This window comes from Brevundimonas sp. AJA228-03 (assembly GCF_017795885.1).
Lineage (GTDB): Bacteria > Pseudomonadota > Alphaproteobacteria > Caulobacterales > Caulobacteraceae > Brevundimonas.
The window spans coordinates 217720-328638 of the sequence record NZ_CP059297.1 but is presented as its reverse complement, the minus strand read 5'-3'; the positions used below and the strand labels follow the sequence as shown (position 1 = coordinate 328638).

112 protein-coding genes and 1 tRNA gene (1 of these 113 only partly in view) are annotated in these 110919 nt (G+C 68.6%); 51 read left to right on the top strand and 62 right to left on the bottom strand.

What is annotated here, in order from left to right:
- Nucleotides 1-66: 66 nt before the first annotated feature.
- A complete protein-coding gene (locus HZ989_RS01725) occupies nucleotides 67-1002 on the top strand; it encodes a pirin family protein (RefSeq protein WP_209323012.1) in 936 nt (311 codons plus the stop codon).
- A 25-nt stretch (nucleotides 1003-1027) separates the two neighbouring features.
- Here HZ989_RS01725 and HZ989_RS01720 read toward each other — a convergent pair whose 3' ends face one another.
- Nucleotides 1028-2377 carry a S9 family peptidase gene (locus HZ989_RS01720; protein ID WP_209321930.1) on the bottom strand — a complete coding sequence of 450 codons (1350 nt, stop codon included), beginning with the start codon at nucleotides 2375-2377 and terminating at the stop codon, nucleotides 1028-1030.
- Between the two features lie 140 nt (nucleotides 2378-2517).
- On the opposite strand from HZ989_RS01720, the gene HZ989_RS01715 reads away from it, so the two are divergent.
- Nucleotides 2518-3483, top strand: coding sequence for an alpha/beta fold hydrolase (locus tag HZ989_RS01715; protein ID WP_209321929.1), 966 nt, complete (start codon nucleotides 2518-2520; stop codon nucleotides 3481-3483).
- A gap of 43 nt (nucleotides 3484-3526) precedes the next feature.
- Nucleotides 3527-4363, top strand: a complete 837-nt coding sequence (locus HZ989_RS01710) for an aldo/keto reductase (protein WP_209321928.1) — start codon at nucleotides 3527-3529, stop codon at nucleotides 4361-4363.
- Nucleotides 4364-4402: 39 nt separating this feature from the next.
- Here HZ989_RS01710 and gyrB read toward each other — a convergent pair whose 3' ends face one another.
- The 8 genes from gyrB to HZ989_RS01670 all read right to left on the bottom strand — a co-directional run bounded on the left by gyrB (nucleotide 4403) and on the right by HZ989_RS01670 (nucleotide 14274).
- Entirely contained in the window at nucleotides 4403-6850 is a 2448-nt protein-coding gene (gene gyrB, locus HZ989_RS01705) for a DNA topoisomerase (ATP-hydrolyzing) subunit B (protein WP_209321927.1), read from the bottom strand.
- A 350-nt stretch (nucleotides 6851-7200) separates the two neighbouring features.
- Nucleotides 7201-8346, bottom strand: coding sequence for a DNA replication/repair protein RecF (gene recF, locus HZ989_RS01700; RefSeq protein ID WP_209321926.1), 1146 nt, complete (start codon nucleotides 8344-8346; stop codon nucleotides 7201-7203).
- Between the two features lie 115 nt (nucleotides 8347-8461).
- Complete coding sequence (locus HZ989_RS01695) at nucleotides 8462-8950, bottom strand: YdeI family protein (RefSeq protein WP_209321925.1); 489 nt, start codon at nucleotides 8948-8950, stop codon at nucleotides 8462-8464.
- A 106-nt stretch (nucleotides 8951-9056) separates the two neighbouring features.
- Nucleotides 9057-10175 (bottom strand): DNA polymerase III subunit beta, encoded by a 1119-nt coding sequence (gene dnaN, locus HZ989_RS01690; protein ID WP_209321924.1) that lies wholly within the window; start codon nucleotides 10173-10175, stop codon nucleotides 9057-9059.
- Nucleotides 10176-10374: 199 nt separating this feature from the next.
- Complete coding sequence (dnaA, locus tag HZ989_RS01685) at nucleotides 10375-11781, bottom strand: chromosomal replication initiator protein DnaA (RefSeq protein ID WP_245162418.1); 1407 nt, start codon at nucleotides 11779-11781, stop codon at nucleotides 10375-10377.
- A 490-nt stretch (nucleotides 11782-12271) separates the two neighbouring features.
- On the bottom strand, nucleotides 12272-12541 hold the full coding sequence (gene rpsT / locus HZ989_RS01680; protein ID WP_013270743.1) for a 30S ribosomal protein S20: 270 nt from the start codon (nucleotides 12539-12541) through the stop codon (nucleotides 12272-12274).
- A 261-nt stretch (nucleotides 12542-12802) separates the two neighbouring features.
- The gene (locus HZ989_RS01675) at nucleotides 12803-13591 is read right to left on the bottom strand and encodes an enoyl-CoA hydratase-related protein (RefSeq protein ID WP_209321922.1); all 789 of its coding nucleotides are present in this window, start codon (nucleotides 13589-13591) and stop codon (nucleotides 12803-12805) included.
- Nucleotides 13592-13782: 191 nt separating this feature from the next.
- Nucleotides 13783-14274 carry an Lrp/AsnC family transcriptional regulator gene (locus tag HZ989_RS01670; RefSeq protein ID WP_209321921.1) on the bottom strand — a complete coding sequence of 164 codons (492 nt, stop codon included), beginning with the start codon at nucleotides 14272-14274 and terminating at the stop codon, nucleotides 13783-13785.
- 144 nt (nucleotides 14275-14418) lie between these two features.
- Between HZ989_RS01670 and HZ989_RS01665 the strand changes: the two genes are divergently transcribed.
- The 10 genes from HZ989_RS01665 to HZ989_RS01620 all read left to right on the top strand — a co-directional run bounded on the left by HZ989_RS01665 (nucleotide 14419) and on the right by HZ989_RS01620 (nucleotide 23634).
- On the top strand, nucleotides 14419-15651 hold the full coding sequence (locus HZ989_RS01665; RefSeq protein WP_209321920.1) for a 3-methyl-2-oxobutanoate dehydrogenase (2-methylpropanoyl-transferring) subunit alpha: 1233 nt from the start codon (nucleotides 14419-14421) through the stop codon (nucleotides 15649-15651).
- A gap of 198 nt (nucleotides 15652-15849) precedes the next feature.
- Nucleotides 15850-16926 (top strand): alpha-ketoacid dehydrogenase subunit beta, encoded by a 1077-nt coding sequence (locus HZ989_RS01660; protein WP_371812994.1) that lies wholly within the window; start codon nucleotides 15850-15852, stop codon nucleotides 16924-16926.
- Nucleotides 16926-18668, top strand: a complete 1743-nt coding sequence (locus HZ989_RS01655; protein WP_209321918.1) for a 2-oxo acid dehydrogenase subunit E2 — start codon at nucleotides 16926-16928, stop codon at nucleotides 18666-18668. The genes HZ989_RS01660 and HZ989_RS01655 overlap by 1 nt, the downstream gene beginning before the upstream one ends.
- A gap of 61 nt (nucleotides 18669-18729) precedes the next feature.
- On the top strand, nucleotides 18730-18945 hold the full coding sequence (locus tag HZ989_RS01650) for a ribbon-helix-helix protein, CopG family (RefSeq protein WP_209321917.1): 216 nt from the start codon (nucleotides 18730-18732) through the stop codon (nucleotides 18943-18945).
- Nucleotides 18939-19304 (top strand): type II toxin-antitoxin system VapC family toxin, encoded by a 366-nt coding sequence (locus HZ989_RS01645; RefSeq protein ID WP_209321916.1) that lies wholly within the window; start codon nucleotides 18939-18941, stop codon nucleotides 19302-19304. The genes HZ989_RS01650 and HZ989_RS01645 overlap by 7 nt, the downstream gene beginning before the upstream one ends.
- 2 nt (nucleotides 19305-19306) lie before the next feature.
- A complete protein-coding gene (locus HZ989_RS01640; protein WP_209321915.1) occupies nucleotides 19307-19438 on the top strand; it encodes a 2-oxo acid dehydrogenase subunit E2 in 132 nt (43 codons plus the stop codon).
- 257 nt (nucleotides 19439-19695) lie between these two features.
- Complete coding sequence (locus HZ989_RS01635) at nucleotides 19696-19869, top strand: hypothetical protein (RefSeq protein WP_209321914.1); 174 nt, start codon at nucleotides 19696-19698, stop codon at nucleotides 19867-19869.
- Nucleotides 19870-19872: 3 nt separating this feature from the next.
- Nucleotides 19873-21267: a dihydrolipoyl dehydrogenase gene (gene lpdA, locus HZ989_RS01630; RefSeq protein ID WP_209321913.1), complete on the top strand. Its 1395-nt coding sequence runs from the start codon at nucleotides 19873-19875 to the stop codon at nucleotides 21265-21267.
- A gap of 144 nt (nucleotides 21268-21411) precedes the next feature.
- Nucleotides 21412-22233 (top strand): ABC transporter permease, encoded by an 822-nt coding sequence (locus tag HZ989_RS01625; RefSeq protein ID WP_209321912.1) that lies wholly within the window; start codon nucleotides 21412-21414, stop codon nucleotides 22231-22233.
- 225 nt (nucleotides 22234-22458) lie between these two features.
- Nucleotides 22459-23634: an aspartate aminotransferase family protein gene (locus tag HZ989_RS01620; RefSeq protein WP_209323011.1), complete on the top strand. Its 1176-nt coding sequence runs from the start codon at nucleotides 22459-22461 to the stop codon at nucleotides 23632-23634.
- Here the strand turns inward: HZ989_RS01620 and HZ989_RS01615 are convergent.
- Nucleotides 23631-24590, bottom strand: coding sequence for an IS481 family transposase (locus HZ989_RS01615; RefSeq protein WP_209321911.1), 960 nt, complete (start codon nucleotides 24588-24590; stop codon nucleotides 23631-23633). The two genes, HZ989_RS01620 and HZ989_RS01615, sit on opposite strands and share 4 nt — an antisense overlap.
- 123 nt (nucleotides 24591-24713) lie before the next feature.
- On the opposite strand from HZ989_RS01615, the gene HZ989_RS01610 reads away from it, so the two are divergent.
- Both HZ989_RS01610 and argF read left to right on the top strand, forming a co-directional pair.
- Nucleotides 24714-25121: a GxxExxY protein gene (locus HZ989_RS01610; protein WP_209321910.1), complete on the top strand. Its 408-nt coding sequence runs from the start codon at nucleotides 24714-24716 to the stop codon at nucleotides 25119-25121.
- A gap of 95 nt (nucleotides 25122-25216) precedes the next feature.
- Nucleotides 25217-26131, top strand: a complete 915-nt coding sequence (gene argF, locus HZ989_RS01605; protein ID WP_209321909.1) for an ornithine carbamoyltransferase — start codon at nucleotides 25217-25219, stop codon at nucleotides 26129-26131.
- Between the two features lie 155 nt (nucleotides 26132-26286).
- Here the strand turns inward: argF and HZ989_RS01600 are convergent, their stop codons facing one another.
- A complete protein-coding gene (locus HZ989_RS01600) occupies nucleotides 26287-26487 on the bottom strand; it encodes a hypothetical protein (RefSeq protein ID WP_209321908.1) in 201 nt (66 codons plus the stop codon).
- Nucleotides 26488-26704: 217 nt separating this feature from the next.
- On the opposite strand from HZ989_RS01600, the gene HZ989_RS01595 reads away from it, so the two are divergent.
- The 4 genes from HZ989_RS01595 (at nucleotide 26705) to HZ989_RS01580 (ending at nucleotide 31928) form a co-directional block, all read left to right on the top strand.
- Nucleotides 26705-29683, top strand: coding sequence for an SEL1-like repeat protein (locus HZ989_RS01595; RefSeq protein ID WP_209321907.1), 2979 nt, complete (start codon nucleotides 26705-26707; stop codon nucleotides 29681-29683).
- A 96-nt stretch (nucleotides 29684-29779) separates the two neighbouring features.
- A complete protein-coding gene (locus HZ989_RS01590; protein ID WP_209321906.1) occupies nucleotides 29780-30706 on the top strand; it encodes a sulfite exporter TauE/SafE family protein in 927 nt (308 codons plus the stop codon).
- A complete protein-coding gene (locus HZ989_RS01585; RefSeq protein ID WP_209321905.1) occupies nucleotides 30703-31512 on the top strand; it encodes a TIGR02186 family protein in 810 nt (269 codons plus the stop codon). The genes HZ989_RS01590 and HZ989_RS01585 overlap by 4 nt, the downstream gene beginning before the upstream one ends.
- A complete protein-coding gene (locus tag HZ989_RS01580) occupies nucleotides 31509-31928 on the top strand; it encodes a DUF3429 domain-containing protein (protein WP_209321904.1) in 420 nt (139 codons plus the stop codon). The genes HZ989_RS01585 and HZ989_RS01580 overlap by 4 nt, the downstream gene beginning before the upstream one ends.
- Here HZ989_RS01580 and pdeM read toward each other — a convergent pair.
- The 4 genes from pdeM to HZ989_RS01560 form a co-directional block, all read right to left on the bottom strand.
- Nucleotides 31925-32668 (bottom strand): ligase-associated DNA damage response endonuclease PdeM, encoded by a 744-nt coding sequence (pdeM, locus tag HZ989_RS01575; protein WP_209321903.1) that lies wholly within the window; start codon nucleotides 32666-32668, stop codon nucleotides 31925-31927. The genes HZ989_RS01580 and pdeM overlap by 4 nt on opposite strands.
- Entirely contained in the window at nucleotides 32665-35316 is a 2652-nt protein-coding gene (locus HZ989_RS01570) for a ligase-associated DNA damage response DEXH box helicase (RefSeq protein WP_209321902.1), read from the bottom strand. The genes pdeM and HZ989_RS01570 overlap by 4 nt, the downstream gene beginning before the upstream one ends.
- 166 nt (nucleotides 35317-35482) lie before the next feature.
- Nucleotides 35483-35920, bottom strand: a complete 438-nt coding sequence (locus HZ989_RS01565; protein ID WP_209321901.1) for a type II toxin-antitoxin system VapC family toxin — start codon at nucleotides 35918-35920, stop codon at nucleotides 35483-35485.
- Nucleotides 35917-36156 carry a hypothetical protein gene (locus HZ989_RS01560; RefSeq protein WP_209321900.1) on the bottom strand — a complete coding sequence of 80 codons (240 nt, stop codon included), beginning with the start codon at nucleotides 36154-36156 and terminating at the stop codon, nucleotides 35917-35919. The genes HZ989_RS01565 and HZ989_RS01560 overlap by 4 nt, the downstream gene beginning before the upstream one ends.
- Before the next feature lie 99 nt (nucleotides 36157-36255).
- Between HZ989_RS01560 and HZ989_RS01555 the strand changes: the two genes are divergently transcribed.
- From HZ989_RS01555 to hisC, 5 genes are all read left to right on the top strand, one after another.
- Nucleotides 36256-39147, top strand: a complete 2892-nt coding sequence (locus tag HZ989_RS01555) for an ATP-dependent DNA helicase (RefSeq protein ID WP_209321899.1) — start codon at nucleotides 36256-36258, stop codon at nucleotides 39145-39147.
- A 72-nt stretch (nucleotides 39148-39219) separates the two neighbouring features.
- The gene (locus tag HZ989_RS01550) at nucleotides 39220-39579 is read left to right on the top strand and encodes an endonuclease domain-containing protein (protein WP_209321898.1); all 360 of its coding nucleotides are present in this window, start codon (nucleotides 39220-39222) and stop codon (nucleotides 39577-39579) included.
- Between the two features lie 393 nt (nucleotides 39580-39972).
- Entirely contained in the window at nucleotides 39973-41019 is a 1047-nt protein-coding gene (locus HZ989_RS01545) for a DUF2125 domain-containing protein (RefSeq protein WP_209321897.1), read from the top strand.
- Nucleotides 41020-41036: 17 nt separating this feature from the next.
- Nucleotides 41037-41744: a hypothetical protein gene (locus tag HZ989_RS01540; protein ID WP_209321896.1), complete on the top strand. Its 708-nt coding sequence runs from the start codon at nucleotides 41037-41039 to the stop codon at nucleotides 41742-41744.
- 8 nt (nucleotides 41745-41752) lie between these two features.
- On the top strand, nucleotides 41753-42853 hold the full coding sequence (gene hisC / locus HZ989_RS01535; protein WP_209321895.1) for a histidinol-phosphate transaminase: 1101 nt from the start codon (nucleotides 41753-41755) through the stop codon (nucleotides 42851-42853).
- A gap of 57 nt (nucleotides 42854-42910) precedes the next feature.
- Here the strand turns inward: hisC and HZ989_RS01530 are convergent, their stop codons facing one another.
- Genes HZ989_RS01530 through HZ989_RS01515 form a run of 4 tightly spaced genes read right to left on the bottom strand, consistent with a single transcriptional unit; the run spans nucleotide 42911 to nucleotide 45878 of the window.
- A complete protein-coding gene (locus tag HZ989_RS01530; RefSeq protein WP_209321894.1) occupies nucleotides 42911-43615 on the bottom strand; it encodes a 1-acyl-sn-glycerol-3-phosphate acyltransferase in 705 nt (234 codons plus the stop codon).
- The gene (locus tag HZ989_RS01525) at nucleotides 43612-44238 is read right to left on the bottom strand and encodes a YdcF family protein (RefSeq protein ID WP_209321893.1); all 627 of its coding nucleotides are present in this window, start codon (nucleotides 44236-44238) and stop codon (nucleotides 43612-43614) included. Before HZ989_RS01525 ends, HZ989_RS01530 begins: the two co-directional genes overlap by 4 nt.
- A gap of 9 nt (nucleotides 44239-44247) precedes the next feature.
- Complete coding sequence (locus HZ989_RS01520) at nucleotides 44248-45171, bottom strand: ABC transporter permease (RefSeq protein WP_209321892.1); 924 nt, start codon at nucleotides 45169-45171, stop codon at nucleotides 44248-44250.
- Complete coding sequence (locus HZ989_RS01515) at nucleotides 45168-45878, bottom strand: cell division ATP-binding protein FtsE (protein ID WP_209321891.1); 711 nt, start codon at nucleotides 45876-45878, stop codon at nucleotides 45168-45170. Before HZ989_RS01515 ends, HZ989_RS01520 begins: the two co-directional genes overlap by 4 nt.
- Before the next feature lie 77 nt (nucleotides 45879-45955).
- Here HZ989_RS01515 and HZ989_RS01510 point away from each other — a divergent pair, with 77 nt between their 5' ends.
- Nucleotides 45956-46870 (top strand): MJ0042-type zinc finger domain-containing protein, encoded by a 915-nt coding sequence (locus HZ989_RS01510; protein ID WP_209321890.1) that lies wholly within the window; start codon nucleotides 45956-45958, stop codon nucleotides 46868-46870.
- A complete protein-coding gene (locus HZ989_RS01505; protein ID WP_209321889.1) occupies nucleotides 46863-47396 on the top strand; it encodes a phosphoribosyltransferase in 534 nt (177 codons plus the stop codon). Before HZ989_RS01510 ends, HZ989_RS01505 begins: the two co-directional genes overlap by 8 nt.
- Here HZ989_RS01505 and recQ read toward each other — a convergent pair.
- Nucleotides 47393-49270, bottom strand: coding sequence for a DNA helicase RecQ (gene recQ / locus HZ989_RS01500; protein WP_209321888.1), 1878 nt, complete (start codon nucleotides 49268-49270; stop codon nucleotides 47393-47395). The genes HZ989_RS01505 and recQ overlap by 4 nt on opposite strands.
- A gap of 105 nt (nucleotides 49271-49375) precedes the next feature.
- On the opposite strand from recQ, the gene HZ989_RS01495 reads away from it, so the two are divergent.
- Together HZ989_RS01495 and HZ989_RS01490 are read left to right on the top strand one after the other, a co-directional pair.
- Nucleotides 49376-49906, top strand: coding sequence for a disulfide bond formation protein B (locus HZ989_RS01495; protein ID WP_209321887.1), 531 nt, complete (start codon nucleotides 49376-49378; stop codon nucleotides 49904-49906).
- Nucleotides 49884-50480 carry a demethoxyubiquinone hydroxylase family protein gene (locus HZ989_RS01490; protein ID WP_209321886.1) on the top strand — a complete coding sequence of 199 codons (597 nt, stop codon included), beginning with the start codon at nucleotides 49884-49886 and terminating at the stop codon, nucleotides 50478-50480. The genes HZ989_RS01495 and HZ989_RS01490 overlap by 23 nt, the downstream gene beginning before the upstream one ends.
- Here the strand turns inward: HZ989_RS01490 and HZ989_RS01485 are convergent.
- The 6 genes from HZ989_RS01485 to rpmH form a co-directional block, all read right to left on the bottom strand.
- Nucleotides 50458-51420: an esterase-like activity of phytase family protein gene (locus HZ989_RS01485; RefSeq protein ID WP_209321885.1), complete on the bottom strand. Its 963-nt coding sequence runs from the start codon at nucleotides 51418-51420 to the stop codon at nucleotides 50458-50460. The genes HZ989_RS01490 and HZ989_RS01485 overlap by 23 nt on opposite strands.
- The gene (cobT, locus tag HZ989_RS01480; protein ID WP_209321884.1) at nucleotides 51420-53306 is read right to left on the bottom strand and encodes a cobaltochelatase subunit CobT; all 1887 of its coding nucleotides are present in this window, start codon (nucleotides 53304-53306) and stop codon (nucleotides 51420-51422) included. Before cobT ends, HZ989_RS01485 begins: the two co-directional genes overlap by 1 nt.
- Before the next feature lie 198 nt (nucleotides 53307-53504).
- Nucleotides 53505-54146 carry a ribosome biogenesis GTP-binding protein YihA/YsxC gene (gene yihA / locus HZ989_RS01475; protein WP_209321883.1) on the bottom strand — a complete coding sequence of 214 codons (642 nt, stop codon included), beginning with the start codon at nucleotides 54144-54146 and terminating at the stop codon, nucleotides 53505-53507.
- Nucleotides 54143-55987 (bottom strand): membrane protein insertase YidC, encoded by a 1845-nt coding sequence (gene yidC, locus HZ989_RS01470; RefSeq protein WP_209321882.1) that lies wholly within the window; start codon nucleotides 55985-55987, stop codon nucleotides 54143-54145. Before yidC ends, yihA begins: the two co-directional genes overlap by 4 nt.
- 5 nt (nucleotides 55988-55992) lie before the next feature.
- Nucleotides 55993-56409 (bottom strand): ribonuclease P protein component, encoded by a 417-nt coding sequence (gene rnpA / locus HZ989_RS01465; protein WP_209321881.1) that lies wholly within the window; start codon nucleotides 56407-56409, stop codon nucleotides 55993-55995.
- Nucleotides 56410-56603: 194 nt separating this feature from the next.
- Nucleotides 56604-56738 (bottom strand): 50S ribosomal protein L34, encoded by a 135-nt coding sequence (rpmH, locus tag HZ989_RS01460; RefSeq protein ID WP_013268133.1) that lies wholly within the window; start codon nucleotides 56736-56738, stop codon nucleotides 56604-56606.
- Nucleotides 56739-56870: 132 nt separating this feature from the next.
- Here rpmH and HZ989_RS01455 point away from each other — a divergent pair, with 132 nt between their 5' ends.
- Nucleotides 56871-57596 (top strand): TVP38/TMEM64 family protein, encoded by a 726-nt coding sequence (locus HZ989_RS01455; RefSeq protein WP_245162417.1) that lies wholly within the window; start codon nucleotides 56871-56873, stop codon nucleotides 57594-57596.
- The gene (locus HZ989_RS01450; protein ID WP_209321880.1) at nucleotides 57593-59086 is read left to right on the top strand and encodes an ATP-binding protein; all 1494 of its coding nucleotides are present in this window, start codon (nucleotides 57593-57595) and stop codon (nucleotides 59084-59086) included. Before HZ989_RS01455 ends, HZ989_RS01450 begins: the two co-directional genes overlap by 4 nt.
- On the opposite strand, the gene HZ989_RS01445 is transcribed toward HZ989_RS01450, so the two are convergent.
- A complete protein-coding gene (locus tag HZ989_RS01445) occupies nucleotides 59083-60837 on the bottom strand; it encodes a gamma-glutamyltransferase family protein (RefSeq protein ID WP_209321879.1) in 1755 nt (584 codons plus the stop codon). The genes HZ989_RS01450 and HZ989_RS01445 overlap by 4 nt on opposite strands.
- A gap of 168 nt (nucleotides 60838-61005) precedes the next feature.
- On the opposite strand from HZ989_RS01445, the gene HZ989_RS01440 reads away from it, so the two are divergent.
- Nucleotides 61006-61082 (top strand) — tRNA-Arg (locus tag HZ989_RS01440).
- A gap of 310 nt (nucleotides 61083-61392) precedes the next feature.
- Here the strand turns inward: HZ989_RS01440 and groL are convergent.
- Together groL and groES are read right to left on the bottom strand one after the other, a co-directional pair.
- Nucleotides 61393-63048, bottom strand: coding sequence for a chaperonin GroEL (gene groL, locus HZ989_RS01435; protein WP_209321878.1), 1656 nt, complete (start codon nucleotides 63046-63048; stop codon nucleotides 61393-61395).
- Between the two features lie 55 nt (nucleotides 63049-63103).
- Nucleotides 63104-63388: a co-chaperone GroES gene (groES, locus tag HZ989_RS01430; RefSeq protein ID WP_209321877.1), complete on the bottom strand. Its 285-nt coding sequence runs from the start codon at nucleotides 63386-63388 to the stop codon at nucleotides 63104-63106.
- Between the two features lie 241 nt (nucleotides 63389-63629).
- Here groES and HZ989_RS01425 point away from each other — a divergent pair, with 241 nt between their 5' ends.
- Nucleotides 63630-64043: a hypothetical protein gene (locus HZ989_RS01425; protein WP_209321876.1), complete on the top strand. Its 414-nt coding sequence runs from the start codon at nucleotides 63630-63632 to the stop codon at nucleotides 64041-64043.
- A 51-nt stretch (nucleotides 64044-64094) separates the two neighbouring features.
- Here the strand turns inward: HZ989_RS01425 and pgi are convergent, their stop codons facing one another.
- On the bottom strand, nucleotides 64095-65702 hold the full coding sequence (gene pgi / locus HZ989_RS01420) for a glucose-6-phosphate isomerase (protein ID WP_209321875.1): 1608 nt from the start codon (nucleotides 65700-65702) through the stop codon (nucleotides 64095-64097).
- Nucleotides 65703-65786: 84 nt separating this feature from the next.
- Between pgi and HZ989_RS01415 the strand changes: the two genes are divergently transcribed.
- Entirely contained in the window at nucleotides 65787-66263 is a 477-nt protein-coding gene (locus tag HZ989_RS01415) for a hypothetical protein (RefSeq protein ID WP_209321874.1), read from the top strand.
- Here the strand turns inward: HZ989_RS01415 and HZ989_RS01410 are convergent.
- The 3 genes from HZ989_RS01410 to HZ989_RS01400 all read right to left on the bottom strand — a co-directional run bounded on the left by HZ989_RS01410 (nucleotide 66214) and on the right by HZ989_RS01400 (nucleotide 69165).
- Entirely contained in the window at nucleotides 66214-68436 is a 2223-nt protein-coding gene (locus tag HZ989_RS01410; RefSeq protein WP_209321873.1) for a protein-disulfide reductase DsbD, read from the bottom strand. The genes HZ989_RS01415 and HZ989_RS01410 overlap by 50 nt on opposite strands.
- Before the next feature lie 112 nt (nucleotides 68437-68548).
- A complete protein-coding gene (locus HZ989_RS01405) occupies nucleotides 68549-68722 on the bottom strand; it encodes a Flp family type IVb pilin (RefSeq protein WP_209321872.1) in 174 nt (57 codons plus the stop codon).
- A 29-nt stretch (nucleotides 68723-68751) separates the two neighbouring features.
- The gene (locus HZ989_RS01400) at nucleotides 68752-69165 is read right to left on the bottom strand and encodes a (deoxy)nucleoside triphosphate pyrophosphohydrolase (protein ID WP_209321871.1); all 414 of its coding nucleotides are present in this window, start codon (nucleotides 69163-69165) and stop codon (nucleotides 68752-68754) included.
- A 147-nt stretch (nucleotides 69166-69312) separates the two neighbouring features.
- Here HZ989_RS01400 and HZ989_RS01395 point away from each other — a divergent pair, with 147 nt between their 5' ends.
- From HZ989_RS01395 to HZ989_RS01380, 4 genes are all read left to right on the top strand, one after another.
- Nucleotides 69313-69756 carry a DUF350 domain-containing protein gene (locus HZ989_RS01395; RefSeq protein ID WP_209321870.1) on the top strand — a complete coding sequence of 148 codons (444 nt, stop codon included), beginning with the start codon at nucleotides 69313-69315 and terminating at the stop codon, nucleotides 69754-69756.
- A 6-nt stretch (nucleotides 69757-69762) separates the two neighbouring features.
- On the top strand, nucleotides 69763-70593 hold the full coding sequence (locus tag HZ989_RS01390; protein WP_209321869.1) for a serine protease: 831 nt from the start codon (nucleotides 69763-69765) through the stop codon (nucleotides 70591-70593).
- A gap of 13 nt (nucleotides 70594-70606) precedes the next feature.
- Nucleotides 70607-71245: a LysE family translocator gene (locus tag HZ989_RS01385; protein WP_209321868.1), complete on the top strand. Its 639-nt coding sequence runs from the start codon at nucleotides 70607-70609 to the stop codon at nucleotides 71243-71245.
- Between the two features lie 82 nt (nucleotides 71246-71327).
- A complete protein-coding gene (locus HZ989_RS01380) occupies nucleotides 71328-71876 on the top strand; it encodes a hypothetical protein (protein WP_209321867.1) in 549 nt (182 codons plus the stop codon).
- 22 nt (nucleotides 71877-71898) lie between these two features.
- Here HZ989_RS01380 and HZ989_RS01375 read toward each other — a convergent pair whose 3' ends face one another.
- On the bottom strand, nucleotides 71899-72639 hold the full coding sequence (locus HZ989_RS01375) for a DUF6065 family protein (protein ID WP_209321866.1): 741 nt from the start codon (nucleotides 72637-72639) through the stop codon (nucleotides 71899-71901).
- A gap of 50 nt (nucleotides 72640-72689) precedes the next feature.
- On the opposite strand from HZ989_RS01375, the gene HZ989_RS01370 reads away from it, so the two are divergent.
- From HZ989_RS01370 to HZ989_RS01345, 6 genes are all read left to right on the top strand, one after another.
- Nucleotides 72690-73196, top strand: a complete 507-nt coding sequence (locus HZ989_RS01370) for a prolyl-tRNA synthetase associated domain-containing protein (protein ID WP_209321865.1) — start codon at nucleotides 72690-72692, stop codon at nucleotides 73194-73196.
- A 65-nt stretch (nucleotides 73197-73261) separates the two neighbouring features.
- Entirely contained in the window at nucleotides 73262-74164 is a 903-nt protein-coding gene (locus HZ989_RS01365; protein ID WP_209321864.1) for a co-chaperone YbbN, read from the top strand.
- A gap of 14 nt (nucleotides 74165-74178) precedes the next feature.
- A complete protein-coding gene (locus HZ989_RS01360; RefSeq protein WP_209321863.1) occupies nucleotides 74179-74838 on the top strand; it encodes an LON peptidase substrate-binding domain-containing protein in 660 nt (219 codons plus the stop codon).
- A 112-nt stretch (nucleotides 74839-74950) separates the two neighbouring features.
- Nucleotides 74951-75145 (top strand): Trm112 family protein, encoded by a 195-nt coding sequence (locus HZ989_RS01355; RefSeq protein ID WP_209321862.1) that lies wholly within the window; start codon nucleotides 74951-74953, stop codon nucleotides 75143-75145.
- Nucleotides 75146-75161: 16 nt separating this feature from the next.
- The gene (locus HZ989_RS01350; RefSeq protein ID WP_209321861.1) at nucleotides 75162-75767 is read left to right on the top strand and encodes an alpha-ketoglutarate-dependent dioxygenase AlkB; all 606 of its coding nucleotides are present in this window, start codon (nucleotides 75162-75164) and stop codon (nucleotides 75765-75767) included.
- Nucleotides 75768-75840: 73 nt separating this feature from the next.
- Entirely contained in the window at nucleotides 75841-76743 is a 903-nt protein-coding gene (locus tag HZ989_RS01345; protein ID WP_209321860.1) for a dienelactone hydrolase family protein, read from the top strand.
- 2 nt (nucleotides 76744-76745) lie between these two features.
- On the opposite strand, the gene grpE is transcribed toward HZ989_RS01345, so the two are convergent.
- The gene (gene grpE / locus HZ989_RS01340) at nucleotides 76746-77270 is read right to left on the bottom strand and encodes a nucleotide exchange factor GrpE (RefSeq protein WP_245162497.1); all 525 of its coding nucleotides are present in this window, start codon (nucleotides 77268-77270) and stop codon (nucleotides 76746-76748) included.
- 122 nt (nucleotides 77271-77392) lie between these two features.
- On the bottom strand, nucleotides 77393-78490 hold the full coding sequence (gene hrcA / locus HZ989_RS01335; protein WP_371812993.1) for a heat-inducible transcriptional repressor HrcA: 1098 nt from the start codon (nucleotides 78488-78490) through the stop codon (nucleotides 77393-77395).
- Nucleotides 78491-78560: 70 nt separating this feature from the next.
- Here hrcA and rph point away from each other — a divergent pair, with 70 nt between their 5' ends.
- Nucleotides 78561-79289, top strand: a complete 729-nt coding sequence (gene rph, locus HZ989_RS01330) for a ribonuclease PH (protein WP_209321858.1) — start codon at nucleotides 78561-78563, stop codon at nucleotides 79287-79289.
- A 66-nt stretch (nucleotides 79290-79355) separates the two neighbouring features.
- A complete protein-coding gene (locus HZ989_RS01325; protein ID WP_209321857.1) occupies nucleotides 79356-79763 on the top strand; it encodes a hypothetical protein in 408 nt (135 codons plus the stop codon).
- A 218-nt stretch (nucleotides 79764-79981) separates the two neighbouring features.
- Here HZ989_RS01325 and pnp read toward each other — a convergent pair whose 3' ends face one another.
- The 12 genes from pnp to coaBC all read right to left on the bottom strand — a co-directional run bounded on the left by pnp (nucleotide 79982) and on the right by coaBC (nucleotide 93711).
- Nucleotides 79982-82228: a polyribonucleotide nucleotidyltransferase gene (gene pnp / locus HZ989_RS01320; protein WP_209321856.1), complete on the bottom strand. Its 2247-nt coding sequence runs from the start codon at nucleotides 82226-82228 to the stop codon at nucleotides 79982-79984.
- Nucleotides 82229-82473: 245 nt separating this feature from the next.
- The gene (rpsO, locus tag HZ989_RS01315; RefSeq protein ID WP_209321855.1) at nucleotides 82474-82743 is read right to left on the bottom strand and encodes a 30S ribosomal protein S15; all 270 of its coding nucleotides are present in this window, start codon (nucleotides 82741-82743) and stop codon (nucleotides 82474-82476) included.
- A gap of 34 nt (nucleotides 82744-82777) precedes the next feature.
- Complete coding sequence (gene truB / locus HZ989_RS01310; protein ID WP_209321854.1) at nucleotides 82778-83710, bottom strand: tRNA pseudouridine(55) synthase TruB; 933 nt, start codon at nucleotides 83708-83710, stop codon at nucleotides 82778-82780.
- A 147-nt stretch (nucleotides 83711-83857) separates the two neighbouring features.
- Complete coding sequence (gene rbfA / locus HZ989_RS01305; protein ID WP_209321853.1) at nucleotides 83858-84298, bottom strand: 30S ribosome-binding factor RbfA; 441 nt, start codon at nucleotides 84296-84298, stop codon at nucleotides 83858-83860.
- Nucleotides 84299-84352: 54 nt separating this feature from the next.
- Entirely contained in the window at nucleotides 84353-85039 is a 687-nt protein-coding gene (locus HZ989_RS01300; RefSeq protein ID WP_209321852.1) for a DUF2459 domain-containing protein, read from the bottom strand.
- On the bottom strand, nucleotides 85039-85536 hold the full coding sequence (locus HZ989_RS01295) for a hypothetical protein (RefSeq protein ID WP_209321851.1): 498 nt from the start codon (nucleotides 85534-85536) through the stop codon (nucleotides 85039-85041). The genes HZ989_RS01300 and HZ989_RS01295 overlap by 1 nt, the downstream gene beginning before the upstream one ends.
- 202 nt (nucleotides 85537-85738) lie before the next feature.
- Nucleotides 85739-88732 (bottom strand): translation initiation factor IF-2, encoded by a 2994-nt coding sequence (gene infB, locus HZ989_RS01290; protein ID WP_209321850.1) that lies wholly within the window; start codon nucleotides 88730-88732, stop codon nucleotides 85739-85741.
- A 109-nt stretch (nucleotides 88733-88841) separates the two neighbouring features.
- Nucleotides 88842-89522, bottom strand: coding sequence for an RNA-binding protein (locus tag HZ989_RS01285; RefSeq protein WP_209321849.1), 681 nt, complete (start codon nucleotides 89520-89522; stop codon nucleotides 88842-88844).
- Nucleotides 89523-89537: 15 nt separating this feature from the next.
- Nucleotides 89538-91274, bottom strand: coding sequence for a transcription termination factor NusA (gene nusA, locus HZ989_RS01280; RefSeq protein ID WP_209321848.1), 1737 nt, complete (start codon nucleotides 91272-91274; stop codon nucleotides 89538-89540).
- Entirely contained in the window at nucleotides 91274-91864 is a 591-nt protein-coding gene (gene rimP / locus HZ989_RS01275; protein WP_209321847.1) for a ribosome maturation factor RimP, read from the bottom strand. The genes nusA and rimP overlap by 1 nt, the downstream gene beginning before the upstream one ends.
- Nucleotides 91865-92021: 157 nt before the next feature.
- Nucleotides 92022-92471, bottom strand: coding sequence for a dUTP diphosphatase (dut, locus tag HZ989_RS01270; protein ID WP_209321846.1), 450 nt, complete (start codon nucleotides 92469-92471; stop codon nucleotides 92022-92024).
- 1 nt (nucleotide 92472) lies between these two features.
- The gene (coaBC, locus tag HZ989_RS01265) at nucleotides 92473-93711 is read right to left on the bottom strand and encodes a bifunctional phosphopantothenoylcysteine decarboxylase/phosphopantothenate--cysteine ligase CoaBC (protein ID WP_209321845.1); all 1239 of its coding nucleotides are present in this window, start codon (nucleotides 93709-93711) and stop codon (nucleotides 92473-92475) included.
- Between the two features lie 111 nt (nucleotides 93712-93822).
- On the opposite strand from coaBC, the gene HZ989_RS01260 reads away from it, so the two are divergent.
- The gene (locus HZ989_RS01260; protein ID WP_209321844.1) at nucleotides 93823-94347 is read left to right on the top strand and encodes an S-type pyocin family protein; all 525 of its coding nucleotides are present in this window, start codon (nucleotides 93823-93825) and stop codon (nucleotides 94345-94347) included.
- 98 nt (nucleotides 94348-94445) lie between these two features.
- On the opposite strand, the gene HZ989_RS01255 is transcribed toward HZ989_RS01260, so the two are convergent.
- From HZ989_RS01255 to tsaB, 9 genes are all read right to left on the bottom strand, one after another.
- Nucleotides 94446-95203, bottom strand: a protein-coding gene (locus HZ989_RS01255) for an IS5 family transposase (protein WP_209320429.1) whose coding sequence is annotated in 2 segments (ribosomal slippage) — nucleotides 94446-94870 and nucleotides 94870-95203 — 759 coding nt in all. Because the reading frame shifts where the segments join, the coding sequence is not laid out codon by codon here.
- Nucleotides 95204-95273: 70 nt separating this feature from the next.
- Nucleotides 95274-95687, bottom strand: a complete 414-nt coding sequence (locus HZ989_RS01250) for a helix-turn-helix domain-containing protein (RefSeq protein WP_209321843.1) — start codon at nucleotides 95685-95687, stop codon at nucleotides 95274-95276.
- Between the two features lie 209 nt (nucleotides 95688-95896).
- Nucleotides 95897-97396 (bottom strand): apolipoprotein N-acyltransferase, encoded by a 1500-nt coding sequence (gene lnt / locus HZ989_RS01245; protein ID WP_371812992.1) that lies wholly within the window; start codon nucleotides 97394-97396, stop codon nucleotides 95897-95899.
- 73 nt (nucleotides 97397-97469) lie between these two features.
- A complete protein-coding gene (gene ybeY / locus HZ989_RS01240) occupies nucleotides 97470-97928 on the bottom strand; it encodes an rRNA maturation RNase YbeY (RefSeq protein ID WP_209321841.1) in 459 nt (152 codons plus the stop codon).
- Nucleotides 97925-98908, bottom strand: a complete 984-nt coding sequence (locus tag HZ989_RS01235; protein ID WP_209321840.1) for a PhoH family protein — start codon at nucleotides 98906-98908, stop codon at nucleotides 97925-97927. The genes ybeY and HZ989_RS01235 overlap by 4 nt, the downstream gene beginning before the upstream one ends.
- Nucleotides 98898-100286 (bottom strand): tRNA (N6-isopentenyl adenosine(37)-C2)-methylthiotransferase MiaB, encoded by a 1389-nt coding sequence (miaB, locus tag HZ989_RS01230; RefSeq protein WP_209321839.1) that lies wholly within the window; start codon nucleotides 100284-100286, stop codon nucleotides 98898-98900. Before miaB ends, HZ989_RS01235 begins: the two co-directional genes overlap by 11 nt.
- Before the next feature lie 57 nt (nucleotides 100287-100343).
- Complete coding sequence (locus tag HZ989_RS01225) at nucleotides 100344-100823, bottom strand: Fur family transcriptional regulator (protein ID WP_209323008.1); 480 nt, start codon at nucleotides 100821-100823, stop codon at nucleotides 100344-100346.
- A 23-nt stretch (nucleotides 100824-100846) separates the two neighbouring features.
- Nucleotides 100847-101287, bottom strand: coding sequence for a GNAT family N-acetyltransferase (locus HZ989_RS01220; protein ID WP_209321838.1), 441 nt, complete (start codon nucleotides 101285-101287; stop codon nucleotides 100847-100849).
- The gene (gene tsaB, locus HZ989_RS01215; protein ID WP_209321837.1) at nucleotides 101284-101949 is read right to left on the bottom strand and encodes a tRNA (adenosine(37)-N6)-threonylcarbamoyltransferase complex dimerization subunit type 1 TsaB; all 666 of its coding nucleotides are present in this window, start codon (nucleotides 101947-101949) and stop codon (nucleotides 101284-101286) included. The genes HZ989_RS01220 and tsaB overlap by 4 nt, the downstream gene beginning before the upstream one ends.
- Nucleotides 101950-102136: 187 nt before the next feature.
- On the opposite strand from tsaB, the gene HZ989_RS01210 reads away from it, so the two are divergent.
- On the top strand, nucleotides 102137-102523 hold the full coding sequence (locus tag HZ989_RS01210; protein ID WP_209321836.1) for a Tat pathway signal protein: 387 nt from the start codon (nucleotides 102137-102139) through the stop codon (nucleotides 102521-102523).
- A gap of 3 nt (nucleotides 102524-102526) precedes the next feature.
- Here the strand turns inward: HZ989_RS01210 and HZ989_RS01205 are convergent, their stop codons facing one another.
- On the bottom strand, nucleotides 102527-103501 hold the full coding sequence (locus HZ989_RS01205) for an ABC transporter ATP-binding protein (protein ID WP_209321835.1): 975 nt from the start codon (nucleotides 103499-103501) through the stop codon (nucleotides 102527-102529).
- A 75-nt stretch (nucleotides 103502-103576) separates the two neighbouring features.
- Here HZ989_RS01205 and HZ989_RS01200 point away from each other — a divergent pair, with 75 nt between their 5' ends.
- Nucleotides 103577-103813 carry a zinc-finger domain-containing protein gene (locus tag HZ989_RS01200; RefSeq protein WP_209321834.1) on the top strand — a complete coding sequence of 79 codons (237 nt, stop codon included), beginning with the start codon at nucleotides 103577-103579 and terminating at the stop codon, nucleotides 103811-103813.
- Nucleotides 103814-103909: 96 nt separating this feature from the next.
- A complete protein-coding gene (locus tag HZ989_RS01195; protein WP_209321833.1) occupies nucleotides 103910-104872 on the top strand; it encodes a hypothetical protein in 963 nt (320 codons plus the stop codon).
- A 25-nt stretch (nucleotides 104873-104897) separates the two neighbouring features.
- Here HZ989_RS01195 and HZ989_RS01190 read toward each other — a convergent pair whose 3' ends face one another.
- Nucleotides 104898-106100, bottom strand: coding sequence for an NAD(P)/FAD-dependent oxidoreductase (locus HZ989_RS01190; protein WP_209321832.1), 1203 nt, complete (start codon nucleotides 106098-106100; stop codon nucleotides 104898-104900).
- A 330-nt stretch (nucleotides 106101-106430) separates the two neighbouring features.
- A complete protein-coding gene (locus tag HZ989_RS01185) occupies nucleotides 106431-107726 on the bottom strand; it encodes an MFS transporter (protein WP_209321831.1) in 1296 nt (431 codons plus the stop codon).
- Nucleotides 107727-107845: 119 nt separating this feature from the next.
- Between HZ989_RS01185 and HZ989_RS01180 the strand changes: the two genes are divergently transcribed.
- Nucleotides 107846-108250 (top strand): SRPBCC family protein, encoded by a 405-nt coding sequence (locus tag HZ989_RS01180; protein ID WP_209321830.1) that lies wholly within the window; start codon nucleotides 107846-107848, stop codon nucleotides 108248-108250.
- A 5-nt stretch (nucleotides 108251-108255) separates the two neighbouring features.
- On the opposite strand, the gene HZ989_RS01175 is transcribed toward HZ989_RS01180, so the two are convergent.
- A complete protein-coding gene (locus tag HZ989_RS01175) occupies nucleotides 108256-108609 on the bottom strand; it encodes a hypothetical protein (RefSeq protein WP_209321829.1) in 354 nt (117 codons plus the stop codon).
- Nucleotides 108610-108705: 96 nt separating this feature from the next.
- Between HZ989_RS01175 and HZ989_RS01170 the strand changes: the two genes are divergently transcribed.
- Entirely contained in the window at nucleotides 108706-110019 is a 1314-nt protein-coding gene (locus HZ989_RS01170) for an amidohydrolase (protein ID WP_209321828.1), read from the top strand.
- A gap of 11 nt (nucleotides 110020-110030) precedes the next feature.
- Here the strand turns inward: HZ989_RS01170 and dapE are convergent, their stop codons facing one another.
- Nucleotides 110031-110919: the 3' portion of a succinyl-diaminopimelate desuccinylase gene (gene dapE / locus HZ989_RS01165; RefSeq protein WP_209321827.1), read on the bottom strand. The gene runs 314 nt beyond the window's last position; only the last 889 of its 1203 coding nucleotides appear in the window; its start codon lies beyond the right edge, outside the window — the gene reads right to left on this strand; it ends in the stop codon at nucleotides 110031-110033.

The following is a 110919-nucleotide window of genomic DNA, read 5'->3' as shown; positions in this document are numbered from 1 at the left end:
CGGACTTGATCCAGAGCCCCGGCACGCGCGATGCTGGTGGCCACAGCCTTCCCGGGGACGACCGACATGATCGAGATGGTGATCGACGCGCGCAGGAAGGACCTCGGCGGGTTCGAGGTCGGGCGCATCCTGCCGTTCCATTCGCGCCGGATGGTCGGGCCGTTCATCTTTCTGGATCATATGGGTCCGGCCGAGTTCGCGCCGGGGTCCGAGGCGATCAATGTGCGGCCCCACCCCCACATCGGCCTGTCGACCCTGACCTATCTGTTCGAGGGTGAGATCATGCACCGCGACAGTCTGGGCTTTAGTCAGGCGATCCGTCCGGGCGAGGTCAACTGGATGACGGCGGGCAAGGGCATCGTCCATTCCGAACGCACCGATCCGCTGAAGCAGGCGCAGGGCGGGCCGATGAACGGCATGCAGGCCTGGATCGCCCTGCCCGATGAGGCCGAGGAGATCGACCCCGGCTTCCAGCACCATGGCGAGGACTCGCTGCCGGCCTATGAGAACAGCGGCCTGTTCGCGCGGCTGGTGGCGGGCGAGGCCTATGGCGCGGCGGCCAGTGTGAAGACGTCCTCGCCGCTGTTCTATGTCCACTGGGAGATGCAGCCGGGTGTGCGGACCACCCCGCCGTCGGGGAAGGGCGCGGGCGGCATGTCGGAGCGGGCGCTGTATGTCGCCAAGGGCCAGGTCGAGATCGGCGACCGGACCTTCCACGAGGGCCAGATGATCGTGCTGGCGCCTCATGCCGAGCCGACCGTGAAGTCCCTGACCCAGGCCACCGTCATGGCCCTGGGCGGCGAGCCGGTGGGCCCGCGGCTCATCTGGTGGAATTTCGTCTCGTCGTCCCAGGCCCGGCTGGATCAGGCCAAGGCCGACTGGCAGGCGGGCCGGATGAAACTGCCCGACGAGGACGACCTGGAGTTCATTCCTCTCCCGGAGGATGCGGCTGTCACGACCCGCTCGGAACCGGTCCAGCCGCCGCCGACGCACCCGGTGTGACGCCTCCTCTCCCGAGGGGAGAGAGTCAGCGAGTGGTCACCTTCACCACCCAGTCGGTGACCGTGTCCAGAGCCAGCGGTGACACCGTCTCCTCGATCGTCCCGTATTCGCCGGGCAGGCCGGTGGTGGCGGTCTGCATCAGGTGGTTGAGGCCCGGCAGGACGACGATCTCGGCCGAGGGCTGGAGCCGGCGCAGGGCCCCGGCGTCCAGCGTCGCGGGCACCTGCAGGTCCCTGTCACCATAGACGGCCAGCAGCGGCACGGTCAGGGCGGCGAGGGCCGGAGCGGGGTCGTAGGCGACGAAATACCGGTACCAGCCCGAGGCCATGGCGGCGGTGCTGTTGCGCGCCTGTTCCGCCGGAATGCCGGCCTCGACCAGCACGGCACTGGCGGCTGCGGCTGCGGCGGGGCCGTCGTTCCTGTTGGCGACCACGGCGGCCATGGTCCGGCCTTGCACCCTTCGCACCTCTGCCACCTGCTCCGGAGTCTGGCCGGAGGCTGCGGCGATCAATGCGGCCTGTTCGGTGATAATCTCGGCTCCCGACACGGCCGGTCCCGCCAGCATCACGACGAAGGCGGCGGGCGCGCCATTCAGGACGGCCAGGGGCGCGATGGCACCACCCTCGCTGTGACCGATCAGGCCGATGCGGGCGGCGTCGATCTCGGGCCGGGTCTGCAGGAAGGTGATCGCGGCCCGGGCGTCCGTGGCGAAATCGGCCATGGTCTCGTTCGGCCCGCCGCCGCCCGACCCGCCGATGCCGCGGTCGTCATAGCGTAGCACCGCGATCCCACGCCGCGTCAGGGCATCGGCCCAGACCGCGAAGGGCTTGTGGTCGAAAATCGTCTCGTCCCGATCCTGCGCGCCCGATCCGGTCAGCAGGACGACGGCCGGAAAAGGCCCCGACCCTTCCGGCAGGGTCAATGTGCCCGCCAGGGTGATGCCCGCGCCGTCATTGCGGAAGGTCACATCCTCGGCCGCATAGGGAAAGGGCGGCTGCGGCGTCTGGGGCCGGTTCGGACCGGCCGGCTCTGCGGCGTTGGCCGCGCGCGTCAGGATCAGGGGCAGGGAGGCCCCCCCTTGCGTCCAGGTGCCGGTCCAGGTGCCGCCATCGGCCGAGACCGCGCCCTCGAACCCGCCGCGCGCGACGGGGACAGCGAAGCGGACGACACCGCCGCTCTGGCCCAGATCGGCGACCGGGATACCGCGCACATTCTGGGCCGGGCTGTCCATGACGGTCACCAGCCCGTTCGGACCCTGCTCGACACGGATCACGATCGGCAGCGACGTTCCGCCGACGTTCAGCGCTCCCTCCCACCGGCCGACCAGATTGGCCTGGGCCGCCTGCGCCTGAACCATTTCCATCGCCACGATCATCGTCCACGCCCCTGACAGATTGCGGCCCCAGAGTGCGCCTGCCGCAGGCCCCGATCCAGTCCAATCGGAGGCGCCCGATCCGATTGCAGCAGACGGGCCGACGGTGCAGGGTGAGCGCTCAACCGGGAGCCCCGCCGCCCATGCAGACGCGCATCGTCGAGACCGATGGCCTGACCCAGCAGGTGCTGGAGGACGGCCCCGAGGGCGCGCCGCTGGTTCTGCTGATCCACGGCTTTCCCGAGTTGGGCCTCAGCTGGCGGGCGCAGGTGAAGGCGCTCGGGGCGGCGGGCTATCGCGCGGTCGCCCCGGACATGCGCGGCTATGGCGGGACCGACAAGCCGGGGCGGACCGAAGAGCACACCATCCTGCATCTGGTCGGGGACATGGTCGATCTGGTCCGGGCGCTGGGCCGGAGCGAAGGCACGGTGGTCGGACACGACTGGGGGGCACCCGTCGCCTGGCATTGCGCCCTGATGCGGCCGGACCTGTTCACGGCCGTGGCGGGTCTTTCGGTGCCGTTCCAGCCGCGCCGTCCAGGCGGACCCCCGACCCCGGCGATGGCCGCCCTGGCCCGCCGCGCGGGCAAGGGCGAGCTCTATATGAACCAGTTCCAGGCCCCCGATGCGCATCGGATCTTCGAGGCGGACGTGGCGACCGGTTTGAGGAAGGGCTTCTACAGCTACGACGGGGCGACGCCCGATGACCGCCAGTCGACCGGCTTCATCGCCCCCGGCCACGACTTCCTGTCCGAGGTGCCCGACGACGCCACCCTGCCGCCGTGGATGAGCCAGGGTCATTTCGCGGAATATGTCTCGGCCTTCGGCGCGGGCGGGTTCAAGGGGCCGATCGACTGGTACCGGTGCCTGGATCTGAACTGGTCGCTGACCGCCTTCCTGCAGGGCCGGAAGATCCCCCAGCCGTCGATGTTCATGGTCGGACAACGCGATCCCGTGCGCCACTACGCCGGTCAGCACGAGGCGGGGCTGAAGGACTGGCTGACCGACCTTCGCAGCCAGACCGTCCTGCCGGGCGCGGGCCACTGGCTGCAGCAGGAACGGCCGGAGGAGGTCAATGCGGCGCTGATCGGGTTCCTGAAATCCCTCTGAGCCCGCTTGGCACCCATGCGGCCGGTCGTGCATTGTCCCTGCCATGACCCGCATGACCAGCTTTTCCGACGGCACCTCGGTTCCGATCCTCGGCCAGGGGACCTGGATGATCGGCGACGATCCCGGCAAGCGCGATGCCGAGCAGGCGGCACTGGCGCGAGGCATCGACCTCGGCCTGACCCTGATCGACACGGCCGAACTGTATGGCGACGGCCGGTCCGAGCGGCTGATCGGCGAAGTCATCGCCGGGCGGCGCGACGAGGTCTTCCTGGTGTCCAAGATCAGGCCCGAGAACGCGGGCGAGATGACCATGATGCTCCACTGCGAGAAGTCGCTGGAGCGGCTCGGGGTCGAGCGGCTGGACCTGTATCTGCTGCACTGGCAGAGCCGCCATCCGCTGGAGGAGATCGTCGCCGGGTTCGAGGAATTGATCGACGAGGGGATGATCCTGCGCTGGGGGGTGTCGAACCTCGACCTGCGCACCATGAAGAGGCTGGAGGCGATCGACGGGGGCGACCTCTGCTCGGCCAACCAGGTCCTCTATCACCTGGGCTCGCGCGGCATCGAGTTCGACCTGCTGCCCTGGTCGCAGGAGCGGATCATGCCGATCATGGCCTATTCGCCGCTGGGCCGGGGCGACATCCTGAACCACCCCGCGATCCAGGCCGTGGCCGACCGCCACGACGCCACGCCGGCCCAGATCGCCCTGGCCGCCATCCTGCGTCAGGAAGGGGTGATCGCCATCCCCAAGGCCTCTACCATCGAGCACGTCGAGGCCAATGTCGCCGCCCTGGAGATCGAACTGGACGCCGAGGACATCGCGGTCCTCGACCGCGCCTTTCCGCCGCCCACGACCAGCCAGGCGCTGGACATCATCTGATTCAGATCGCCTTCTCCCGCAAGGGGAGAAGGAAGGTGGTTAAACGTCCACCGCCGCGTCCAGGGCGTTGTCCTGGATGAACTCCCGCCGCGGTTCGACGACGTCGCCCATCAGCTTGGCGAACAGGTCGTCGGCGTCGTCGGCGTGATCGACCTGGACCCGCAGCAGGGTGCGGGCGTTGGCGTCCAGCGTGGTCTCCCACAGCTGTTCTGGGTTCATCTCGCCCAGACCCTTATAGCGCTGGATGGCCAGGCCCTTCTTGCCCTGGTCCAGCACCGCAGTCAGCAGGTCGATCGGCCCCCGGATGATGATCGATTTGTCCTTCCTCCGATAGGTGGCGGGCGCATCGAACAGACCCTCGAAGGCGGCGGCGCGCTCGGCCAGACGACGCCCGTCGAGAGATCGGATCAGCGCCTCTTCCAGCACGATGGTTTCCTGCACCGCACGGCGGCTGCGGCCGAACACGACCGCCCCCTGTTCGCCGGGGAAACCCGACCAGACCCCGTCGCCTTCCTCGGCATACAGGTTCAGACGTTCGGCCGCAGCGGCCGACGCCCCGACCGGGTCCGCGTCCTCGGCGAACAGGCCCGCGAGCGCGCCCTGTTCGATGGCGAAGGCGGGCGCGCGCTGGCTCAGGCGATCGACCTGGGCCTTGAAGGCCTTGGCGTCGCGGACCAGGGCCTGCAGGTCGTGGCCGGTGCGGCGCTCGCCCGTGGCCATGTCCAGCTCGGCGTCCGACGACCCCTCCTCGATCAGATAGGAGTCCATCTCCGACTGATCCTTCAGATAGCGCGACTGCTTGCCCTTGGAGACCTTGTAGAGCGGCGGCTGGGCGATGAAGACGTGGCCGCGTTCGATCAGTTCGGGCATCTGCCGATAGAAGAAGGTCAAGAGCAGCGTCCGGATGTGCGCCCCGTCGACGTCGGCGTCGGCCATCAGAATGATCTTGTGATAGCGCAGCTTGTCGGCGTTGAAGTCGTCGCGGCCGATGCCGGTGCCCAGCGCCAGGATCAGCGTCCCGATCAGCTCGGACGACAGCATTCGGTCGAACCGGGCCCGCTCGACGTTCAGGATCTTGCCGCGCAGGGGCAGGACGGCCTGGTTCTCGCGGTTGCGCGCCTGTTTGGCCGAGCCGCCGGCGGAATCGCCCTCGACGATGAACAGCTCGGACTTGGCCGGGTCGCGTTCCTGGCAGTCGGCGAGCTTCCCGGGCAGGGAGGAGATATCCAGCGCCGACTTGCGCCGCGTCAGGTCGCGGGCCTTGCGGGCGGCTTCACGCGCCGAGGCCGCCTCGATGATCTTGGCGACCACCAGCCTGGCCTCGACCGGATGTTCCTCGAACCACTGGCTCAGGCCGTCGGTGCACAGCCCCTCGACCGCCGGGCGGACCTCGGACGACACCAGCTTGTCCTTGGTCTGGGAGCTGAATTTCGGGTCCGGAACCTTGACCGACAGCACGCAGGTCAGGCCCTCGCGCGCGTCCTCGCCGGTCGGGGCGACCTTCTCCTTCTTCAGGGCGCCCGAGCTTTCCATATAGGCCCCCATCACCTTGGTCAGGCTGGTGCGGAAGGCCGACAGATGGGTGCCGCCATCCCGCTGGGGGATGTTGTTGGTGAAGCAAAGCATGGTCTCGTGGTAGGAATCGTTCCACCACAGGGCCAGGTCGATCTCGATATTGTCGCGCTTGCCGCGAATGACGATGACGTCCTTCAGGATCGGCGTCTTGGACTTGTCCAGGTGGCGCACGAAGGCCTCGACGCCCCCTTCATAGTGCAGGATTTCCTCGAACGGCTCGACGCCGCGATGGTCCTGCAGCTTGATCACCACGCCCGAATTCAGGAAGGCCAGTTCGCGCAGGCGGTGTTCCAGCGTCTTCAGGTCGAAGTCGATATGGGCGAAGGTGGTGACGGACGGATAGAAGGTCACCTGGGTGCCCGACAGCACCTTGCCGTTGTCGCGCATCGGGGCCTCGCCCGTGACCCGCAAGCTCTCGACCGTGTCGCCCCGCTCGAACTTCATCTCGTGGCGCTGGCCGTTACGGAAGATCACCAGCTTCAGCCAGTCGGACAGGGCGTTGACGACCGAGACGCCCACGCCGTGCAGGCCGCCGGAGACCTTGTAGGAGTTCTGGTCGAACTTTCCGCCCGCGTGTAGCTGGGTCATGATGACCTCGGCCGCCGAGACGCCCTCGCCCTCATGGATGTCGACCGGAATGCCGCGCCCGTTGTCGGTGACGGTGACCGAGCCGTCGGCGTTCAGGATCACCTCGACCAGATCGGCATGACCGGCCAGGGCCTCGTCGATGGCGTTGTCGACCACCTCATAGACCATGTGATGCAGGCCCGAGCCGTCGTCGGTGTCGCCGATATACATGCCTGGGCGTTTGCGAACCGCATCCAGACCCTTGAGAACCTTGATGGACTCGGCGCCGTAAGCGGCCTCTTCGGCATTGTCGGCGGTACGTTCGTGGATCGGTTCGTCGGTCATTCGGTCGTCCGGAGACGCGGGCGTCGCGGACCGCGCCTCGCGCCGTCCAGCCCGCTGAAAAAGAGCGTGCCCGGACGCGGCGATTCACCCCGTCCGGATGTGACGTTTATAAAGGAATTTCCGCACCGAAAGCGAGCGGAATGCCCGGTTCGGCCAGGGGCGTGCAGCCCGCGTCAGACCTCGATCTGATCGCCGATTTTCCGCCCAAGAGACGAGGTCGGGAAACCCCTTCAGCATCCGGGATCGCAGGCGTCCGACGCCCGGGTCGGCCCGTGCCCGTCGCACGACCAGCCTCGTCTTCATCCACATCGCCGCCTCCATCCTCCGGATGCGATACGCGTCAACACGACCTAGTCCGCAGTCAGCGCCCCGCCCTCGACCCGCACGAAGGCGGCCCGTCCCCGCAGCGGCGCGAACAGGTCCGCCTCGGTCCCGGTCATGAAGGCCTGAAGGTCCAGGGCCACGATCTCGTCGAACAGGGCCGCGCGTCGACCGGCATCCAGATGCGCCGGGGCCTCGTCCAGCAGCAGGACGGGCGGGGCGGGCGTCGGGTCGCCCGTCGCCTTCAGCCGCCCGATCTGGGCCAGGATCAGGTTCAGGACCAGGGCCTTCTGCTCGCCTGACGACCCCTCGGCGGCCGGGCGGTTCTTCTCGCGATGGAGCGCCGTCAGATCGGTGCGGTGCGGGCCGAACAGCGAACGCCCGGCGGAGGCGTCGCGACCCCGGGACCGGGCCAGTCCCTCGCGGATGGCGGCGGCGATGGCCGCGTCGTCGGCCCCGTCCGCCGCGGCCGTCTCTGCCGCGCCCTCCAGGCCCAGGTCGGCCTGTGGAAAGGGGCGTTCGGCGCGCGCATCGATCGCCGCCTGCAGCACCCCCAGCGCCCGTGCCCGGGCCGAGGCTGCCCGCGCGCCGGTCTCGCCCAGACGGGCTTCCAGCGCATCCAGCCACAGGGGATCGGCCGCTCGCCCTTCCGCCCCGTCGACCAGCAGCCGCAACCGCTCGCGCAGCGCCTTTTCGTACCCCGCCACCGCCGCCGCGTGGCCCGGGTCGGCGGCGAACACCAGCCGATCGAAGAACTTCAGCCGCTCGGCCCGCGCATCCGAGAACAGCCGGTCCTGCTCCGGCGTCGCCCAGACGGGCCTGAGATGGTCCAGCAATCGCCCCGGCTGGGCGGTCTCGCCCTCGACGCGGACCATGCGCCGCGCCGCGCCCGCGACCTGAACCCCGGTACCCAGCCGCACATCGTCCCCGTCGGCGCCTTCCAGCGTCAGGGCCACGGCCCAGGCCCGGCCGCCGGTCTCGGCGGGTTCGCGCCGACCCATCTCCTGTGCCGTCGCGCCCCGCAGCCCCTTGCCCGGGGTGAACAGGCTGAGCGCTTCCAGCAGGTTCGTCTTGCCCGCCCCGTTCGGCCCGTGCAGCACCACCGGACCCTGTCCGACGGACAGGGTGGCGGCGGCATAGGACCGGAAGTCGGTCAGGGTCAGCGAGCGGATCAAGCGACCGACATAGCCCGCTTCGTCCGGCAGGTCACAACCTCGGCGGCCCCCTGGGTCAGATTCCGTACGGCCACGCCGGACCCGCGCGGTGCAGATGGACCGGATGGGGTCGTCGTCAGGGCTTGCGCCATTGATTGGCGCGCTCGCCCCTGGCCGCCTTCCGGGCGGTATCGGCGATGCGGGCCGCCCGCGTTTCCGGCCGCTTTGCATTGCCGATCCACTCAAGAATGCCGCGGCGTGTCGAGGGTGGAAAGGTGGCGAACGTCGCCGCCGCGCCGGGGTGCTGGTCGAACGCCATCGTCAGGTCCGCAGGAAGCTCCAGCCGATCGACAGCGTCGAGCGCGGTCCAGGACCCGTCCGCGCGGGCCTGTTCGATCTTCATGAGACCCGCCGGATGCATCAGCCCGGCGGCCTCCAGTCTTTCGATGCGTGCCTTGTTGACCTTCGACCAGTTGGAGCCGGGCTTCCTCGAAGACATCAGGAGCATCGTGCGCTGATCGTCCAGCTTTCTGGGCAGACTGTCGACCCAGCCGAAAGCCAGTGCTTCCTCGACCAGATCGTCATAGGGGACGCGCGGTTGCGAGGCTCCGACCTTGAAGGTCACGACCCAGACGCTGTCCGCCCGTCGGTAATGCCTCGACAGCCAGTCTCGCCATTGGGCGCGGCTGGTGACCTCGACCCGCTCGAACTGCTCGAGCCGGCCCAGGGACTCACACCCGCAGCGGCATCAGCACATACTGGACGCCCGGATCGCCCGGATCGAGCACGAGCGTGGGCGAAGCCGGGTCGGCGAACAGGAAGGTGGCGTTCTCGCCCGTGATCTGGCCGGCCACGTCCAGCAGATACCGCGCGTTGAAGCCGATCTCGAACGGGGCTTCGGAATAGCCGATCTCGACCTCCTCCACGCCCTGACCGGCCTCCATGTTGCGCACCGTCAGGGTGACGCGGTCCAGTTCGAAGGCCAGCTTCACCGAGCGGCTCTTTTCGGCCGAGATGGTGGCGACGCGGTCGACGGCCGAGGCGAAGACGGCGTTGTCGATGTCGGCCTGCTTGTCATTCCCCTTGGGAATGACGCGCATATAGTCGGGGAAGGCCCCGTCGATGACCTTGGAAGTCAGGGAGGCCTGGCCGAACTCGAAGCGGATCTTCTGCGGGCTGACCGAAATCTCGACCGCGCCGGAGCCGTCATCCAGCAGGCGGCGGACCTGGTCGATGGTCTTCCTGGGCACGATCACGCCGGGCCCGCCAGCTGCACCCTCGGGCGCGGGCGTCTCGGCCAGGGCCAGGCGGTGGCCGTCGGTCGCCACGGCCCGCAGCAGCGGGATGCCCGCCTCGGACACCGTGTGCAGGTACAGGCCGTTCAGATAGTAGCGCGTCTCCTCGGTCGAGACCGCGAACCGGGTCTTGTCGATCAGCCGGGCCAGGTCGTCCTTCATCAGGGTGAAGCGCGCGCCCGACTGGTCGGTCGACATGACGGGGAAGTCGCCGGCCGGCAGGACCGGCAGGTTGAACCGGGAACGCCCCGCCTGGACCGTCAGGCGCGGATCGTCGCCGTTGTAGGTCAGGGCGACCTCGGCCCCGTCGGGGAGCTTCCGCACGATCTCGTACAGGGTGTGGGCGGGGGCGGTGATCTGGCCCTCGACCTGGACGGTGGCGTCGGCCTCGTCCACGATCTCCATGTCGAGGTCCGTGGCGGCGAAGCTCAGGCGGTCGCGGCCGGCCGAAAGCAGGACATTGGACAGGATCGGAATGGTGTTCCGGCGTTCGACCACGCTCTGCACATGGCCCAGGGCCTTCAGGAGCGCGGATCGTTCGATGGTCAGTTGCATGGTGTCTCGGGCGTCCGGAGCGAAGGCGGAATCATCCCTCGCGGAAACAGTGGCTACGGACACTAAAGGATTGGCGGCGGGGGGCAAGAAAGAGACTGGGGATTAGGGACCAGGGATTAGGGATTAGGGAAACTTGCCCAACTGCCGAAGGCCGTCTCCCACGCCACTTAATCCCTAGTCCCTAGCCCCTAATCCCTGCCTAGCCCCGCAGCTTCCGGGTCAGGGCCTCGACGTCCCTGGCGATCTGGTCGTCCAGCGGCATCAGCTCCTCGATCTTGCGGACGCCGTGCAGGACTGTGGTGTGGTCGCGCCCGCCGAAGCGACGGCCGATGTCGGGATAGGACCGGGTCGTGTGCTGTTTGCACAGCCACATGGCGATCTGGCGCGGGCGGGCGACGGCGCGGGTGCGGCGTTCGCTCAGCAGGTCGGCCTGCTTCATGTTGAAATGCTCGGCGACCGTCTTCTGGATCTCGTCCACGGTGATGCGACGCTCGGGTCCGCCACGCAGGGCCGAGCCCAGCAGGGTCAGGGCCTCATCGACGCCGAGTGACGTCAGGCGCGGCCCGGCCGCGGCGGCCAGGGTGTTCACGGCCCCCTCCAGTTCGCGCACCGATCCCGGCGTGCGGTCGACCAGTTGTTCCAGCACCTCGCGCCGGGCCTCGCCGTCGACGACGCCCAGGCGGGCGAAGGCGGCGATGCGGTTCTGGGCCACGGCGATCTTCAGCGAGCGGTCGGCGGGCTCGACCGGGCAGGTCAGGCCGGCGGCCAGATGGCTGCGCAGGCGAGGCTCGACCTCGGTCAGGGCCATGGGCGGTCGGTCGGCCGACAGCACGATCCGTTTGCCGTCCTCGATCAGGGCCGTCAGCGTGGACAGCAGTTCCTCCTGGGTCGAGGCCTTGCCGCCCACGAACTGGACATCGTCCAGCAGCAGCATGTCGGCCGAGCGCAGGCTGTCCTTGAAGGCGGCGGTCGAGCGGTCCTGCATCGCCTTGACGAAGGTCGACAGGAACCGTTCGGCGGTCAGGTAGACGACCCTGGCGTCGGGGCGCAGGCGCTGCGCCTCCCAGGCGATGGCGTTCAGCAGGTGGGTCTTGCCGTAGCCATAGGGGCCGCAGAAGAAGATCGGGTTGAAGTGGCCATCGGCCCAGGAGGCCGTCTGGCGCGCGATGGCCAGGGCGAAGGCATTGCCCTGGCCCTCAACGAAGCTGTCGAAGGTCAGCCGCTCCTGCAGGCCCGCGGCCCGGACCGCGCGGGCACCGTCGGTCACGGGGGCGACGGTCGGCGACACCGGTGTCTCAAGTCCGGCCGACGCCAGTGCCTGTTGCGCGATCGCCGAGGCCGGCGGGGCCGAGGACACCTCGGCCCGGCAGCGGACATCCAGCCGCCGCGACAGGCCGTCCAGGCCCAGCCACAGCTCGTTCAGTCGGCGCAGGGCGTTCTTGCGCACCCAGTCGCGGGCATAGCCGGTCGGCGTGACCAGGATCAGATTGCCGGATCCGTCCATCCTCACGGCGGACGGCGCAATATAGGAACTGAACGGACCCTCGCCGATTTCAGACCGCAGCCTTACCGAGGCTTCGTTCCAGATCCGGTCCGGATCCGTCATGCCCGTCGTCGCCAACCCCGTCGCCCCCATCGTCCTTCACCACCCCAGAATTCCAGCCAGAACCCGCAATCGACCGACCGCGGGCCACGCCGGGAGGACCTGATCCCCGGGACGCGTTCTCCTGTCCCGAAAGCGTGCGCTTTCGGGCGGGGGCGACCTCGCGGACAGACATCTCCCGCCGGCGCGGAGGTTCACCCCCGCCCCGTCTTCATCCGTGTGTGGATGGAAGTGCGTTAGAGCCCAAGACTTACGCCCGGCGGGGCGGGGGTCAACGCTGATTCGCAGCCGATTCGCGAACTAAATTGTTTGACTCCGCTAAAGGTAAATCCCGCTTGAGAAAATCCCGGTTTCACCGGGTCAGCGCGCGCGGATTCCCTTGAGACAACTTATCCGGACACGGCGAAACGGCGAGTCAGCCGTTGCTCACTCGCCGTTGAAATCGTTCGTTTTTCGTGTGTCAGGCCCGTGACGAGGCCCGCGATCGCCTCGATCAGGCGGCCGACATTTTCTTCAGCTGGGCATGCAGGCGGGACACCTTGCGCGAGCCCGTATTCTTGTGAACCACGCCCTTGGTGACGGCGCGCATCAGCTCGGACTGGGCCTCGACGAAAGCGCCCTTGGCGGCCTCGGCGTCGCCGCCCGTCACCGCTTCCTGAAACTTGCGCAGGAAGGTGCGAACGCGGGTGCGGCGCGACTTGTTCACTTCGGTACGCGCGGCGATCTTGCGGATCGCTTTCTTGGCGCCGGGATTGTTGGCCATCGTCAGAACCTATCAACGGAAACGCCGCGGACACCCCGTCCACGGCGCGGAAATCTTCAAGAGCGCGCGGCTATAGCGGAACAGGGTCGGGGGGTCAACGAAGAGTCTGGGACAGGGAGGCAGTAGGCAGTAGGGATTAGGGATTAGGGATTAGGGATTAGGGATTAGGGATTAGGGATTAGGGAGTAGGGAAGCGCGCCGACGGCTGCCGCGCAGGCCTGGCTCTCCCCTTTTATTGCCTACTGCCTACTGCCCACTGCCTCACCTCCCCCTGAACACCGGCTTCCGCTTCTCGACGAAGGCGGCCATGCCTTCCTTCTGGTCCTCGAAGGCGAAAAGGCTGTGAAACAGGCGGCGCTCGAACTGGACCCCTTGCGTCAGGGTCGTCTCCAGCGCCGCATTGACCATCTCCTTGTTGGCCATGACGGCCAGGGGGCTCTGGGAGGCGATCTTCGCGGCGATCTTGCGGACCTCGTCCATCAGGGTCTCGTGCGGGACCACCCGCGAGGCCAGACCGGCACGCTCCGCCTCGGCCGCATCCATCATCCGCGCGGTCAGGACCATGTCCATGGCCTTGGCCTTGCCGACCAGACGGGTCAGCCGCTGGGAGCCGCCGATGCCGGGCGCGACGCCCAGATTGATCTCCGGCTGGCCGAACTTCGCCCGGTCCGACGCCACGATGAAGTCGCACAGCATGGCCAGTTCGCAGCCGCCGCCGAGGGCGAAACCGTTGACGGCGGCGATGATCGGCTTCCTGAACCGGGTGATGCGGTCGTGGCCCAGGGCGAAATAGTTGCCCGTATACATCCGGGCATAGGACTGGTCCGCCATCTCCTTGATGTCGGCTCCGGCCGCGAAGGCCTTTTCCCCCGATCCGGTCAGGATCAGGCAGCGGACCGTGTCGTCCTGCTCGACGGCGTCGAGGAAGGCCGCCAGATCGGCGAACAGGGCCGCGTTCAGCGCGTTCAGCGCCTCGGGCCGGTTCAGGGTCACGACCGCATAGCCGTCGGCGTGCCGCTCGATCAGCAGGTTCGCATAGGTGTCGGCCATCGGTCTCTCTCCATTCGCCCGCGACGGCTTACCAAGCGCCCGACCGAAAAAACATAGTCCGACCCGTCCGACCCGTTCGCCCTCCGGCCTGAAGACCCGAGCGCCCTGACCGGCATCCTGGGGCAAGCCTGCGTCAGAACCGGTCGTGCCCCCTCCCACTGGAACACCTCGGTGATCTCCACCCCGAAGACTCAGTGCGCCACATGCGGGGTGATGATGCCCAGGGGCAGGGTGGTCACGTTCTTCACGCCGCGCGTGACGATATGGCTCTCGCAGTCCGAGACGATGCCGAGTGTCAGCAGCTTGTCGCGCAGGAATTTGTCGAAGGCGTGCATGTCCGAGGTGATGATGCGCAGCACATAGTCCTCGCGCCCGGTGATGGTCGCGCACTGGACCACCTCCGGCCAGGTGGCGACGGCGGCCTCGAAGATGTCGAGGTTCTCGCGGGAGGGCAGCATCAGCTTGACGATGGCATAGACCTCGAAGTCCAGGCCCAGCAGGGCGGCGTCCAGAAGCGTGACCCGCTTGCGGATGAGGCCGCTATCCTCCAGTCTCTTGATCCGACGCCAGCACGGCGAGGCCGACAGGCCCACGCGCTCGGCCACATCCGCGACGGACAGTCCGGCGTCCTGTTGCAGGATGTCGAGAATTCGAGCGTCGATGGGGTCCAGTTCGTCGGCCAATGCGTTTCTCCATTTATCGTTATTGCGCAATAAATAACCCCAAAACCGCTTGACGCAAGGCGAAAATAGGCGAGCCTTGATTTCGCGTCCATGCTATCCAGCCGCCAACAGGACGCGGTCGGATCAACCGGACGGCAGGATGGAATGACCAGGAACACTCAACCGCTGTCATTGCGGGTGCCCGAGCCCACGGGTCGTCCCGGCGACGCACCGGATTTCAGCCACCTGAAGCTGGATGTCGCCGGCGCGGTCGATCGGCCGCCGGTCGAGGCGCGGCCGGTGCAGATGCTGGACCTGGCCTTCCGGCTGATCCGGGTGCTGGACGACGAGGGCCAGGCCGTCGGCCCCTGGAATCCACGTCTGGATGCCGAGACCCTGAAGAAGGGTCTGAAGGCGATGATCCTGACCCGCGCCTTCGATGACCGGATGCACCGGGCCCACCGCCAGGGCAAGACCAGCTTCTATATGAAATGCACGGGCGAGGAGGCCATCGCGGTCGCCCAGGGCATGATCCTGTCGCGCGAGGACATGGGCTTTCCGACCTATCGCCAGCAGGGGCTTCTGATCGCGCGCGGCTATCCGCTGGTCGACATGATGAACCAGATCTATTCGAACGCCGCCGACCCCATCAAGGGCCGCCAGCTGCCGATCATGTATTCGGCCAGGGACTATGGCTTCTTCACCATCAGCGGCAATCTGGGCACCCAGGTGCCCCAGGCCGTCGGCTGGGCCATGGCCAGCGCCTACAAGGGCGACGACAGGATCGCCATCACCTGGATCGGCGACGGGGCGACGGCAGAGGGCGACTTCCACAACGCCCTGACCTTCGCCAGCGTCTACCGGGCGCCGGTGATCCTGAACGTCGTGAACAACCAGTGGGCCATCAGTTCCTTCATGGGCCTCGCAGGCGGTCTGGAAACCACCTTCGCGTCCAAGGCCATCGGCTATGGCCTGCCGGCGCTGCGGGTCGACGGCAACGACTTCCTGGCCGTCTGGGCGGCGACGCAATGGGCGGAAGAGCGCGCAAGGTCGAACCAGGGCGCCACGGTGATCGAGCTGTTCACCTATCGCGGCGCACCCCACTCCACCTCCGACGACCCTGGCCGCTATCGCCCGGGCGACGAGCACGACAAATGGCCGCTGGGCGACCCGATCGCGCGGCTGAAACAGCATCTGATCGCCCTGGGCGAATGGTCCGACGAAGCCCAGGCCGAGGCGGAGGCCGAGGCCGTGACCCAGGTCCGCGCGGCGGGCAGGGAGGCCGAGGCCATCGGCACGCTCGGCCAGTCGCGCCCCAGCGTGAAGACGATGTTCGAGGAGGTCTTCGCCACCGAGGACTGGCGTCTGACCGAACAGCGCCGGGAGGTGGGGGTATGATGTCCCGTTTCCGCTCATCCCCGCGAAAGCGGGGACCCAGTGCTTTGGGCACCAGGCTCGATCCGGTCCGCCCTGACAGTCATCCAACACGCTCCGAGTCACTACAGAACTGGGTCCCCGCTTTCGCGGGGATGAGCGGAGGTTTTCATGTCTGAGACCTTCAGCGAAGCCGACCGCAGCGACAGTCTGGAACCCGACATGGCTGACCACGTCGAGAACCCCCCGGGCACCACGGCCTCTGAAGCCGTCACGGTGCAGCCCATGAACATGATCCAGGCGCTGAACTCGGCCCTGCACGTCAAGATGGCCGAGGATCCGAACGTGCTCAGCTTCGGGGAGGACGCGGGCTATTTCGGCGGCGTGTTCCGCGTGACCGACCAGCTGCAGCAGAAGCATGGCCTGACGCGCAGCTTCGACACGCCGATCAGCGAATGCGGCCTGGTCGCCGCCGCCATCGGCATGGGGGCCTATGGCCTGCGCCCGGTAGTCGAGATCCAGTTCGCCGACTACATCTATCCGGCCTATGACCAGATCGTCTCCGAAGCGGCCAAGATGCGCTATCGCTCGGGCGGACAGTTCACCGCGCCGATCGTGGTGCGATCGCCCTATGGCGGCGGGATCTTCGGCGGCCAGACCCACTCGCAGAGCCCCGAGAGCCTGTTCACCCATATCGCCGGGCTGAAGGTCGTCATTCCGTCCAACCCCCATGACGCCAAGGGCCTGTTGACCGCCGCGATCGAGGATGACGATCCGGTCATCTTCCTGGAGCCCAAGCGGCTCTACAACGGTCCCTTCGACGGCTGGCACAGGAACCCGGTCAGCCCGTGGAAGGCCCAGGCCTCCGCCCAGGTGCCGACCGGCAAATACACCGTGCCGCTGGGCAAGGCGGCGGTGGTCCGGGAGGGGTCCGACGTCACCATCCTGTGCTACGGCACCATGGTCTGGGTCAGCCTGGCCGGGGCCGAGCACGCGGGCGTGGACGCCGAGGTCATCGACCTGCGCACCCTCGTCCCGCTCGACATCGAAACCATCGAGGCCAGCGTGAAGAAGACCGGCCGCTGCGTGATCGTCCACGAAGCACCAAAAACGTCCGGGTACGGAGCAGAGCTGTCGGCCCTGGTCCAGGAACGCTGCTTCTATCACCTGGAAGCCCCGATCGGCCGCGTCGCCGGCTGGGACACGCCCTATCCGCACGCCTTCGAGTGGGAGTATTTTCCGGGGCCGGAACGGGTCGCCACGGCGCTGAAAGCCGTGATGAGCGGGGGAGCCCGCTGATGGGCCGCTACGTCTTCAAACTGCCCGATGTGGGCGAGGGCACCGCCGAGGCCGAACTGGTCGGCTGGCACGTCAAGGTCGGGGACCGCGTCGAGGAAGACCAGATCCTCGCCGACATCATGACCGACAAGGCGACGGTGGAGCTTACCTCGCCGGTATCGGGCGTGGTCACCGCCCTGCACGGCGAGCCGGGCGTGATGTCGCCGGTCGGCTCCGCCCTGGTGGAGTTCGAGGTCGAGGGGGAGGGCAATGCCGAACCTTCTCCCTTCCCCCTCGAGGGGGGAAGGGCCGGGGATGGGGGTGGAGCCCCGCTGCCCGAAGGCGCCTCGCAAGCCCCTGACGACGTCTCATCGCCTCAATCCGAAGATCGTGTCTCCACCCCCACCCAACCCTCCCCCCTCGAGGGGGAGGGCTCCATTGCGCCTGCCCCCGGCAACTACGTCTTCAAGCTTCCCGACGTCGGCGAGGGCACAGCCGAGGCCGAGCTGGTCGCCTGGCATGTCGCGGTCGGCGATGCGGTGGAAGAGGACCAGCTGCTGGCCGAGGTCATGACCGACAAGGCGACCGTCGAACTGACCTCGCCGGTCGCAGGCGTGGTTACCGCCCTGCACGGCGCGGCCGGTCAGTCGGTGCCCGTCGGCGGACCGCTGGTCAGCTTCGACGTCGAGGGGGCGGGGAATGTCGCGGCCGCTCCGGCGAAGACCGGGTCCGCCACTGCCCCCTCCACCGCTTCGCGGTCCCCCTCCCCCGATGGGGGAGGATCGACGCCGCCCAAATCTCCCCCCTCAGGGGGGAGTCCCCGCGAAGCGGGGGAGGGGGGCAAGTCGGTCACCCGCACCGCCCAGACCCCCGGTGTCCGCCCGCTGGCGTCGCCCGCCGTGCGCCAGCGCGCCCGCGAGCTGGGTCTGGAGCTCCAGTTCGTGCCCGGCTCCGGCCCCGCCGGACGCATCGAACACGCCGACCTGGACGCCTTTGTTGCCCACGGCGCGCGCGGATCATCCGAGCACGGAGCATCGCCCGCCTCGACCTATGCGAAGGCCGAGGGCACGACCGAGGTCCGCATCATCGGGCTGCGCCGCAAGATCGCGGAGAAGATGGCCGAAAGCGTCCGGCGCATCCCCCACATCACCTATGTGGAGGAGATCGACGTCACGGCGCTGGAGGAGCTGCGCGCCCATCTGAACGCCCAGGCGAAACAGACCGGCAAGGTAAAGCTCAACGTCCTGCCCTTCATCGCCCGCGCCCTCGTCGTGGCCCTGCGCGACCAGCCGCAGATCAATGCCACCTATGACGACGAGGCCGGGGTCCTGACGCAGCACGCCGCCGTCCATCTGGGCATTGCCGCCCAGACGCCGAACGGCCTGATGGTGCCGGTCGTGCGCCATGCGGAATCGCTGGACCCTTACGCCACCGCCGCCGAGATCGCCCGCGTCTCCGGCGCGGCCAGGGACGGGTCAGCGAAGCGCGAGGACCTGTCCGGCTCGACCATCACCGTCACCTCGCTGGGGACCCTGGGCGGCCTGGTCCACACGCCCATCATCAACCACCCCGAGGTCGCCATCGTCGGCCCCAACAAGATCGAGGAACGGGTCGTGGTCCGGAACGGCCAGATGGTCATCCGCAAGATGATGAACCTGTCCTCCAGCTTCGACCACCGCATCGTCGACGGCCACGACGCGGCGGTCTTCGTGCAGCGGATCAAGGGGCTGCTGGAGCATCCTGCGACGCTGTGGATGGGGTAGATTGGACGCTCGGCCGATTTCGCGCTATATGATATGCGATCCGTATATCAAGGAGACCGAAATGCGTATCCTGGTCGATGCCAATGAGGATCAGGTCGCCGCGCTTGACGCCCTGGCCAAACGCGAAAAACGCCCGCGCGCAGCGGTCATCCGCGCCGCGATCGACGACTACGTCGCGCGCAACAAGCGTCAGGCGGTCAAGGACGGTTTCGGTCTTTGGGGCCAGGGCGGCGAAGACGGGCTTGCTTATCAGGAACGACTGCGTAGCGAATGGTGAAGGCGCTGTTCGACACCAATATTCTGATCGATCATCTGAACGCCGCGCCGGAGGCCGATGCCGAGATCGATCGGTACGACGACCGCGCCATAAGCATCATTTCCTGGATCGAGGTGATGGCGGGGGCCGGCCCCGATCTGGCCGAGCCGACGCGGACCTATCTTGACGGCTATCAGATCGTCGGTCTCGAAGACCGGATCGCCGAACAGGCCGCGTCGCTACGCCAGTCTCGCCGTCTGAAACTGCCGGACGCCGTCATCTGGGCGACCGCCCAGACGACGGGTCGTCTGCTGGTCACCCGAAACACGAAGGATTTCCCGGCCGACGATCCGGGGGTTCGGGCACCCTACAGGATTTGAGAATGCCACGCTTCAAGACGATGAACCTGTCGCCCAGCTTCGATCACCGCATTGTTTCCGGACATGACGCGGCGGTGTTCGTGCAGCGGATCAAGGGGCTGTGGGAGCATCCCGCAACGCTGTGGATGGGGTGAGGGCCATGCGTGGGCCTTGGTTGTTTTTTGTCGCGTTCCTATGGACCACGCCAGCAGCCGCATGCTCGCTGTTCTGGCCCGGATATGAGCAGACGACGAGAGAAAACGATGTCGTCGCTTTGGTCACAGTCGAGACGGCCACAGCGGGTGAACGACAGCCCGGCCGAGGGGCGAGCCTGTATGGGACCGCAACGGCAACTGTTCTGACGGGGCTGAAAGGCGCGACGGCTGGTGCCCCATTGTCCTTCGAACACCGCATGACCGATGGCGACTTCGTCTGCGACTATGACATCGTCGTGCAGCCCGGACAACAGTACTGGGTCTGGCTTGACCGTGGCCCTGACGGCCTTCGGACCAGCATGGCCGTCTCGAATGACACGCTCAGCTGGCGTGATCGCCGAGCTATCCGCGCCGCCGCGCGTTCGAGGTAACATATGCAGCAGATCAAAACCAAAGTCCTGATCATCGGCGCGGGCACCGGCGGCTATGTCGCCGGGATTCGCTGCGGCCAGCTGGGCCTCGATACCGTGCTGGTCGACGGCGGCGACGGGCTGGGCGGGACCTGCCTGAACGTCGGCTGTATTCCGTCCAAGGCCATCATCCATACGGCGGGCAAGTTCGAGACGGTGGCCAAGGCCGCCGGGGACGGGACGCTGGGGATCACGGCGGCCTCGCCTGCCATCGACCTGAGCCAGACTGTGGCCTGGAAGGACGGCATCGTCAGGAAGCTGAACGCCGGGGTCGCGGCCCTGCTGAAGAAGGCCAGGGTCAAGGTGATCAAGGGGTGGGCGACCTTCCAGGACGCCAAGACCTGCCGCGTCGAGACCGACGACGGGCCCATCACCATCACGGCCGAGCATGTGATCCTGGCGACGGGGTCCGAGCCGGTCGAACTGCCCTTCCTGCCGTTCGGCGGCGACGTCATCTCCTCGACCGAGGCCCTGTCGCTGGACGCCGTGCCGGGCAGGCTAGTCGTGGTCGGCGGCGGCTATATCGGGCTGGAGCTGGGCATCGCCTATCGCAAGCTGGGGGCTGAGGTCGCCATCGTCGAGATGGCCGACCGCATCCTGCCGCTCTACGACAAGGCCCTGACCGACCCGGTGATGAAGTGGCTGACCGACCACGGGGTGGAGCTGCACCTCGGGGCCCGGGCCGGCGGGTTCGGCGACGGGAAACTGTCGATCACCACGAAGGACGGCGAGCCGATGCAGCTGGACGCCGACAAGGTGCTGGTCACCGTCGGCCGCCGTCCGCGCACATCGGGCTGGGGTCTGGACAACATGGGCGTCGCCATGGCCGGGCCGTTCGTGAAGATCGACGACCGCTGCGCCACCAGCATGAAGAACGTCTGGGCCGTCGGCGACCTGACCGGTGAACCCATGCTGGCCCACAAGGGATCGGCGCAAGGCGAAGTCGTCGCCGAGATCATCGCGGGTCATGACCGCCGCTTCGACCCCGTCACCATCGCCGCCGTCTGCTTTACCGAGCCGGAGATCGTCTCGGCGGGGCTGGGTCCGCTCGACGTCGCGGGCCGGGACGATGTGATCACGGCCGTCTTCCCCCTGGCCGCCATCGGCCGGGCGCTGGCCATCGAGGCCGGCGAGGACGGCGGCTTCGTGCGGGTGCTGGCGTCCAAGGCCGATCACCGCCTGCTCGGCGTCCAGGCCGTCGGCCAGCACGTCGCCGAACTGTCCAACAGCTTCGCCCAGATGCTGGAGATGGGCGCGGTGCTGGAAGACGTCGCCGGGGTCATCCACGTCCACCCGACCCTGGGCGAGGCCTTCCATGAGGCGAGCCTTCGGGCGCTGGGCCACGCCATCCACATCTAGAGAGCGGCTAACGCTCGCGCCGCGGGCGCTTGCTGCTTGAGCCGCAGGATCCTACTGCCTCGCCACTCGCCACTCGCCACTCGCCACTCGCCACTCGCCACACGCCCCTTGCATCCCGCACCCCGTCCGCGCATCTGACCGCCCATGACCGATCTCGCCTCCACCCGCCCCAGCGGCCTGCCGACGCCGCGCCACTATGCCGGGGTCAACTGGATCGGCGTGCAGACGCTGTATCTGAGGGAGGTCCGCCGCTTCTGGAAGGTGGGGGCCCAGACCGTCGCCGCGCCGGTGGTGACGACGCTGCTCTATATGCTGGTCTTCGTCGTGGCGCTGAAGGGGGCGCGGCCGCCGCTGCACGGCACGCCCTTTGCCGAGTTCGTGGCCCCGGGCCTGATCATGATGGCGATGCTGAACAATGCCTTCGCCAATGCCTCGTCCAGCCTGATCCAGGCCAAGATCATGGGCACCTCGACCGACTTCCTGACCCCCCCACTCAGCCCGCTGGAGCTGACCATCGGCTTCTCGCTGGGCGCGGCGACGCGCGGGCTGGCGGTCGGTCTGGTCACGGCGGTCTGCGTCCTGCCGTTCGCGCGGCTGGGTGTCTACAACGTCCTGGCTATCGTCTGGTTCGGCCTGATCGCCTCCCTGCTGATGGGGATGGTCGGCGTGCTGGCGGGACTCTGGTCCGAGAAGTTCGACCACCTGTCGGCGGTCCAGAACTTCGTCGTCATGCCCATGACCTTCCTGTCGGGCACCTTCTATCTGGTCGAGAACCTGCCGGAGCCCTTCGCCAGCATCAGCCACTGGAACCCCTTCTTCTATCTGATCGACGGCTTCCGCTACGGCTTCATCGGCCATGCCGAGGGCAGTCTGATGATCGGGGTGTTGATGAGCGCGGTCCTGACGGTCGTCATGGCCATGGCCTGCTGGCTGGTGTTCCGGTCGGGCTGGCGGCTGAAGAGCTGACTGCGGGGATTAGGGATTAGGGATTAGGGATTAGGAACGCTGCGTATCCGCCTGGATGTTGCGTGTCATGACCCGCTCCCAATCCCTAATCCCTAGTCCCTAATCCCTCCCAGGCGGTGTTGACTCACCCGCGCCCTCATCCGACAACCCCCACACCTGAAAAGTCCCGTCGCACCCGCGCCGGGGCTTCGTTTCTTTTGGAGGTCGTCCGTGTCCGGTCATTTGATGGGTGTCTACAATCGCGCGCCGCTGCAAGTGGATCGCGGGCGAGGCGCGCGTCTGTGGGCGACGGACGGGACCGAGTATCTGGACTGCGTCCAGGGCATCTCGACCAACGGTCTGGGCCATGCCCATCCGGTGCTGGTCGAGGCGGTGAAGGCCCAGGCCGACAAGCTGTGGCACGTCTCCAACATCTTCCGGATTCCGGGTCAGGAAGACCTGGCCGACGCCCTGACCGGGGCCAGCTTCGCCGACGTCGTCTTCTTCACCAACTCGGGGACCGAGGCGGTGGAGTGCGCGTTGAAGACGGCGCGCAAATACCATGCGGCCAACGGGAACCCTGAGCGGATCGACATCTACGGCTTCGACGGGGCCTTCCACGGCCGGACCTACGGTGCCATCAACGCCGCCGCCAACCCCAGCTATACCGAGGGCTTCGGGCCCAAGATGCAGGGCTTTCACCAGCTGAAGTGGGGTGACCACGAGGCGCTGAAGGCCGCCATCGCCGAGCCCAACACCGCCGCCATCATCGTCGAGCCGGTCCAGGGCGAGGGCGGCTGTCGCGCCATGCCCGACGTCTGCCTGCGCGGGCTTCGCGAGCTGTGCGACCAGCACGGCGTGCTGATCATCTTCGACGAGGTCCAGTGCGGCATGGGCCGGTCCGGCAAGCTGTGGGCCCATGAATGGGCCGGCATGGCTCCGGACATCATGGCAGTGGCCAAGGCCCTGGGCGGCGGCTTCCCGATCGGGGCCTGCCTGGCCACCACCGAAGCGGCCCGGGGCATGACCGTCGGAGCCCACGGCTCGACCTTCGGCGGCAATCCCCTGGCCATGGCGGTCGGTCTGGCGGCCTTCAACGCGATCAACACGCCCGAGATCCTGGGCAACGTCAACGAGATCGCGGGCTATCTGAAGCAGCAGCTGCACGGCCTGAAGGAGCGCTTCCCCGACGTGATCGAGGATGTGCGCGGCAAGGGGCTGCTGATCGGGCTGAAGCTCAAGCCCAACAATCGCGAGTTCATGGGCTGGGCGCGCGACGGACAGCATCTGCTGATCGCGGGTGGCGGTGACAACTGCGTGCGGATGCTGCCGCCGCTGAACCTGACGCTGGACGAGGCGCGCGACGCCGTCGAACGCCTGGAGCGCACCTGCGAGGCTGCGCGGGGCAAGATGGCGGCCTAGGTGTGGAGCCTCAACAGGTTGTCCCCAGTGAGGGCGAGTCTGCTGATGGGTGTTTGTCGTTTGATGCCGCCGTGTGGTCGATGCCAGTTGTATCGGTGTAGCCAGAACGGAAGCTCGGCGGCGCGTCGATCCGAGCTCTGGTATTTCTGTGCGTAAGCCCATTCGCGCAGGGCGGTCTGGATGAAGCGCTCGGCCTTGCCGTTGGTCTTTGGCGTGTAGGGTTTTGTGCGGATGTGCCTGAGGCCCAGCGCCTTGCAGGCGTCGCGGAAGGCGAAGGCTTTGTAGCATGAGCCGTTGTCGGTCATGACCCGGGTCACGGTGACGCCGAGTCCGGCGTAGTACTCGATAGCCGCCTTCAGGAAGGGGACGGCGCTCGAGGCCTTCTCGTCGGGCCGTATCTGGCTGAAGGCGATGCGTGAGGCGTCGTCGATGCAGACGTGGACGAACTCCCAGCCGACGCCGCGCCCGTTGGACTGTCTGGTTCGATCGCCGGTGACGCGGTGGCCGGGCTGGTCGAAGCGGCCCAGTTTCTTGATGTCGATGTGGATCATGTCGCCGGGAAGGTCGCGCTCGTAGCGGCGAACCGGCTCAGGCGGTTCCAGGTCGCGGATGCGGCTGAGGCGGACGCGGCGCAGGATCCGGCTGACCGTGGCCGGCGACACCTTGGCGTCGCGGGCGATCTGCTGGCCCGTGAAGCGCTGCCGTCGGCGCAGGGCGATAATCTGCTCCTGGACCCCTGTCGGAGTCGGGGCCCGCAGCCGGTGCGGACGCGACGAACGATCCCTCAGACCCGCCGTGCCCTCGGTTCTGAACCGGTTTACCCACTTGCCGACGGTCTTGGGATCGACGCCGAAGGCCGCCGCCACGACCTTGCGCGGCTGGCCCTGATCCACCACCCGCCGCACCAGATCGGCTCGACTATGCGCCGTCAGCCGGGCATTCTCATGCACGTTCATTCGGTCCTCCGAGGAAGTCTCTGAAGTCTGCAACTCCAGCTTCCCCGGCCTGGACCGGATGGACAACCTATTGAGAGCTCACACCTAGGGCGGCCAGAGGTTCATCACGGAGAGCACAAAGGGATGCACGGAGAACACGGAGGTCGTGCACCGCTGCCTGAGGAAACAGATCGGATTGGCAGGGCAGCGATCGACGCCGCCTTTACTGTGCACACCGCCTTGGGACCGGGACTGCTGGAGTCGGTTTATGAAGCCTGCTTGTTCGAGGAACTGACCGCACGAGGCCTGGCCGTTGAAAGCCAGGTCGCCATCCCTGTGAGCTATCGCAACGCGCGGCTTGATGTCGGCTTTCGCCTCGACCTGCTCGTCGAGCGATCGGTCATCATCGAAATCAAGGCGATCAACGCCTTGGCGTCGATCCATACGGCCCAGGTCCTGACCTATCTCAGATTCGCCAATCTCAGGCTTGGCTATATCGTCAACTTCAACGTCAGCAGGCTGAAGGATGGCTTGCGGCGCCTCATTCTGTGACGATGGAAAAAGGCCGAACCTGATACTCTCCGTGTCCTCCGTGACCCCTAGGTGCTCTCCGTGATGAACCTCTACTCTTGTCGACCCACTCGCCCATGACCCGCCACTTCCTCGACATCCACCGGCTGGAGGCCGCCGATCTCCGCGCCATCCTCGACGACGCCCATGCCCGCAAGGCGGCCCGCAGGGGCAGGCCCCAGGGCTGGGTCGACGTCGACGCCCCGGCGAGGGATCGCGTGCTGGCGATGATCTTCGAGAAGAACTCCACCCGCACCCGGTTCAGCTTCGACGCCGCCATCCGCCAGCTGGGCGGAGCCTCGATCATCGCCAACGCCGGCGACATGCAGCTGGGCCGCGGCGAGCCGGTCGAGGATACCTCCCGCGTCCTGTCGCGTATGGTCGATGCGGTGATGATCCGCGCCAACAGCCACGAGGACGTCGAACGGTTCGCCCGCGTCGCCACCGTGCCGGTGGTCAACGGCCTGACCGACCGCTCGCACCCGTGCCAGATCCTGGCCGACATCATGACCATCGAGGAACAGCGCGGCCCGATCGAGGGCAAGACGATCGCCTGGATCGGCGACGGCAACAATGTCTGCCACAGCTTCATGCACGCGGCCCCGAAGCTGGGCTTCCACCTGAATGTCGCCTGCCCGGCCGAGTACCACCCGGACCTGCACGACCTGGCCAGGGGCGGCCATGCCGTGACCCTGACCAGCGATCCGAAGGACGCCGTGCGCGGGGCCGATGTCGTGGTCACCGATACCTGGGTGTCGATGGGCGACGGCGACTATGAAGCGCGCCTGCACGCCTTCGAGAGCTACACCGTCGACGAGGCCCTGATGGACCTGGCCGATCCGGATGCCGTCTTCCTGCACTGCCTGCCGGCTCACCGGGGCGAGGAGGTCACCGATGCGGTGATCGACGGGCCGCGCTCCCTCGTCTGGGACGAGGCCGAGAACCGCATCCACGCCCAGAAGGCCGTGCTGGCCTGGTGCTTCGCGGGTTAGCGGACACGAAAAAGGCACCGCCATGAGGCGATCCCCCGTGTCTGTCAGAGCCTGAGCCCCGCTGCAGGTTCACGTGTGCGCCGCCGCCGGCATCGGGAACCGTCGGGGTCGGCCTGGCCCTGGCCTCGTCGGCGATCAGCCTCTGGCGGGATGGGTCACGACGGCCGGGTGAAGCCCGCCAGCGCGCCCAGATGCACCAGCAGCAGAAAGACCATCGCGCCGGCCAGCAGCATGATGAACCGCCATGGCACCATGCGGGGCCGCAGGAAATCGCTGGGCCGGGCCCCGCGCCAGCCCGCGAAGACGCAGACGATCAGGGCCGCCGCCAGCAGCCAGAGGGTGAGGGTCAGGGACACGCGCCGTCATGTGGGCGAGGCACCCCCCGGTGGCAAGCCAGCCCCTTGCCGGAGGGTGGAACTTCACGACCTGCTGCCCCCCATCAGGCCACCGATTTCGACCTGGCGACCCCTGTCCACAGGAGAATGGACCCTCCGCTAGATGTTGGGGTTAACCAGACGTTTACACCCCGAATATGGGCGATTAGCGTGACCCAATGGGTCGGGAGCCGAATCAGTGAGCGCAGCCGCCGCGCCGTGGAGCGTAAAGGGCATCGACCCGAAGGCGCGTGAGGTCGCCAAGGACCTGGCGCGCCGGTCCGGCATGACGCTGGGCGAATGGCTCAACTCCATGATCATGGAGGACGGCGACGACGATGTCGGCGTCCAGCCGCTGCCGCGCCGCCCGCACGCCTCGGAAATCTTCGAGCGCCGGGGCCGTTCGCGTCGCCTCGACGACGCCTATGAGGCCGAGGACCGGTCCTGGCGTGGCGGGTCCGACGATACCCTGCAGCGCGTCGCCGCGTCCGTCGACGCGATCGCCGCACGTCTGGAAGCCGCCGAGCGCCGCTCGACCATCGCCATCCAGGGCGTCGACCAGGCTGTGTCCGGCCTGGTGCGCCGCATGGAGGCGCAGGATCAACAGGCCGGTCAGTACGGCCGCCGCATCGACGATATCGCCGACGAGCTGAAGGAAGGTCACCGTCGCCTGCGCGCCTTCGAGCGCGAGGTCGGGCCCAAGTCCGCCGAGACCCTGAGCAAGGTCGAGCAGGCCCTGGGGGCCATGGCCGGGCGTCTGTATGACATAGAGGAGCGCCAGCGCACCGGGCTGATCGAGACACGCCAGCGTCTGGACGGGTTCGACAAGACCGATACCGCCGTCGCCGCCCTGACCAGCCGCCTCTACGACATCGAGGAGCGTCAGCGCGCGAACGGCCAGGCCCTGAGCCAGCGGATCGAGGCCGTCGAGAAGGCCGCCGGCCCCGGGGCCGGAACCGAACTGTTGAGCCAGGTCGGGCAGCGCCTGGACGCCGCGCAAAACCAGACGTCCCAGGCCCTGCGCAATCTGGAACGGTCGTTCGCCGGGCTGGACCAGCGCCTGCGCGCCGCCGAGACCCGTGTCGAGCCGGAAGGCCTGCGCGAGGCCGCGCGCTTCGAGAAGCTGGCCGAGACCCTGTCGCGCCAGGTCGAGACCAATCGCACAGACATGATGCGGCGGCTGGAGACGGCCGAGAGCGAAGGCCGGATGACCCGGATCGAGGCCACCGTCCAGTCGCTGGGCGAACAGGCCGACGCTGCCGAGCGGCGCTCCGCACAGGGGATCGAGGCCATGGGCCGCGAGGTCCTGCGCATCGCCCAGAACCTCGACACCCGCGTCGATCGCATCGAGACGGTCGGCGATGCGCGGCTGGAGAAGTTCGAAGCCGCCCTGACCCGCACCCTGTCGGCGAAGATCGAACAGGACATGGGTCGCTATGGTCAGGCCGTCGAACAGCGGCTGACCCGCGCCGAAGACCAGCATTCGATCGCCCTTGAAAAATTGGGCGTCGAGATCACCCGTATTTCCGACCGGCTGGCCGACCGCATCGCCCAGTCGGAACGCAAGTCCGCCCAGGCCCTCGAAGACATCAGCCGGCGGATGGTCGAGGGCTCGGACCGGATCGAGCAGCGCTACGACCGCGCCTCGGGCGAGCTGGCCGAGCGGATGCGCCTGTCCGAGGAGCGGACGGCCAGACTTCTGGCCGAGGCCCGCGAGACCCTGGAACACCGCCTGGCCCAGCCGGTCGCGCCCGCGCCCTTGCCGGAACCTGAGCCGGTCGCGCCCGCCGCCTCCGAGTTCGCCCAGCCGGACTGGCGCGCCGCCGCCTTCCCGGACGACCGGTTCGATTCCGGTTTTGACGCACCGGCCGATGGCTGGTCGGTCGATTCCCTGTCCACCGATCTGAAACCGTTCCCCCAGGGCCCGCAGGCCTCGGCCACGGAAGAAGTCTTCGACAGCCTGCCGCGCCGGTTCGAGCCGGTGGAGCCCCAGGTCGCCTATGCCGCCCCTGTGCTGGATGAGCCGATGCAGAGCCAGGCGGCCGCCTTCGCGGCGGGGCCGTTTGGCAGCTATGGCGGGGCCGATGTGTCCGACGCGCTGGGCGCGATCGCCGGGGTCGAGGCCCAGCCCCAGTCTTTCGGTGGCGCGATCGCCGCCGGGAATGCTGCCCCGGCCCGCGTCTATGACGACGGCATCGAGGAGTATTCGGCGGAGACCGAGTTCGTCGATCCGCGCCGGATGCGGGCCAGTATGGCCGCCGGTGCCGCCGCCGGTCGCTCCGCCTCGACCCGGGACACCATCGAGGCCGCCCGGGCCGCAATGAACGCCGCCCCGCCGGAGGATGCCCCCCGCGCCGGCTTCGGTATGAGCCTCAAGCGCGGCGGCAAGTCCAAACTGCAGGAGCGGCTGGACAAGCAGGCCCAGCGCGGCGACGGCACGGCCAAGAAGGCCTTCATCGCCTCCGTCACCGGCATGGCCGTGGTCGGCGGCTTGTGGGCGACCGGTCGCGCCACCGGCTTTGATTTCGACGACATCGGGCGTCTGGCCGGCCTGTCCGGATCGAGCGCCGAAGCGCCGCCCATCGCCGCCCTAGCCCTGTCGCCGACCGACGGCACGGTCGATGCGGCCCCGGCCGACAAGACCGAAGCCCAGACCCTGTATGCCCAGGCGCTGGAGCAGCTGGACCGTAACGATCCGGCCGGGGTCGAGACCCTGACCCGCGCCGCCAATCTGGGGAACCCCGAGGCCCAGCTGAAGCTGGCGAGCCTTTATCAGACCGGATCGACCGGCCTGACCGCCGATTCCGCCGAAAGCCGCCAATGGGCCCGCCGTGCGGCCGAGGGCGGCGACCCGCAGGGCATGCACAACTACGCCATGTACCTGTTCGAGGGCGTCGGTGGATCGCGGGATCGCGTGGAGGCGCTGGACTGGCTCAAGAAGGCCGCCGATCGCGGCCTGGTCGACAGTCAGTACAATGTCGCTCGCATCTACGAGAACGGCGACGAGGGTATCGCGCCCAACCCGACCCAGGCCTATCGCTGGTACCTGATCGCCGCCCGGGCCGGCGACCCCCAGGCCCAGGCCGCCGTTGACAGGCTGTCCCCGACCATCCCCGCAGCCCAGCGCCAGACGGCCCGCGCCCAGGCCGAGGCCTTCGCCACCGAACCGCTCGCCTGACGCATGATGCGGGTGGCCCTTCACCGGTCGCCCGGTTAAGACACCCGCGCTCGCCTTCCGGCGCCCAGCGTTTTTTCCCAGCCGAAGGCCCGCCCTTTGGAGATCTATCTGCCGATCGCCGAGGTTTCGGTGAACTGGCCGCTCCTGGTCCTGCTGGGGGCGCTGGTCGGATTCGTGTCCGGGCTGTTCGGCATCGGCGGCGGCTTCCTGATGGCCCCGGTGCTCGTCTTCCTGGGCATCCCCCCCGTCGTGGCCGTGGCCAGCCAGGCCAGCCACGTCGTCGCCTCCTCGACCTCCGGCGTGATCCGCTATTCGGGCCAGGGGGCGGTCGATTACCGCATGGGCGCGATCATGGCGGCCGGCGGCGCGGTGGGGGCCATCGGCGGCGTCGAGCTGTTCCGCTATCTGCGCCTGCTCGGCCAGGCCGATCTGGTCGTGGCCGTGTCCTATCTGCTGCTGCTCGGCTCCATCGGCCTGCTGATGCTGTACGAGAGCCTCAGCGAGATCCTGCGCCGGTATCGCGGCGAGGTCGCACCGCACAAGGAGCGCCGACGTCCGCTCTGGCTGTACGGCCTGCCGTGGAAGGTGCGGTTTCCGAAATCCGGCCTCTACATCAGCGCCATCCCGCCGTTTGGCCTCGGTGTGTTCGCCGGCATCCTGTCCGCCATCATGGGCGTCGGCGGCGGCTTCATCCTGGTGCCGGCCATGCTCTATGCTCTGCGGATGCGCGCCGGCGTGGTGGTCGGAACCAGCCTGTTCCAGATCATCATCACCACCGCCATCACCACCATCCTGCAGGCGGGCCGCAACCAGACGGTCGACATCGTCCTGTCCACCCTGCTGCTGACCGGCGGTGTCGTCGGTGCCCAGCTCGGAGCCCGCTATGCCGGGCGGTTCCGGGCCGACGTCCTGCGCGCCGCCCTGGGCCTGCTGATCCTTTTCGTCGGTATCCAGATGGGGCTGAGCCTGTTCGTGCGGCCCCACGACATCTTCCTGCTGGCCCCGGGGATTTCCGACCGGTGATCCAAGCCCTCCCACCCCCGCCGCCCGCGATCGAAGCGCCGCCGCCGGAACGCTCCGAGTCCACGGCGACCGAGCTGCGGGTCGCCGCCGCCCTGACCGATGCCCAGGTCAAGGTCGACTCCCGCTTTCGGGGCGCGACCCTGGTGCTGTATGGCGCGGTGTTCAATCCGACCGACGATCCAACCGATGTGGTGGTGGTCGTGCGGGGCCCCGACGCCCCCGTCCGTCTGGTCAGGAAGACCCGCAACAACGGTGTCTGGCTGAACAGCCGCCCGGTCCTGTTCGAGGGCGCGCCCGGCTTCTACATGACGGCCTCGACCCGGCCGCTCAGCGACATCGCCGATTTCGGCCAGCTGCGCCGGCTCGGCGTCGGCGTCGATCACCTTCGCATCGATGCGCCCGAGGAAAGCCGCACCGTCACCCGCTATGGTGTGCGCGACGTGGTCATCAGCCGGCTGGGCGAGGACTACCTCGACTGGCGTCGCGCCGTGATCCGGCTGAAGGAGGACGCGGCCCTCTACGACACCGATCCGGAGGGCGTCACCTTCGTCGACCGGGGCCTGTTCCGGGCTGAGGTCAATCTGCCCGCCACCGCACCGACGGGCCAGTACTATGCCCAGGTCTGGCTGTTCCGCGACGGCGCACCGGCCGGGGTGTCCAATCTGACCCTGACGGTCGAGAAAGTCGGATTCGAGCGCGACATTTATGAGTTCGCCCACCGGCGCCCCTGGACCTATGGGGTGCTGTGCGTGCTGCTGGCGCTGGCCATGGGCTATGGCACCAGCCGGGTGTTCAGGAGAGAATGATGGATCGGACGCGGCTGACCGCATGGGCCCTGACGCTGGCGGGGCTGATCCCGTTCGTCGCCGGGGCCGCAGCCGTCTGGCTCGACCGCGACGGCGGCGACCGCTGGATCGAGCCCCTGGCCGCCTATGCCGCCATCATCCTGTCGTTCCTGGCCGGCGCCCGCTGGGGCAAGGGACTGGCCGAGCGCGATCCCCGTCCCGCGACCCTGATCCTCAGCAACCTGCCGCCTGTCGCGGCCTGGCTGACCTTTCTGCCGGGCGTGCCGGACCGGCTTCAGCTTCTGGTCCTGATCGGCGGCCTGCTGGCCATGCTCTACTGGGACACGCGGGGGTCCGGCGACTGGTATGCGCGCCTGCGCCGGGTCGCGACCACAGGCGCAGTGCTGAGCCTGGGCGCGGTCGCGCTGCTGCCCTAAACCAGCCCGGCCCAGGCCAGGGCGTGGACCCGGTCCTTCCCCAGCGCCGCCGCCATGGGCGGCTCGGCAAACAGGCCTGCGATCGCGGCGTCCAGCACGTTCAGTCCGCCGGTGAAGGCCCCGAAAGCCGGCAGGATCAATCGCCGACCGTCGGTGACGAAGCAGGGCCTGCGCACCCTCCGCCCATGGGCCACGACCCGGGCGCAGGGGTGCAGGTGCCCCGCCACCTCGCCCGGCCTCGCCGCCTGCATCGGTTCGTGGGTCAGGAACAGGGCCCCCAGCTCCATGTCGCCGACGACCCGCCCGGGAAGTCCAGACACCGCCTCCCCATCCGCCTGGGTCAGCGCCTCGCGGTCGTGATTGCCCTCCAGCCAGACCCAGTCGCGATCTTGCGCCAGCCGGTCCAGCCAGGCCCGGTCGTCGGCCGCCATCCGTCCGATCGAGCGGCTGTCATGGAAGCTGTCGCCCAGCAGCACGACCCGGGCCGGGGCCAGTTCCGTGATCTCCGCCTCCAGCCTGGCCAGGGTCGCCCGGCTGTCATAGGGCGGCAGCATCTGGCCCCGGGCGGCGAAGGCCGAACCCTTCTCCAGATGCAGGTCGCCGGCCACCAGCGTTCCGTGCGCCGGCAGCCACAGAGTCCCCGAACACCGCAGCACGCACAGCTCGCCCATGACCCGCACCGACAGCGATCCGCACGGCCGTCGCGCCGGTGTCAGGGCCTGTTTCAGCGCCACATTCATGCGGCCCCCCTCAGTTCGGGCGGGGCGTCTTCCATGACCTCGTCGATCAGGTCCTGGGCCGAGGCCTCCAGGATCATGTCCGCCGCATCGCCGCCGACTCGCTCGCGCCCGATCATGACCAGCACCGGCACACAGAAGGGCGAGGCCCGCTCCAGCGGCGCATGGCGAATGTGGCCCCCGATCCGGTTGAGCAGCTGGCCCAGCCGCGCGACGTCCAGCAGGCCGGACGCGGCGTCCGATCGCGCGGTCCGCAGCAGCAGGTGATCGGGCTGGTGGCGGCGGAGCACGTCATAGATCAGGTCCGTGGAAAAGGTCACCTGACGCCCCGTCTTTTCGGCCCCCGGCTGTCGCCGCTCGATCAAGCCGGAAACGAGGGCGCAATTGCGGAAGGTGCGCTTCATCATGAAGCTCTCCTCCAGCCAGGCCTCCAGATCGTCGCCCAGCATGTCGGGCTGGAACAGGGCGTCCCAGTCCAGCCCGTCCATCGGCCGGATCGCCCAGATGGCGAAGGCATAGTCCGTCACCACGAACCCCAGTGGCCCGACCCCCAGCCGGTCCAGCCGCCGCGTCAGCAGCATGCACAGGGTCGAATGGGCCAGCCGCCCCTCGAACGGATAGGCGACCATGAAATGACGGCTGCCGCGCGGAAAGGTCTCGATCAGCAGGCTGTCGGCGTCCGGGATCAGGCTGCGCCCGGCCTGCAGCTCCAGCCACTCCTGAACGTCGACGGGCAGGACGCGCCAGTGGTCGCGGTCCTGGATCATGGCGCGGACGCGTGCCGCCAGCGACGTGCCGAGCGGGAACTGCGACCCGCCCCAGGACGGGATCTTGGGGTCCCTGTCGGTCGCGTGGGTGACCAGGGCGTCCATCCCGTTGATGCCCTGAAACGCCCAGACCTGACCGGCGAAAACGAAGGTGTCGCCGGGCGTCAGCTGTTCGAAATACCACTCCTCGGCCTCGCCGACCTTGCGTCCGCCGATCAGCTGTTTCGAGGCACCGCCGCGCCTCGAGGCGACCTTCACGTTCAGCGTCCCCGCCGCAACGATGGCCCCGACGTTCATCCGGTGGCGCTGGGCGACCAGCGGATTGCGCACCGTCCATCGTCCCTCGGGCGTGCGCACGATCCGCGCGAACCGGTCGTAGGAGCGCAGCGCATAGCCCCCGGTGGCGACGAAATCGACCACCTCCTCGAATGCCTCACAGGTCAGGCCGCGATAGGGGGCGCACCCGGTCACTTCGGCGTGCAGGGCGTCGAGGTCGAAGGGCTCCGAACAGGCCACGCCCATGATGTGCTGGGCCAGGGTGTCGAGGGTGCCGATGTGATGCGGCTCCCAGTCGAAGGCGTTGTCGGCGACGGCCTCCTTGGCCGCCTGGCATTCCAGCAGCTCGAACCGGCTGGCGGGCACCATCAGGGCTCTGGAGGGCTCGTCGAGCCGGTGGTTGGCGCGGCCGATCCGCTGCACCAGACGCGACGAGCCCTTGGGGGCCGCCATCTGGATGACGAGGTCCACGTCGCCCCAGTCGATGCCCAGATCCAGCGTCGAGGTGCAGACCACGGCGCGCAGATCGCCCCGCGCCATCGCCGCCTCGACCTTGCGCCGCTGCTCGGCCGCCAGCGACCCGTGATGCAGGCCGATGGCCAGGTTGTCGTCATTGATGGCCCACAGCTGCTGGAAGACGAACTCGCACTGCCAGCGGGTGTTGACGAAGATCAGCGACAGGCCGGACCGCTGGATCGCTGCATAGACCTCGGGGATCGCATGCTGGCCGGTGTGCCCGGCCCAGGGCACGCGGCCCTCGGACACCAGCACGTCGATGATCGGCACGGCCCCCGGATCGCCCTTCACGATGACGATCCCTTCTCCCCTTGCGGGAGAAGGTGGCCGAGCCGCAGGCGAGGTCGGATGAGGGGTGACTCCCGGTGTTGGCCGGTTGCCATCTGCTGCCGTCACCCCTTCCGCGTCCTCGTACCCCTCATCCGTCAGCCTTCGGCTGCCACCTTCTCCCGCAAGGGGAGAAGGGACGTGAGGCTGCAGCCACTCCGCGATCAGGTTCGGGTCGTCGATCGTCGCCGAAAGCGCCACCCGCCGTAGCCCCGGCGAAAAGCTCTGCAGCCGCGCGAGGCCGAGGTTCAGCAGGTCGCCGCGCTTGCCCGACCAGATGGCGTGGACCTCGTCCAGCACGATGCATTTCAGGTCGGCGAAATACGCCCTCGCCCCGCCCCAGGCGCAGAACAGCGCCAGCTGCTCGGGCGTGGTCAGCAGGATGTCCGGTGGATGGTCCCTCTGCCGTTGCTTCTTGGATTGTTTGGTGTCGCCGGTGCGGCTCTCGACATGGATGTTCAGCCCGATCTCGCGGATCGGCGTCATCAGGTTGCGTTCGACGTCGGTCGTCAGCGCCTTCAACGGCGAGACATAGATCGTATGGATCCCGCTGCCTGGTCCGTGGGGAGGTCTGGGTCCCCGTTCGGCGAGGTCGATCAACGATGGCAGGAAGCCCGCCAGCGTCTTGCCGCCCCCGGTCGGGGCGACCAGCAGGGCGTGCGACCCAGCCTCCGCCGCCGCGATCATCTCCAGCTGGTGCCTGCGGGGACTCCAGCCGCGGGCGGCGAACCAGTCGGCGAAGAGGGGAGGAAGGGCCGTCGTCATTCGCCGGGCCGTCGGCCCTCGCAGACCGAGTTCCGCCAGGCACCGCCTGCATCCAGACAATCGTCTTGAGCCAGGAAGTCGGACGCGGAGAGCCAGGCGCTGATCACAGCGAATGCGATCAGAAGAGCCACCACTGCGAAGAGCCAGACGCGCCTTGACCTGCGCATCATTCGCTCCACGGCGACAGCAGTTTACAGCCGCTGTGTTCGAAATGGCGGACATTGCGGGTGACGACGGTCAGGTCATGGACAAGCGCCGTGGCCGCCAGCATCTCGTCGATCACTCCGACCGAGACGCCATTGGCGCGATTGGTTTCGGCCAGGATCGCCCACTGGCTGGCGACACTCAGCGTCACCGGCAGGATGTTGGAGCCGCAGGTCTGCAGCACGGCTTCCAGGAACGCCGACCAGCGCTCGATCGGGTCGCGCCTCGCTTTCCGACGCAGGATGCCGCGCTTGAGTTCAGCAATGGTCAGAACACTGATGCTGACCCGACCCTCCCGGCTTTCCGGCTTCCCGAAAGCCTCAAGCCAGGCGGCGAAGCCCGGATTTGGCGAAAGACGTGAGGATTCGCTGATCGCATTCGTATCGAGCAGGAAGCTCAAAGTTCGATATCTCGCGCCGGACGATCGTCGCGGGTCAAGTCGAGCTCCGACCAATCCGGACCGTCCATCAGCACCTCCAGAAGGCTGGGCTGACGCGCGGCCATCTTCTCGAAGGTCGTCGTCGGTAGAATAGTCAGGGACGCATGGCCCTCGACCTCCAGCACCTGCGGGCCGTCGGCCTCGACCTGGGTCGCCAGATCGATCAACCAGGCTTGTTTGGAGATGTGCTCGTTCACGAAGACCTCCTGTGATCGCACCGAACTTATAGAGCGTGCAGCTTCGACAGACCAGATGTTCCCGTTCCGTTTCGCGGCGCGACTCGCTATCTATCGACCGTGTCCGACGAATCCATCATCGCCACCCCCAGCCTGACCGGCGCAGAGCCATGGCTGGTTCTACCGGCCGCGCTCGCCGTCCCCCCCGGCGCGGGGGCGATCTGCGACGACGCGGGGGCGAGGAAGATCGGGCGCGGCGCGGCCGAGGGGGTGTTCACGGGCGGGCCTGTGCTGGTCGCCCATGCCAGCCTCACGGCGCGCAGGCTGGGCCTGTCCCCCCCGGCGCGATCCCCCGACCTGCTGGATGTGCTGGAGCTGTGGGCCTTCGTCCGCCCTGCCACCTTCTGTGCGCCATCGCCGAGCGGCCTGGCCCTGGCGCTCGGCATGGCGGAGCCCCGGGGAGCCGAGGCCCAGGCCGCCGCCCTGCGCGATGCCGCCGCGGCGCTGCTGCGGGAGCTCGCTGATCCGGCATACCCGCACCGCGAGGACGCCTTCACCCTCGCCGAGACGCTCGCCAAGCATTCCGGGGGAAGCGCCGGGTGGAGCTGGGCCGAGCGCGTCTCGGGCGCGCTTCAGGCCGGGCCGCTGCGTCCGCGCCAGTATCGCGGCTCGGGCCTCGATGCCTGGTCCCGGCTGCCCGAATGGGAGGACGAGGCTCCGCGCGGGGAGGCGGGGTCCGCGCCGGTCGATTCCGAATCCGCCCGCATCCGGCTGGAGAAGCTGCTGCAGGCCTCCGGCCTCGACGAGACCCGGCCGACCCAGTCGGACTATGCCGCCGAGGCCGCCTATGCCTTCTCGCCCCGCAACGAGGAGGGTCGGCCCCGGATGCTGCTGGCCGAGGCGGGCACCGGCACGGGCAAGACGCTCGGCTATCTGGCCGCCGCCTCGCTGTGGGCCGAGCGCAACCAGGGCGCGGCCTGGGTCTCGACCTACACCCGCGCGCTCCAGCGCCAGATCGACCGCGAGAGCGCCGCCCTGTGGCCCGATCCGGCGGAGCGCAAGAGAAAGACCGTGGTCCGGAAGGGCCGAGAGAACTACCTCTGTCTGCTGAACCTGCAGGACATGGTCCAGGCGGCCCAGCTGGGCAACGGCGACCTGATCGGCCTGGCCTTGACCAGCCGCTGGGCCATGCAGACCCGCGACGGCGACATGACCGGCGGCGACTTCCCCGGCTGGCTGCCCGGCCTGTTCGCGACACCTGCCGGCCAGCAGGCCTCGGCCGGCAACCTCGTCGACCGGCGCGGCGAATGCGTCCATGCGGCCTGCCCCCACTACCGCACCTGTTTCGTCGAAAAGACCATCCGCGCCAGCCGCCGGGCCGATCTGGTCGTCGCCAACCACGCCCTGGTCATGACCCAGGCCGCCTTCGACGGGGCCCGCTCGGCGCGCGGCCTGAAGCAGGACGGAGAGACCGCGGCCCTGAAGCGGATCGTCTTCGACGAGGGTCACCACCTGTTCGACGCCGCCGACTCGGCCTTTTCCGCCTGTCTGTCGGGTCAGGAGGCGGCCGAGCTGCGCCGCTGGATCCGGGGACCGGAGGGGCGGGGCCGACGCGGACGCGGGCTGGAACAGCGGCTGGGCGACCTGTGCGCCGACAACGAGGCCGCCGCCAGGGCGCTGCAGGACGCCATTCGCGCCGCCGCCGCCCTGCCGGGCGAAGGCATCTCGGGCCGCATCGCCCCGCCGACGGGCGAGGTCAATCCGGTCGGGCCGATCGAACAGTTCCTGATGGCCGCCCTGGAACAGATCCGCGCCCGCACCTCGGAGGCCGCTTCGTCCGCATCGTCCGAGTTCGGCACCGAATGCGCCGTCCGTCCGGCCACCGAGCCCCTGCTGGAGACGGCACGAAAGGCCGCCCAGGCCATCGCCGCGGTCGAGGCCCCCCTGCTGGCCCTCGCCCGCCATCTGGAGGACATCCTCGACGACGAGGCGGCCGAGCTGGACGGCTCGGCCCGCGCCCGGATCGAGGGGGCGCTGCGCGGTCTGGACCGCCGTGCGCGCATGACCCTGCCCGGCTGGCGTTCGATGCTGGCGGCGCTGCAGGATGGAGGGGGCGAACCGGACCCGGACTTCGTCGACTGGCTGTCGGTCGAGACGGCGTTCGGCCGCATCCACGACGTGGCCCTGCGTCGTCACTGGATCGACCCGACCGTGCCGCTCGAAGCGGCCGTGATCCTCCCCGCCCACGGCGTGCTGGTGACCAGCGCGACCCTGTCCGATCCGATCGCGGAGGCGAGCGGAGGCGACCTGTTCGGCATGGCCCGGATGCGCACCGGGGCCGCCCGCCTGATCGAACCGGCCCGGACGCTGAAGGTCGAGAGTCCCTTCGACTATGCCGCGAACAGCCGTGTCATCGTCGTCGGCGATGTGGCCAGGGACGATCCGCGCCAGACGGCGGCGGCGATGCGCGAGCTTTTCCTGGCCGCCGGGGGCGGGGGGCTGGGCCTGTTCACCGCCATCCGGCGGCTGAAGGCGGTCTACGAACGGCTCGGGCCCGATCTGGCGAAGGCCCAGATCCCGCTCTATGCTCAGCACGTCGATCCACTGGAGGTAGGGGCCCTGGTCGACATCTTCCGCGCCGAACAGGACAGCTGCCTGCTGGGCACCGACGCCGTCCGGGATGGCGTCGACGTGCCCGGGCGGTCCTTGCGGCTGCTCGCCTTCGACCGCGTCCCCTGGCCCCGCCCCGACCTGCTGCACAAGGCGCGGCGCGAGAAGTTCGGGGCGAAAGGCTATGACGACGCCCTTGCCCGCGCCCGCATCGCCCAGGCCTTCGGCCGCCTGATCCGCCGCGCCGACGACCGGGGCGTCTTCGTCATGCTCGACGCCGCCACCCCCACCCGCCTGTTCGCCGCGCTTCCGCCCGGCACGGAGGTCCAGCGCATGAGCCTGGTCGAGGCCATCGAGGTAACGCGCGAATTTCTCTCCCTCTCCCATCGGGAGAGGGCTTGAGCGCACGACGGCTTGCCGTCGTTCTTGCGCGAAAGGGTGAGGGGTTAGACTGTCAATGGAGAGCGCGCGCTGATGGACCACCGTGAGTTCCGCACCGATCACGCCCGCGAACTTCGACGCACCCGGACATTCGCCGAAAACAAGCTGTGGCAGGCCTTGCGTGGCGGTCGCCTCGGCGGTCAAAAATTTCGCCGCCAGTATCCCATCGGACGATACTTCGCCGATTTCGCCTGCGAAAAACTGAAGCTCGTCATCGAACTCGACGGCGGCATCCACGACGATGAGGCGCAGAGGCTGAACGATGAGCACCGCCACCACGAAATCGAGACGCTCGGCTGGTCGATCCTGCGGTTCCCCAACGAAAAGGTGACCTCGGACCTTGCTGGCGTGCTCGCCCGGATCGGCGACCACGCGAAACTGTCCAGACCCTGACCCCTCACCCTTTCGGCTGGGCGCATCGCTCCGCTCTGCGAGCCTCAAGCCCTCTCCCTCCGGGAGAGGGAACCGGAGCCCATCTGTCATGACTCCGGGAGCCGCGACATTCAGACGACGTGTCGAGGCCGAGAGTGGCCGACGATGTCCGGTTTCCGTTCAATGGTCTGAGTCGCTGCTCGACCCCTGGCGGAAGTCGGTTAGGTCCGCTTTAAGCACCCGGCGCGATTGGGGTTACCACCAACCGCGCTTGCACCCGCGCCCGAGCCGCCCCATATCCGCCCGCCTTCGCGTCCATCCGGGGCGGACGATCCGGACGGGTCGGACGGGTCGGACGGTGTATTTCAGTTCGCGTGATCCGGTTCCCCCTTCTCCGCCGCCGAAAAGGCCTGAATGACCGACGCCGCTCCCCGCCACAAACGCTCCGGCCTGTTCGCGCCGATCGGCCTGTTCCTGATCGCGCTGATCGCCTGGTCGGTCTGGTGGTTCGTCCTGGCCGGCCAGGTCCGCAGCCAGCTGGATCAGCAGGTCGAGGCCATGCGCAGTTCGGGCTGGACCGTGGCCTATACCGGGCTGGGCACGTCGGGCTGGCCCTTCCGGGTCCGGCTGGAGGCCGGGAATGTAGTGGTCACCGCGCCCTCCGGCCATGCCCTGGCGGCGCCGCAGCTGGCGGCCGAGGCCAATGCCTGGAACCCCGACAAATGGGTGATCGCCGCCGACGACGGTCTGGTGATCGACCGCGCAGGCAAGGGCAAGGTGGCGATCGGGGGGCGCTATATCCGCGCCAGCGTCCACGGCCTGACCCAACGCTGGCCCAATCTGGCGGTCGAACTGCAGCAGCCGGTCTTCACCGTGCATCCGGGGGCCGAGGCCTTCCCCATCTCGCGCGCCGAAAGGATCGAATTCTATCTGCGGCCCCATCTGGCCCCCTCGACCACGCCGGGGGTGGAGAACAGCGTCGATGTCCTGTTCCGCCTGATCGATGCCGAAGGTCGCCCGGGCGGCCCGGTTCAGGGCATGGCCCGCAACGGAAAGCTGACCGCCCAGATCGAGATGGTGGTGGAGGACGCCAACCGGCTGCAGGGCGCGGATGCGGCCGGTATCTTTTCCGCCTGGACCCGGGCGGGGGGCCGCTTCACCGCCGTGCGGGGCGAGCTGTCGGCCGGCGACAGCACCGCCACCCTGTCCAGCGACGTTCTGTCGGCCACGCCCGACGGGCGGCTTCAGGGCACCGTCGCGCTGCAGGCGAAACAGCCCATGGCCGCCATTGCCGGCCTGGCCGGATCGGGCTCGGGGGCCGTCAACCGGGCCGGGGCCGCCGGGGCGACGGCTGCGGCGGCGGTTCAGGGCAATGAGGACGTCAACCTGTCGCTGGTCTTCCGCGACGGCCGTACCTTCCTCGGCCCCTTCGCCCTGGCCCCGGCGCCCAAGCTGTTCTGATCGGGGAGGGGGAAGCCATGGCCCGAAAGCACGGCGCCCTGCTGGACGAACCCCGCGTCGACACCGACCGGCTGAAGCTGGACCACGCCCTGATCGAGGCCCTGACCGCGCGGCTCGCGGCGGGCGAGGCGGCTTCCCCCGACGAATCGACCCTGGCCCTCCGAGCCCTGCTGGCCGAGGCCGACGATGTGCATCAGGCCGCCATGCTGCGGGCCCTGTGGGGCCGGATCGAGGCCCGTGCAGGGCCTGCGCTCGTCACCGCCGGACCGGCGAGCCAGTTGCTGGCCGCCGACCGGTTCGGCCTGTCGGGCCGGGCCGTCAACGACCCCGACGCAGCCCTCGTCCAGGTCGCATCCGGGGCCCATGCCCTGATCGATGTCGCCTCGGCCCGCCCCTGGTGGGGCCGGTTGCTGGCCCGTCCGGAACTGCGCGTCATCGCCGCCCTGCCCGATGACCGCCACGGCCTGCCCGCGGCGCTCAGGGTTGCCGCCGCCCCGACCGGCCCGACGGGGGACGACCGCACCTTCTGGGCCACCGACGCGCGCCAGACCGATGTCCGGATCGTGGAGGCCCTGGCGTCTTGCGGCTTCGTCGCCCGGCCGCTGGCCTCCGCAGGCGGGTTGAAGCTGTTCATGCTGGCGGGCTATGTGCAGGCCGAAGACGGGCGGCTTTCGGCAGCCCCCGGCGCCCTGAAGGGCGTGATCGGCGCCGCCCCCCTGTTCTGAGACTCCGCATGACCGACGCAACGACGGCTCCCGCTCCCAAGCCCGGCATCCTCGACATCGCCCCCTATGTCGGCGGGAAGTCGACCCTGGCCGGCATCGCCGAACCGATGAAGCTGTCGTCCAACGAGAATGCGCTGGGCGCAGGTCTCAGGGCCCGCGCGGCCTATGAGGCGGCGCTGAAGTCGATCCATCTGTATCCGGACGGTCGGGCCGGAAAGCTGCGGACGGCGGTGGCCGACCACCACGGTCTGGAGCCCGACCGGCTGATCTTCGGCAATGGCTCGGACGAGGTCTTCGCCCTGCTGAACCAGACCTATCTGTCGCCCGGCGACAACATCGTCACCGGTCAGTACGGCTTTCTGGCCTATCGCATCAGCGCCCTGGGCTGCGAGGCCCGGGTCAAGCTGGCCCCCGAACCCGGCTACAAGGCCGAGGTCGACGCCCTGCTGGAACAGGTCGATGACCGGACGAAGATCGTCTACGTCTCCAACCCCTCGAACCCGACCGGCAGCTACAATGCCGCCGAGGAAATCCGCCGCCTGCACGAGGCCCTGCCGCCCCACATCCTGCTGGTGGTGGACGAAGCCTATGCCGAGTTCGTGGTCGAGCCGGACTGGGAGACCAGCTTCGGCCTGGCCCGCGATGCGTCCAACATCGTGGTGACCCGGACCTTCTCGAAGATCCATGGCCTCGGCGGGCTGCGCATCGGCTTCGGCTATGCGCCGCTGGCGGTGGCCGAGGCCATCGACCGCATCCGCCTGCCGTTCAATGTCTCGGTCCCCGGGCTCGACGCCGCCACCGCCGCCCTCGCGGACGAGGCGCACCAGAAGGCGTCGCGCGAGCTGGTCCAGACCTGGCGGCCCCGCCTGACCCAGGCCATCCGTGGCTTCGGCTTCGACGTCCTGCCCAGCGCGGGCAACTTCATTCTGGTCCTGTTCCCGGATCCCGGGCGCACGGCCGCTGCCGCCAACGACCTGCTGAACGCCCGGGGCATCATCGTCCGCGCCGTCGGCGGCTACGGCATCCACAACGGCCTGCGCATCACCGTCGGCACCGAGGATCAGAACCGCGCGGTCATCGACGCCCTCAGCGAGTTCGCGGCATCCTGAGAAGGGCGCTAACGCGGGGAACGCGGTTCCCTGCGGCTTGAGCGGGGGCCGTCCGGGTCAGGTGAGCAGGGCGTTCGACGCCGTCTCGATGCGCCGCTCCAGCTCGGCCATGAAGACGGCGCGCTTCAGGTCCGCCTCGATGGGGGGCAGGAACTCATAGACCACGGTGCCGGGATAGCGGCGAAAGCCGTGGGCGGGCCAGTGGACCCCGGCATTGGTCGCCACGGGCCAGCAGGGGCTGCCGATGTCGCGGTACAGGGCCGCGACGCCCGGCTTGTAGTCGGGGACCGAGCCGACCGGCGCGCGTGTGCCTTCGGGGAAGATCCAGATCTGGCGGCCCTCGGCGACACGGTCGCGGGCCTGTTTGACCATGTCGCGCAGCGCCTTGGACGCGGCCGAGCGATCGACGGAGATCATCTTCGTCTTCCAGGCGAACCAGCCGAAGAAGGGCAGGATCATCAGCTCCTTCTTGGTGATGATGCAGGGGTCATCCAACACGACGAAGGGGATGATGATGTCCAGCATGCCCTGGTGCTTGCAGGCCACCAGCGCCCGGCCGGTGGGGCGATGCTCCAGCCCGCGGAACTCGACGCGAACGCCTGCGATCCAGCGCAGGCCGAACAGCACGAACCGGGCCCAGGCCTTCACCACGCCCAGCGCGAACCGGTGGGGCAGGATCAGCGCCGGCGACAGGCCGACCGCGAACAGCGCCAGGGACAGATACAGCCAGGCCACGAAGACGAGGGAACGCAGGGCGATCAAGATGCGGGTGCCTCTTCCGATGTCTCAGGCCGTTCGTTATGGCCGATCACCTTGTGCAAGGCCTCGCGCGCCAGGACGGCCAGATATTTCATATATTCCAGCGTCATGCGCCGCGCCGTCACCGCCGCGCGCCACCAGCGCGAGTTATCCAGCGAAGGCGTCGACACGGCATAGGGCGTCAGCGTGATGTCCGGCGCGGCGCTGCGGATCTCCAGCAGGGAGCGCGGCATGTGGTAGTCCGAGGTCACCACGATCAGCGACGTGTAGTTCCTGGACGCGGCCCAGGCGGCGATCTCCTGGGCGTTGCCGCCGGTGTCCTCGGCCTCGAAGCCCAGGTCAACGCAACAGTTGAACAGGCGGGTGGAGCCGGGCGTCAGGGCGGTCAGCTCCTGCCTGCGGACCTCGCGGTTGACACCCGAGATCAGCACCCGCTCACCCTTGTCCTGCTCCAGCAACCGGACGGCGGCGTTGATCCGCTCGGCCGAGGGACCGGTCAGGGCGACGATGCCGTCGGCGCGGTCCGGCTCGGGCGCAGGCGTCAGATTGCGCACCCGGTCGGCGAAGGCGAACAGCCCCACCAGCCAGATCAGGCCGACGATCCCGAGAAGCGCCAGAAACTTCATGGACTACGTCTAGTCAGGCCTTGTCCGCCCGCCAAGAGCCGCAACGGCCGCGAGCCACGCCGAAACAAGCGCCACCGCAGCGGCGACAATTGGGCAACAGGTCAGCAGGATGATGTCGCTCCACGCCAGGGGCAGGGCCGGGGTCAGGCCGGCGTCTCCGCCCAGTGCACGCAAACCCCCGATCAGCAGGATGGCGACGGTCGCGCCTACCGCCCCTGCGGCCCCGGCCAGCAGGCCGAACCTGCGCTGGAACATCCAGACGATGCCGGCGTCGGTCGCCCCCGACAGGCTGAGCGTCTCGATCACATCCCGCCGTGCGTCCAGACCTGCCCGCGTCGCATAGGCGATAGCCGCGCCCGCCGCGAAGGCTGTGGCCAGAAACGCCGCCAGGGCCAGCAGCGAGATCACCCTCGCCGACCGCTCGACCTCGCCCCGCCACAGGCTGTGGTCGTCCACCGTGGCGTCGATGCCGGCCTCGGCCAGGGCCCGGCTGAGGCTCAGGGCGCTGGCGGGCGCGGTCGCCTCCAGCCGCACGGTCACCAGGAAGGGGATGGGCAGGTCGTTCAGCACCGCCTCCCCCATCCACGGCCGCAGCAGGGCCTCGGCCGCCTCGCGGTCCATGGCCTCGGCTTCCTCGACCCCGTTGACGCCGGCCAGGGTCTCGGCGGCACGGGCCGCTGCTGCAGGGCCTGTCTCGCCCACGCGGGGACGGACCTGCACGGTCGCCTCGGCACGAAGAGCCCGCGCCCACCCGTGCGATGCGCGGTCCGCCGCCAGGGTGCCGACAGCGGCCAGGCAGGCGAGGAAACACAGCACTGCAATCAGCGCGCCGAGCGACCGCTCACCTCCGGGGTCGCGGGGCAGCAGGCCGCTTTCGGGGCGCACCGGTTTCGGCGCTGCCTTCGGCCCGAACAGAGTGGACCAGCGGATCATGGCTTCACCGCCGTCACCCGCCCGTCGGCCAGTCTCAGCAGTCGCGCCCCCGAAGCGCGCGCCAGGGCCTCGTCGTGGCTGACGATCAATATGGTCGTGCCCAATCGGTTCAACGCCTGGAACAGCTTCAGCAGCCGCCCGGCCATCGCGCCATCGACGCTTCCGGTCGGTTCGTCGGCCAGGATCAGGTCGGGCCCGGCCATGACGGCCCTTGCGATGGCCAGCCGCTGCTTCTCGCCCCCCGACAGGGTGCCGGGCAGGCCTTCGGCGCGGTCGGACAGCCCGACCCACTCCAGCATCTCGGCCACGTCTCCCGCGTAATCCGCAGCCTTCCGGCCCCGCAGCCGCAGCGGCAGGGCGACGTTGTCGAAGACACTGAGGTGATCCAGCAGGCGGAAGTCCTGGAACACCACCCCCATTCGCCGACGATAGGCCGGGCGGTCGCGGCGCGCGATCTGGCCCACCTCGTCGCCGAACAGGGCGATCCGGCCGGACGTCGGCGGTTCGGCCAGGGTCAGCAACTTCAGCAGCGACGACTTTCCGGCCCCCGACGCGCCGGTAAGGAAGTGGAAAGAGCCGCGCGGCAAGATGAGGTTAACGTCCCGAAGCACGTCGGGCCTGTCCGCATAGCCGAACCCGACCGCCGACAGGCGGACGGTCTCTGGCGAAGGCACAGGGTCGGCGGCGCGACGGGGCGAACGAGGCATCGATTCGATTCAGGACCAGGGGCGCGTCGCGCTTCTACAGGGAGGGGGCTGCGCGAACAGCCTCGTAAGGCAAGGCCATGATACTGACCTGCCCGTCCTGCGCCACCAGCTATTTCACGCCCGATGGCGCGATCCCGCCCACCGGGCGCAAGGTCCGCTGCCAGTCCTGCGCGCATGTCTGGCTGGCGACCAACGAAGAGCCCCTGGACCTGACCGCCGAGACCCCGGCCCCGGTCGAGGCCCGCAGTGTCGAGGAAGCCCCCGCCGTCGCGCCGGAGACGCCGGCCCCCGAACTGCCCAAGGCTTTTCGGGCCCGGGCCGAACAGCAACGCCGCCTGCGCCGCGCCGCCACCCAGGGCGTCGTGTGGGCGGGCCTGGCCAGCCTGTTCGTCGGGCTGATCGGGGCGGGCTGGCTGTTCCGCGTCGATGTGGTCCAGATGTATCCGCGCGCTGCCGCCGCCTATGAGAGGGTCGGCGCGCCCGTGAATGCGGTGGGACTGGAGTTCGAGGCTGTGACGGCCAGGGCCCTGACGAATCGCCCCGATACGGTCGTGGTCTCGGGCGCGCTTCGCAACATCCGCGACAGGGAAATCGTGGCCCCCACCGTCCGCGTCGCCCTGCTGGACGACCACGGGGCCGAGATCGGCCATGCGATCGTCGAACTGGACGAAGCCCCCGTCCTGCCTGGCGGAGTCCAGGGCTTCGCGGCCCTGATCCGCGATCCGGGCGCGCACGGCGTCGATGTCGGCGTGGCCTTCGTGGGCTCCGAGCCGGCCGACCATGGGAAGGACGCCCCGACCGAGGCAGGCCACGGACCCGCGCCCCATGCGCGACCGCTGCCGACGCCGGACGAACACGGCCTGCGCCCCGCAAGGATCGACGCGGCCCCGACGTCTCACGCCGATCCGGTCGATGCTGCTCCCGCAGGCCAGGAACACCACGACGCCGTGGACACGCATGGGGCCAAGGCCGTATCCGCCTCGCATGGCTGACCTGCTCCAGACGCCGACCGTCCTCCTGTCCGAAGCGGATATCGCGCGGGTTGTCGCCGATCTGGCGGAGCGGATCGCCCCCGTCGTGGATGACGAGACCGTCGCGGCCGTCCTTCTGACCGGCGGCCTGTGGTTCGCCGCCGATCTGACGCGGGCCCTGTCGCGCGTCGGCCGCAACGTCCGCTTCGATGCCCTGTGGCTGGCATCCTATGGCGACGAAAAGACCAGTCGTGGCCGGGTCGACGTCCATGCTCCGTTCCAGCGATCGCTTCAGGGGCGCAAGGTCCTGATTCTCGATGATGTGTTCGACACCGGCCTGTCCCTGGCCGAGGCTGTCCGCATCGCCCGCGAGGCCGGCGCGTCCGAGGTCCTGACCTGCGTCTTCGCCCGCAAGCCCTGGCCCCTGCCGCGTGCGCCCGAGCCCGACTTCGTCGGCTGGGAGGCCCCGAACCGGTTCCTGGTCGGATACGGTCTGGATAAGGCCGGAGCCCTGCGCGGCCTCCCCGACATCTGCGCGCTGGACTAGAGTACGCCGGTCAGGGCCTCCAGAACGCCCTTGCCATAGCGATCGATCTTGGTCTGTCCCACGCCCGGGATCGCGGCCAGGGCCTCCAGCGACCCGGGTTCACGCTGGGCGATCTCCAGCAGCGTCCGGTCCTGAAAGATCACATAGGGCGGCACATGCTGTTCGGCCGCTCTGTCACGGCGCCAGGCGCGCAGGGTCTCGAACCGGGCGCGGACGTCGGCATCCAGGGCCTCGACGGCGGCGTTGCGGTCGTTGCGCGTGCGGGTCCTCGGATTGCCCGAGCGGGTGGACGCATCGAAGCCCGGTGGCGTGCGGCGGACCTCGATGGCCCGCTCTCCGCGATAGACGGCGCGCACGGCGTCCGCATCGCCCAGGCCGACCAGTGGCTTGCCGTCGTTGGGGTCCTCCAGCAGCAGGCCCTCGAACAGCAGGTGATCGACGATGTCGCGCCAGCCGGACGGGGCGATATCCTTGCCGATGCCCCAGGTCGACAGGTCGCTCTCCCATGGCTGGACGTCCCGGGTCTTGCCCAGAAGGTGATCGACGATCCGGCCGCGTCCGAAGCGGCCGCCCAGTCGCTGCACCGCCGCCAGTGCCTTCTGGGCGGGGACGGTCGCGTCATAGAGGGCAGGGGGATCGGCGCAGACGTCGCAGATTCCGCACGGACCGGCGTCCGTCTCCCCGAAATAGCGGCGTACCGCCTGCGGACGGCAGGTCGCGCCGTCCAGCATGGCGAACAGCTGGCGGGCCTTGCGGGTCTGGACCGCCTTGACCTCCTCGGCCATCGGGCGGGTCTCGAGTCGGCGAAGGGTCCAGGCGATGTCTGAGGGGCCGTAAAGTGTGATCCCCTCGGCCGGTTCGCCATCGCGTCCGGCCCGCCCGATCTCCTGCCAGTAGGCCTCCAGCGACCCCGGCGGATCGGCGTGGATGACGAACCGGACGTCGGCCTTGTCCACCCCCATGCCGAAGGCGATGGTCGCCACCATTACGGCCCCGTCCTCGGCCAGAAACCGCTCCAGCCGCCGGTCCCGCTCGGTGCCCGGCATCCCGGCGTGATAGGCGATGGCGTTGGTCCCGGCCGATGTCAGGGCGTCGGCCACGCGCTCGCAGCCGTCGCGGCTGCCGCAATAGACGACGCCGGACTGGTCCCTGCGGGCGCGTACCAGTTCGATCACATGGGCATCGGTCCTGGCGCGCGAGGCGCTCTCCTTGCGCACCGCCGACAGCTGCAGGTTCGGGCGGGCGAAGCTGTCCACGAAGACGGCGGCCCCTTCCAGCTGCAGCGAGGCCAGGATGTCGTCGCGCGTCCTGGCGTCGGCCGTGGCGGTCACGGCGATGCGGGGCACACCGGGGAAGAATTCCGACAGTCGCCCCAGGGTCCGATAGTCGGGGCGGAAGTCATGGCCCCACTGGGACACGCAGTGGGCTTCATCGATGGCGATCAGCGACAGCGGCAGGTCGCGCAACTGACCCAGGAGCGCGCCCGATGCCAGGCCCTCGGGCGAGACATACAGCAGATCCAGTTCGCCGGACCTGGCCCCGCGCAGCACGGCGGATCGCTCGTCCAGCGACAGGCCGGAATCCAGGCGCGCGGCGGCCACGCCCTGCTGCCTCAGCGCCTCGACCTGATCGGTCATCAGGGCGATCAGGGGCGAGACGACCAGGCCCAGGCCCGGACGCAGGATCGCGGGGATCTGGTAACAGACGCTCTTGCCCCCGCCGGTCGGCAGGACGGCCAGCACGTCGCGCCCGGCCATGATCTCGGCGACGACCCGGGCCTGAAGTCCCCGGAAGTCCTTATGGCCCCAGACCCGCTCCAGCGTCTGCCGCGCGGCGTCGAGGCCGGGCATCGAAGGCGGTGAGTCGGACAGCATGGACGGGTTGTGCCCGATGCCCTCCGCGCTGTCATCCGTCGGTCGTGCATTGCGCGACCGCCTGATGCATCGACGGCGACGCCTGGCGCGTCTAGTGTTCCCGCCATGAGCGCCTATCGTCTCCTGACCCGCTGGTGGACCGCCTTCGCCGTGGCCATCTCCCTCGCCATGCTGGGGGCCGCCCATGCGTTCGAGCGGTTTGCGGGCCTCAGCCCCTGCAACCTCTGCCTCAAGCAGCGCGAGGTCTACTGGGGCGCGATCGCCGTCGCCCTGATAGCCACGGCGTGGGCGATCATCAGCCAGGCGCGTCGCGGCACCCCGCGCATCGCCGCCTTCCTTCTGTTCGCCGTCTTCACGACCGGGGCGATCACGGCCGGCTTCCACGCCGGGGGCGAGCTGAAGTGGTGGAGCCTGCCCGCCACCTGCGTCGGCGGTGGCGTGGCCGATCTGGAGAGTCTGACGTCGCTGGCGCTCGGCGTCGGCGAGCCGACCCGCATCGCCATGTGCGACGCGGTGGCGTGGAGCTTCCTGGGCGTGTCCATGGCAGGATGGAACGCGCTGATCTCCGCCGCATTGGCGGTGTTCAGCCTGCTTGCCGCGAAAAGGCCCAAGGATGCCAGAGCCCCGAAACACTGATCCCCAGGGTTACGCCCCGGGCATCCCGCTGGCCCGTCCGGGCCGGGGAGAGACCCGACGGCGTCTGGCCGAGATCCTGCGGGTCGATCACGCCGGCGAATACGGCGCCGTCAGGATCTACCAGGCCCAGGCGGCGGTGTTCCGCAACGCCCCCGGCAAGGGGGCCCTGACCGCCGACATGGAGGCCATGCAGGCGGGCGAGGCGGTGCACAAGGCGCGCTTCGATGCCCTGCTGACCGAACACCGGGTCGCTCCCACGGCCCTGCTGCCCCTGTGGTCGCTGGCCGCCACGGGCCTCGGCACCGTCACCGCCCTGATGGGCGAGAAGGCCGCCCACGCCTGCACCGAGGCGGTCGAGAGCGTGATCGAGCAGCACTACGCCGACCAGATCGCCGAACTGTCCGAACGCGAACCGGGCCTCGCCGCCGAACTGACGCAGTTCCGCGAAGAGGAACTGGATCACCACGATCACGCCATCGAACACGGCAGCCGCGAGGCGCCCGGCTACCGCCTGCTGAGCGCCGTCATCAGGGCCGGCTGCAGGGTGGCGATCAAGGTCTCGGAGCGGGTGTAGGCGCGGCCACATCAAAGGCCAGCAGCAGCGTCTTCTGCAGCGCATTGGCGTTGTCGTCGCTGAGCAGATACAGCCGCGTTCCGGTCGTCGTCGCGACCGCCGCGATCCCCTCGAAATTGTCGATCGAGGCGGGCGGGCGCAGCTGGATGACGGGATCGGACAGCACGCCGTCCGCCGACAGACGCCGCACCCGCACCCTCATGTCCAGCGGCGGCCTGTAGTAGCGCTCGACCACGAACCAGCCCCCGGCCGGGTCGATGTCCGCCCCCGTGAACCGGAAGCCGTCGGCCGGCATGACCGGGGCGGCCCCCAGCGGTGCACAGGCGGCGTGACAGACCCAGGCCCCGCCGCCTTCGCCGAGGACCAGCCAGCCGCCGCCCGGGGCCGCCGCCAGCCCTTCCATGCCCTCGTTGTCCGGGAAATCCGTGTCGGGGCGCGCCACTGCCGTGGGGCGATCGAGCGCGACCGCGCCGTAGGACCAGATGCGGTGATCGCGCTCGAAGCTGACCAGTACCGTTCCGTCGGGGAGGATCGCCAGCCCCTCGGAGTCCGCATTGGCCTTGGGTGTCAGAACGGCCCCGTCCGGCCCGGTCAGGGGTCGCGTGACGGCGCGGTCGGCCGTCACCAGCCGTCCGTTCCGATCCAGCTGCAGGGTGAACCGGATCAGCTGGCCGAAATCGCTGACCCCCCAGGCCCGGCCCCCGTCGATCTTGAGGTCCGATAACCCATGCAGGCCCGATCCGCGCAGGACCAGTCCGCCCGCCCAGGTCACGCCGGGGCCCAGGGTGGCGCCGCCGATCCCCAGGGGGACACGGCGCGCCTCGATCCGGATCGCCCGGTCCGAAGGCGCGACGGGGCCCGGCGTCGAAGTGGCCATGGCCGCGCAGGCCGCCGCCCCGATGAGCCCTGCGGCACAGAACAGGCGGGAGGCCGCCCGCATCACGCCGCCCGCCTCATCCGTCGGGCACCGCGCTTGCCGGTGTCCCTGGGGGCGACCTCGAACAGTTCGGCCAGTTTCTCGATCATGACCCCGCCCAGCTGTTCGACGTCGACGATGGTGACCGCGCGGCGGTACCAGCGGGTCACGTCGTGGCCGATGCCGATGGCGATCAGCTCGACCGGCGACTGAGTCTCGATCCGCTCGATGACGGCGCGCAGATGCTTGTCCAGATACAGGGCCGCATTGGCCGACTGGGTGGAATCGTCGACCGGCGAGCCGTCGGAGATGACCATCAGGATCTGGCGCGCCTCGGGCCGGGCCTTCAGCCGGTCGTGGGCCCAGGTCAGGGCCTCGCCGTCGATGTTTTCCTTCAGCAACCCCTCGCGCATCATCAGGCCGAGGTTCTTCTTGGCGCGGCGCCAGGGCGCGTCGGCGGCCTTGTAGATGATGTGGCGCAGGTCGTTCAGGCGGCCGGGCATCGGCGGTTTGCCGGCGGTGATCCAGGCCTCGCGCGCCTGTCCGCCCTTCCAGGCACGAGTTGTGAAGCCCAGGATCTCGACCTTGACCCCGCACCGCTCCAGCGTCCGTGCCAGTATGTCGGCGCAGACCGCCGCCACCATGATCGGCCGCCCGCGCATCGAGCCCGAGTTGTCGAGCAAAAGCGTCACGACGGTGTCCCGGAAAGGGCTTTCACTTTCCATCTTGAACGTGAGCGGGCTGGTCGGGTCGGTGATGATCCGGGTCAGGCGCGCCGTGTCCAGAACGCCCTCCTCCAGGTCGAAGGCCCAGGAGCGGTTCTGTTGCGCCATCAACCGCCGCTGCAGCTTGTTGGCGAGGCGGGCGACGACGCTGGACAGGATGGTCAGCTGCTGGTCGAGCAGGGACCGCAGGCGCTCCAGCTCCATCGGATCGCACAGATCGGCGGCATCGATGACCTCGTCATGGGCGGTGGTGAAGACGCGGTAGGCGTCGATCGCCCGGCCGTCATCGGCATTGTCCTGACGGTTCGGCAGGGCCCCTTCGGCCACGTCGGGGCCATCGTCGGCGGCGTCGCCGTCGCGCTCGGCGGGCGAACCGTCGGGGCGGGCATCGCGATCCTGTTCGGAGGTGGGGTCTTCGGACGATCCGTCCATCGACTGGCCGCCTTCGCCGCCGCTCTCGTCCTCCTCGTCCTCCTGATCCTCGGACGGGTCGGGCTGCTGCGGCGGGGGTTCGTCCTCGCCCGGCTCGTCATTGGCCTCGTCGCCCCGCCCGTCGCCGGGATCCAGATCGAGGTCGCGCAGCACGTCCTTCAGCGCCGCCCCGAACGCGGCCTGATCGCCCGCCGTCAGCGCCAGCCGGTCCAGGGCTGCGCCCGCTTTGGCCTCGATATCGGTCCGGACCAGGTCCAGCATGGCACCCGCTCCGTCCGGACTGCGCTGGCCGGTCACCCGCTCCCGCAGCAACAGGGCGACGGCTTCGGCCACCGGCACGCGGGCGGGCTCGATGACCCGCAAGGCGCCCATCTTCTCCAGCCGGGTCAGCAGGGCCGCGTTCATATTGGAGCGGACGCCCGCCAGCGACGCCGAGCCATGGGCCTCGATCCGCGCCTGCTCGACCGCCTCGAACACCTCGGCGGCGCGGCTGTCGAGCGGGCGCAGGGTGGCGTGGACCGCCGGATCGTGGTTGGCCAGTCGAAGCGCCAGCCGGTCGGCCTGACCCCGGACATTGGCGGTATCGCCCTCCGACGGATGGCGCGGCGGGTGGGGCAGGGTCAGGACGCCCCCGGTCAGGCGCGGTCCGTCCGACCCGAATACCACCTCCAGCTCCGACTGCTCGGCCAGGGCCCGCGCCGCATGGGCCAGCGCGCGCTTGAAGACCTCGGCGGGGGTGTCGGCGGGGGGCATGGCACGTAACTAGTAGCTCGGCGGCGGCGAGGCCAGCGCGACATTCTCCCTCCCCGGCCGGGGAGGGCGGTCGGAGCGTAGCGGAGACAGGGTGGGGCCGACAGGGCAAGGCCGCACGATGTTTTGCCTTGTCCTTCCCACCCCGCCGATGCTCCGCATCGACGACCCTCCCCCCGAGGGGGAGGGAGAAGTACCGTGCTAAATCTCCGCGCCCGTCGTGCGCATGATCTCGGCGCGCAGCTCGGGCAGACCGAGGCCCTTTTCGGCCGAGGTCACGGCGACGGCGGGGAAGGCAGCGGGGCGTTTGGAGATGGCCTTCAGCGTCGCCGCCTGCACCGTATCGCGCTCATGGGCCTTGATCTTGTCGGCCTTGGTCAGGACGATCTGATAGCTGACGGCGGCCAGGTCCAGGGCATCCAGCGCCTCGGAGTCGACCGACTTCAGCCCGTGGCGCGCGTCGATCAGCAGATAGACCCGCTTCAGCGTGACGCGGCCACGCAGATAATCCCGCCCCAGGTTCTGGAACTGGCGCACCGTCGACTTCGACGCCTTGGCCCAGCCATAGCCGGGCAGATCGACCAGCCGCAGCCTGCCGTCCAGATCGAAGAAGTTGACCTCTCGCGTACGGCCCGGTTCGTTCGACGCCCGCGCCAGCTTGTGCATGCCCACCAGCCCATTGATCAGGCTGGACTTGCCGACGTTGGAGCGACCCGCGAAGGCGATCTCGGGCAGGTCCGGCTCCGGCAACTGCTCGATCCTGGCGGCCCCCATAACGAAGGTCGCGGGCCGCGCGAACAGAACCCGCGCGGCCTCGATCTCCTCGTCCGTGTAGTCCGTCACGCGGGCTGTTTCTTGAGCTTGCCGATGAAGTCATCGATCGGGTTCTCGGCCCCGAAGCGATGCATGATGAAATACTGTTGGCCGATCGACAGGACGTTGTTCCACGCCCAGTAGACCAGCAGGCCCGCCGGGAAGACCGCCATGATGAAGGTGAAGATGATCGGCATGAAGGCGAAGATCTGACGCTGGACCGGATCGGGAGCGGGCGGGTTCATGGCCTGCTGCAACCACATGGTGAACCCGTAGAAGATCGCCAGGACGCTGAGCGCCAGGGTGAAGCCGCCGGACCCCGAGTTGGCGATCAAGCCGCCGATCACAGGCGCACCGGATGGGTCCCAGGGGATCAGGCCGAACAGGTTCCAGATGTTGGTCGGATCGGGTGCCGACAGGTCGCGGATCCAGCCGAAGAAGGGCGCATGCCGCATCTCGATCGTGACATAGAGCACCTTGTACAGGGCATAGAAGACCGGGATCTGGACCAGGATGGGCAGACAGCCCGCCAGCGGATTGATCTTCTCCTTCTGGTACAGCTCCATCGTGGCCTTCTGCTGGGCCTGGGGGTCGTCCTTGTGCTGCTCCTTGATCTTCTCCATCAGCGGCTGGAGTTTCCGCATCTTGGACAGGCTCTCGTAGCTCTTGTTGGCCAGCGGGAACATGATCAGCTTGATGGTCAGGGTCAGCAGCAGGATGGCCACGCCGAAGTTGCCGACGACGCCATAGAAGAACTCGACCAGGAGGAAGATCGGTCGCGTCAGGAAGAACAGAAAGCCCCAGTCGATCGCATAGATGAAGCGCGGCAGGTCGTACTGCTTCTCGTAGCCCGACAGGATTTCGTTGCGCTTGGCACCCGCGAACAGGTGCTGGACCTCGGTCACCTGACGACCCGGCTGGATCGTGCGCGCGGCCCCCAGGATCCTGGCCTCGTGGATATCGTAGGTGGCGGCGTCTGTGACGCGGAACTCGGCCTGGATGGCCTCGTCCTGCGGCGGGATCAGCGCCGCCATCCAGTACTTGTCTGTGATGCCCAGCCAGCCGCCGGTGGAGTCGAATTCCTGGCGTGGCTTCTTGGCCCAGTCGCCGTACTTCAGCTGGGTGGTTGCAAAGCCGTCGCCCTTGGAGAAGGTGCCGATGCCGCCCTCGTGCAGGATCTGGGTCTTGCCCAGCGCCGGGGGCACGCCCTGGCGCTCGACGCGGCCATAGGGGGCGATGGTGATGGGGGCGGTGCCCAGGTTGGCGACCGTGTCGGTCACGGTGAACATGTAGCGGGCGTCGACCGACAGCACGCGGGTGAAGCGCAGGCCCCGGCCGTTGTCCCAGGTCAGGGTGACGGGGGTCGTCGGCGTCAGGGTCGATCCGGCGGTCAGCCGCCAGACCGTATTGGCCCCCGGAACGCCACCCGGGACATTGGGTCCGGTCCAGCCGAACTGGGCGAAATAGGCGTGCTCCATGCCCTGCGGCCGGAACAGCTCCTCGTACGGAGACGTCGGGTCGATGGTCTGCCGATAGTTTTTCAGGAACAGGTCGTCGATCCGCCCGCCCTGGAGCGACAGCGAACCCTGCAGCGTCGGGGTCGACACCGGGATGCGCGCGACATTGCCCAAGGCTTTGGTGCGGTCGGTGACGAAGGTGACCGGTCCGGTCGCGCCCGTGGACGCCGGGATGCCCGCCGCCGGCGTGCCTGCGGCCGCGGCCGCCTGCTCAAGCGTCCGGGCGGCGGCGGCTTCCTGCATGGCTTTCCGCTGCGCGGCCACGGGGCCCATGTAGAACACCTGGTACAGGATCAGGATGACCGCCGTGCACACGGCGAAGATCACCATGTTGCGGGTGTTTTCGTTCTTCATGCGGATCAGGGGTCCTGAGGGGGCGTATCGGGGGTCGTCGGGCCATCGTCGGCCTTGCCGGACCGGCCGGGGCCGGGGGTGGTGGCCAGCCTTGTAAGCGCCGATTTCACGTCGTCAAGTAAACGGTCCCAGGGCCGGTCCGCCGTGCCCTGGCGCGCGATCAGCACATAGTCGCTGCCGGGCAGGCCATAGAGGGGAACCATGGCCCGCGCGGCCTCTCTCAGCCGCCGCTTGCAGCGGTTCCGGTCGACGGCTCCGCCAACCTTTCTCGTGGCGGTGAAACCCAGGCCGATCGCCGGATCGCCATCGTTCCGCTCCAGCCGCTGCACCACCACCGCGCCTCGCGCCAGCGAAACGCCTTTAGCGGCCGCCAGAAACTGGGGCCTTCGGGTCAGACGCTGGATTCTGGGTCGATTTTCCATCCTGCCACCCTGGCCCCTCTCCCTGAGGGAGAGGGCTTGAGCGCGCGACGGCGACGCCGTCGTTTTTTGCGCGAAAGGGTGAGGGGTTACAGTGCCAACCGGCGAGGGCAACACCCCTCACCCTTTCGGCTGGCGCATCGCTGCGCCCTGCGAGCCTCAAGCCCTCTCCCGCAGGGAGAGGACAAGATTCCGGCCTAGGCCGTCAGCTTCTTGCGGCCCTTGGCGCGGCGCCGCGCAACGATCTTCTGTCCGTTCTTGGTGGCCATCCGCGAACGGAAGCCGTGACGGCGCTTGCGCACGAGTCGCGACGGCTGATAGGTCCGCTTCACGGTCGGCTCCAGGGGTTATGCGTGGTGCGCAAGGACAAAGGCGTCCTTCGCAGGAAGGGCGGGCGTATAAGGGGGCAGGCTTCGGCTGTCAACGCCGGGAAGGGGTCCCGGGTGCCGCTGGAGCATTGAGGCATGATGGATCGCATCAAGAAATATCTGCCCCTGGTGGTCCTGGGCGGCGTCATCGCCCTGATCTTCGCCATGGGCTGGAACCGCTACCTGTCGCTGGACACCCTGCGTGACCATGGCCAGGAACTGCGGGCCTATGCCACGGAGCACTATATCCTCGCCCTTGTGGCCCTGATGGCGGTGTTCGCGATCCTGACGGCCAGCGTGGTTCCGGGCGTCTTCTTCGTCACCATCACGGCGGGCTATCTGTTCGGCCCGTGGGTCGGCGGGATCTCCACCGCCATCGCCGCCACGGTCGGTGCCCTGATCGTCTATGCCGTCGCCCGCTCGGCCCTCGGCACCGACCTGCGCAGGAAGGCCGAGCACGACCGGGGGATGTTGAAGAGGGTCTGCGCCGCCATCGACCGGGACACCTTCTGGTATGTCCTGGCGTCTCGTCTGGCCGTCGTCGTGCCCTTCCACATGATCAATGTCGCTGCCGGGATCATGTCGGTGCGGCTGGCACCCTATACGATCGCGACGGTGATCGGCCTGCTGCCCGCCCACATCATCTATTGCTGGATCGGCTCGCGATTGAGCACGCTGCTGGCCACCGACCCCGATCCCGACGTTCAGGCCCTGTTTGGCCAGTTCTGGGCCCCGATGGCGGGCGTGTTCGTTCTCGCGGTCGTGCTGCCTCTGGTCCTGAAGGCGGTCCAGCGTCATCTGCCGGGAGCCGCCACACCGTGAGGCCGCCGAAGGTCCAGACGCCCGGCCTCGTGGATCGCCTGCGCGACCGTCTCGGCCTGCCTGCAGACTGGCGCGAACGCGTGCCCCCCCAGGCCCCCGACGGCCTGTCCTCGCGCCTGTTCCTGCTGACCGTCATGTTCACCCTGGTGGTGGGGGCGCTCATCCTCGGCCCCAACGCCGCCTCCTTCCACGAGCGGTGGCTTCTGGACCGGTTGCAGGCTGCGGAACTGGCCTCTGTCGGCGTCGAGGCCCTGCCTTACAGCGCGGTGGACGAACAGACGGCCGATCAGCTGCTCCGCATCGGCGGTGTGTCGGCCGTGGCCATCAGTGACCAGGGGGTGATGCGCCAGCTGCTGCGTGCGCCCAATCTTCCGCGGACGCCTGACTTCATCGACCTGAGGCGCAAGACCAGCGGTGCGCGTCTGCTGGACCCCATCCGCACCCTGTTCGGCCCCGCCGACCGCTCCATCCGGGTCCGGGCCGCGCCCCGCTATCGCTCCGGCGACTTCATCGACGTGGTCGCCCCGGCCGAGCCTCTGAAGCAGGAACTGCAGGCCTTCCTGCTGAACAGCCTTCTGGTCTCGCTGCTGATCTCGGCCGTGGCCGGAGGGCTGCTGTATGCTGGTCTGGCCTATCTGGTCCTGCGGCCGCTTCGACGGGTTACGCGCTCGATCGAGAGCTTTGCCGCCGACCCCAACGCCATGGGCGAGCCCCCTTCGGACCGTCACGACGAGATCGGCAGGGTCGAGCGCGAACTGGCCCGGATGCAGGAAGAGGTCCGCCTGTCGCTGCGCTCCCGTTCGCGCCTCGTGGCCCTGGGCGAGGCGGTGGCCAAGATCAACCACGATCTGCGCAACATGCTGACCTCGGCCCAGATCGCGTCTGACAGGCTGGCGGATTCCGCCGACCCCCAGGTCGCCAAGGCCCTGCCGCGACTCGAGCGGGCGCTCGGCCGCGCCGCCGCCCTGACCCGCAATGTCCTGGACTACGGCAAGTCCGAGGATCCCCCGCCCATCCTGGACCGCATCGCCCTGGCCCCCGCCGTCACGGCGGCCGCCGAGGATGCCGGACTGGAATCGACCGGCGTCAAACTGGTCAAGGTCATCCCGCCCCGCTTCACCGTCCACGCCGACGGCGACCAGCTGCACCGCATCCTCGTCAATCTGATGCGCAACGCCCGTCAGTCCATCGAGGGGGACGCCACGCGCGTCGCCCGTCGCAGGGGCGCGGCCCGGGGCGCGGTGCGGGTCGAGGCGCGGGCCGGGGACGAGGGCTGTATCATCCGGGTGACCGATGATGGTCCCGGCATCCCCCTGCGCCTGTCCGGACGCCTGTTCGAGCCCTTCGTCAGCGGCGCGGGCGGCGACGGCACCGGGCTGGGCCTGACCATCTCGCGCGAACTGGCCGCAGCCCATGGCGGCGAGCTTCGCCTCGTCGAAACCGGCCCCACCGGCACGACGTTCGAGCTGAGGCTGCCGGGCCAGACCTAATCCGTCCGCGCCACGCCCTCGCGGCGGTCGTCGGCCCCGCCATCCCAGTGATCGCCGCGCCAGATGCCGCCGTGCAGGCCCGAGTTCTCGGACGTGTTCGGGGCCAGGACGATGCCGTTGGCCGCCAGCCCCGCCTGCAGCGTCGGGCCGAACCGTGACGTATCGGCCCCGAAACCCGGACCCTTCGCCACCAGATTGGGCAGGTCGAACGCGGCCTGGACCGGCAGTCCCCACACCAGGGTTCCGATAAGCCCCTTGGCCACATAGGCCAGGATCGACGACCCTCCTGGTGATCCCATGGCCCCGACCAGCCGTCCCTGCTGGTCCAGAATGATGACCGGAGACATCGACGAGCGCGGCCGCTTGCCCGCAGCCACCGCATTGGCGACCGGCTGGCCTTCGCGCGTCGTCGGCGTGAACGAGAAGTCCGTCAGCTGGTTGTTCAGGAAATAGCCGTTGGCCATCCGGCCCGAGCCGAAGATGCTCTCTACGGTGGTCGTCATCGACACGGCATTGCCCCTCGCATCCACCACGACGAAATGCGAGGTGCCGGCCGGCTCCTGCGTCGCATCCGGGGCCCGGAAAATGCCTCCCGGCGGCGTCCCGGCGCTCGCCGACCCGGTCAGGCCGGGGGCCAGGGCCGCGCGGTCGGCGACATAGTCGGGGTCCAGCAGCCCCGCCACCGGGACGCCCACGAAGGCTGGATCGCCGACGTAGCGGTCGCGATCGGCGTACATCAGCCGCTGCAACTGGGCGAACATGGTCCAGGCCTGCGGGCTCGTCTCACCCTGTGCCAGGGCCCGCGCGGCCACCGGCGTCTCGGCCATGGCCAGCAGCTGCAACAGGCTGACGCCGCTGGACGGCGGTGGCGGGATGCACACGACATAGATCCGGAACGGTCGGCACAGGGCCTCGCGCGCGACGGGTCGATAGGCGGCCAGGTCCGCGGTGCTCAGGGCTCCGGGCCGCGGTCCTTCGTGCACCGTATCCACGATCGCCTGCGCCAGCGGACCGGAATAAAGCGCCCCGGCCCCCTCCCGCGCCAGGGCCGCGATCGTTTCGGCATAGGCCGGGTTCCTCAGCGTGTCGCCCGCCACATAGCGTGTCCCGTCGGGCCGGGTGAAATAGGCGTTGGCCCATTCGGTCCGCGCCTGTCCGCCGGTCAGGGCGATCATGCCGGCCAGTCGCGGACTGACCACGAACCCGTCCCGCGCCAGCCGCTCCGCATCGCCGAACAGGTCCGACCAGGCCAGAATGCCGTGATCCTTCTGCGCCTGCCCCAGCATGGCGACCGCGCCCGGAACGCCCGTCGACCGGCCGCTCAGCACCGCGTCCATGAAGGACAGAGGGGTTCCGTTCTCGTAGAACAGCTCGGGCGTCGCCGCCGACGGTGCGGTCTCGCGTCCGTCATAGGTCGTGACCTCGCCCGTCCCGGCGTTGAAGACCATCATGAACGACCCGCCGCCCAGACCGGACGACTGCGGCTCGACCAGTCCCAGCACCGCCTGGATCGCCACCGCCGCATCGACCGCCGATCCGCCGCGCCGCAGGATCGCCAGGCCGGCCTCCACCGCCAGTGGATTGGCCGCCGCGACGAACAGACCGTGCGCGGGCGCAGAGCGCGTCTGACCGACGATCGCGGGGGCCCCGCCGTCCGCCGACCGGCTGACCGCGTCGTTCAGAGTCTGACACGCCGTCAGACTCGCCATCATGGCGAAAGCGACCAGGGCGCGGATCGACGACGTCAGCATGGAAACCCTCTGGCACGGACACGCGGGGAGGCGCACGCCATCGACCTAGGCCCGGCCGCCGCGCCCGCCAAGCCCTGCTTGCAGCGGCCCCGCTCACTTTGCCCGAAATCCGGGTTGCGCCCCGGGGATCGACCCGCTAGATACCCGCCCTCGCCGAAAGGCCTGTGCGCGCCCGTAGCTCAGCTGGATAGAGCATCAGACTACGAATCTGAGGGTCGGACGTTCGAATCGTTCCGGGCGCGCCATTTCTTCCCCCACCCATGCAAACACTGCGGTTTCACCGTCCGGGCGGCGACCAGATCGGTGGTGGCGACCTGATCACGGACATTCGTTCCCGGGAGCGAGACGGCGGCTCGATCGCGTCGCCTGCCTTCCGCAACATTGTATCCGACCTCGGGCCAGTCGTTGACGAAGCAGGGATCACCGCGACAAGCCCCGCCTGAAGCGTTGTTGACCGGCCCGGGTCGGCGTCGTCCAGCCGTGGTGTAAGGACAGAAAAGAGCGGGCCCGTTTCCGGACCCGCCCTCTTCTTCGTCAGCGCGATGCAGGCGTGGACTAGAAGTCCATGTCGCCCATGCCGCCCATGCCGCCGCCGCCCATGCCGCCGCCGGCACCGCCGGCGGAGCCCTTCTTCGGTGCATCGGCCACGGCCGCTTCGGTGGTGATCAGGATACCGGCGACCGAGGCCGCGTCCTGCAGGGCGGTGCGAACGACCTTGGCGGGGTCGATGACGCCGGCCTGGATCATGTCGACATACTCTTCGGTCTGGGCGTTGAAGCCGTAGGTGGCCGAGGGGTTCTCGAGCACCTTGCCGACCACGATGGAGCCTTCGACGCCCGCATTCTCGACGATCTGGCGGATCGGGGCCTGGATCGCGCGACGGATGATGGCGATGCCGGCGGTCTGGTCGGCGTTGTCGCCTTTCAGGCCTTCCAGCGCCCGGGTCGCCTTCAGCAGGGCGATGCCGCCGCCGGGGACGATGCCTTCTTCAACCGCGGCCCGCGTGGCGTTCAGGGCGTCGTCGACGCGGTCCTTCTTTTCCTTCACCTCGACCTCGGTCGAGCCGCCGACGCGGATGACCGCGACGCCGCCGGCCAGCTTGGCCAGACGTTCCTGCAGCTTTTCCTTGTCGTAGTCGGACGAGGTGTCCTCGATCTGCTTCTTGATCTGGCCGATGCGGGCCTCGATCTCGTCCTTGCCGCCGACGCCGTCCACGATGGTGGTGTCGTCCTTGGTGATGGTGACCTTCTTGGCCTTGCCGAGCATGTCGATCGTGACGTTCTCGAGCTTGATGCCCAGGTCCTCGGAGATGACCTGGCCGCCGGTCAGGACGGCGATGTCCTCCAGCATGGCCTTGCGGCGGTCACCGAAGCCGGGGGCCTTGACGGCGGCGACGCGCAGGCCGCCCCGCAGCTTGTTGACCACCAGGGTGGCCAGGGCCTCGCCCTCGATGTCCTCGGCGATGATCAGGAGCGGGCGACCCGACTGGACCACGGCTTCCAGGATCGGGAGCATGGCCTGAAGGCTCGACAGCTTCTTTTCGAACAGCAGGATGAGCGGTTCCTCGAGCTGGACCTCCATCTTGTCGGCGTTGGTGATGAAATAGGGGCTCAGGTAGCCGCGGTCGAACTGCATGCCCTCGACGACGTCCAGTTCGGTCTCGGCGGTCTTGGCTTCCTCGACCGTGATGACGCCCTCATTGCCGACCTTGTCCATGGCCCTGGCGATCATCTCGCCGACCTCGGTGTCGCCGTTGGCCGAGATGGTGCCGACCTGGGCGATCTCGGAGTTGGCGCTGACCTTCTTGGAGGTGGCCTTGATCTCGGCGATGACGGCGGCGACGGCCTTGTCGATGCCGCGCTTCAGATCCATCGGGTTCATGCCGGCGGCGACGGACTTGAGGCCTTCCTGCACGATGGACTGGGCCAGGACGGTCGCGGTGGTGGTGCCGTCGCCCGCCTTGTCGTTGGTCTTGGACGCGACTTCGCGGATCATCTGGGCGCCCATGTTCTCGAAGGCGTCTTCCAGCTCGATTTCCTTGGCGACCGAGACGCCGTCCTTGGTCGAGCGCGGGGCGCCGAAGGACTTCTGGATCACGACGTTGCGGCCCTTGGGACCCAGCGTCACCTTGACCGCATTGGCCAGGACGTTGACGCCGCGCAGCATCTTCTCGCGCGCGTCGGTGGAGAACTGTACTTGTTTCGCAGCCATGTGGCGGCTCCTAAATCGTGGGTTTCAGAGAAAGAAAGGTCGAGGTCGAGGGTGCTTACAGCACGCCCAGGACGTCGGATTCCTTCATGATGATGAGGTCTTCGCCTTCCAGCTTGACCTCGGTGCCCGACCATTTGCCGAACAGGATGCGGTCGCCTGCCTTCAGTTCCAGGGCGTTGATGGTGCCGCGTTCGTCACGGACGCCGGGGCCCACGGCGACGACTTCGCCTTCCTGGGGCTTTTCCTTGGCGGTGTCGGGGATGATGATCCCGCCCTTGGTCTTCGATTCTTCTTCCACGCGCTTGACCAGCACGCGATCGCCGAGAGGACGAAACGCCATCTGTGAGTTCTCCGTATAGCTCTAGAGTTTGATGTCGCCCTCGCAGACCGGCTTTTGGCAGCCGTGACCTGCGAGTGCTAACGCAGGTCGCAAGTAGGATGGCGGACAGGCAGCGTCAAGACCGCCAGACGATGAACGCCAGATGAACGAGCCCCCGCCTGTCCGTTCAGATTGAGCGTTCTACACCTTGACCATGGGAAGGGGCGTCGTACCCGGCCGTCACGTTTGGGGAGACAGGGACATGAAGATCATCAAATTCGCGTTCGCCGCCGCGCCGGTTCTGGCTCTGACGCTGGCGGCCGCCGCGCCGGCCGAGGCCCAGAGCCGCTACTACGGTGGCCAGAACCACCATGACCAGCGCCGCGACACCGGCGGCGATGTCGTGGCAGGCATTGTGATCGGAGCCATCGCCGGGGGCCTTCTGGCGGCTGCGGCCTCTGATAACGACGATGATTGCGGCTTCTATCGCGACGGCCGTTGCTGGCGGAACCAGGGCCACTGGGAGCGCGAGCACGGCATCAACAGCCGCTATGGCTATGGCTATGGTTACAACGACCGTCGGGACTATCGCTACGATCGCCGGGACGACCGCCGGGATCGGCGCTACGACCGCCGTGATGACCGCCGCGACTATCGCTACGACCGCCGCTGGTAGTCGCCGCCGCGCAGGACGGACGAGACGGGCTTCCTCGCGGAAGCCCGTTTTTCAGGCCAGCAGCCGGGTCAGAAGGGCGGACGTCGAGGGATCGAGGTCTGCAGATGGCTCACCGGCCTCGACATCGCGCAACACGGCCCTGGCCAGGACCTTGCCGAGCTCAACCCCCCATTGGTCGAAGCTGTTGATGTCCCAGATCACACCCTCGACAAACGTCTTGTGCTCATACAGGGCGAGCAGCGCACCGAGGGTTTCGGGCACCAGCCGGTCCATGACGATCGCGGTCGAGGGACGATTGCCGGGGAAGGTCTTGTGGCCGGCCAGCCGGTCGGCCTCGGCCTGCGACGCGCCTGCCGCGATCAGTTCGGCGCGCGCCGCCTCGATCGTCTTGCCCAGCATCAGGGCCTGGCCCTGGGCCAGGGCGTTGGCCCACAGCGGCGCGCCGACCGTGTCCGGCAGGGTCTCCGCCGCGATCACGAACTCGGCGGGAACCACCTGCGGTCCCTGATGGATCTGCTGGAAGAAGGCGTGCTGGCCGTTGGTGCCCGGTTCGCCGAACACCACGGGGCAGGTCGGCCGGGTGACGGGCGAGCCGTCGCGGCGAACGCGTTTGCCGTTCGATTCCATCTCCAGCTGCTGCAGGAAGGCCGGCAGGCGGCGCAGACCATGGGCATAGGGGGCGATCGTGCGGGCCGGGCGATGCAGGCCATCGACATTCCAGACCTGGGCCAGGGCCAGCAGCACCGGTGCGTTCCGCTCCAGCGGCGCGGTGACGAAATGCGCGTCCATGGCCCGCGCGCCGGCCAGCAGGCTGTCGAAGACATCGGGACCCAGCGCGATCACGCAACTGAGGCTGACGGCAGACCACAGCGAATAGCGGCCCCCTACCCAGTCCCGGAAGGCGAAGGTCCGACCGCAGCCGAAGGCCTCGGCGCGCTCGGGCGCGGCGGTTACCCCGATGAAATGGCGGTCGCGCCCGGCCACGGGCAGGCTGGCCGCCAGCCAGACCCTGGCCGCTTCGGCATTGGCGAGCGTTTCCTGCGTCGTGAAGGTCTTGGACACGACGATGACCAGGGTGGTCTCGGGATCCAGCCCGGTCAGGGCCTCGGCCATGTCGCGCGGATCGATATTGGCGACGAAACGCAGATCGATCGACGGCTCCAGCGGCTTCAGGGCATCCCAGACCACGCGCGGCCCCAGATCCGACCCGCCGATGCCGATGTGGACGATGGCCCTGAACGCCTGACCCGTCGCGCCGGTCTCGATTCCTGACCGCACGGCCGTCGCATAGTCGGCCATGGCCTGGCGTACGCTGCGGACCTCATCCGAGACGGGCTCGCCCAGCGCCCGGAAGTCGGCGTCGTCATCCGCCCGCAAGGCCGGATGCAGCACCGCCCGACCTTCGGTGTTGTTGACCGCCTCGCCCGCGAACAACCGCGCGCGCTCCCGCTCGACCCCGGCCGCGCGGGCCAGGTCCAGACAGGCCGCGAATCCCTCGCGGGTCCAGCTCTGCTTGGACAGATCGAGGTAAAGCCCGGCCGCCTCCACGCTCATCCGTGTCAGTCGATCCAGGTCGGATGCAAACTGGTCGACAATCCGGGCCCCGGCATCACGCGTCGCGGCGGCATCGAACGCGGCCCAGACAGAAGGATCGGACATGAGACAGCCTTTCGTTGATCAAGGTCTCGTTTACGGGTCGGGCGTAGACCGGTTCAATCGCTGAGTCGCGAAAAGGACCGGACCATGTCGTGTGGCATCGCCATCGCCGTCTCGCTGTTGCTGTCGGACCCCAATGTCGCGCTCGCGGCGGCCCAGCCGCCGGCGGACGCCGGCGCGCCCGTCTCGGTCGCGGGCGAGCCCATGTTCATCGATATCGTGACCCGGGCCAGCGCCCTGAAGGCCGTGGTCGATGCCTGGGGCCCGACGGGCGCGGCCGGCGGCGACTTCGAGGCCTTCAAGGCCCACGCCACCGCCCTGTCGGCCATGGACATGCAGGCGCATCTGATCCTGAAGGAACGCGGCACCGACGGGGATCTGAAATGCATATTGCGCGGCATTTCCGAGGACATCCCGGTCAGGATCCATGCGGTGGAGACCGCCGCGAGCCCCGAGGCCAGGGCCGTCGCCCTGTCGGAGCTGTCCTATCTGCTGAACGACAATGTCGAGGTCATCACCGCCCCGCCGCAGCCGGACGCCCGGTCGGGCGTACCGACGAACTAGCGGCCTCCAGGGCCTCGATCACCACGCCCTCGGTCAGCAGCTGGGGCAGGATGCGCGGCCGGGCCTCGCCTGGCGCATAGACCAGATACAGAGGCACGCCCGAACGTCCGTGGCGGGCAAGTTCGCGCGCGATCACCGGATCGCGCCGGGTCCAGTCGGCGACCAGATAGACCGTGCCCGTCCGCGACAAAGCCTCTGCCACCCTGGATGAATGCAGGGCGGTGCGTTCGTTGATCTTGCAGCTGACGCACCAGTCCGCGGTGAAATCGACGAGGACCGGACGTCCCCGCGCCCGCGCATCCGCCACGGCCTGTGGCGACCAGGGCTGGCTGGCCGGGCCGCTGCCCCGGGCTGATGGAGGACTGGCCGCAGGGGGCAGACTGACGGCAAGGCCCGTGATCCCGATCGCGACGATCAGGGCGAGCGCCGACGTCAGGGTCAGGGGCCGCAAGACGGACCCGGTCGCGAGCGCCCGCTGCCGAAGCCCGAACGCCCACACCGATACACTCAGGATGACCGCTCCGACCATCAGCCACGCCGCCGCTGTCGATCCCTGCTGCCGCTGGAACACCCAGCCCAGCCAAAGGGCGGCGGCGAACATGGGCAGGGCCAGCCCCTGTTGCAGCCGCTCCATCCAGGGGCCGGGACGCGGCAGCCGGACGAGCAGACCTGGCGACAGGCTGATCGCCAGATAGGGCAGGGCCAGCCCCAGGCCGAGGCACAGGAAGACCAGCAGGGCGATCGGCGCTGGCAGGATCAGCGCTGCTCCCAGGGCCACGGCCATGAAGGGTGCCGTGCAGGGGGCGGCCACCACAACAGCCAGGATGCCCGTCAAGAATGCGCCGATCGGGCCGTTCAGCCGCGACAGCCGCGACCCGCCCGCCGCCTGAAGGCCCAGCCCGATCTGGAACAGCCCCGCCAGGTTCAGCCCCACCACCAGCATCAGCAGCGCCAGCACGGCCACGACCGGCGGCGACTGCAGCTGGAAGCCCCAGCCGATCTCCTGGCCCAGACCGCGCAGCAGCAGCAGGGCGGTCCCGAGCAGCAGAAACGTCACCAGGACTCCCGCCAGATAGGCCAGGCCGTCTGCCCGGGCTTCCTTTGCGTCTCTCGACGATCGCGCCAGGGCCGCCGCCTTCAGGGCCAGGACGGGAAACACACAGGGCATCAGGTTCAGGATCAACCCGCCCATAAAGGCGAAGGCCATGGCCTGAATCGCGGCGGCCACGCCCGGGAATGCCCCGTCGGGCCCGTCGGCGGTCGCGAGCGAGCGGCCGGTGGTGCCCGGCAGCACCGGGCCGGGGATCGCCGAGATCTCCCAGGCCCCCGCATCGGTGGCCAGGACACCCGCCAGCGGTTTCGACAGACCGGTCGAAACAAGGTCGCCGGTCGGGGCCAGCGTCAGACCGAGGCCGTCCGCCCCGGCACTCGCGGACAGGGCGACGTCGTGGTCGATCAGTCCTGCTTCGAAGGGATAGAAGGTCGCGCGATCGATATCGGCCCCGGCCAGGGGACCGCCGCTCGCGCCGAGCACCAGCCGGCCGTCGGTCAGGGTCGCGTGCGCCGTGATTCCGGCCGGTCGGGGCGCGCTTTCGACCTGGCGCTGGATCGCCGCGCCGTCCGCCCCGACCAGCGGCGGTGTGCCGTCGCGGATCGGCAGGTCCAGCCGCAGGGTGAAGCTGTCCGGCACGCACATTTCGTCGCTGCACACGAACAGCAGGGCGGTCACGGTCAGCGGGATTTTCGAGCCCGGCCTGGCGCTGGCAGGAATATCGATCGGCACCGGCAGAAAGACCTGATCCTCATAGCCCAGGTTGACGATGTCGCCCAGGCGCTGGCGACGGGGCAGGGGCCACAGGATGTCGCCGGCGAGGACGCCTGGAGCCAGGCTCCAGTCCAGCGTCGTCGGCCCCCCGGAATCGCCGGGATTGCGCCAGTAGGTGTGCCAGCCAGGCTGGATCTTCTGGCGCAGCGCCACCACCGCTGTCGATCCCGGCGCGGCCCAGGCATTCATGGGCACCAGTTCGACCTCGATCCGCGCGTTACGCTGGGCTCCCGGCGCGGCGGCAGGAACCGCCCGCGTTAGTCCGGTCTGGGCGGTCGATCCTCCAGGCAAGGCAAAAGCACCCGCAAGCAGGACGAACAGCCAGGTGATCAGGATGGACAGGCGCAATCGAGGGGTTTCCGGATGGCGAAACGGGACGACCCATACCGGGCCGACGCGAAAGCCGCCACGTTTCCAGAGGTCGCGCCAGACCCTCGGCAGGCTGGACCCGCCTGCCTCTTCAGCCTATGGCGCCCGCAATGGCGGTGCTGAGCCGGTTGAACATCTCGACGACGTTGCTGGACAGGGTATTGGCAGCGGCCACGATGACCAGGAAGATCAGGCCGACGATCACAGCGTACTCAATCGACGTGGTGCCTCGTTCATCGCCCAGAAAGCGGCGGATCAGGGACATGGACACACACCTTCTTTGTCACACGAGGCCTAGAGCAGATCCCTCAACCAGGCCACGAGCGGGGCATCGGCGGGGGGCATGGGATAATCAGACAAGGCATTGGGCCGGACCCAGGCCAGGGCGGCGTGCTCGCGCGCGACGACCAGGCCGGACCAGCGCCGACACAGATACAATGGCATAATTAGGTGAAACGAATCATAAGCGTGGCTGGCGAAGACGAACGGGGCCAGACAGGCCTCCTGCACGTCGATGCCCAGTTCCTCGTTCAACTCGCGGATCAGGGCCGCCTCGGGTCGCTCGCCCGGCTCGACCTTGCCACCGGGAAACTCCCACAGGCCGGCCAGCGCCTTGCCTTCCGGCCGCCTGGCGATCAGCACACGGCCGTCGATGTCCACCAGGGCGGCGGCCACGACGAGGACGACAGGCAGGGCGGGTTCGGACATGATTGCCTCATACCGGTTTGCGTCACCGGACCGCAATCTTTGGTCACACAGTGTGGCCCTCGCGTCCTTGCCGATCGGGGCCACAATCGGGCAAGACGATTGGCTTTCGTTCCTCCAACTCCGCCGTTCCGCACACCCTGAGGCCTCATGGCTCCGTCGTCCCTGTCCGAGACCCTGACCAGCCCCGAAGTCCAGGCCTTCGCAAGCGGATTTCCGGTTCTCGTCCTGCATATGGTCGTGACCTTCGCCCTGCTGGGCGCGGGCGCGGTCGTCTATGGGCTGCTGACGCCCTGGAAAGAGATCGCCCTGATCCGCGAGGGCAATGCGGCGGCGGGCGTAGCCTTCGGCGGGGTGTTGATCGGACTGGCGATTCCGCTGGCGGTGTCCATGTCCGTCTCGACATCGGTCGTCGACATCGCCCTGTGGGGCGTGGCCACCCTGGTCCTTCAGCTGCTGGCCTTCCGCGTGGTCGATCTTCTGCTGACGGGCCTGCCGCAGCGCATCCAGGAGGGCGAAGTCTCGGCGGCCGTTCTGCTGGTCTCGGCCAAGCTGGCCACGGCCCTGATCCTCGCTGCCGCCCTGACGGGTTGAGCCTCGGTGAATCTGCCCCGTCCCGCCGATCTGCTACTCTATGCCGGAGTGGGCGCGCTGCTCGTCTTTGCCTCCCTGGCCCAGCGCGAGAACGCCGACGCGCCCCCCGCGCCGCCACCCCCCGACCCGATCGAAGGTGCCCTGCTGGGCCCTATTACGCCGTTCGATCCTGCCGTCACCGTCATCGCGCCCGACATCCCGTTCCAGCCTGCTTCGGGCACCGCCTTCTCGATCGCCGGCGAGGGGCGCTGGCTGACGGCCAAGCATGTGGTCGAGGGGTGTCGTCGCCCGGCGCTGGTGGTCGGCGGCGGCCGGGCTGTTTCGGCCGACGTCCGCCTGTCGCCGCGCGCCGACATCGCCCTTTTGATCACGGCCGGAGGACCGCCGGCTCTGCCGGTCACCGCCCTGGCGCCCCTGCGCGTCGGCCAGCGCGGTTTCCATCCGGGCTTTCCGCAGGGCACGCCCGGCGAGGTCGCCTCGCGCCTTCTCGGCCGGGAAGTGCTGCACGTGCAGGGTCGGGGCCGTCATGACGAGCCCGTGCTGGCCTGGGCCGAGGTCGGTCGCACCGAGGGTCTGGACGGCACGCTGGCAGGCCTGTCGGGAGCGCCCGTCATGGATCGCAGAGGGCGGGTCGTGGGCGTGACGATCGCCGAGGCTCCGCGAAGGGGCCGGGTCTATACCACCGCGCCGGATACCCTCGGCCCTGCGATCCGGGGCGAACAGCGGCCGGACGAGCCGCTGACGAGCGAGCCCGTCACCACCGAGAACTATGGCCGCGTCGCAGACGACCTGCGGCGCGACCTGAGGGTGGCGCAGGTCGTGTGTCTGTCGGCCTGATCGCCCGACCTTGATGACGTTACCGGTCGATCCGCACCTGTTCTGGGTTTTCATGGGCGTGATGATGGTGCTGGCGGTGACGCCCGGCCCGGCCAACCTGTTCTCGGTCGCCGCCGGGATCGAGCGCGGTCGGCGGGCGGCCCTGATCGCCGTTCTGGGCATGAATACGGCGACGCTCGTGTGGTTCGCTGCGGCGGCCCTGGGTCTGGGGGCGCTCGTCGCCGCCTTGCCCCAGGTTTTCCGGGTCGTCGCGATCGGCGGCGCTCTCTATGTCGCCTGGCTGGGTATATCGTCCTTGCGAGGGGCCTTCGCCTCCCGGCCCGAGGCCGCTGTCACCAAAGGCCGCACCCACCCGCGACGCCCGGCCTTTGTCGATGGATTCCTGGTGCAGCTGGCCAATCCCAAGATCGTGCTGTTCTTTTCGGCCGTCCTGCCGCCCTTCATGGATGCGGAGCGGCCGGCCGCGCCCCAGCTGGCGGTCTTCGCCTGCGTCGTCGTCGGCATGGACCTGATCACGATGAGCGCCTACGGTCTGGGTGGCGCGGCCCTGGCCAGACGCATGAACGAACCCCGGTTCCGGCGGGCGTTCGGCGTCCTCGTCGGGGTCCTGCTGCTGCTGGCTTCCGTGCTGATTGTGTCGCGATTAGAATGATTTGATGATGCCGGGAACTGTGGCGTTCATGTCCCGTTCAGGTGCAAAGGCCGATCCCCTGTCCTCCGAGTGGAGTCCCCCCATGAAACCCCCGACCAAGACCCTTCTTCTGGTCGCCGCAGCCGCCCTGACGCTCGGGGCCTGCGCCACGGCCACGCCCTATGCCCCCGCCGGCTTCAACGGGCAGCGCGGTGGCTATGCCGAACAGCGGCTGGAGACCGATCGCTATCGCGTCAGCTTCTCGGGCAACTCGGTCACCTCCCGCGAACAGGTGGAGATGTCACTGCTGCTGCGGGCCGCCGAGCTGACGACCGAGAACGGATTCGACTGGTTCTCGACCACCAACCGGGCGACTGATCGTGACACACGCTATCAGACGGTCGGCGACCCCTTCTTCGACCGCTATCGCTACTGGGGGCCGTCGTGGCGCTATTACGGGCGCCGAGGCTGGAGCCTGTGGGGCGATCCCTTCTGGGGCCGTGCCGACTTCGACGTCCGCCAGGTCGATCGCTACGAGGCCACCGCCGAGATCGTCATGGGTCGGGGTGCCAAGCCCGCCGGCGACGCCAATGCCTTTGACGCCAGAGAAGTGATCGCCAACATCGGCAGCCGCATCACCCGCCCGACGTGACGACGGACGTCCCGGGTCGGATTCAGCCGACCCGGGGCATCTTCAATCGGCGCTTGTTGGCATGGGTTTCGGGGGCCGAACCCAGGGCCTCCGGAATCTCGCCCTTGAAGTAGAACCGCTGCCAGGCCTCCTTGGCCGCATCGGGGTCGCCGGACGCCAGGCGGGTGTTGAAGTCCGTGCGCTGCCGGTTCCAGGCCTCGAACTGACCCTTCATCACAGGATTGGATTCCAGCGTCCGGATCACGGGCTGCACCGCCTCCATCTTCCGGTGCTCGACCAGATTGATGAAGCAGAACGGCTCGCCCCGCTCGAACCGGACCCGACCCGGCCGGGTGAAGATCCAGTTCATCGTGAACGGAAACGGCAGCCAGTCCGTCTCGATCAGACCGACCAGGGGCTGGATGCCGTCCTTCACATGGTTGGGCGATCCCGAGCAGATCATCCCCCAGCCGGGCGGCGTGCGGAACAGATACTGGGGATGCATGGTCAGGACGCCGCGCGAGAAGTGCGAGGTGACGAAATGATCCAGCTCCGGCTGTGGGCGCTCCGGCGTGATGGTGATGTCGGACTGCGACGGCCCGCCGTTCCACTCGGCCGTGAAGGTGAAGGGACACAGGATTTCCCACCCCGTGGTGTTGGCCATGGTCAGCGGCAGGCAGCGATACGGATGCCGGCTGACGAAGGCGTCCATCCAGTTCCGCGACTGGCGACCCGGCACCATGTCCGGCGGCCGGGCCGACATGGGATAGCATTCCAGTTCCAAGGCGAGGCATCCTCCGGTATCGAACAGACTTGATCCTAGCCCGGCCCGCCATGACCCCTCAACCGCTGCATGACCGCGACAGCCTTCTGCAATGGATGGGCGAGCGTGCGATCACGGGGGCGACCACCGACCACGACGCCGTATTCCGGGTGGAAGAGGGTCTCGAACTCAAGGCCTCCCTGCCGGGCGCGCACACCAAGAACCTGTTCCTGAAGGACAGGAAGGGCCGACTGTGGCTGATCTCGGCCCGTCAGGACACGGTCATCGACCTGAAGGCCGCGCCCCGGATCATCGGCTCGGACCGCCTGTCGTTCGGCAACGAGGCCCTGATGTTCGAGACCCTGGGCGTCCGGCCCGGCTCGGTGACGGCGCTGGGACTGATCAACGATGTCGACCGGCGCGTGACCTTCGTGCTGGACCGCCGTTTGTGGCAGGCCGACATCGTCAACTTTCATCCCCTGACCAACACGGCCACAACGGCGCTGACCCAGGCGGCTTTCCGTCAGTTTCTGGCCGCGATCGACCGCGAGCCCCTGGTGATCGACTTCAACGCTTGAGTCCGGAGCCCCCCGCGACCATCTGAGACGTTCCGCATGATCAAAGCCTGTAGCAGAGACCACCGATGAGCCTTGTCGACCCCACTCCGACCGCCGGCGCTGACGACCTGATCAAGGACGGGTCAGACGCGGGATTCATGACGGACGTCATCGCCCAGTCGAGGATCCAGCCGGTCATCGTCGACTTCTGGGCCACCTGGTGCGGACCGTGCCGGACCCTGACGCCTGCGCTGGAGAAACAGGTCCGGGCCGCGGGCGGCGCGGTCAAGCTGGTCAAGATCGACGTCGACAGAAACCCGGCCTACGCCGGTCAGCTGCGGGTCCAGTCGATCCCGACCGTCTATGCCTTCGTCGACGGTCAGCCGGTCGACGGTTTTCAGGGTGCGGTGCCCGAGAGCCAGATCAAGGCCTTCATCGAGAAACTGTCGGGCGGGGAGGGCGTCAACTCCGACGTTCAGCAGCTGCTGGCGCTCGGCGAGGAATCCCTGGGCCTGGACGACTTCGGCGGTGCCGCCCAGGCGTTCGCCCATGTCCTGACCCTGGAGCCGGAGAACGAGGACGCCATCGCCGGGATGGCGCGCGTCTATCTGGCCGGCGGCGATGCCGACCAGGCCCGCCAGACCGTGGCCATGGCGTCGGCCGGGTCGAAGAACGTCGCCGTCATCAGCCTGCGGGCCCAGCTGGCCCTGGCCTCGGCCGCCCCGACCGGCGAGACGGCCGCGCTGGAGGCCGCCCTGCGCGCCAACCCGGCCGATCATCAGGCCCGCTATGACCTCTCGCTGGCCCAGGCTGCGTCAGGCGATCTGAAGGGGGCGGTCACCAACCTGCTGGACATCGTCCAGGCCGATTTGGAGTGGAACGACCACGCGGCCAGAAAGCAGTTGCTGGTCGTGTTCGAGGCCGCCGGCCTGTCGTCCGACATCGCCAGGGACGGGCGTCGCCGCCTGTCCTCCATCCTGTTCGCATAAGGCGGAGACGACCGATGGCCCAGGGCTATGTGAAGGCCGTCGACCTGCCCCAGGTCATTCCGGTGTTCCCCCTGCCGGGGTCCATCCTGCTGCCGCGCGGGCAGTTGCCGCTGAATATCTTCGAGCCGCGCTATCTGAACATGATCGACGACGCCATGGCGGGCGATCGGGTCGTGGGCATGATCCAGCCGGTCGGCGGACCGCGCCCCCTGCCCAGCCTCTCGGCCGTGGGCTGCGCCGGGCGGATCACCAGCTTCGCCGAGACCTCTGACGGGCGCTATCTGGTCACCCTGACCGGCGTGGCCCGGTTCCGCGTCGCCTCCGAACTGCCGACCCAGACCCCCTATCGCCAGGTGCGCGCCACCTTCGCCCCGTTCGAGAGCGACCTGACGGCACCGACCGGGGGCGAGACGTTCGAGCGGGAAACCTTCCTGGGCGCGCTCCGCGCCTATCTCGAGCGCCGCCAGCTGGAAATCGACTGGGAAACGGCCGAGGCGGCCCCCCAGGAAGCCTTGATCAACAGCCTGTCCATGGCCCTGCCATTCGACGGTCCGGAGAAGCAGGCGCTGCTCGAGGCCCTGACCCTGGATGACCGCGTCGCCGTCCTGACCGCCCTGATGCGGATTGACGCGGCCGAGATGGGGGATGGCGACGGCCCGACGGCAATGCAGTGACCGAACAGGCAATAGGCAGTAAGCAGTAGGCAGTAGGACTTTTGGCCAAACCGGGTCCGATGTGACGTCGAGCCCCCTTGCTACTGCCTGATGCCTGCGGCCTACTGCCTTCATGAGCGACACTTTCAACACCCCCTCTTCAGTGGATCCCCGCCTGCTTGAGGTGCTGGTTTGCCCTGTCACGCGCGGAAAGCTGGACTATGACCGCGCGGCCAGCGAGCTGATTTCCAGGGGCGCCAAACTGGCCTTTCCGATCCGTGACGGCGTGCCGATCATGCTGCCGGAAGAGGCGCGGGCGCTGGACTGATCCCCGCGCGGCCCCGATGGAGCCGTTCCCCGACCTGCCCGGCTTTCTCTACCGGCCCGGCGCGCTCGACCCGGCGGCCCGGACGGACCTGCTGGCCGAGATCCAGGCCGCAATCAGCATCGCGCCCTTCTATCGGCCGGTCACGCCGGGCGGAAAGCCGTTCTCGGTCCGGATGACCAATATGGGCCGGGTCGGCTGGGTGTCGGACCGCGCGGGCTATCGCTACCAGACCACCCACCCGGAGACGGGCGCGCCCTGGCCGCCGATCCCGGCCACGCTTGTGGCCCTGTGGGATGGCCTGACCGGCGGGAGCGATCCGCCGGACGCCTGTCTGGTCAATCTGTATCGGGACACGGCCCGGATGGGCCTGCATCAGGACCGGGACGAGGTCGACCTGACCGCGCCGGTCGTATCGGTCTCGCTGGGGGACACCGCCGTGTTTCGCATCGGCCCGGCGGACGGCGGCCCGACGCGGTCGATCCGGCTGGGTTCGGGCGACGTCTGCGCCCTGACCGGGCCCGCCCGACTGGCCCGGCACGGCATCGACCGTCTGCTGGCCGGGTCATCGGCCCTGATACCCGGCGGCGGACGCATCAATCTGACCCTCAGGCGCGCGACCTGACGCCGCACGCGGGCGTGACTCGACCCGGCGCGATCCGTCGCCCAAGGTCATGGCAACCGAGCAAGGAGTTGCGATGACCATCCTGACCCGCCCCGAAGGCCTGACCGCCGAAGACCTGAAACTGTCCCGCCGCGGTCTGGGCGCCCTGACCCTGGGGGCCGCGGTCTTCACCGGCTACTGCCCGGCGGCGCTCGCCCAGTCCGCCCGACCGATCGTGACCGATGCCGCAGGGCTGGAGGTCGGCATGGTCACCTGTCCGGCCCCCGACGGATTCGACCTGCCGGCCTATGTCGCGCGCCCGGAAGGGGACGGACCCTGGCCGCTGGTCATCGTGGTGTCCGAGATCTTCGGCCTGCACGCCTATATCCAGGACGTCTGCCGCCGCCTGGCCAGACAGGGCTATGCCGCCATCGCTCCCGCCTTCTTCGTGCGCGTCGAGGATCCCGCCCCCCTGGCCGATATGCAGCGGATTCAGGCCATCGTCGGGGCCGCCGGATACGAACAGGTCATGGGCGACATCGACGCGACCCTGAACTGGGCCTCGGGCCAGCTGTGGGCCAATGACGACAAGGTCGGCATCACCGGCTTCTGCTGGGGCGGCAAGGTCGTCTGGCAGGCCGCGGCGCGCTTTGCCGCCATCGACGCGGGCGTGGCCTGGTATGGCCGCCTTGCGCCTTCGCCGACCGCGACCCCGGCCCAGGTCGAGAGCGGCCGTCCCTATCCCGTCGATCTGGCGGCCGATCTGAAGGGCGTGGTGATCGGCAACTACGGCGGGCTGGATCAGGGCATCCCCCTGGACACGGTCCAGGCCATGCAGACGGCCCTGGCCACGGCCGGTGCGAGCGAGAGCGGCATCAAGGTTTATGACGACGCCCAGCACGGCTTCCATGCCGACTATCGCCCCAGCTACAATGCCGCCGACGCCGCCGACGGCTGGGCGCGGCTGACGGCCCTGTTCGAGGCGAAGCTCAAATAGCCTCAGGCCTGGCCGTCGAAGGTCCCGCCGTTGCCGCTGCCGTTGGGCGCTGTGGCATAGGGGTTGGTCCCTTGCGGACCGGATCCCCTGGCCGCCACCACGACCATCGCCGGGCGAACCGTCCGGCCGAACAATTCGTAGCCGGCCTGCATCGTCTGGATCACCGTCCCTCCGGGCGCTTCGGTCGAGGGCTGTTCCATCATGGCCTGATGCAGATGCGGATCGAACGGATCGCCCAGACCGGGGGCCAGCCGCTTCAGGCCATTGGTCTCGAAGGCCTGCAGCAGCGACTTCTGTGTCAGCTCCAGTCCGTTGATCAGGCCGGCCGCGGCGCTGTCGGCGTCCTTGGGCGCGGCCATCAGGGCGCGCTCCAGATTGTCGGCCACGCCCAGCAGGTCCCTGGCGAAGCGCTGGATGGCAAAGGCCCGCGCGTCGTTCATCTGGGTCTCGGTGCGGCGCTTGACGTTGTCGGCCTCGGCCGCCGCCCGCATCGCGCGGTCCTTCCACAGGTCGCGGTCGGCGATCATCGCGTCCAGAGGGGCCAGGCTGTCCGGCCCCAGGTCGTCCGGATTGCCGTCCAGCCCGGCCTCGGCATTGGCCAGGGCCTCGTCCAGCTGGGCTTCGAGATCGTTCGGGTTGGTCGTATCGGTCACGTGTCTTGTCCGTCCAGTATGCGGCCCAGCACCCGGGCGGTGTAGTCCACCAACGGAATGATGCGGGCATAGTTCAGTCGAGCGGGTCCGATCACGCCGATGGCGCCCAGAACCCGCTGGCGGCCCGTCATATAGGGTGCTGCGACCACAGCGGAACCCGAAAGCGAAAACAACCGCGTCTCCGCCCCGATAAAGATGCGCACGCCCTGGGCCGCATTGACCCCGTCCAGCAGGCCGATCAGCTGTTCCTTCTGCTCCAGGTCGTCGAACAGGATCCGCACCCGCTCCAGATCTTCGGCCGCGCCCGCATCCTGCAACAGGTTGGCGCGGCCCCGCACGATCAGGGACCGTTCCCGATCCGGTCCGCCCGACCAGGCGGCCAGGCCGTCCTCCACCAGCCGGGCGGCGGCCGCGTTCAGCTCCTGCCGCGCGGCGGCCAGTTCGGCCCCCATCTCGCTGCGCGCCTCGGCCAGCGGCCGGCCCTTCAGCCGCGCGTTCAGGAAGTTGGACGCCTCCTGCAGGGTCGAGGGCGTCACCCCGGCCGCCAGGGTCATGATCCGGTTCTCGACCGAGCCGTCGTCTCCGACCAGCACCGCCAGCGCCTGATCGGGGCCCAGCGCCACGAACTCCACATGTTTGACGCCCGCGTCGCGGATCGGGGTCGCCACGATGCCCGCCCCCCCGGCCAGCCCGGACAGCAGGGACGTCGCCTCGTCCAGCGCCTCCTCGAACCCCTTGCCGCGCCCGGCCAGCCGCCCGTCGATCTCGCGCCGTTCCTCGGTGCCAATGTCGCCGATCTCCAGCAGGCCGTCGACGAACAGCCGCAGGCCCGCATGGGTCGGGATACGTCCGGCGGAGGTGTGGGGCGCGGCCAGCAGCCCCGCCAGGGTCAGGTCCTGCATCGTGTTGCGGATCGAGGCGGGCGACAGCTGCACGCCCCCGCGCGACACTGTTCGCGACCCGACCGGCTCGCCCGTCTCCAGATAGGTCTCCACCACCCGGCGGAAGATGTCGCGCGCGCGGGCGTCCAGCGCCGTCAGCCCGGCCGCGGGGCCGGTCTGGTTGGCGAAGGGTGACGGGTGGGGGGCATACAGGCTCACCCTTTCAGGATAAGCAGCCCGGCCCGATACGCCAACGCATTCTCTGCCGCCAAGGATACCCGTCATGCGCCCCTCCGACCGCACCCCCGAACAGCTCCGCTCCGTGACGCTGGAAACCGGCGTCAACCGTTATGCCGAGGGCTCCTGTCTCGTCTCGTTCGGCCACACGAAGGTGCTGGTGACCGCCTCGGTCGAGGAAAGCGTGCCCGGCTGGATGCGCGGAAAGGGGGCGGGCTGGGTCACGGCCGAATACGGCATGCTGCCCCGCGCCACCCACACCCGCGGCCGCCGCGAGGCCGCCGCCGGCAAACAGTCGGGCCGGACGCAGGAAATTCAACGATTGATCGGCCGGAGCCTTCGCGCCGTGGTCGACCTGAAGGCGCTGGGCGAGCGTCAGGTGCTGATCGACTGCGACGTCATCCAGGCCGACGGTGGCACCCGCACCGCCTCGATCACCGGGGCCTGGGTCGCCATGGCCACGGCCCTGAACTACCTGCGGGCCGAGGGGGTCATGAAGACCGATCCGATCCTGGATCAGGTCGCGGCCGTCTCCTGCGGGATCTTCGCCGATACGCCGGTGCTGGACCTCGACTACGAAGAGGATTCCAACGCCGAGGCCGACGGCAATTTCGTCCTGACCGGCTCGGGCACCATCGTCGAGATCCAGGCCACGGGCGAGAAGCGCGGCTTCTCCCGTCCCGAGTTCGACCGGCTGTTCCAGCTGGCCGAACGGGGCTGCAACGACCTGTTCGCCCTGCAGCGCGCCGCCGTGGACGCCGCAATCGCGCGGTGAGCGTGGGGGCTTTGCAGACGGCGGGAAGCGGCGCATCGTCGTCGTTTTCCCGCCCGGAGACGGCCCATGACCCGCCTGACCGCGTCCTTCGCCCTGATCGCCGTCCTTGGTCTGGCCGCCTGCCAGCCCTCGGCCGAACCCTCCGCCGCCGACACGGGGCCGGATGCGGCCGTCACGCCGCTGCAGTCGACGGCCGAGATGCCCGCCGATGCACCGCCCCAAGAAGAGGCGATGTCGGAAGCGGACTCTCCGGCGACCGATTATGCCTCGGGTGAGGACGAATCAGGGGCCTGTTCGGACACATTGGGCGCCCGAGAGGCGGCATCGCTCGTCAGCCGCTGTATCGCCGTCAGTCCTGCGACCCATCCGCCCTGCAACGCCGCCAACAGCTGCGCCCTGATCCAGGGCGAAATCGACCGCGCCTGCGGCCTGTTTGGTCCGGACGAGGAAAAGCCGGCGGAGTGCGCGGCGTAGGGAGAAGAGCCTCTCCCTCCCCCTCGGAGGAGGGCAGGTCGCGCAGCGACCGGGTGGGGGCGGCAGGGCGATCCAGCAAAGGCTACAGGTGTGTCGCCTTGCCCGCCCCACCCGGTCTCCGCTTCGCTGCGACCACCCTCCCCCTCGGGGGAGGGAGAATGATAAAGGCCCCGCTGTCACCAGCGGGGCCTCGTTTCTTTCAGCGCTGACGCGACCGATCAGTCGCGACGGCTGCGGCCGCGACCGCGATCGCCGCCACGGTCTCCGCCGCCTTCACGCTTCTTGCCGCCGCCGCCGGTGTCTTCGGTCAGGGGGGGCTCGCCGCGTTCGGCGCGCTCGGCATTGATCTTGTCGGTCAGGTCCTCGCCCGTCGACTGATCGACGACCTTCATCGACAGCTTGGTCTTGCCGCGATCGTCGAAGCCCAGGAATTTGACCTTGACCTCCTGGCCTTCCGACAGGACGTCGGCCGGGTTGGCGACGCGTTCCAGGGCGATCTGGGACACATGGACCAGGCCGTCCTTGGCCCCGAAGAAGTTCACGAAGGCGCCGAAGTCGACGACCTTCACGACCTTGCCGGAATAGATCATGCCGGGCTCGGGCTCGGACACGATCGACGAGATCCAGTTCTTGGCGGCGTCGATCTTTTCCTGGTCCGAGGCGGCGATCTTCACCGTGCCGTCGTCCTCGATGTTGATCTTGGCGCCGGTCTTTTCGACGATCTCGCGGATGATCTTGCCGCCGGTGCCGATGATGTCGCGGATCTTGTCGACCGGAACCTTGATGGATTCGATCTTGGGCGCGTATTCGCCCAGCTCGGTGCGGGCGCCGTCGATGGCCTTGTCCATCTCGTCGAGGATGTGAAGACGGCCGGCCGACGCTTGGGCGATGGCCTTCTTCATGATCTCCTCGGTGATGCCGGCGACCTTGATGTCCATCTGCAGCGAGGTGATGCCGTCACGCGTGCCGGCGACCTTGAAGTCCATGTCGCCCAGGTGATCTTCATCACCCAGGATGTCCGACAGGATGGCGAACTCGCCCGACGGCTCCAGGATCAGGCCCATGGCGATGCCCGAGACGGGCTTCTTCAGGGGCACGCCCGCATCCATCAGCGCCAGCGAGGCGCCGCAGACCGAGGCCATGGAGGACGAACCGTTGGACTCGGTGATCTCCGACACGATGCGGATCGTATAGGGGAACTCTTCCGAGGTCGGCAGCATCGGACGGATCGCCCGCCAGGCCAGCTTGCCGTGACCGATTTCCCGACGGCCCGCGCCGCCCATACGACCGGTCTCGCCGACCGAATAGGGAGGGAAGTTGTAGTGCAGGAGGAACTTCTCCTTGTACGTCCCGGCCAGGGAGTCGACGTACTGCTCGTCCTCGCCGGTGCCCAGGGTGGCGACCACGATGGCTTGCGTTTCACCACGGGTGAACAGGGCCGAACCGTGGGTGCGCGGGAAGATGCCGACTTCCGAGACGATGTCGCGGACCTTGTCCAGCGCCCGGCCATCGACGCGGTGGGCGTTGTCGATGATGTCGCGACGCAGGACGTGGGCCTCGCATTCCTTGAAGGCCGTGCCGAACGTGGCGGAATCGACGCCGTCCGGGTGCTCGTCGGTCTTCACCAGGGCGGCCGAGGCCTTCTTCTTGGCGGCGCCGACGGCTTCGTGACGGGCATGTTTGCCGACATGGGTATAGGCGGCCTTGATGTCCTCGCCGACCAGCGACTGGATCCGGGTGACGACGTCGGAGTGGTCCTCGGCGGTGAAGTCGAACGGATCCTTGGCGGCGTGCTCGGCCATCTCGATGATGGCGTCGATCACCGGCTGCATGCCGCGATGCGCGAACATCAGGGCGTCCAGCATGACCTGCTCGGACAGTTCCCTGGCTTCGGATTCGACCATCATCAGGGCGTCAGAGGTGCCGGCGACGACCAGGTCGAGCGCGGAGTCAGGCATCTGGTCCAGGGTCGGGTTCAGCACGAACTCGCCGTCGATATAGCCGACGCGGGCGGCGCCGATCGGGCCCATGAAAGGCACGCCCGACAGGGTCAGGGCCGCAGAGGTGGCGACCATGCCGACGATGTCGGGGTCGTTCTCCAGATCGTGCTGCAGCACGGTGATGACGACCTGGGTCTCGTTCTTGAAGCCCTTGACGAACAGCGGGCGGATCGGACGGTCGATCAGGCGGCTGACCAGGGTTTCCTTCTCGGTCGGGCGGCCTTCACGCTTGAAATAGCCACCGGGGATCTTGCCGGCGGCGAAGGTCTTTTCCTGGTAGTTGACGGTCAGCGGGAAGAAATCCAGGCCCGGCTTGGGCGCGCGACCGTAGACGACGGTGGCCAGGACGACGGTCTCGCCATAGGTGGCCAGGACGGCACCGTCGGCCTGTCGGGCGATGCGGCCCGTTTCCAGCGTCAGCGGGCGGCCCGCCCAGTCGATCGTCTTGCGTTTGATATCGAACATGTTTTCGTCTTTCGTATCCCGGGCGGCGTATTCCGGCCGGGGTCCCATCAGTGGGTGCGGATGCGTCGGGGGTTCAGTCCTTCGATCCAGGGAGCGCCGCCCCATGGCGGTCGATCCGGGAGGTCAAGAGGACCGGTGTGGCCCTCGCGTCTTGCGCCGAAAACTGCGGCGGCGCGCCGGTCGTTAGTTACGGAAAGAGGCGCGGACATGGCCCGCGCCTCGAATCCGTTTTTTGCGTGCTGCCCCTAGCGGCGCAGGTTCAGCTTGGTGATCAGAGCGGTGTAACGCTCGCGATCGACCTTCACCAGGTGGTCCAGAAGGCGACGACGCTGCGAAACCATCTTGAGCAGGCCGCGGCGCGAGTGGTTGTCCTTCTTGTGGGTCTTGAAGTGCTCGGTGAGGTTGGCGATGCGTTCCGACAGGATCGCGACCTGAACCTCGGCCGAACCGGTGTCGCCGGCGGAGCGGGCGTTCTCGGCAATGACTTCGTTCTTGCGTTCAGCAGTAATCGACATCGGTATTCTCCAGGTTGGAGTCCCCTGACCGGGGTCAGGAAAGATTGAAAACGCGGTCGGGTTCCAGCCGGCCGGCCCGCAACTGACCGAGAGCGACGAGCGTCTGTCCCTGAAAGGCGGAAACGGTGCGAGAACCGTCCCGGAGGCGGCTCTTCAGAGTTTCAACCTGTCGGGGGAGCAGAACGATCGGCCGTCCCTGCCGAAGCGAGAAGGCGTCCTGTTCCGTCACGGCCAGCTCCGGGATGTCGTCCAGGGCGGTCGCAACGGGCAGAAGGCCTTCCAAGGCGGCGTCCCTATGCACCAGATCGGTCAGGAAATCCAGCGTGACGGCGTTCTCGATCGAAAACGGCCCCACCCGCTCGCGCCGCAGGGCCGAGACGTGCCCCTCGGCCCCCAGCATGGCCGCCAGATCGCGGGCCAGGGAGCGCACATAGACGCCCTTGCCGGTGCGGATGGTCAGCTCGATGTGGTCGGCGTCCGGCGCGTCGGTGACCTCGGCCGAATGGATGGTGACGCGGCGGCTTTCCAGCTCGAAGTCTGCCCCCTCGCGGGCCAGGTCATAGGCGCGCTGGCCGTCGACCTTGATGGCGCTGAACCGGGGCGGCGTCTGGTCGATCTCGCCGACGAAGGCGGGCAGGGCGGCCCGCACCGCCTCGACCGGGGGCCGCACGTCCGATCGCCCGATGATCTCGCCCTCGCGATCGACGCTGTCGGTCGAGACGCCCCAGTTGATGGTGAAGCGATAGACCTTCTCCGCCTCCATCAGATGCGGAACCGTCTTGGTCGCCTCGCCCAGCGCGATGGGCAGGATGCCAGAGGCCAGCGGGTCCAGCGTCCCGGCATGTCCCGCCTTCTGCGCGTCGAACAGCCGGCGGACCCTGGACACCGCATCGGTCGAGCCCAGCTCAAAGGGCTTGTCCAGACACACCCAGCCGTTGACGACGAGGCCTCTTTTGCGACGGCCCATGTTAGATCCTCCCCCGGAGCGGAGCGAACGGGGGAGGGGGACCGCGACGCGCTTGCGTCGGGGTGGAGGGGGCGGACCCACGCACCGTGTCTGAGGTCGCCCCCTCCACTGCTTCGTGGTCCCCCTCCCCCGCTGCGCGGTGGAGGATCATTCTTCCTCGACCGGCGGCACGAAGGAATCCGCCCGCACGCGCGGATCGTCCAGCAGCCGGTTCAGCCGTTCGGCGGCGGCGAAGCTCTCGTCGTGGCGGAACCGCAGGTCGGGCGTGAACCGCATGTCGATATGGCGCCCCAGCGCCCCGCGCAGAAACTTGGCGTGCACGTTCAGCGCCTTGATGATCGCGTCGATGTGTCCGGCGGTATCCGAGCTCTCGACCCCCGCGCCCAGCGGTTCGACGAAACAGGTGGCGTGTTTCAGGTCGGGCGAAAGCCGCACCTCGGTCACCGTGACGGACACGCCGATCAGGGCCGGATCGCGAATCTCGTTCTCGCGCATGACCTCGACCAGGGCGTGACGGATCAGCTCGGACGCGCGCAGCTGGCGCTGGCTGACCAGACCGGCGGTGGATCTCGATTTCTTGCTGGCCATGGCGTCTGTCCTGTTCACCGCCGGGGATCGGACCCGCGCGAGAAGCGGGCGGGTCTAGTCTCGTCCGCCCGCCCTGTCCAATTGCACCCGGTCGATCGCGGCGATCACCTCGCCGGCGGTCTCGGACCGCTGTGGCCGGACCGGCAGCCCTCCGGCGTTCAGCACCCGCGCGGTCCAGTTGTTGCACAGATAGCCGATCCAGAAATGCTCATGGCTGGCGAAGAAATGCGCCCCATCGCCATCGCGGGCCACCGACAGGCGCGGCCGCCCCTCGATGAGCGCCAGCGAGCCCTCCACCCGCTGCGTCAGGCGGGCGAACCCGTCGGGCGTCAGATGCAGCGTCCGGCGCGCGGCAGGCGGGAACCGCCGTGACGGATCGCCCGCCTCCGGGTCCAGCATCACCACCGACGCATTGCCGGGCCAGAAGAAGGCCCGCAGGCCATCGGGGATACGGTCCTCCATCGGGCTGGTGTCGGTAAAGAATTTCGCATCGCCCCAGCCGATCAGCACCCAGTCCCCCTCGCCGATCGACCGCGACGCCTCCGCCAATGGCCCGCCCTGCGCCTCCAGCGCGGCGCGGGGCACGGCGATGTCGGTGTGAAAGCCGTTGTTCAGAACATGGACGGTGACGCCTCCGGCACCCCCGGCCATCGACGCCGGATTTCCGGGCAGGGCCCAGGTCCACAGGGCTGCGATCAGCCCGAGCGCCCCGGCCAGCAAGAACCCGAATACCCGCCTCATCAGGCCGCGTCGGGTGGCGGAGTGTGCGGCGGCAGGCTCCATTCGCCCCGGTAGTCGTAGGACAGGGTCACGCAATGCCGGAACCGGCCGTCGGGCCAGCGCCCGGTCGCCTGCATCGCCATCGGCCGCCCGGCCTGCACCCGCCCCAGCACCAGAAACGCCGCGTCCGCGCCGGGACACAGGGCCCGTGCCAGACCGCGCCCGTCGCCCTCGGTGTCGATGGAATAGACCGTGGCCTGGGTCGCGCCCTCGGGCAGGACGGATTTCGCCCCGTCCGGCCCGCCCTTGCGGATCGTCGCCGCCCCCCGCGACGTGGTCGAGATGATCCGCCGGACGCTGACCGCCCCGAACACCCCCCGTTCGACCTCCAGGGTGATGCCGCGTGTCAGGGCGGTGGTGATCCGGTCGGCCGGATTGAAGGACAGATAGCGGGTGTCGGCCGCGGCCGGGGTGGCCAGCAGGGCAAACATCAGGACGGCGGTCAGACGGCGGAGCATGGCTGAACCATACCGCGACTTGCGGCAGAAGGGAGGCGGGGACGGCGCACGATGTTCTCCCTCCCCCGAGGGGGAGGGAAAAGCACGAATCCGGCGCTCAAGCAGCGAGGCTCTGCGAGCCGGGCGGTAGCGCCCGACGCGCGCTCAAGCAGCGAGGCTCTGCGAGCCGAGCGGTAGCGCCCGACGCAAGGCGTCGCTCGCCCTAAAGCGTCCGCTTGATCTCTTCGACGGTGAAGCACTCGATGTAGTCGCCGACCTTGATGTCCTGGAAGCCCTGGAAATGCATGCCGCACTCCTGGCCCGACGGAACCTCGTTGACCTCGTCCTTGAAGCGTTTGAGCGTGGTGAGCGTGCCCAGTTCCAGAACCACGACGTCGTCGCGGATGATCCGGACCTTGGCCCCCTTGCGGACCACGCCTTCGGACACCCGGCAACCGGCGATCTTGCCGGTCTTGGAGATGTCGAACACCTGCAGCACGGCCGCATTGCCCAGGAAGGTTTCCCTCTGCAGCGGGGCCAGCATGCCCGACAGCACGCCCTTCATGTCGTCCAGCAGGTCGTAGATGATCGCATAGTAGCGAATTTCCACGCCTTCGCGGTCGGCCAGGTCCTTGGCCTGTTTCGACGCCCGGACGTTGAAGCCCAGGATCGGCGCGCCGGCCGATTTGGCCAGCTGCACGTCGCTCTCGGTGATCCCGCCGGCCCCGGAATAGACGACCCGGGCGCGGACCTCGTCGTTGCCCATCTTCTCCAGCGAGCCCTGGATGGCCTCGCCGGATCCCTGGACGTCGGACTTGATGAGGACCGGCAGTTCCGAAATCTTCTTGGATCCCAGCTTGGCCATCATGTCGACCAGGCTGACCTGGTTGATGCTGCCGGTGGCCTTCTCGCGCTTCTGACGGGCGCGGAACTCGGTCAGCTCGCGGGCGCGGGCCTCGTTCTCCACGGTCGCGAAGACGTCCCCGGGGGAGGGGGCCTCGTCCAGACCCAGGATCTCGACCGGTACCGACGGGCCGGCCTCGGCCAGCTGGGCGTTACGCTCATCCAGCAGGGCGCGAACCTTGCCCCAGGCCGAACCGGCCACGACGATGTCGCCGCGGCGCAGCGTGCCCCGCTTGACCAGGACGGTGGCGACCGGACCGCGTCCCTTGTCCAGCTTGGCCTCGATGACCACGCCTTCGGCCGAGCGTTCCGGATCGGCCTTCAGGTCCATGACCTCGGCCTGCAGCAGGATGGCTTCGATCAGGCCGTCCAGGTTGGTTTTGGCCTTGGCAGAGACCTCGATGATCTGGGTGTCGCCACCCAGGGCCTCGCCGATGATTTCGTACTGCAGCAGTTCGTTGACGACCTTCTGAGGATCAGCGTCCGGCTTGTCGATCTTGTTGACGGCCACGATGATCGGGGCGCCCGCAGCCTTCGCATGCTGGATGCTTTCGATCGTCTGCGGCATCACGCCGTCGTCGGCCGCCACCACCAGGATGACGATGTCGGTGACATTGGCGCCGCGCGTCCGCATGGCGCTGAAGGCCGCGTGGCCCGGCGTGTCCAGGAAGGTCACGGCGTCGCCCGAGGGCGTCTTCACCTGATAGGCACCGATGTGCTGGGTGATGCCGCCGGCCTCGCCCGCCGCCACGTCGGTGGTGCGCAATGCGTCCAGCAGGGACGTCTTGCCGTGGTCGACGTGGCCCATGATGGCCACGACCGGTGCACGGGGCGTCGTCGCCTCTTCGTCGATGTCGTCGGACAGGAAGCCGGCCTCGACGTCCGATTCCGACACGCGGCGCACCGTCATGCCGAACTCGTCGGCCACCAGTTCGGCGGTGTCGGTGTCGATGACGTCGTTGATCTTCATCATCAGGCCCTGCTTCATCAGGAATTTGATGATGTCGACGCCGCGCACGGCCATCCGGTTGGACAGTTCCTGCACGGTGATGACGTCGGGAATGACGACCTCGCGCGGACGGTTCGGCGCATCTGTGGAGCCGCCCTTGCGCTTTTCCTTCTCGCGTTCGCGGGCCCGGCGGACCGAGGCCAGCGAACGCATCCGCTCGGCCGTGTCGCCGTCACCGGCCACGGACTGGATGGTCAGACGGCCTTCGCGGCGCTTGGGCTCGCCGCGCGTGCGGCTGACGGCCTTGCCGGCGTCCGAGAAACGCTTGTCGCGATCGTCCTCGGGCTTGACCGGACGGGCGAAGCCGCCGCCGGGCGCGCGGCTGGGACGCGAGACCTCGGCCGCGACGGGCGGCGCGTTCGGGGTCGGGCGGCCACCGGGGCCGGTGCGGGCTCCGCCGGGACGGGCCGCGCCGGGGGCCGGACGCGGTGCCAGGGCGGAATAGCGGACCGGCTCGGCCGGGCGCGGGGCCGTGCCGCCGGGCCGCGAGGACGCCGGACGGTCGGAATAGGATTTCTCGCCGCCGCCCATGGCCTCTTCGCGAGCCGAACGGGCACCGAAGGCCGGACGGTCGATGGGCGCGCGGGCCGGATTGGCCTTGGGCACGCGCTGGCCGAAATTGACGGCCGGACGGGCCGGCGGTGCCGGACGGGGGGGTGCGGCCGGAGCGGCAGCGACGGGTGCCGGGGCGGGCGCCGGGGTCGGTGCAGCCGGAGCGGGCGCGACGGGTTTGGCGGCGGGCTTGCCGGTCGGGGCCGGGGCGGCTGCGGTCAGCTTGGCGGCTTCGGCGCGGGCGGCCTCGGCGGCGGCGCGGGCTGCGGCGGCTTCCGCCTGGGCGGCATTGGCTGCGGCAGCGGTCGCTGCGGCCTGCTCGCGCGCGGCGGCGTCACGGTGCGCCTGTTCGGCGGCCTGGGCTGCGGCACGATCGGCCTGCTGACGGGTGGCCAGTTCGATGGCGCGACGGCGGGCTTCCTGTTCCTCGCTGGACAGGCGACCGCCGGCGGGCTGCTGCGTCTGGGGACGCGGGGCCGGGGCCTGCGCCGCCGGGGCTTCCGGGCGAGGGCGTGCGACGTCGAAGCCCTGGGTGCGCGGCTGGCCCGGCACGGCGCCGACGCGGCGCTTGGTCTCGACCACCACCGTCTTGGTGCGACCATGGCTGAAGCTCTGGCGCACGGTGCCTGTCGGCACCGATCCCACGGCGCGCGGCTTGAGGCTCAGCGGCGCCCGTGGCCCCGTCGTAGACGGGGTTCCCGTGGGGGCCGAAGGCTGCTGGCCGTCGTTGGTATTGTCGTTCTCGTCGCTCATCCGGTCGCTTTACTCGTGGGCGGAGAAGTCCGCCGGGTCGTCAAAATCGTCTCTAAAACGCAAAAAGCCGTGCGGCGTCCGCCTCTCGAAAGAGGCCTGACCCCGCCCGTCAATCTGCCCGTTCAGGCTCGTCCTTCGGGTCTTCGTCCGACCCGTTCCCGTTTGCGGAACCCGGATGATCCGTGTCCCAGGCCGCGGGCCGAAGCGATCGAAATCCCGCCAGTCGTTCGACCTCCAGGGTCCAGCGATCGGCTCTGCCGCCATGCAGCAGGACGGTGTGTATCGCATTTTCCAGCCCGAGGGCCAAACTCAAATCGTCCGCGCCGAAAAGACCGCAGACCCGGGTCGTCTGATGCCGGGCCAGGGCCAGCAGCTTTCCGCGTCCATCCGACGCGCCGTCGCTGGCCTCGATCAGCCAGGCCGCCTTGCCCGACCGGATCGTAGCGGCCGATTTCTCGAAGCCGGAGATGAGCACGCCTTCACGCCGGGCAAGACCCAGCTGGTCCAGACAGCGGCGCAGCAGCAGGCTTTCGACCCTGTCCGACAGGTCTGCGGCGGGCCGCAGCGGTGCCTTGGCCGAGCGAGAGAACAGGTTCTTCTTCACCGCGGCGTCAACGGAGGCGCGCGACGCCTCCACCCACATGCCCCGGCCGGGCAGTTTGCGCCCCAGGTCGGGCGCGACGGCCCCGTCCGGGCCCGCGACGAAACGGATCAGTCGAGATTCATCCATGGCCTGGTGGGTCACCAGGTCCCGGCGCTCTCTATCGATCGTCGCGTCGCGCAGGCTCATGGACAGGGCACCGCATCACGCGTCGCGGGTCGGCTCGAGGTCGGCGACCCCGGCGTCATCGGCGGTGGCTTCGGGCGCGACGTCCTCGAAGACGGCCTCGGGGTCGTATTCCCCTTCGGCGAACTCGCCCTCGTCCTCGTACTCCGGCTCGGGCGGCTGCGGCAGTTCCGAGGCGTCGATCCAGCCGGCGGCGACCCGCGCCTGCAGGATCAGCATTTCGGCGTCTTCCTGGGCCAGGTTGAAGCTTTCCAGAACGCCCGGCAGCTTGACCCGTTCGCCGTTCTTCATCTCGTAGCCGCCGCGGATCTCGTCGGTGGCCAGGTCGGCCAGATCCTCGACCGTCTTCACGCCGCCTTCGCCCAGGGCCACGGCGATCGGCAGGGTCACGCCCGGAACGGCCAGGAGGTCGTCCTGGACGCCCAGCTCGGTGCGCCGGGCATCGAGGATGGCCGACTGGCGCTCCAGATAGTCGCGGGCGCGGGCCTGCAGCTCCTCGGCCGTGTCCTCGTCGAAGCCCTCGATCTCGGCGACTTCGTAGTTCTCGACGAAGGCCAGATCCTCGATGGTGGCGAAGCCTTCGGTGACCAGCAGCTGGGCGATGACCTCGTCCACGTCCAGGGCTTCCTGGAACAGGGCGGTGCGCTCGCTGAACTCACGCTGGCGACGCTCGGAATCCTGGGATTCCGTGATGATGTCGATCTGCCAGCCGGTCAGCTGGGAGGCCAGACGCACGTTCTGGCCGCGACGGCCGATGGCCAGCGACAGCTGCTCGTCGGGCACCACCACCTCGACCCGGTCGGCTTCTTCGTCCAGCACGACCTTGGAGACTTCGGCGGGGGCCAGGGCGTTGACGATGAAGGTCGGCTCATCCGGGTTCCACTGGATGATGTCGATCTTCTCGCCCTGCAGTTCGGCGACGACCGCCTGGACCCTCGACCCGCGCATGCCGACGCAGGCGCCGACGGGATCGATGGAGGAGTCGTTCGACAGCACGGCCATCTTGGCGCGCGAACCGGCGTCGCGGGCGGCGGCGCGGATCTCGATCACGCCGTCATAGACCTCGGGCACCTCCTGGGCGAACAGCTTGGCCATGAAGCCGGGGTGAGCTCGCGACAGCATGATCTGCGGGCCCTTGGCCTCGGGGCGGACGTCATAGATGTAGGTGCGGATCCGGTCGCCGATGTTGAACACCTCGCGCGGGATCGACTGGTCGCGGCGCATGATGCCCTCGCCCCGGCCCAGGTCGACGATGGTGTTGCCGTATTCGACGCGCTTGACGGTACCGTTGACGATCTCGCCGACGCGGTCCTTGAACTCTTCATACTGGTTGGCGCGCTCGGCCTCGCGGACCTTTCCGGTGATGACCTGGCGGGCCATCTGGGTCTGGACGCGGCCGAACTCGAACGGCGGCAGGTCCTCGATATACTCCTTGCCGACCACGGCTTCCGGATCGCGCCTGGACGCGTCGGTCAGGCGAACCATGGCCGAATCGTTGAACTCCTCCAGCTCGTCTTCCGGCATCCAGTCGTCCTCGACGATGGTGACGTGACGGGTCAGGGCCAGTTCGCCGGTCTTCGGGTCGATCCGGGCGCGGATGTCATGATGCGCGCCGTAACGGGACTTGGCCCCCTTCTGGATCGCCTCTTCCAGGGCCTCGATCACGATCTCGCGGTCGATGTTCTTCTCCTGGGCGACCGCATTGGCGATCTGCAGAAGTTCCAGGCGATTGGCAGAAATACCGGTCACGGCCATCAGGCGTCGTCCTCAGAAGTCTTTGCGTGGGTGTCATCAGGCCCGCCTTCAGGCAGGCCGTCGTCTTCGGGTTCGCCCCGCGCGGCGCGGATCGCGGCTCCGCGCTTCAGCAGGGCGTCGTTCATGACCAGCTTGGCGTCCACCAGCCAGTCGAAGGGGATCAGGGCGGTATCGTCCTCGCCGTCGAGGTCGATGGCGATGCTGTCGCCGTCCGTGCCGGCCAGGATGCCCTTGAAGCGCTTGCGCCCCTCGATCATCCGGTCGCTCTCCAGCCGCGCCTCCAGTCCCTCGAACAGGTCGAAGTCCTTCAGCCGCGTCAGGGGCCGGTCGATGCCCGGTGAGGAAACTTCCAGCAGATATTCGCCCGCGATGGGGTCGGCCGCATCGAGCACTTCGGACATGGCCCGGCTCAGCCGGGCGCATTCGCCGACATCGATGTCGTTATCGCTGGGACGCTCCGCCATGACCTGCAGCCGGCGCCGCAGCGTCCCGCCCATCAGGCGCACGCGCACGATCGAGAGGCCGATGGACTCCGCCACGGGATCGATCAGCTCCAGGATTTCGCGGTCTTCGACGGTCTTGGCGCGCAAGGGGTTCGTTTCGGGCAAAAAGAAAAGCGGTCGGCCCCGACGGCCGCCGCTTTGAACGACGCCGTTGGACGCCGGTCTAACGATGTGGGAGGCCGTATAGCCCCCTCCGGCCCAAAGGGAAAGGGGCGAGCCGATCGGCCCGTCCCTTCTTGGCGATTCAGCGCCCGGTCGAGCCGAAGCCACCCGCGCCCCGCGCCGTGTCGTCCAGCGTCTCCACCTCGACGACGGTCGCCTGGGCCACAGCGGCAATGACCATCTGGGCGATCCGCTCGCCGCGCCGGATCACGAACGGCGCCTGCCCCAGGTTGATCAGAATGACCCCGACCTCGCCGCGATAGTCGCTGTCGATCGTCCCCGGCGTATTGGGCGCGCTGATGCCATGTTTGAGCGCCAGGCCGGAGCGCGGCCGGATCTGCGCCTCCCAGCCCGGGTCCAGCGCGATCTTCAGGCCCGTGGGCACCAGGGCCCGCGCGCCCGGTTCGAGGGTGAGGGGCGCGTCCTCCGGCACCGCAGCTCTCAGGTCCATACCGGCCGATCCGGCCGTCTCATAGGCGGGCAGGGCCAGGCCCTCGGCATGGGGCAGGCGAAGGATGCGGAGGGTGGTCACGTCAGCGGCTCTCGATCCGGGATGCGAAATGGTCGGCGATCCGGTCAGCCAGGCGCGCGGCGACCTCGACCTTGGACAGGCGCGGCCAGGCCTCGGCGCCCTGGCGCGTGACCAGCAGCACCGTATTGCCGTCGGCCCCGAAGACGTCGCCGGACACATCGTTGCCGACGATCCAGTCGCAGCCCTTGCGTGACAGCTTGGATCGGGCGTTGGTCTCCAGGTCGGTCGTCTCTGCTGCGAAGCCGATGACCAGCGACGGCCGCATCGGCCCCGGCTTGGCCAGTCCCGCCAGGATGTCGGGATTTTCGATCAGGCCCAGAGTCGGCGGGCCGCCCGGGGCCTTCTTGATCTTGGCACCCGCCACTGTGTCCACCCGCCAGTCCGCGACGGCGGCGCTCAGCACCGCGATGTCGGCCGGAAGGGCGGCGACCGTCGCCGCCTGCATCTGCATCGCCGTCTCGACATCGACCCGCGTCACGCCCACCGGCACGGCCAGGCCGGTGGGCCCCGAGACCAGCGTCACCGCCGCACCCCGCGCGGCCAGAGCCGCCGCGATCGCATAGCCCTGCTTTCCGCTGGACCGATTGGTCAGGCCGCGCACCGGGTCGATCGGCTCGAAGGTCGGCCCGGCCGTCACCACGGCGCGCCGGCCGGCCAGGGCGCGACCATCGGGCCCGGCCAGCAGACGGTCCACGGCGGCCAGGATCGCGGCCGGTTCCGCCATCCGCCCCGGCCCGAACTCTCCGCAGGCCATCTCGCCGTCGTCCGGCCCCACGATGTCCATGCCGTGAAAGCCCGAAAAGCCCTTCAGTCGCTCCACATTGGCCTGCACCGCCGGGTGCAGCCACATCCGTACATTCATGGCCGGCGCCAGCAGCACCCGCTTATCGGTGGCCAGCAGGGTCGTGGAGGCCAGGTCGTCGGCCAGGCCGTTCGCCGCCTTGCCGATCAACCCCGCCGTCGCCGGGGCCACGACCACCAGATCGGCCCAGCGCGACAGCTCGATATGACCCATGGTCGTCTCGTCGTCCGGCAGGAACAGTCCCGTCCGTACCGGATGGCCGGTCAGGGCCGCCAGCGACAGGGGGGTGACGAAGGCCGCCCCGCTCTCGGTCAGGATCGCGCGCACCTCGGCCCCGGCCTTCTTCAACAGCCGCACCAGCTCCAGCGCCTTGTAGGCCGCGATGCCGCCGCCGACGATCAGCAGGATTTTCCGGTCGGTCAGGGCCAGGCTGGACATGGGCCGGGTCTAGCGGCACCGGCCCATCCCGTCGAGAACCGAAAAAAGAACATTGCAAGAACATACAACCTGTGGCTAACTTCGACCCGCGGGTTTTTGATGGAGGGTTGAATGAGGCTCAGGATCAACAGAACGGCTGCGGGCGTCGCCATGGCCAGCCTGGCCTTGCTCGGCCTGGCGGCATGCGGGAACGGCGCGTCGGCGGTCGAGACGCGGGATCGGGCTGCGGAGGTGACCGAGGCAAGGCTGACCGCCGTAACCGGCGCATCGTCGGACGAGGTCGCGACAACCGAACGTTCGGGCGAAAGGACCGTCCTGACCGCCAACCGGCGAGAAACGGTCGATGCCAAGATGCAGCGCCTGTATGAACGCAACGGCAGCGACTTCGACGCGACGTCGGCCGAAGACTTTCTGGCCAAGGTGACCGCCTTCACCAGTCAGCCACCGTCGGGCGTCGAGACGGTGACCCGGCCCAATGGCGACACCCTGATGTACCAGGCCTCGACCAACACCTTCGCTGTGGTCGCAAGGAACGGATCGCCCCGGACCATGTTCAAGCCCGAAGACGGCCCCGCCTACTGGGCCGAGCAGAAGGCGGCTGCGCCGACCTTTGGCCAGCGGCGATCCACGAACTGACACTCCGGGTGACGACGCAAAGGGCGTCAGGCTGGACGGTCACCGGGCTCGAGCCGAGAGAAGCCGCGTTTCGAGCGGTACCCCGCTAGGGTCGGGACTCATTTGGCCCAGTAGCAGACGGTCGCGGCGATGAGCACGCCGGAGAGGTAGTTTGCTGCGAGCTTGTCGTATCGGGTAGCGACCCGGCGATAGTCCTTAAGCCTGGACCAAAGGCGCTCGACGGTGTTGCGCTGGCGATAGGCGACGACGTCATAGGGGATGGGTCGTTTTCGCGATGTTGTGGTCGGGATGACGGCCTCGGCGCTTCGCTCGGCCAGGCGCTTCCTGAGGTGGTCGGCATCATAGCCCCGATCAGCCAGCAGCTTGCGGAACGGCCCGGCGGCCTCGATCAGGGCGTGGGCCATGGTGATGTCGTTGGTGTTGCCGGCGCTGAGCAGCAGCACGCGAGGCCGTCCCTGATCATCCACCAGCCCGTGGATCTTGGTCGTCCGACCTCCTCGCGACCGGCCTATGCTCTGGACGAAGGCCCCCCTTTAGCGCCCGCCGCCGAGCGGTGGGCCTTGACCGAGGTCGAGTCGATGGCGGCGCTGGAGTAGATGCCGCTGTGGCCGGTCAGGGCCTTGAAGATGTCGTGCCAGATGCCTTGGCGGCTCCAGCGGTTGAACCGGTTGTAGACTGTCGTGTACGGCCCGTACTCGGCCGGGCAGTCACGCCAGCGCGCACCCGATTGAAGCATATGGATGATTCCGGAGATCACACGGTGATCATCCACTCGTCGCGCGCCGCGACGACCGCGAGGCAGATGGGGCTCGATCCGTGCCCACGCTTCGTCATCCAGCCAATAGAGCTTCCGCATTCAAGGACTCCTTCCGGAATCCTTGAATCAGAACAACTGAAAGACGGCCAGGACTTATTGAGTACGGACCCTAGTTGTCGGGGTCGGCCTTGCCCGACATCTCGCGGATCATGTCCAGGGCCAGCTTCTGCTGACGGCTGGACAGTTGCGGTGCGAGGCGGGAAATCTCGATCGTGTACCGGGTCGAGGGGAATTCGTGGTCGAAGGCGGGCGCGTCGCCCTCGGCCATGCCCGGCTGTCCGGCGTTCAGGCCCTGAAAGAAATAGGCGACATCGACCTTGAAGAAGCGCGCGATGTCCCAGAGTTTGGACGCCGAGATACGGTTGGCACCCTTCTCGTATTTCTGGATTTGCTGAAAGGTCAGGCCCAGCGCGCGCCCAAGATCGCTCTGGTTGTACCCCAGACTGATGCGCTTCTCGCAGACCCGCCTGCCCACATGACGGTCCACGGGGTGGGGACCGTCCTCGCCGACACCTCTAGCCATCTTTCGACTGTCTTCGCCTCGGTTCATCCTGCCGATCCAATGCCCTTGTCTGTTGGGACTGTCATTTAAATTCTGGGAAATCGAGGTTCAACGGCTGGAATTGGCTCGATTCCGGGGGGCACGCCTTTGTTCTCAAGGCCTTGATGACGGTCCCGGCCGTCTGCGGCCTGTGCGTCTCCTGCGACCCCGGCTTTCGTCGTCGTCCCCGCTCATGGCACCGGCCGACGCAGAAGCGGGACCGCCAGCGGCACCAGTCCGCCGACCACCATCAGCCAGAACAGCAGGTCTCCGACGCGGCCATAGGGCGTCTCTCCCGTGGCCAGCGGCAGAACGGCGTCGATCACCCCGCTTTCGCCGGGGTCAAGTCTTTGACCCTCGACCACCCGCCCCCAGGGATCGATCATGGCCGACACGCCGGTCGGGGTGGCGCGCACGACCGGCAGGCCCGTCTCGATGGCGCGATAGCTGGCCAGGTTCAGGTGCTGGATCGGGCCGGACGTGGCCCCGAACCAGGCATCGTTCGAGACGTTGGCGATCCACTGCGGGCGTCCACGCCCGCCGGGCGTAAAGCCGGGATACAGGCTCTCGTAGCAGATCAGGGGCTGGACCCTGTCGCCGTTCGGCAGGGTGATCGGGGCTGGCCGGGGGCCGGGGCTGAAGTCCGCAGGCATATGGACCAGGCTGCGGATACCCAGCGTGCCCATCAGATCGCCCAGGGGCAGGAATTCGCCGAACGGCACCAGTCTGTATTTGTCATAGACCGCCGCGACCCGCAGACCGTCCGCCCCGACATCCTCCAGCGCGAACAGGCTGTTGTAGTAGCGGGCACGGCCGGCCGGTCCCGCCTCGCCGCGCGCGAACCCCGCCATCAGCGTCTGTCCGGGCTGCAGGGCCCGGGCAATCGCGGCCCCGTCCGGGGACCCGGGGCCAAAGACGTCGTTGAAACTGGCGGGCAGGGCACCCTCCGGCCAGACGACGATGTCGGGCTGACGCGCGGCCGCCCGCCCGGTCAGGTTGACGTAGCGATCCACGATCGAGCGATAGGCTTCGGGCGTCCATTTGGACTCCTGCTGGACGTCGGCCTGGACGATGCGGACCTGGGTCGTGCCCGGCTGGACCACCGCGCCCTGAAGTCGCCCGGCTCCAAAAACGATCATGGCCAGTAGCACCACCGCACCTCCGGCCGCACCGCCCAGCCGCGACTTGGGTCGTCCGTTGCCGACCGCCAGACCGAACGCCGACACCGCCGCCACCGTCACGACGCCCAGTCCATAGACCCCGACGACCGAGGCGAACTGCGATCCGGCCGACCCCGCTGCCCAGCTGGCCCCCGCCGGGTTCCACGGAAAGCCCGTCAGCACATGGCCGCGCAGCCATTCGAACAGGCCGAACAGGGCCGCGAACACCAGCACCCGCCCCACACCCGATGGCGCGAATCGACGGTAAAGCGCCGTCGCCCCGCCCCAGAACAGTCCGATGCCGGCCGGCAGCAGGCTGGCGGCGAAGGGGGCCATCCAGGCCTGGGCCGGATCGACCAGGAAGGCCTCGGCCACCCACCAGCAACCGACCCCGAAATAGCCGAATCCCGCCAGCCAGCCGACCCAGAAGGCCCCGCGCGTGGACGTCGACCGTTCGGCCAGCAGCATCAACAGCGGATAGCCCAGCAGTCCCGGCAGCACCCCGAACGGCGGATGCGCCAGGGCCGCCATCACGCCGGCCAGCAGGGCCAGTCCGACACGGACGAACCGTCCGCCCGGGGTCAGGCTCGGCAGGGCTTTCGGATCAGGCGTCATGCGGCAGCGTGTATGGGTCCGCGACCCCCAGCCTGGCAAGGATCGCCCGTTCCTCGGCCTCCATCGCCTCCGCCTCGGCCTCGTCCTCATGGTCGCGACCCAGCAGGTGCAGCAGTCCATGCACCACCAGATGGGTGAGATGGTCGGCCAGGCGCTTGCCCTGCGCCGCGGCCTCGGCGGTACAGACGCCATAGGCGAGGACGATGTCGCCCAGCGGCACCGTGTCCTGTCCCGGCATGGCCGCGGCGGGGAACGACAGCACATTGGTCGGGCGGTCCTTGTCCCGGAACCGCGCGTTCAAAGCCTGAACGGTCGCGTTGTCGCTCAACAGCACCACCACATCGCCGGTCTCGCCGTCCAGCGCAGCGGCCGCAGCCCGCTCCACCACCGCCGCGACATTGTCGATCGCGTCGGTCCAGGCGCCGGTCTCGACCTCGACCTCGATCAACGGCCGGTGTCTTCCGGATCGGGTCCGGGGCGGACCAGGGCGGCATCGGCGTCATAGGCGCGCACGATCCGTTCGACCATGGCGTGGCGCACCACGTCCTGGGCCTCGAACTCCAGCACCCCCACGCCCTTGACGTCGCGCAGGATCCGAAGCGCGTGGGCCAGGCCCGAGTCGCGGGGGTTCAGCAGGTCGATCTGCGACGGATCCCCGGTGACGACCATGCGCGCGCCCTCGCCCAGCCGGGTCAGGACCATCTTCATCTGCAGCCGCGACGTGTTCTGCGCCTCGTCGACGATGACGAAGGCGTGGCTCAGGGTCCGGCCGCGCATGAAGGCGATGGGCGCGGCCTCGATCTCGCCCTTGTCGCGCCGCCGCTGGACATCCTCGGGGCCGAGAATGTCGTTCAACGCCTCCCAGATCGGGGCCAGATAGGGATCGACCTTCTCGTTCAGGTCGCCGGGCAGGAAACCCAGTTTCTCGCCGGCCTCGACCGCCGGGCGGGTGATGACCAGCCGGTCCACCTGTCCCCGTCGCAACAGGGACGCGCCGTAGGCGGCCGCCAGAAACGTCTTGCCGGTCCCTGCCGGCCCGACGCCGAAGCTGAGCTCGTGATGGGCCAAGATGTCGAGATAGCGCGCCTGGGCATCGGTCTTGGGCACGATGGCCCCGCGCTTGCCGACGGGCAGGGCCATGGGGTCGTTGCTGAAGCCCTTGCCGACGCCGCGTGCCTGTCCGATCCCGGCCCGGACATCGGCCTCGTTGACCTCGGCCCCCTTTTCGGCGCGCGTGATCAGGCCCGCGATAACCGCCCTGGCATTGGCCCGGTCCCGCGCCCCGCCGTTGATCGACACACCGCCGCCGGGGGCCTCGATCAGCACCTTGAACGCGTCCTCGATCAGGGCGACGTGGCGGCTGTTGGGTCCGATGACCGCGCGGAGCGACGCATCGTCCAGGGCCAGGAACTCGCTCTCACGCGCCAAGAAGGATGCCTTTCAGACTGTTCTGCTGACCGTGCTCGATCCGGACCGGAACGATCTGGCCGATCAGATGATCCGCGTCCTCGACATGGACCGACTGCAGATAGGGGGATCGACCGATCGCCTGGTGCCCGTGGCGGCCCTTCTTCTCGAACAGCACGTTCAGGGTCTGGCCGGCCTGGGCGGCGTTGAAGGCCGTCTGCTGTTCCAGCAGCAGGGCCTGAAGCGCATGCAGCCGGGCCAGCGCCACCTCGTGCGGCACCTGGGTCCCCATGGTCGCGGCGGGCGTGCCCGGCCGGGGCGAATACAGGAAGCTGAACGCCGAAGCGTAGCCGACCTCGCGGACCAGCCCCAGGGTGTCCTCGAAATCCCGGTCGGTCTCGCCCGGGAAGCCGACGATGAAGTCACCGGAGATCGCGATGTCGGGTCGCGCCTCGCGGATGCGCCCGATCAGGTCGATGTAGGTCGCGCGCCCGTGCTTGCGGTTCATCGCTCTCAGGATGCGGTCCGACCCCGACTGCACCGGCAGGTGCAGATAGGGCATCAGCGTATCCAGCTCCCGGTGCGCCGCGATCAGGTCGTCGGACATGTCGTTGGGGTGGCTGGTCGTATAGCGAATCCGGTCGATGCCGGGGATGTCCGCCAGGGCGCGGGCCAGCCTGGCCAGGCTCCAGATGCCGTCATCGCCCTGGCCGTCATAGGCATTCACGTTCTGACCCAGCAGGGTGACTTCACGGACGCCCTGCAAGGCCAGGCCCCGCGCCTCGGCCAGCACATCGGCGACCGGCCGCGACCATTCGGCCCCGCGCGTATAGGGCACGACGCAGAAGCTGCAGAACTTGTCGCATCCCTCCTGCACCGTCAGGAAGGCGGTCGGCCCGTCCACGCCGCGGACCGCCGGCATGGCATCGAACTTCTCGTTCGGTGCGAAATCCGCCCCGATCCGCTCGCCCCGCGCCCGGGCCGTCCGGGTCAGCAGTTCCGGCAGCTGGTGGTAGGCCTGGGGTCCGACGACGATGTCCACCGCCGGCTGGCGACGCATGATCTCCTCGCCCTCGGCCTGGGCGACGCAACCGGCCACCGCGATCGTCATGGTCCCGCCGCCCGACGCGGCCTTGTCCAGCTTCATCAGCCGCAGCTTGCCCAGTTCGGAATAGACCTTCTCGGCCGCCTTCTCACGGATGTGGCAGGTGTTCAGGATGACGAAGTCGGCGCCCTCGGGTGTATCCGTCGGCACATAGCCCAGCGGGCGCAGCACATCGGTCATGCGCTCGCTGTCATAGACGTTCATCTGGCAGCCATAGGTCTTGATGAACAGCCGTTTGGGCGCCGGATCGGGCGCAGCTGTCCCGACCAGGGGCGGAGCGAGGGTCTCGGTCATGGCGGGCTTATGATCGCCGATCCCGGCGACCGCAAGGCGAGCCACCCGGGCCGGAGATCAGGACAGGCTCCCGGGGTTCACCCGGGCGGCATTGCGGGTGAAGATCAGCCCCTCGCGCTTGGACGGCTCGGCCCCTTCGACGGCCTTGCCGTAGAGCTCCAGCTTGTGCCCGACCAGTTCGAAGCCCAGCCGTTCGGCGATCTCGGTCTTCAGCCGCTCGATCTCGGCGTCGAAGAACTCGATGACCTCCCCGGTGCGCGTGTCGATCAGGTGATCGTGATGGTCGTCGCCGGCCTCTTCGTAGCGCGACCGGCCGTCGCCGAAGTCGTGCTTCTCGACCACCCCGGCCTCCTCGAACAGGCGCACTGTGCGATAGACGGTGGCGATCGAGATGTGTGGATCGATGGCGGAGGCGCGGCGGTACAGCTCCTCGACGTCCGGATGGTCCTCGGCATTGCCCAGGACGCGGGCGATCACGCGCCGCTGTTCGGTCATGCGCATGCCGCGCTCGGCGCAGAGTTTCTCGATCCGGTCCATGGTCTTGCAGAATAGGGCCGCGATCACGCGGTGGGAAGGCTCGCTGGCAAGATGAGAACCAGTAGCAGCGCATCCACCGCCGGGCCGTCCGGGCGGGCATAGTAGCGGGGTCGCCGCCCGGCCGGCTCGAACCCCAGCCGGCCATACAGCGCCCGCGCCGCCGCATTGTCCTCGGCCACCTCCAGAAACAGCCGCGTCGCCCCCATCCCCACCGCTCGCCGGGACACGGCCTCGACCAGTCGGGAGCCAAGGCCGGTGCGACGCGCCGGGGGTCGGACCGCCAGCGTCAGGATCTCCGCCTCGTCGGCCGCCAGCCGAATCAGGACGAATCCGTCGGCCCGGGCCTCCAGAAGCACACCCGGCTGCGAAAGCAGATCAGCGAAGGCTGAGGCCGACCAGGGCGCGTCGAACGCTTCGGCATGAAGCGCGGCCAGGGCCCCGGCCAGGTCGGTCGGATCGGTCATGCGCCGGGAAGGGGGGCCACGGGTCGCGCCTGTCCGGGCAGGCGGGTGGGGGGTGTGGCGTCGGGCGCGCGCAGATACAGGGGCCGGGGCGGGTGGTCGCCGGGCGTCAGGGTTGCGGTCAACTCGGCCAGGGCCACAGCCGACAGGGCCGTCAGCGTCGCGGCGTCCGGGTCGATCAGGGCCGCGCCGGACCCGGTCAGCCGCCACGGCCCACCCCGGTCCAGCAGCTTGATCGCCGCCTCGAGATCGAGCGCCTGCGGGTCGGACGCCGCACGGCCGTCGACGAAGGTCTGCAGATAGACCTGGCCGCGCCGCGCATCGATGACGGCGGCGGTCGCCCCGTGCCCCTGATCGGCGCTCCGGGCCAGGGCCGCCAGCGTCGAGACCCCGACGACGGGCCGATCCAGCGCCGCGCCCAGACCCTGGGCGAAGGCCAGGCCGACCCGCAGGCCCGTGAACGATCCCGGCCCGACGGTGACCCCGATCCGGTCGATCGCCTCGAACCCGCCGCCCGCCTCGGCCACCGCATCGCGCACGAAGCCGCCCAGCCGCTCGGAATGGCCGCGCGCCATGACCTCGGTCCGGATGCCCAGCCTCACGCCGTTCTCGAACACCCCGGCGGTACAGGCCTCCAGCGCCGTATCGATGACCAGCACCCTCATGCCCGGGGCTCCGGCACGAGGGGCGCAGGGCGAACGCCCGGACGGTCCGGACGGGCGACGGGAACGGGATTTCGAAAAGACGGGGCCACGCCCGACCATGCCCCAGCCGCGTCGCCCGGGCGAGCCGTTTCGAACCGCCCACCCGGCGTAACCCGTCCTTAAGCGCCACTGTGGCACACCGGGGGTCATGAACCGTCGCGCCCTGCTCGCCGCCCCCCTGGCCCTCGCGGCCACGCCCGCCCTCGCCTCCGAGGGCGGCAAAGCGCCGGCCAGCACCTATCTGCGCTACCCCACGATCACCGCCAACACCTTCCAGTCCGACGGCCGACGAGGCGTGATGACGGTCGAGACCGGCGTCGACGTCGCCGACCCCGCCCTGCTCCTGCGGGCCCAGCAGTCCGCACCCCGCGTCCGCGCCGTCTTCAACATCCTGGCCCAGCGCGAGGCCGCGACCCTGCTTCCCGGCCATCCCCCCAATGTCGACCGCCTGTCGCGCCAGTACCAATCGGCCATGAACATCATCCTCGGCCAGCGCGGCGCGACCCTGCTGCTCGGCACAGTGATGGTGCTCTGAGGCTCAGTCCTTCGTCGGGCTGACCGCGGTCGCATCGCCATAGGTCAGGGCCAGGAAGACATCCTCCAGGTCCGGATCCTCGGTGGTGATGTCCGAGATCGTGATTCCGGCCGCCCGCACGGCCGCCAGCACCTGTTCCACCGACGACTGGCCCTTGCGATAGGTGATGGCGAAGGCCCCGTTGGGCCGGGCCAGGACCTCGAACCCGGCCACGACCGGCAGGCCGTCCAGCGGGTGTTCCGGGGTCACCACGACATTGCGCGTATCCAGCCGCCGCAGCAGTTGGGGCGTCGGCTCGCAGGCCACGACCTGTCCCCGGTTCATGATGGCGATGGTGTCGCAGAGCTCCTGCGCCTCCTCCAGATAGTGGGTGGTCAAAAGGATGGTCACGCCCTCGGCATTGATGCGCCGGACATACTCCCACAGCTGGCGACGCAGCTCGACGTCCACCCCGGCGGTGGGCTCGTCCAGGATCAGGATGGGCGGATTGTGGACCAGGGCCTTGGCCACCATCAGCCGCCGCTTCATGCCGCCCGACAGGGCCCGCACATAGGCATTGGCCTTGTCCGACAGGCCCAGCGCCGCCAGCAGCTCGTCGGAACGCCGCTCCGATTTCGGCACGCCATAGAATCCCGCCTGCACCTCCAGCGCCTCGCGCGGGGTGAAGAAGACGTCGGCCACGATCTCCTGCGGCACCACGCCCAGCGCCGCCCGGGCATCGCGCGGCCGCGCGTCGATGTCCCGCCCCCAGATGGCGGCCGTCCCGCCGGTCTTGTTGACCACGCCCGCCAGGATGTTGATCAGCGTCGACTTGCCCGCGCCATTGGGCCCCAGCAGGCCGAACATCGACCCCCGGGGAATGACCAGATCGACGCCGCGCAGGGCCGTCTTGGGCGGCGACTTCCTGGACCCGGCATAGGTCTTTTCCAGCCCGTGCACCTCTATGGCATTGGCGGGCAGGGGCTCGGTCTGGGTCATAAGGGACTTTCGGCGGGAGGCGTGGCCGTCTAACTAGGCTCCGGGCCTCCCCTCGCCAAGACCACGGATCCGATCATGCCCCCGCGCCACCCCGAAACCCTCGTCGCCCCCCCCGAACAGATCGTGGTCTCGACCAAAAGGGTCGCCTGCGACGGCGGCGGGGTCCTCGGCCATCCCCTGGTCTATCTGGACATGGGCCAGGAAGATTTCGTCGAATGCGGCTATTGCGACCGCCGCTTCGTCCTGTCGCCCGACCACCATGCCGAAAGCGACTACCTCGACCCCGCCGCAAGGCCGCCCGAGGCGCATTGAGGTGGGGACTCGGCCGCAGAACCTGCGAAATGCTCGTTGACTAACGGCGTTCTTTAACGTCTCTTTCAACGTTAGGGGAGGTGGCAAATGCTAAACATGATCGTGCGCGTAGCCTTTGGGACAGTCTTGTCATTGGGTTTGGCTGCCGCTTCACCACAGGAGCTAATTACTTTCGATGGCTCTTGCGTTTACGACGGTGATGTTCTCGATACCGAAGGCGTCTACGGTTTTGAGTCTGATGCAGACGCCGAAGCTGCTACAAAGCGGATCATGGACCAGACAGGTCTAGTTCAAAATTTTACTATTCGGGCTGCAGACGTTCCCAATGCGGCGGCCGTTATAAACGGCGAGAGCCGAATGATTCTTTACAATCAGCAGTTTATGAGAGATGTAAGGCGGACGACCAATACTGATTGGGCCGCCGTCAGTATTATGGCCCACGAGGTCGGCCACCACCTGCAAGGCCATACAATTAGAGCCGGTGGAAGCCGCCCCGCCTCCGAGCTAGAGGCAGATCGATATTCGGGCTTTGTTCTTCACAAGATGGGCGCAACCCTAGAACAGGCTCAAGCCGCGATGAATGCCTTGGGTTCGGAGGCCGGGTCGCCCACACACCCACGCAAGTCCGCCCGCTTGGCCGCTATCACCAATGGATGGCAAGCGGCTGAAGATATTAGGCGCAATGGTACAACACCAGCCAGCCAGACGCCGACTAACGCCAGCACTCAGAGCCAGGTTCCGACGCCTCCAGTGTCTGGCGGCAGCGGGATGCCGGTACCCGGTACCGTCACAAGCCCTCCCCCAATCCAGTATGTATCCCGCGTGGTTTTTCCACAGGATCCCGTCGTTTACATGGTGACCAACGCTGGGGACATCGTCGCCCTCACGCCAACCGGTCCGGCTCTGGTCGGAAAGCGTGCCCCCCCGACAATGCCGGGCTTTGCATGGATGTATCAGACGGCTTTTGTTACATACGGTGTGACCTTCGCGGGTGAAGTCATAGGGCAATATCCCAACGGAGTTTTCTACCCGGTAGGTTTTGTGACCGCGCCTAGCTAACAGCGAGACCGCTGGAGTCTTTTGTCTAACACACCTGTCCCGCGACCCAGCCGGAACTCCAGGCCCACTGGAAATTATACCCGCCCAGCCAGCCGGTGATGTCGACGACCTCGCCGATGAAATACAGGCCCGGCACGGACTTCGCCGCCATGGTCTGCTGGTCCAGCTGGTCGGTGGCCACCCCGCCCAGGGTGACCTCGGCGGTGCGGTAGCCTTCGGATCCCACCGGCTTGACGGTCCAGGCGTTCACCGCCGCGTCCAGCCGCGCCAGCACCCTGTCGCCGACCTCGGCCAGCCTGCCGTCGGCGCCCTCGCGCGCCGTCAGCACCTCGGCCAGGCGGCGCGGCACGATGTGGCCCAGCGCCGTGTGCACCGCCTGTTTGCCGCCGTTTTCGGCCTTGGCCGCCTTCAGCCGCTCCAGCACGGGCACGCCCGGCGCCATCCGGACCGTGATCGCCTCCCCCTCGCGCCAGTAGGAGCTGATCTGCAGGATCGCCGGGCCCGACAGTCCGCGGTGGGTGAACAGGACCGCCTCCTCGAACCGGGTCTTCCCGGTCGAGACCACCGCGTCTACCGCCACCCCGGCCAGCGGCGTCGTCTGTTCCAGCAGGCCGGCCTCGAACGTCAGCGGCACCAGGGCCGGCCGCGTCCCGGTCACCCGCAGCCCGAACTGGCGCGCCAGGTCATAGCCCCAGCCCGTCGCCCCCATCTTCGGGATCGACTTGCCCCCCGTCGCCACCACCAGAGAGGCGCATTGCACCGCCGTGCCGTCCGACAGGGTCAGGGCAAAGCCGTCCCCCTCGCTGATCACCGCCTCGACGCCGGTGCCCAGCCGCAGGCTCACGGCCGCCTCGCGCATCGCATCGGTCAGCATGGCGACGATCTGCCGGGCCGAGTCGTCGCAGAACAGCTGACCCAGGGTCTTCTCATGCCAGGCGATCCCCGCCCGGTCGACGCGCTGGACGAAGTCCTGAACCGTGAACCGCCCCAGAGCCGAGGCCGCGAACCGGGGGTTCTCGCCCAGAAAGTTGGCGACCGTGGTCCCCGTATTGGTGAAGTTGCACCGCCCGCCGCCCGAGATGCGGATCTTCTCGCCCGGTGCCCTGGCGTGGTCGACGACCAGCACGGAGCGCCCGCGCCGGCCCGCCTCGGCCGCGCACAGCATCCCCGCCGCGCCCGCGCCGACGATGACGACATCGAAAGCCTGTGGCCTATCTGGAGGGGGCATGGATGATGAGCTGACGCGCCTGCCGAACCTCCGCGAGGCCGGCAATATGCATGTCTGGACGCGTGAAGTCGGGACGCATGGCGAGCGGTTCAGACATGATCAGAAAACATGTTCACGGCTGTCCGGGGGCGGTCAAGCTGTTGAGGCTCCACATCCAGCCGGTGTCTCAACACGGCTGTCGGCAGCGCTCCCGGGACAGGCGCAGATCGGGATGGGCACGCGCTCACAGGAGGCTCCGCAAGATACGCATCGGGACCGGGATATCACCCCGTCGTCAATAGCGCGGTTGTCATGGCTCAAGCGACCGGGACCGGCGGCGGTTCCCCATGGTCAGCTGTTGCCCTCGGGGCCGGGCTGGGAGGCGGGGGCCATCTCGGGGGCCGGCGTCTCGTCGTCGGTGCGCGCGGCCAGGGCCTTCAGGGCGGGGCTGATCCAGGCGACGGCGACGGCCCCGGCCAGCAGCAGCGCATTGCCGACGAACGGCGCGAACTCCCGCCATTCGTACAGGGCGACGCCCGCCACAGGCGGCACGAGGAAGCTGAGGCCCGCCAGCGACATCATCAGCCCTGCCACCGCGCCCTGCTCGTGGGGTCCCACGGCCAGCGACGATCCTGCGGTGAAGCCCGGACGCGCCAAGCCGACGCCCATGGAAACGACCGCATAGCCCACCACGACCCCGAAATAGCCCGGCGAGGCGATGCTCAGCAGATTGCCACCCAGGGCCAGGGCCGCGCCCCAGCGCATCAGCTCGGGCGGACGCAGCTTCAGCAGCGGGATCAGGCCCCACTGGACCATGAGGGTGGCCGTCGCGCCCGCGAACATGGCCAGGGCGATGAAGGGCTGGGCCGCGCGCGCGTCCAGGCCGGTCGCCGCCATCTCGTCGATGATGTGGAACCCCAGCACGGAGATATTGACCGCCTGCGCGCCCGTGACCAGCAGACCGAACAGCAGGAAGTCGCGCACCCGCGGATCGCGCCACAGGCCCTTGCCGACGTCGCTTCGCTGGCCGCTCGGCGACGGGATGCGGACCACCTCTCCGGAGGGCAGGAACCGCATGACGATCACCAGGACGATCAGGCCGAACAGGGCGAAGACGTACATCGGCCCGGCCAGTCCGACCAGCGGCAGGATGAACAGGGGTGACAGGACCGGTCCCAGCACCGTGCCCAGTCCCTGGGCCGAGGCCAGCAGGGACATCGCCTGGGTCCGTTCCGCCGGTCCGGTCCGGTCGGCGACATAGGCCTGGGACGCGATCGGCGCGGCCGATCCGAACACGCCGTAGACGGTGCGCGCCGTGGCCATAAGGGCAAAGGCGATGATCGGCCCCAGCCAACCCTCGATGCCGGAGGTGGCGGCCAGACCAAAGCCGGTCATCGACACCACGAACCCGCACATGCCGATGACGATGACCCGCTTGCGTCCCAGCCTATCCGACAGCCGCGCCCAGAATGGCGAGGCCAGGGTCCAGATCAGGGCCGAGATGGCGAAGGCCCCGGCGACCAGGGTGTCCGACAGATGAAACTGCCGCCCGATCGCGGGCAGGACCGACTGCAACCCCATGTTCCCTGCCGCAGCGATCAGGCTGACGATGAACAGGATCATGAAGGCGGGGGATCTGGGTGACATCGGATCGGCATAGCGCCGACCCGGCCCAAGGTCACGGCCCTGGCGATCCGGTCCGAAAGCCGCGAGACAGGGACGGTCCCGTGGTGCAGTGTCGGCCGGGCGGAACCTCGAGAGACGACATGGCCACCCTCCACATCGAACGAACCCTTCATGCCTCTGCGGACAAGGTCTGGGACGCCCTTCGGGACTTCGGTGCCCTGCATACGAAGACAGCGCCGGGCTTCATTCTGGATACGGTCGTGGAGGGCGATGTGCGGACCGTGACGTTCAACGGCGGTCTGGTCCTGCGCGAACGGCTGATTGCCATCGACGATGAGCACCGCCGGATCGTCTACAGCATCCTGGCCGACACCTTTGAACACCACAGCGCGTCCAACACCGTCGTGCCCGAGGGCGAGGACCGGTGCCGCTTCATCTGGGTCGTGGACTTCCTGCCGGACGGTCCCAAGGATCGCATCGCCGCCATGATGAACGCCGGGATCGACGCCATCAAGGCCTCGATGGAACGAGGCCCGGCCGCCTGACCGGGTCAGTCGTCGCCGACGACCGTCAGCGTCGGCTTCAGCCGTCGCCCGTCATCCAGACCCAGCCGCGCCTTGACCTCGAACAGGTCGGCCCCGGCCGGCACGATCAACAGGGCCTTGGGGTTGGCGGCATTGATGGCCACGACGGCATTCCGGGGACAGATATCGAAACAGCCGGTCTGGATCACGGCCAGTTCGGCCTTGCGGCCCTTGCCGTCGCCGGGTCGGAGATATTTCTTCAGCGCCTTTTTCAGGGTCTTGTCGCCGTCGGGGCCGAATCCGCCGTCCAGCTTCTTCTGGCACTTCTTGCAGACCAGGACGACGTCGCGCCATTTCGTCTTTGCGGTCTTGATGGCCATGGGCGCTACATCGGTCGCGGGGCGGGGGGATGCAAGGCGCTTGCGTCGTCGCGACCCCTGACCCCATCATCCGCCGGCCCTTTCCGGAGACCGCCGATGATCCGCCCCACCCTTCTGGCCGCCGCCCTGACACTGGCCGCCCCGCCCGTCCTTGCGCAGTCCGGTCCCGTCAGCGCCGCCGAGGTCGCCACGGCGGCCGAGGGGGTCAGGGCCGAGGTCGTCGCCTGGCGTCGCGACCTGCACCAGCATCCGGAACTGGGCCTGGCCGAGACGCGCACAGCCGCCTTCGTCGCCGAGCGCCTGCGCGCCATGGGGATCGAGGTGCGCGAAGGCGTGGGGCGGACCGGCGTGGTCGGGGTCCTGCGCGGCACCGGGTCGGGCCCGCAGCGCGTCGTCGCCCTGCGCGCCGACATGGACGCCCTGCCGGTGCTGGAGGCGACGGGCCTGCCGTTCGCCTCGACCGCGACCGGCACCTATCAGGGCGCGACCGTGCCGGTGGCCCATGCCTGCGGCCACGACGCCCACGTCGCCATGCTGCTGGGGGCCGCCGAGGTTCTGAGCGGGATGAAGGACCGGTTCAGCGGCACCGTCGTCTTCCTGTTCCAGCCGGCGGAAGAAGGCGTGCCGCCGGGCGAACCCCTGGGTGGGGCGCGGCTGATGATCGAGGCGGGTGCGCTGGCGGATCCGAAAGTCGAGGCGATCTTCGGCCTGCACGTCGTGCCGGGCGTGCCGGGGACGATCTTCTATCGGCCGCAGGGCTTCATGGCGGCCTCGGACCGGGTCGATATCGTCCTGCACGGCCGCCAGACGCACGGGGCCTGGCCGTGGCGTGGCGTCGACGTGATCGCGGTCACGGCGAATGTGATCCAGACCATCAACACCCTGACGGCCCGGACCATCGACCCGACCACCACCCCGACCGTCTTCACCATCGCCACGATCGACGCGGGCGTCCGCTACAACATCATCCCCGAGGAGGCGACGATGGCGGGCACGCTGCGCACCTTCAATATCGCCCAGAGGGACGCCCTGGTCGCCCGCGCCGAGGCAGCGGTCGATCACATCGCCGAAGCCTATGGCGCAACGGCCGATTTCTCGGTGCGCCAGAACGCGGCCCTGGTGTTCAACGACGAGGCCCTGTCGGCCTGGCTGGCCCCGGTGCTGACCGAGGCGGCGGGCGAGGGCAAGGTCAATCCGGCCTCGCCGCCCACGACGGTGGCCGAGGATTTCTCGTATTTCCAGGGCGAGGTGCCAGGGGTCTTCTATCACCTCGGGGCCACGCCGGATGGCGTCGACCCGGCCACCGCCGCGCCCAATCACTCGCCCCAGTTCGACGTCAACGAGGCCGTCCTGCCGGTCGGGGTCCGCGCCCATGTCCTCAGCGCGCTGCGGTTCCTTGAGCGGCCCTGAGGAATGAGGCGTCAGGCGCGCTCGAACACGGTCTCGATGACCCGGCGATAGGCGGCCGTCAGGGCCACCAGCTCGGCGACCGGCACCCGCTCGTCGATCTGGTGCATGGTCTGGCCGACCAGTCCCAGCTCCAGTACCGGGCACATCGCCCGGATGAAGCGCGCGTCGGACGTTCCGCCCGTCGTCGAGGCCTCGGGCCGGAGGCCGGTCGAGGCCTCGACCGCGTCCTGTACCGCCGTCACGAACGGGCCATGCGGCGTCAGGAAGGCCTCGCCCGAACACATATGCTCCAGGGTGATCTGAAGCCCTGTTTCGGCCTGGACCCGCCCCGCCTCCCGGTTCAGCCAGGCGATCAGGCCGTCGCCGGTCTGGGCGGGGTTGAAGCGGATGTTCAGCCGGGCCTTCGCTTCGGCCGGAATGACATTCGTCGCCGGATTGCCGATGTCGATGGTGGTGATCTCGAGGTTCGACGGCTGGAAGGCCTCGTAACCCTCATCGAGGACGTGCGCGTCCAGCGCCGCCAGAAGCCGGACCAGCACCGGGGCCGGATTGGCCGCGCGGGCGGGGTAGGCGACGTGGCCCTGCTTCCCGTGCACCGTGATCCAGCTGTTCAGCGAGCCGCGCCGTCCGATCTTGATCATGTCGCCCAGCTGCATCTGCGAGGACGGCTCGCCGACCACGCAGGCGTCGATGACCTCGCCCTCGGCCATCAGCGCCTCGACGACCTTCTTGGTCCCGTGAAGCGCCGGGCCTTCCTCGTCGCCCGTGATCAGGAAGGACAGGGACCCGGCCGGGTCGCCCCCCTCTTCAGCCCTGGCGGCCAGGATCTGGGACACCGCCGCGACCCAGGCGGCAATGCCCCCTTTCATGTCCACCGCGCCCCGGCCGTAGAGCAGGCCG

Bases quoted from the DNA above. Each gene is read 5' to 3' on its own strand.
- HZ989_RS01325 (WP_209321857.1), top strand. From the start codon at position 79,356: ATGACCCGCCTGACCGCGTCCTTCGCCCTGATCGCCGTCCTTGGTCTG.
- HZ989_RS01485 (WP_209321885.1), bottom strand. From the start codon at position 51,420: ATGCGGGCGGCCTCCCGCCTGTTCTGTGCCGCAGGGCTCATCGGGGCG.
- infB (WP_209321850.1), bottom strand. From the start codon at position 88,732: ATGAGCGACGAGAACGACAATACCAACGACGGCCAGCAGCCTTCGGCC.
- HZ989_RS01625 (WP_209321912.1), top strand. From the start codon at position 21,412: ATGACCGATCTCGCCTCCACCCGCCCCAGCGGCCTGCCGACGCCGCGC.
- HZ989_RS01285 (WP_209321849.1), bottom strand. From the start codon at position 89,522: ATGAGCCTGCGCGACGCGACGATCGATAGAGAGCGCCGGGACCTGGTG.
- HZ989_RS01540 (WP_209321896.1), top strand. From the start codon at position 41,037: ATGGCCCGAAAGCACGGCGCCCTGCTGGACGAACCCCGCGTCGACACC.
- HZ989_RS01415 (WP_209321874.1), top strand. From the start codon at position 65,787: ATGTCGTGTGGCATCGCCATCGCCGTCTCGCTGTTGCTGTCGGACCCC.
- HZ989_RS01675 (WP_209321922.1), bottom strand. From the start codon at position 13,591: ATGGCCGACACCTATGCGAACCTGCTGATCGAGCGGCACGCCGACGGC.
- HZ989_RS01300 (WP_209321852.1), bottom strand. From the start codon at position 85,039: ATGAGGCGGGTATTCGGGTTCTTGCTGGCCGGGGCGCTCGGGCTGATC.
- HZ989_RS01355 (WP_209321862.1), top strand. From the start codon at position 74,951: ATGAGCGACACTTTCAACACCCCCTCTTCAGTGGATCCCCGCCTGCTT.
- HZ989_RS01620 (WP_209323011.1), top strand. From the start codon at position 22,459: ATGGGTGTCTACAATCGCGCGCCGCTGCAAGTGGATCGCGGGCGAGGC.
- HZ989_RS01495 (WP_209321887.1), top strand. From the start codon at position 49,376: ATGAGCGCCTATCGTCTCCTGACCCGCTGGTGGACCGCCTTCGCCGTG.
- HZ989_RS01510 (WP_209321890.1), top strand. From the start codon at position 45,956: ATGATACTGACCTGCCCGTCCTGCGCCACCAGCTATTTCACGCCCGAT.
- HZ989_RS01295 (WP_209321851.1), bottom strand. From the start codon at position 85,536: ATGCTCCGCCGTCTGACCGCCGTCCTGATGTTTGCCCTGCTGGCCACC.
- HZ989_RS01725 (WP_209323012.1), top strand. From the start codon at position 67: ATGATCGAGATGGTGATCGACGCGCGCAGGAAGGACCTCGGCGGGTTC.
- HZ989_RS01170 (WP_209321828.1), top strand. From the start codon at position 108,706: ATGATCCGCCCCACCCTTCTGGCCGCCGCCCTGACACTGGCCGCCCCG.
- HZ989_RS01350 (WP_209321861.1), top strand. From the start codon at position 75,162: ATGGAGCCGTTCCCCGACCTGCCCGGCTTTCTCTACCGGCCCGGCGCG.
- coaBC (WP_209321845.1), bottom strand. From the start codon at position 93,711: ATGTCCAGCCTGGCCCTGACCGACCGGAAAATCCTGCTGATCGTCGGC.
- HZ989_RS01550 (WP_209321898.1), top strand. From the start codon at position 39,220: ATGGACCACCGTGAGTTCCGCACCGATCACGCCCGCGAACTTCGACGC.
- HZ989_RS01260 (WP_209321844.1), top strand. From the start codon at position 93,823: ATGAGGCTCAGGATCAACAGAACGGCTGCGGGCGTCGCCATGGCCAGC.
- truB (WP_209321854.1), bottom strand. From the start codon at position 83,710: ATGGGCCGTCGCAAAAGAGGCCTCGTCGTCAACGGCTGGGTGTGTCTG.
- HZ989_RS01490 (WP_209321886.1), top strand. From the start codon at position 49,884: ATGCCAGAGCCCCGAAACACTGATCCCCAGGGTTACGCCCCGGGCATC.
- groES (WP_209321877.1), bottom strand. From the start codon at position 63,388: ATGGCGTTTCGTCCTCTCGGCGATCGCGTGCTGGTCAAGCGCGTGGAA.
- HZ989_RS01645 (WP_209321916.1), top strand. From the start codon at position 18,939: ATGGTGAAGGCGCTGTTCGACACCAATATTCTGATCGATCATCTGAAC.
- HZ989_RS01190 (WP_209321832.1), bottom strand. From the start codon at position 106,100: ATGCCCCCTCCAGATAGGCCACAGGCTTTCGATGTCGTCATCGTCGGC.
- HZ989_RS01400 (WP_209321871.1), bottom strand. From the start codon at position 69,165: ATGTCCGAACCCGCCCTGCCTGTCGTCCTCGTCGTGGCCGCCGCCCTG.
- HZ989_RS01570 (WP_209321902.1), bottom strand. From the start codon at position 35,316: ATGACGACGGCCCTTCCTCCCCTCTTCGCCGACTGGTTCGCCGCCCGC.
- HZ989_RS01380 (WP_209321867.1), top strand. From the start codon at position 71,328: ATGAAACCCCCGACCAAGACCCTTCTTCTGGTCGCCGCAGCCGCCCTG.
- rbfA (WP_209321853.1), bottom strand. From the start codon at position 84,298: ATGGCCAGCAAGAAATCGAGATCCACCGCCGGTCTGGTCAGCCAGCGC.
- HZ989_RS01225 (WP_209323008.1), bottom strand. From the start codon at position 100,823: ATGGACCGGATCGAGAAACTCTGCGCCGAGCGCGGCATGCGCATGACC.
- lpdA (WP_209321913.1), top strand. From the start codon at position 19,873: ATGCAGCAGATCAAAACCAAAGTCCTGATCATCGGCGCGGGCACCGGC.
- dnaA (WP_245162418.1), bottom strand. From the start codon at position 11,781: ATGACGGATCCGGACCGGATCTGGAACGAAGCCTCGGTAAGGCTGCGG.
- HZ989_RS01640 (WP_209321915.1), top strand. From the start codon at position 19,307: ATGCCACGCTTCAAGACGATGAACCTGTCGCCCAGCTTCGATCACCGC.
- groL (WP_209321878.1), bottom strand. From the start codon at position 63,048: ATGGCTGCGAAACAAGTACAGTTCTCCACCGACGCGCGCGAGAAGATG.
- pgi (WP_209321875.1), bottom strand. From the start codon at position 65,702: ATGTCCGATCCTTCTGTCTGGGCCGCGTTCGATGCCGCCGCGACGCGT.
- HZ989_RS01545 (WP_209321897.1), top strand. From the start codon at position 39,973: ATGACCGACGCCGCTCCCCGCCACAAACGCTCCGGCCTGTTCGCGCCG.
- dnaN (WP_209321924.1), bottom strand. From the start codon at position 10,175: ATGCAACTGACCATCGAACGATCCGCGCTCCTGAAGGCCCTGGGCCAT.
- HZ989_RS01250 (WP_209321843.1), bottom strand. From the start codon at position 95,687: ATGGCTAGAGGTGTCGGCGAGGACGGTCCCCACCCCGTGGACCGTCAT.
- HZ989_RS01610 (WP_209321910.1), top strand. From the start codon at position 24,714: ATGCACGGAGAACACGGAGGTCGTGCACCGCTGCCTGAGGAAACAGAT.
- HZ989_RS01455 (WP_245162417.1), top strand. From the start codon at position 56,871: ATGATGGATCGCATCAAGAAATATCTGCCCCTGGTGGTCCTGGGCGGC.
- recQ (WP_209321888.1), bottom strand. From the start codon at position 49,270: ATGCTGTCCGACTCACCGCCTTCGATGCCCGGCCTCGACGCCGCGCGG.
- miaB (WP_209321839.1), bottom strand. From the start codon at position 100,286: ATGACCGAGACCCTCGCTCCGCCCCTGGTCGGGACAGCTGCGCCCGAT.
- rpsO (WP_209321855.1), bottom strand. From the start codon at position 82,743: ATGTCGATTACTGCTGAACGCAAGAACGAAGTCATTGCCGAGAACGCC.
- HZ989_RS01710 (WP_209321928.1), top strand. From the start codon at position 3,527: ATGACCCGCATGACCAGCTTTTCCGACGGCACCTCGGTTCCGATCCTC.
- grpE (WP_245162497.1), bottom strand. From the start codon at position 77,270: ATGATCGCCGACCGCGACCTGTGGAAGGACCGCGCGATGCGGGCGGCG.
- argF (WP_209321909.1), top strand. From the start codon at position 25,217: ATGACCCGCCACTTCCTCGACATCCACCGGCTGGAGGCCGCCGATCTC.
- HZ989_RS01180 (WP_209321830.1), top strand. From the start codon at position 107,846: ATGGCCACCCTCCACATCGAACGAACCCTTCATGCCTCTGCGGACAAG.
- nusA (WP_209321848.1), bottom strand. From the start codon at position 91,274: ATGGCCGTGACCGGTATTTCTGCCAATCGCCTGGAACTTCTGCAGATC.
- HZ989_RS01370 (WP_209321865.1), top strand. From the start codon at position 72,690: ATGACCCCTCAACCGCTGCATGACCGCGACAGCCTTCTGCAATGGATG.
- HZ989_RS01175 (WP_209321829.1), bottom strand. From the start codon at position 108,609: ATGGCCATCAAGACCGCAAAGACGAAATGGCGCGACGTCGTCCTGGTC.
- HZ989_RS01665 (WP_209321920.1), top strand. From the start codon at position 14,419: ATGACCAGGAACACTCAACCGCTGTCATTGCGGGTGCCCGAGCCCACG.
- HZ989_RS01210 (WP_209321836.1), top strand. From the start codon at position 102,137: ATGAACCGTCGCGCCCTGCTCGCCGCCCCCCTGGCCCTCGCGGCCACG.
- HZ989_RS01395 (WP_209321870.1), top strand. From the start codon at position 69,313: ATGGCTCCGTCGTCCCTGTCCGAGACCCTGACCAGCCCCGAAGTCCAG.
- HZ989_RS01505 (WP_209321889.1), top strand. From the start codon at position 46,863: ATGGCTGACCTGCTCCAGACGCCGACCGTCCTCCTGTCCGAAGCGGAT.
- pdeM (WP_209321903.1), bottom strand. From the start codon at position 32,668: ATGAATGTGGCGCTGAAACAGGCCCTGACACCGGCGCGACGGCCGTGC.
- HZ989_RS01345 (WP_209321860.1), top strand. From the start codon at position 75,841: ATGACCATCCTGACCCGCCCCGAAGGCCTGACCGCCGAAGACCTGAAA.
- rpsT (WP_013270743.1), bottom strand. From the start codon at position 12,541: ATGGCCAACAATCCCGGCGCCAAGAAAGCGATCCGCAAGATCGCCGCG.
- HZ989_RS01425 (WP_209321876.1), top strand. From the start codon at position 63,630: ATGAAGATCATCAAATTCGCGTTCGCCGCCGCGCCGGTTCTGGCTCTG.
- HZ989_RS01445 (WP_209321879.1), bottom strand. From the start codon at position 60,837: ATGCTGACGTCGTCGATCCGCGCCCTGGTCGCTTTCGCCATGATGGCG.
- tsaB (WP_209321837.1), bottom strand. From the start codon at position 101,949: ATGAGGGTGCTGGTCATCGATACGGCGCTGGAGGCCTGTACCGCCGGG.
- pnp (WP_209321856.1), bottom strand. From the start codon at position 82,228: ATGTTCGATATCAAACGCAAGACGATCGACTGGGCGGGCCGCCCGCTG.
- lnt (WP_371812992.1), bottom strand. From the start codon at position 97,396: ATGGCGGCCCTGGCGCATCCGCCGTTCGGGGTGCTGCCGGGACTGCTG.
- HZ989_RS01195 (WP_209321833.1), top strand. From the start codon at position 103,910: ATGATCGTGCGCGTAGCCTTTGGGACAGTCTTGTCATTGGGTTTGGCT.
- HZ989_RS01525 (WP_209321893.1), bottom strand. From the start codon at position 44,238: ATGAAGTTTCTGGCGCTTCTCGGGATCGTCGGCCTGATCTGGCTGGTG.
- hisC (WP_209321895.1), top strand. From the start codon at position 41,753: ATGACCGACGCAACGACGGCTCCCGCTCCCAAGCCCGGCATCCTCGAC.
- HZ989_RS01655 (WP_209321918.1), top strand. From the start codon at position 16,926: ATGGGCCGCTACGTCTTCAAACTGCCCGATGTGGGCGAGGGCACCGCC.
- rph (WP_209321858.1), top strand. From the start codon at position 78,561: ATGCGCCCCTCCGACCGCACCCCCGAACAGCTCCGCTCCGTGACGCTG.
- HZ989_RS01515 (WP_209321891.1), bottom strand. From the start codon at position 45,878: ATGCCTCGTTCGCCCCGTCGCGCCGCCGACCCTGTGCCTTCGCCAGAG.
- HZ989_RS01660 (WP_371812994.1), top strand. From the start codon at position 15,850: ATGGCTGACCACGTCGAGAACCCCCCGGGCACCACGGCCTCTGAAGCC.
- HZ989_RS01635 (WP_209321914.1), top strand. From the start codon at position 19,696: ATGACCGATGGCGACTTCGTCTGCGACTATGACATCGTCGTGCAGCCC.
- HZ989_RS01720 (WP_209321930.1), bottom strand. From the start codon at position 2,377: ATGATCGTGGCGATGGAAATGGTTCAGGCGCAGGCGGCCCAGGCCAAT.
- HZ989_RS01520 (WP_209321892.1), bottom strand. From the start codon at position 45,171: ATGATCCGCTGGTCCACTCTGTTCGGGCCGAAGGCAGCGCCGAAACCG.
- cobT (WP_209321884.1), bottom strand. From the start codon at position 53,306: ATGCCCCCCGCCGACACCCCCGCCGAGGTCTTCAAGCGCGCGCTGGCC.
- HZ989_RS01220 (WP_209321838.1), bottom strand. From the start codon at position 101,287: ATGACCGATCCGACCGACCTGGCCGGGGCCCTGGCCGCGCTTCATGCC.
- HZ989_RS01200 (WP_209321834.1), top strand. From the start codon at position 103,577: ATGCCCCCGCGCCACCCCGAAACCCTCGTCGCCCCCCCCGAACAGATC.
- HZ989_RS01185 (WP_209321831.1), bottom strand. From the start codon at position 107,726: ATGTCACCCAGATCCCCCGCCTTCATGATCCTGTTCATCGTCAGCCTG.
- rnpA (WP_209321881.1), bottom strand. From the start codon at position 56,409: ATGGAAAATCGACCCAGAATCCAGCGTCTGACCCGAAGGCCCCAGTTT.
- HZ989_RS01615 (WP_209321911.1), bottom strand. From the start codon at position 24,590: ATGAACGTGCATGAGAATGCCCGGCTGACGGCGCATAGTCGAGCCGAT.
- yidC (WP_209321882.1), bottom strand. From the start codon at position 55,987: ATGAAGAACGAAAACACCCGCAACATGGTGATCTTCGCCGTGTGCACG.
- HZ989_RS01360 (WP_209321863.1), top strand. From the start codon at position 74,179: ATGGCCCAGGGCTATGTGAAGGCCGTCGACCTGCCCCAGGTCATTCCG.
- HZ989_RS01580 (WP_209321904.1), top strand. From the start codon at position 31,509: ATGATGGATCGGACGCGGCTGACCGCATGGGCCCTGACGCTGGCGGGG.
- HZ989_RS01385 (WP_209321868.1), top strand. From the start codon at position 70,607: ATGACGTTACCGGTCGATCCGCACCTGTTCTGGGTTTTCATGGGCGTG.
- HZ989_RS01405 (WP_209321872.1), bottom strand. From the start codon at position 68,722: ATGTCCCTGATCCGCCGCTTTCTGGGCGATGAACGAGGCACCACGTCG.
- HZ989_RS01715 (WP_209321929.1), top strand. From the start codon at position 2,518: ATGCAGACGCGCATCGTCGAGACCGATGGCCTGACCCAGCAGGTGCTG.
- HZ989_RS01650 (WP_209321917.1), top strand. From the start codon at position 18,730: ATGCGTATCCTGGTCGATGCCAATGAGGATCAGGTCGCCGCGCTTGAC.
- HZ989_RS01365 (WP_209321864.1), top strand. From the start codon at position 73,262: ATGAGCCTTGTCGACCCCACTCCGACCGCCGGCGCTGACGACCTGATC.
- gyrB (WP_209321927.1), bottom strand. From the start codon at position 6,850: ATGACCGACGAACCGATCCACGAACGTACCGCCGACAATGCCGAAGAG.
- HZ989_RS01205 (WP_209321835.1), bottom strand. From the start codon at position 103,501: ATGACCCAGACCGAGCCCCTGCCCGCCAATGCCATAGAGGTGCACGGG.